At 56.5% G+C, this 115,343-nt stretch carries 85 protein-coding genes (1 of these 85 running past the window's edge); 13 read left to right on the forward strand and 72 right to left on the reverse strand.

The features are described from left to right. Window positions 1-376: 376 nt before the first annotated feature. From ACFSR7_RS26545 to ACFSR7_RS26580, 8 genes are all read right to left on the reverse strand, one after another. Entirely contained in the window at window positions 377-1,024 is a 648-nt protein-coding gene (locus ACFSR7_RS26545) for a DUF2306 domain-containing protein (protein WP_378166857.1), read from the reverse strand. A 53-nt stretch (window positions 1,025-1,077) separates the two neighbouring features. Then, window positions 1,078-1,770 carry a response regulator transcription factor gene (locus ACFSR7_RS26550; protein WP_378166859.1) on the reverse strand — a complete coding sequence of 231 codons (693 nt, stop codon included), beginning with the start codon at window positions 1,768-1,770 and terminating at the stop codon, window positions 1,078-1,080. Beyond that, window positions 1,767-3,239 (reverse strand): sensor histidine kinase, encoded by a 1,473-nt coding sequence (locus tag ACFSR7_RS26555; RefSeq protein ID WP_378166861.1) that lies wholly within the window; start codon window positions 3,237-3,239, stop codon window positions 1,767-1,769. Before ACFSR7_RS26555 ends, ACFSR7_RS26550 begins: the two co-directional genes overlap by 4 nt. 37 nt (window positions 3,240-3,276) lie before the next feature. Beyond that, window positions 3,277-4,023, reverse strand: coding sequence for an ABC transporter permease (locus ACFSR7_RS26560; protein WP_378166863.1), 747 nt, complete (start codon window positions 4,021-4,023; stop codon window positions 3,277-3,279). Then, window positions 4,020-4,754 carry an ABC transporter ATP-binding protein gene (locus ACFSR7_RS26565; protein WP_378166865.1) on the reverse strand — a complete coding sequence of 245 codons (735 nt, stop codon included), beginning with the start codon at window positions 4,752-4,754 and terminating at the stop codon, window positions 4,020-4,022. The genes ACFSR7_RS26560 and ACFSR7_RS26565 overlap by 4 nt, the downstream gene beginning before the upstream one ends. Window positions 4,755-4,863: 109 nt before the next feature. Beyond that, window positions 4,864-5,718, reverse strand: coding sequence for a hypothetical protein (locus ACFSR7_RS26570; protein WP_378166867.1), 855 nt, complete (start codon window positions 5,716-5,718; stop codon window positions 4,864-4,866). A 244-nt stretch (window positions 5,719-5,962) separates the two neighbouring features. After that, entirely contained in the window at window positions 5,963-7,072 is a 1,110-nt protein-coding gene (locus ACFSR7_RS26575) for a dienelactone hydrolase family protein (protein ID WP_378166869.1), read from the reverse strand. Between the two features lie 106 nt (window positions 7,073-7,178). Beyond that, a complete protein-coding gene (locus tag ACFSR7_RS26580; protein ID WP_378166871.1) occupies window positions 7,179-9,251 on the reverse strand; it encodes a beta-galactosidase in 2,073 nt (690 codons plus the stop codon). Between the two features lie 146 nt (window positions 9,252-9,397). On the opposite strand from ACFSR7_RS26580, the gene ACFSR7_RS26585 reads away from it, so the two are divergent. After that, complete coding sequence (locus ACFSR7_RS26585; RefSeq protein ID WP_378166872.1) at window positions 9,398-10,237, forward strand: AraC family transcriptional regulator; 840 nt, start codon at window positions 9,398-9,400, stop codon at window positions 10,235-10,237. Here the strand turns inward: ACFSR7_RS26585 and ACFSR7_RS26590 are convergent. The 6 genes from ACFSR7_RS26590 to ACFSR7_RS26615 form a co-directional block, all read right to left on the reverse strand. Next, on the reverse strand, window positions 10,234-11,538 hold the full coding sequence (locus ACFSR7_RS26590) for an FAD-binding protein (RefSeq protein ID WP_378166874.1): 1,305 nt from the start codon (window positions 11,536-11,538) through the stop codon (window positions 10,234-10,236). The genes ACFSR7_RS26585 and ACFSR7_RS26590 overlap by 4 nt on opposite strands. Window positions 11,539-11,711: 173 nt before the next feature. Beyond that, entirely contained in the window at window positions 11,712-12,491 is a 780-nt protein-coding gene (locus ACFSR7_RS26595; RefSeq protein ID WP_378166875.1) for a YheC/YheD family protein, read from the reverse strand. A 99-nt stretch (window positions 12,492-12,590) separates the two neighbouring features. Then, window positions 12,591-14,492 carry a PAS domain S-box protein gene (locus ACFSR7_RS26600; RefSeq protein ID WP_378166877.1) on the reverse strand — a complete coding sequence of 634 codons (1,902 nt, stop codon included), beginning with the start codon at window positions 14,490-14,492 and terminating at the stop codon, window positions 12,591-12,593. 157 nt (window positions 14,493-14,649) lie between these two features. Further along, complete coding sequence (locus tag ACFSR7_RS26605) at window positions 14,650-16,170, reverse strand: malate:quinone oxidoreductase (protein ID WP_378166879.1); 1,521 nt, start codon at window positions 16,168-16,170, stop codon at window positions 14,650-14,652. A gap of 542 nt (window positions 16,171-16,712) precedes the next feature. Further along, a complete protein-coding gene (locus ACFSR7_RS26610) occupies window positions 16,713-17,678 on the reverse strand; it encodes an alginate lyase family protein (protein ID WP_378166880.1) in 966 nt (321 codons plus the stop codon). 412 nt (window positions 17,679-18,090) lie between these two features. After that, entirely contained in the window at window positions 18,091-18,387 is a 297-nt protein-coding gene (locus ACFSR7_RS26615; protein ID WP_378166882.1) for a hypothetical protein, read from the reverse strand. A 123-nt stretch (window positions 18,388-18,510) separates the two neighbouring features. Here ACFSR7_RS26615 and ACFSR7_RS26620 point away from each other — a divergent pair, with 123 nt between their 5' ends. Beyond that, window positions 18,511-19,464 carry a TRM11 family SAM-dependent methyltransferase gene (locus ACFSR7_RS26620; RefSeq protein WP_378166883.1) on the forward strand — a complete coding sequence of 318 codons (954 nt, stop codon included), beginning with the start codon at window positions 18,511-18,513 and terminating at the stop codon, window positions 19,462-19,464. Window positions 19,465-19,550: 86 nt separating this feature from the next. Here the strand turns inward: ACFSR7_RS26620 and ACFSR7_RS26625 are convergent, their stop codons facing one another. Beyond that, the gene (locus ACFSR7_RS26625) at window positions 19,551-21,206 is read right to left on the reverse strand and encodes an S-layer homology domain-containing protein (RefSeq protein WP_378166885.1); all 1,656 of its coding nucleotides are present in this window, start codon (window positions 21,204-21,206) and stop codon (window positions 19,551-19,553) included. A gap of 100 nt (window positions 21,207-21,306) precedes the next feature. On the opposite strand from ACFSR7_RS26625, the gene ACFSR7_RS26630 reads away from it, so the two are divergent. From ACFSR7_RS26630 to ACFSR7_RS26645, 4 genes are all read left to right on the forward strand, one after another. Next, a complete protein-coding gene (locus tag ACFSR7_RS26630) occupies window positions 21,307-21,465 on the forward strand; it encodes a hypothetical protein (protein ID WP_378166887.1) in 159 nt (52 codons plus the stop codon). A 462-nt stretch (window positions 21,466-21,927) separates the two neighbouring features. Beyond that, window positions 21,928-22,782 carry an ABC transporter ATP-binding protein gene (locus ACFSR7_RS26635; protein WP_378166889.1) on the forward strand — a complete coding sequence of 285 codons (855 nt, stop codon included), beginning with the start codon at window positions 21,928-21,930 and terminating at the stop codon, window positions 22,780-22,782. Then, window positions 22,775-23,428 carry an ABC-2 transporter permease gene (locus ACFSR7_RS26640; protein WP_378166891.1) on the forward strand — a complete coding sequence of 218 codons (654 nt, stop codon included), beginning with the start codon at window positions 22,775-22,777 and terminating at the stop codon, window positions 23,426-23,428. Before ACFSR7_RS26635 ends, ACFSR7_RS26640 begins: the two co-directional genes overlap by 8 nt. Further along, window positions 23,428-23,793 carry a GntR family transcriptional regulator gene (locus tag ACFSR7_RS26645; protein ID WP_378166893.1) on the forward strand — a complete coding sequence of 122 codons (366 nt, stop codon included), beginning with the start codon at window positions 23,428-23,430 and terminating at the stop codon, window positions 23,791-23,793. The genes ACFSR7_RS26640 and ACFSR7_RS26645 overlap by 1 nt, the downstream gene beginning before the upstream one ends. A gap of 6 nt (window positions 23,794-23,799) precedes the next feature. Here the strand turns inward: ACFSR7_RS26645 and ACFSR7_RS26650 are convergent, their stop codons facing one another. The 5 genes from ACFSR7_RS26650 to ACFSR7_RS26670 form a co-directional block, all read right to left on the reverse strand. Next, window positions 23,800-24,135, reverse strand: coding sequence for a hypothetical protein (locus ACFSR7_RS26650; protein ID WP_378166895.1), 336 nt, complete (start codon window positions 24,133-24,135; stop codon window positions 23,800-23,802). Window positions 24,136-24,352: 217 nt separating this feature from the next. Further along, entirely contained in the window at window positions 24,353-25,483 is a 1,131-nt protein-coding gene (ald, locus tag ACFSR7_RS26655) for an alanine dehydrogenase (RefSeq protein ID WP_378166897.1), read from the reverse strand. Between the two features lie 43 nt (window positions 25,484-25,526). Next, the gene (locus ACFSR7_RS26660; protein ID WP_378166899.1) at window positions 25,527-26,600 is read right to left on the reverse strand and encodes a GntG family PLP-dependent aldolase; all 1,074 of its coding nucleotides are present in this window, start codon (window positions 26,598-26,600) and stop codon (window positions 25,527-25,529) included. Between the two features lie 25 nt (window positions 26,601-26,625). Further along, the gene (locus tag ACFSR7_RS26665) at window positions 26,626-28,731 is read right to left on the reverse strand and encodes a hydantoinase/oxoprolinase family protein (RefSeq protein ID WP_378166901.1); all 2,106 of its coding nucleotides are present in this window, start codon (window positions 28,729-28,731) and stop codon (window positions 26,626-26,628) included. Continuing rightward, entirely contained in the window at window positions 28,709-30,364 is a 1,656-nt protein-coding gene (locus ACFSR7_RS26670) for a hydantoinase B/oxoprolinase family protein (protein ID WP_378166903.1), read from the reverse strand. The genes ACFSR7_RS26665 and ACFSR7_RS26670 overlap by 23 nt, the downstream gene beginning before the upstream one ends. Window positions 30,365-30,518: 154 nt before the next feature. On the opposite strand from ACFSR7_RS26670, the gene ACFSR7_RS26675 reads away from it, so the two are divergent. Next, entirely contained in the window at window positions 30,519-31,430 is a 912-nt protein-coding gene (locus ACFSR7_RS26675) for a LysR family transcriptional regulator (protein ID WP_378166905.1), read from the forward strand. On the opposite strand, the gene ACFSR7_RS26680 is transcribed toward ACFSR7_RS26675, so the two are convergent. From ACFSR7_RS26680 to ACFSR7_RS26695, 4 genes are read right to left on the reverse strand one after another with little or no spacing between them, the layout of a single operon-like run. Further along, complete coding sequence (locus tag ACFSR7_RS26680; protein WP_378166907.1) at window positions 31,427-32,809, reverse strand: hypothetical protein; 1,383 nt, start codon at window positions 32,807-32,809, stop codon at window positions 31,427-31,429. The two genes, ACFSR7_RS26675 and ACFSR7_RS26680, sit on opposite strands and share 4 nt — an antisense overlap. A 19-nt stretch (window positions 32,810-32,828) precedes the next feature. Continuing rightward, a complete protein-coding gene (locus ACFSR7_RS26685; protein WP_378166909.1) occupies window positions 32,829-33,983 on the reverse strand; it encodes a Gfo/Idh/MocA family protein in 1,155 nt (384 codons plus the stop codon). A 44-nt stretch (window positions 33,984-34,027) separates the two neighbouring features. Further along, complete coding sequence (locus ACFSR7_RS26690; RefSeq protein ID WP_378166911.1) at window positions 34,028-35,188, reverse strand: mandelate racemase/muconate lactonizing enzyme family protein; 1,161 nt, start codon at window positions 35,186-35,188, stop codon at window positions 34,028-34,030. 25 nt (window positions 35,189-35,213) lie between these two features. Beyond that, the gene (locus ACFSR7_RS26695) at window positions 35,214-36,230 is read right to left on the reverse strand and encodes an alcohol dehydrogenase catalytic domain-containing protein (protein WP_378166913.1); all 1,017 of its coding nucleotides are present in this window, start codon (window positions 36,228-36,230) and stop codon (window positions 35,214-35,216) included. A 328-nt stretch (window positions 36,231-36,558) separates the two neighbouring features. Here ACFSR7_RS26695 and ACFSR7_RS26700 point away from each other — a divergent pair, with 328 nt between their 5' ends. Then, window positions 36,559-36,768 carry a twin-arginine translocase TatA/TatE family subunit gene (locus ACFSR7_RS26700; protein ID WP_378166915.1) on the forward strand — a complete coding sequence of 70 codons (210 nt, stop codon included), beginning with the start codon at window positions 36,559-36,561 and terminating at the stop codon, window positions 36,766-36,768. A gap of 78 nt (window positions 36,769-36,846) precedes the next feature. Here the strand turns inward: ACFSR7_RS26700 and tatC are convergent, their stop codons facing one another. The 16 genes from tatC to ACFSR7_RS26780 form a co-directional block, all read right to left on the reverse strand. Continuing rightward, window positions 36,847-37,677 carry a twin-arginine translocase subunit TatC gene (gene tatC, locus ACFSR7_RS26705; protein ID WP_378166917.1) on the reverse strand — a complete coding sequence of 277 codons (831 nt, stop codon included), beginning with the start codon at window positions 37,675-37,677 and terminating at the stop codon, window positions 36,847-36,849. A gap of 55 nt (window positions 37,678-37,732) precedes the next feature. Then, complete coding sequence (locus ACFSR7_RS26710) at window positions 37,733-38,569, reverse strand: carbohydrate ABC transporter permease (RefSeq protein WP_378166919.1); 837 nt, start codon at window positions 38,567-38,569, stop codon at window positions 37,733-37,735. A gap of 30 nt (window positions 38,570-38,599) precedes the next feature. Continuing rightward, on the reverse strand, window positions 38,600-39,544 hold the full coding sequence (locus ACFSR7_RS26715) for a carbohydrate ABC transporter permease (protein WP_378166921.1): 945 nt from the start codon (window positions 39,542-39,544) through the stop codon (window positions 38,600-38,602). A gap of 74 nt (window positions 39,545-39,618) precedes the next feature. After that, window positions 39,619-41,106 (reverse strand): extracellular solute-binding protein, encoded by a 1,488-nt coding sequence (locus ACFSR7_RS26720; RefSeq protein WP_378166923.1) that lies wholly within the window; start codon window positions 41,104-41,106, stop codon window positions 39,619-39,621. Between the two features lie 334 nt (window positions 41,107-41,440). After that, window positions 41,441-43,204, reverse strand: coding sequence for a hypothetical protein (locus ACFSR7_RS26725; RefSeq protein ID WP_378166925.1), 1,764 nt, complete (start codon window positions 43,202-43,204; stop codon window positions 41,441-41,443). Window positions 43,205-43,362: 158 nt separating this feature from the next. After that, a complete protein-coding gene (locus tag ACFSR7_RS26730; protein ID WP_378167180.1) occupies window positions 43,363-46,248 on the reverse strand; it encodes a family 78 glycoside hydrolase catalytic domain in 2,886 nt (961 codons plus the stop codon). Further along, window positions 46,190-47,218 (reverse strand): SGNH/GDSL hydrolase family protein, encoded by a 1,029-nt coding sequence (locus ACFSR7_RS26735; RefSeq protein ID WP_378166927.1) that lies wholly within the window; start codon window positions 47,216-47,218, stop codon window positions 46,190-46,192. The genes ACFSR7_RS26730 and ACFSR7_RS26735 overlap by 59 nt, the downstream gene beginning before the upstream one ends. Before the next feature lie 28 nt (window positions 47,219-47,246). Beyond that, window positions 47,247-48,125 carry a carbohydrate ABC transporter permease gene (locus tag ACFSR7_RS26740; protein WP_378166929.1) on the reverse strand — a complete coding sequence of 293 codons (879 nt, stop codon included), beginning with the start codon at window positions 48,123-48,125 and terminating at the stop codon, window positions 47,247-47,249. 19 nt (window positions 48,126-48,144) lie between these two features. Further along, window positions 48,145-49,038: an ABC transporter permease gene (locus tag ACFSR7_RS26745; protein WP_378167182.1), complete on the reverse strand. Its 894-nt coding sequence runs from the start codon at window positions 49,036-49,038 to the stop codon at window positions 48,145-48,147. A gap of 90 nt (window positions 49,039-49,128) precedes the next feature. Continuing rightward, window positions 49,129-50,820: a type 2 periplasmic-binding domain-containing protein gene (locus ACFSR7_RS26750; RefSeq protein WP_378166931.1), complete on the reverse strand. Its 1,692-nt coding sequence runs from the start codon at window positions 50,818-50,820 to the stop codon at window positions 49,129-49,131. 109 nt (window positions 50,821-50,929) lie between these two features. After that, window positions 50,930-52,606 (reverse strand): response regulator transcription factor, encoded by a 1,677-nt coding sequence (locus tag ACFSR7_RS26755; protein ID WP_378166933.1) that lies wholly within the window; start codon window positions 52,604-52,606, stop codon window positions 50,930-50,932. Between the two features lie 10 nt (window positions 52,607-52,616). Next, window positions 52,617-54,323 carry a sensor histidine kinase gene (locus tag ACFSR7_RS26760; protein ID WP_378166935.1) on the reverse strand — a complete coding sequence of 569 codons (1,707 nt, stop codon included), beginning with the start codon at window positions 54,321-54,323 and terminating at the stop codon, window positions 52,617-52,619. Between the two features lie 18 nt (window positions 54,324-54,341). Continuing rightward, the gene (locus ACFSR7_RS26765) at window positions 54,342-56,369 is read right to left on the reverse strand and encodes a hypothetical protein (protein ID WP_378166937.1); all 2,028 of its coding nucleotides are present in this window, start codon (window positions 56,367-56,369) and stop codon (window positions 54,342-54,344) included. A gap of 285 nt (window positions 56,370-56,654) precedes the next feature. Then, on the reverse strand, window positions 56,655-59,114 hold the full coding sequence (locus ACFSR7_RS26770) for a glucosidase family protein (protein WP_378166939.1): 2,460 nt from the start codon (window positions 59,112-59,114) through the stop codon (window positions 56,655-56,657). A 514-nt stretch (window positions 59,115-59,628) separates the two neighbouring features. Beyond that, the gene (locus ACFSR7_RS26775) at window positions 59,629-60,645 is read right to left on the reverse strand and encodes a DUF4432 family protein (RefSeq protein ID WP_378166940.1); all 1,017 of its coding nucleotides are present in this window, start codon (window positions 60,643-60,645) and stop codon (window positions 59,629-59,631) included. Between the two features lie 251 nt (window positions 60,646-60,896). Then, window positions 60,897-63,146 carry an FAD-dependent oxidoreductase gene (locus ACFSR7_RS26780; RefSeq protein ID WP_378166942.1) on the reverse strand — a complete coding sequence of 750 codons (2,250 nt, stop codon included), beginning with the start codon at window positions 63,144-63,146 and terminating at the stop codon, window positions 60,897-60,899. Between the two features lie 128 nt (window positions 63,147-63,274). Between ACFSR7_RS26780 and ACFSR7_RS26785 the strand changes: the two genes are divergently transcribed. Then, on the forward strand, window positions 63,275-64,072 hold the full coding sequence (locus ACFSR7_RS26785; protein ID WP_378166944.1) for an AraC family transcriptional regulator: 798 nt from the start codon (window positions 63,275-63,277) through the stop codon (window positions 64,070-64,072). 409 nt (window positions 64,073-64,481) lie between these two features. On the opposite strand, the gene ACFSR7_RS26790 is transcribed toward ACFSR7_RS26785, so the two are convergent. From ACFSR7_RS26790 to ACFSR7_RS26815, 6 genes are all read right to left on the reverse strand, one after another. Then, a complete protein-coding gene (locus ACFSR7_RS26790; protein ID WP_378166946.1) occupies window positions 64,482-66,887 on the reverse strand; it encodes a family 78 glycoside hydrolase catalytic domain in 2,406 nt (801 codons plus the stop codon). A gap of 36 nt (window positions 66,888-66,923) precedes the next feature. Further along, the gene (locus tag ACFSR7_RS26795; RefSeq protein ID WP_378166948.1) at window positions 66,924-68,543 is read right to left on the reverse strand and encodes a response regulator; all 1,620 of its coding nucleotides are present in this window, start codon (window positions 68,541-68,543) and stop codon (window positions 66,924-66,926) included. A gap of 17 nt (window positions 68,544-68,560) precedes the next feature. Continuing rightward, window positions 68,561-70,330, reverse strand: a complete 1,770-nt coding sequence (locus ACFSR7_RS26800) for a cache domain-containing sensor histidine kinase (protein WP_378166950.1) — start codon at window positions 70,328-70,330, stop codon at window positions 68,561-68,563. Between the two features lie 86 nt (window positions 70,331-70,416). After that, window positions 70,417-71,973 (reverse strand): type 2 periplasmic-binding domain-containing protein, encoded by a 1,557-nt coding sequence (locus ACFSR7_RS26805; protein ID WP_378166952.1) that lies wholly within the window; start codon window positions 71,971-71,973, stop codon window positions 70,417-70,419. 80 nt (window positions 71,974-72,053) lie between these two features. Beyond that, window positions 72,054-72,926 (reverse strand): carbohydrate ABC transporter permease, encoded by an 873-nt coding sequence (locus ACFSR7_RS26810; RefSeq protein WP_378166954.1) that lies wholly within the window; start codon window positions 72,924-72,926, stop codon window positions 72,054-72,056. Between the two features lie 11 nt (window positions 72,927-72,937). Next, window positions 72,938-73,840 carry an ABC transporter permease gene (locus ACFSR7_RS26815; protein ID WP_378166955.1) on the reverse strand — a complete coding sequence of 301 codons (903 nt, stop codon included), beginning with the start codon at window positions 73,838-73,840 and terminating at the stop codon, window positions 72,938-72,940. Window positions 73,841-74,125: 285 nt separating this feature from the next. Here ACFSR7_RS26815 and ACFSR7_RS26820 point away from each other — a divergent pair, with 285 nt between their 5' ends. Continuing rightward, window positions 74,126-75,787 carry a glycosyl hydrolase gene (locus ACFSR7_RS26820; RefSeq protein WP_378166957.1) on the forward strand — a complete coding sequence of 554 codons (1,662 nt, stop codon included), beginning with the start codon at window positions 74,126-74,128 and terminating at the stop codon, window positions 75,785-75,787. A gap of 408 nt (window positions 75,788-76,195) precedes the next feature. On the opposite strand, the gene ACFSR7_RS26825 is transcribed toward ACFSR7_RS26820, so the two are convergent. The 8 genes from ACFSR7_RS26825 to ACFSR7_RS26860 all read right to left on the reverse strand — a co-directional run bounded on the left by ACFSR7_RS26825 (window position 76,196) and on the right by ACFSR7_RS26860 (window position 89,135). Beyond that, window positions 76,196-78,502 carry an FAD-dependent oxidoreductase gene (locus tag ACFSR7_RS26825; protein WP_378166958.1) on the reverse strand — a complete coding sequence of 769 codons (2,307 nt, stop codon included), beginning with the start codon at window positions 78,500-78,502 and terminating at the stop codon, window positions 76,196-76,198. A gap of 131 nt (window positions 78,503-78,633) precedes the next feature. Next, window positions 78,634-80,310, reverse strand: coding sequence for a glycosyl hydrolase (locus tag ACFSR7_RS26830; RefSeq protein WP_378166960.1), 1,677 nt, complete (start codon window positions 80,308-80,310; stop codon window positions 78,634-78,636). Between the two features lie 168 nt (window positions 80,311-80,478). Beyond that, complete coding sequence (locus ACFSR7_RS26835; RefSeq protein ID WP_378166962.1) at window positions 80,479-81,978, reverse strand: response regulator; 1,500 nt, start codon at window positions 81,976-81,978, stop codon at window positions 80,479-80,481. 14 nt (window positions 81,979-81,992) lie between these two features. Further along, the gene (locus tag ACFSR7_RS26840) at window positions 81,993-83,729 is read right to left on the reverse strand and encodes a cache domain-containing sensor histidine kinase (protein WP_378166963.1); all 1,737 of its coding nucleotides are present in this window, start codon (window positions 83,727-83,729) and stop codon (window positions 81,993-81,995) included. A gap of 92 nt (window positions 83,730-83,821) precedes the next feature. Beyond that, window positions 83,822-85,384, reverse strand: a complete 1,563-nt coding sequence (locus ACFSR7_RS26845) for a type 2 periplasmic-binding domain-containing protein (protein ID WP_378166964.1) — start codon at window positions 85,382-85,384, stop codon at window positions 83,822-83,824. A gap of 86 nt (window positions 85,385-85,470) precedes the next feature. After that, window positions 85,471-86,331, reverse strand: a complete 861-nt coding sequence (locus tag ACFSR7_RS26850; protein WP_378166966.1) for a carbohydrate ABC transporter permease — start codon at window positions 86,329-86,331, stop codon at window positions 85,471-85,473. Next, entirely contained in the window at window positions 86,325-87,203 is an 879-nt protein-coding gene (locus ACFSR7_RS26855) for an ABC transporter permease (RefSeq protein WP_378167184.1), read from the reverse strand. Before ACFSR7_RS26855 ends, ACFSR7_RS26850 begins: the two co-directional genes overlap by 7 nt. A gap of 195 nt (window positions 87,204-87,398) precedes the next feature. Then, window positions 87,399-89,135, reverse strand: coding sequence for an FAD-dependent oxidoreductase (locus ACFSR7_RS26860; RefSeq protein WP_378166968.1), 1,737 nt, complete (start codon window positions 89,133-89,135; stop codon window positions 87,399-87,401). Window positions 89,136-89,254: 119 nt separating this feature from the next. Between ACFSR7_RS26860 and ACFSR7_RS26865 the strand changes: the two genes are divergently transcribed. Beyond that, window positions 89,255-90,157 (forward strand): helix-turn-helix domain-containing protein, encoded by a 903-nt coding sequence (locus tag ACFSR7_RS26865; protein WP_378166970.1) that lies wholly within the window; start codon window positions 89,255-89,257, stop codon window positions 90,155-90,157. A 128-nt stretch (window positions 90,158-90,285) separates the two neighbouring features. Further along, window positions 90,286-91,848, forward strand: coding sequence for an MGH1-like glycoside hydrolase domain-containing protein (locus tag ACFSR7_RS26870; protein WP_378166972.1), 1,563 nt, complete (start codon window positions 90,286-90,288; stop codon window positions 91,846-91,848). Window positions 91,849-92,179: 331 nt separating this feature from the next. Here ACFSR7_RS26870 and ACFSR7_RS26875 read toward each other — a convergent pair whose 3' ends face one another. From ACFSR7_RS26875 to ACFSR7_RS26905, 7 genes are all read right to left on the reverse strand, one after another. Further along, a complete protein-coding gene (locus ACFSR7_RS26875; RefSeq protein ID WP_378166974.1) occupies window positions 92,180-92,638 on the reverse strand; it encodes a DUF2691 family protein in 459 nt (152 codons plus the stop codon). Further along, a complete protein-coding gene (locus ACFSR7_RS26880; RefSeq protein ID WP_378166976.1) occupies window positions 92,620-92,940 on the reverse strand; it encodes a DUF6881 domain-containing protein in 321 nt (106 codons plus the stop codon). The genes ACFSR7_RS26875 and ACFSR7_RS26880 overlap by 19 nt, the downstream gene beginning before the upstream one ends. A 1-nt stretch (window position 92,941) precedes the next feature. Beyond that, window positions 92,942-93,619 carry an HAD family hydrolase gene (locus ACFSR7_RS26885; protein ID WP_378166978.1) on the reverse strand — a complete coding sequence of 226 codons (678 nt, stop codon included), beginning with the start codon at window positions 93,617-93,619 and terminating at the stop codon, window positions 92,942-92,944. Window positions 93,620-93,727: 108 nt separating this feature from the next. Next, window positions 93,728-94,423, reverse strand: coding sequence for a hypothetical protein (locus ACFSR7_RS26890; RefSeq protein WP_378166980.1), 696 nt, complete (start codon window positions 94,421-94,423; stop codon window positions 93,728-93,730). A 155-nt stretch (window positions 94,424-94,578) separates the two neighbouring features. Next, entirely contained in the window at window positions 94,579-95,595 is a 1,017-nt protein-coding gene (locus ACFSR7_RS26895) for a zinc-binding alcohol dehydrogenase family protein (RefSeq protein WP_378166982.1), read from the reverse strand. Next, on the reverse strand, window positions 95,592-96,545 hold the full coding sequence (locus ACFSR7_RS26900; RefSeq protein ID WP_378166984.1) for an aldo/keto reductase: 954 nt from the start codon (window positions 96,543-96,545) through the stop codon (window positions 95,592-95,594). The genes ACFSR7_RS26895 and ACFSR7_RS26900 overlap by 4 nt, the downstream gene beginning before the upstream one ends. Window positions 96,546-96,586: 41 nt before the next feature. Continuing rightward, window positions 96,587-97,417 (reverse strand): amidohydrolase family protein, encoded by an 831-nt coding sequence (locus tag ACFSR7_RS26905; protein WP_378166986.1) that lies wholly within the window; start codon window positions 97,415-97,417, stop codon window positions 96,587-96,589. Window positions 97,418-97,565: 148 nt separating this feature from the next. Between ACFSR7_RS26905 and ACFSR7_RS26910 the strand changes: the two genes are divergently transcribed. Then, window positions 97,566-98,429: an AraC family transcriptional regulator gene (locus tag ACFSR7_RS26910; protein ID WP_378166988.1), complete on the forward strand. Its 864-nt coding sequence runs from the start codon at window positions 97,566-97,568 to the stop codon at window positions 98,427-98,429. 65 nt (window positions 98,430-98,494) lie between these two features. Here the strand turns inward: ACFSR7_RS26910 and ACFSR7_RS26915 are convergent, their stop codons facing one another. From ACFSR7_RS26915 to ACFSR7_RS26965, 11 genes are all read right to left on the reverse strand, one after another. After that, on the reverse strand, window positions 98,495-101,722 hold the full coding sequence (locus tag ACFSR7_RS26915) for a glycoside hydrolase family 2 TIM barrel-domain containing protein (RefSeq protein ID WP_378166990.1): 3,228 nt from the start codon (window positions 101,720-101,722) through the stop codon (window positions 98,495-98,497). 4 nt (window positions 101,723-101,726) lie between these two features. Then, window positions 101,727-103,226, reverse strand: coding sequence for a four-carbon acid sugar kinase family protein (locus tag ACFSR7_RS26920; RefSeq protein WP_378166992.1), 1,500 nt, complete (start codon window positions 103,224-103,226; stop codon window positions 101,727-101,729). 6 nt (window positions 103,227-103,232) lie between these two features. Continuing rightward, window positions 103,233-104,549, reverse strand: a complete 1,317-nt coding sequence (locus ACFSR7_RS26925; RefSeq protein WP_378166994.1) for a ribulose-bisphosphate carboxylase large subunit family protein — start codon at window positions 104,547-104,549, stop codon at window positions 103,233-103,235. Beyond that, the gene (locus ACFSR7_RS26930) at window positions 104,546-105,229 is read right to left on the reverse strand and encodes an aspartate/glutamate racemase family protein (RefSeq protein ID WP_378166996.1); all 684 of its coding nucleotides are present in this window, start codon (window positions 105,227-105,229) and stop codon (window positions 104,546-104,548) included. The genes ACFSR7_RS26925 and ACFSR7_RS26930 overlap by 4 nt, the downstream gene beginning before the upstream one ends. Window positions 105,230-105,245: 16 nt before the next feature. Further along, window positions 105,246-106,970, reverse strand: a complete 1,725-nt coding sequence (locus tag ACFSR7_RS26935) for a glycoside hydrolase family protein (RefSeq protein ID WP_378166997.1) — start codon at window positions 106,968-106,970, stop codon at window positions 105,246-105,248. Between the two features lie 16 nt (window positions 106,971-106,986). Next, on the reverse strand, window positions 106,987-108,576 hold the full coding sequence (locus ACFSR7_RS26940) for a response regulator transcription factor (protein ID WP_378166999.1): 1,590 nt from the start codon (window positions 108,574-108,576) through the stop codon (window positions 106,987-106,989). A gap of 66 nt (window positions 108,577-108,642) precedes the next feature. Beyond that, window positions 108,643-109,461 (reverse strand): carbohydrate ABC transporter permease, encoded by an 819-nt coding sequence (locus ACFSR7_RS26945; RefSeq protein ID WP_378167001.1) that lies wholly within the window; start codon window positions 109,459-109,461, stop codon window positions 108,643-108,645. Further along, on the reverse strand, window positions 109,461-110,330 hold the full coding sequence (locus ACFSR7_RS26950; protein WP_378167003.1) for a carbohydrate ABC transporter permease: 870 nt from the start codon (window positions 110,328-110,330) through the stop codon (window positions 109,461-109,463). Before ACFSR7_RS26950 ends, ACFSR7_RS26945 begins: the two co-directional genes overlap by 1 nt. A 118-nt stretch (window positions 110,331-110,448) precedes the next feature. Further along, on the reverse strand, window positions 110,449-111,801 hold the full coding sequence (locus ACFSR7_RS26955; RefSeq protein WP_378167005.1) for an ABC transporter substrate-binding protein: 1,353 nt from the start codon (window positions 111,799-111,801) through the stop codon (window positions 110,449-110,451). Between the two features lie 84 nt (window positions 111,802-111,885). After that, a complete protein-coding gene (locus tag ACFSR7_RS26960) occupies window positions 111,886-113,745 on the reverse strand; it encodes a cache domain-containing sensor histidine kinase (protein ID WP_378167007.1) in 1,860 nt (619 codons plus the stop codon). Window positions 113,746-113,873: 128 nt separating this feature from the next. Further along, a protein-coding gene (locus tag ACFSR7_RS26965; RefSeq protein WP_378167009.1) for a glycoside hydrolase family 78 protein crosses the window boundary here: on the reverse strand, window positions 113,874-115,343 show its 3' portion. Its footprint extends 1,167 nt past the window's final position; 1,470 of the gene's 2,637 nt are visible here — the last part of the coding sequence; its start codon lies off the right edge, out of view; its stop codon occupies window positions 113,874-113,876.

The raw sequence follows: 115,343 nt of genomic DNA on the forward strand, positions 1-115,343 counted from the left end.
TACCAGTTCGACTTTTTGGCTTGTACCACAAAAATGAAACTGTAAAAACCTGATTAAATACCCACGTGCATCCATCTATCTCGATTAGGTCAATGTTTATGCAAGGCTAGTGGGTTTTTCCGTGCAACTTCCGACTCAAGAGCCGATTCTGCGCCAGTTGGACTTTTTTTCCGTGTAACTTCCGCTCTCCAGCCGCCGAACACGCGGTTAGCAGGATCGAGCGGCGCGGCGGGCGGAATATGATGCTTCAAGTGCAAAGTTGCGAGGTTGCAGGAAGTGCCCGATATTTGTAGGCGAGAATAGCGAAGCTGGGGCGACGCGACGTAAGACCAAGGAGGGCGGTGCAAGCGAGGCAGGTGCGGTTAAGCGATGTCTGTTAGTTTGCTTTGGAGCTGGCAGATGTGCGCTTCAATACGATCCATTCGACCGCGATCAGGTTAAGCACGAGTCCGGCCCAAATGTTGACGTTCAGCGCTTCCTCGACCATCCCTTCCCGGCCATCCGGAAGCGAAAAACCGTGCATGACCGCATAAAGCAGCAGCAGAAACGGTACCGCGATCCGTCCGCTTACGGCCACAAGCGTAATTCCAAAGCTTCGGATCATCCAGGTGCGATGCGCCTCGAACGATCCAGAACGTGCCGAGCGATAACCGCGCCAGGTCGAATACAGCCATAGGACCGATAGCGCTAAAAATCCGACCGCCTTCGTGAACGATTCCATGAAGAACACGAGCGCGATCGCGAGACTGCCGCTAATTCCGATGCTAACGACGTACAGACGGCCCGCATAGCGGTGAAGCAGCGGCCGCCTGCGGCGAATCGGCTCCCTGAATTGGACGAAGCCGGTCAACAAGGCGATCAGCGCTGTCAGGATGTGCGCGAGCAGGATCGGGAACTGCAGCGACGAAGAGGTCAACGTCACGCGTCCGGCGGCCGGGTCAAATGTAAAATAAGGTGCCGCGAACGGCAAAATGACGGCAAGTGAAATGAATAAAACGATCCACCAGGCTTTTCCGTTTTTCATGGCGGTTCAAATCCCTTCCTCCGGTGCGTCGAACTCGCTCCGGTTCGGCACCGTTAAACGTTAAAACGGTAGCCGACGCCCCAGATGGTCTCGATATATTGCGGTTTGGACGGATCGGCCTCGATTTTTTCGCGGAGCTTGCTGATGAAGACGGTAACTGTAGCGGTGTCTCCGACCGCGTCCAGGCCCCAGATTTTCTCGAACAGCTCGTCTTTGCCGAAGACGCGGTTCGGATGCAAGACCAAAAACAGGAGCAGGTCGTATTCTTTGGAGGTCAGCGCGACCTCGCGCTCGTTGACGTACGCCTTGCGCGAAGGCTTGTCGATCCGGATGCCGCGCAAGCGAATCTCTTCCGATCGCTTGTTCGGCCCGGACGACGTCAGCCGATCGTACCGCGTCAGATGCGCCTTCACGCGGGCGACCAGCTCGCCGACGCTGAACGGCTTGGTCATGTAATCGTCGGCGCCCAGCCCAAGGCCTCTGATCTTGTCGATGTCCTCCTTGCGCGCGGACACCATCAGGATCGGGATGTTTTTGGTCTCGCGAACCTGTCTGCAAATCTCGAATCCGTCCACCTTGGGCAGCATGAGGTCGAGGACGATCAGATCGTACTCCCCCTCAAGCGCCAGCTTCAGTCCCGCGTCTCCGCTGGTCGCGATGTCGACCGCGCAGCCGGCCGCCTCCAGGTAATCCTTTTGCACTTCCCCGATGACCTGCTCGTCCTCGACGATCAATATCCGCTTCATGGCCGCACACCGTCCATTTCCGTCTTTTTCAGCGTAAAATAAATGCTCGTGCCATCACCTACCCGGCTCTCGGCCCATACGCGCCCGCCTTGTCCCTCCACGATCTGCCTGACGATGGCAAGACCGAGTCCACTGCCTCCCGTATCCGTATTGCGGGAGCGCTCCGCGCGATAGAAGCGGTCGAACACATGCGGAAGCGCATCGGGCGCGATGCCCGAGCCGTTGTCCGTAATCCGCACCGCAACTTCGGCAGCTTCTTCCGTCCATGCGACGACAAGCTCGCGGCGCGGCTTGGTCATGTGCCTCAGGCTGTTTTCCACGATGTTCATGAAGACCCGCCGCAGCTTTTCCCGATCGGCCAGCACGCGTACCTTGCCCGCTCCGCCGACAGGACCGACGATATCGATGCCGCTGAAGCGCGGATCGGTCCGCAGCTCCTCCGTGCAATCCGTGAGGTACGACCCGAGCTCCGTCGGTTCGAGCTGGAACGGCAGCCGGTTCAAATCCAGCTTGGAAAATAAAAACAGCTCGTCGATGAGCCGGTCCATGTCGCTCGCTTTTTTGGCGATCATGCCGATATATTTGTCCCGCTTGGGCGCCGTGTCCGCGATGCCGTCCTGGATCCCCTCGACGCAGGCCTTGATGCCCGCGATCGGCGTCTTGAGGTCGTGGGAGATGCTCGCGATCAGCTCCTTGCGGTTGTCTTCGTACTGGAGCTGCAGGCGGATCGAATCGTTCAGCCGGACGCGCATCGCCTCGAACGCATCGCCCAGCTTGCCGATCTCGTCCTTGCGCTTCAGGTTCACGTGCCGGTCGAGCTGCCCGTCCTTGATTCGCTCGGCCGCGTGCTGCAGCGCATGAAGCGGCTTGATCATGCTGCGGGAAACGAGGATCGTCAAAAGGCCGTTGGTCAGCGCGACGGCTGCGAGCAAACCCGCCAGCGCAAGCAAGAACAGCGAACGCATGCTTCCAAAAAAGCCATTCAAGTCGTATAGGACAAAAACCTCGCCATGGCTCCCGTCGTCAAACTCGAAGCTATACTTGACGACGCTGTATTTGCCGTCGAATTTTTTCTTGCCCCATGTGGGCCGCTCGTCGCTCGGACGGGCTTCCTGCAATCGTTCATACAAGCCGGAAGCGTCGCCGGTTCCGGGCGATGCATAGGCAATCGCGCCGCTTTTCGCGACGACGAGCGCTGCTTTGAGCGCCTGCAGCCGCCCGCTGGTCTTGGTCAGAAAGTTTGTGTCGCCTAACCGGTCCGGATCGTTATCCGCCATGAATTTGAGGCCTGCAGTCAATTCGTCGAGCGCGTTGGACGCGGCCCACGCAGCCGGTATTTTCGTTTCGCCACCTCCCTCCGGCGTCTTGAACAGCAACGAGGCGACCCCCATCGCGATCAGCGCGAACAAAATAATGGGGATGACCGTCATCGCGACGTAGGACAGCACGAGCCTCAGCTTGATGGACATGGCAAAGCTCCTTTATTCGGACGCAGGGCGTCTTGAATTACAGCTGCTTGCGTTCCAGCAGAACGACGCCTGCCGTATAAGCCATTATACAATAGGCAAGCAAGACGCCTGCCGCGCGAACCAGGCTGCCGACAGGCGCGCCGGCGCCCGACCAACGCACATGCCACTCGGCATAGGCGACGACGGACCAAATGGACGCTTGGGGGAACAAAAACGGCAGCAGCCCCGCACCCAAATAGACGAGCAGCATCATCGCCATCCCGCCGGCGACGCTGCGCAAGAGGAGTCCGACGACGCTGGCCAGCATCCCGATTGCGATCATCGGCAGCCAAGAAACCGCATAGGCTTTCAGACTCTCGGCTATGCCGTCCGCAACATCGGCGCCAGCGACGAATACGCCTGCGGACGTCGAGACGACCCACCCGATCGCGAGCAGCGCTGCCGCGTACAGGGAGAGCGCGAATATTTTCGAGGCGTACACCTTCGCTCTCGTGACCGGGCGCAGCAGCGTCAGCTTCAGCGTTCCGTCCGCCGCTTCGCCAGCGAACAGATCGGCCGCCGTCATCATAAGGAACAAGGGAATCAGAATCAATGTTAAAAAGCGCAGCATCAGCAGTGCGAGATCGCCGCCGAGCGCGCTCTGCAAGGCGCCTTGCGGCAGCGCGCTCAGCACCCAGGCGAACAGCAGCGGAAGCAGCGCGGCGACAAGCGCGAACCCCTTCGTCTTCCTCCGCCGCCACAGCCGTTCCGTCTCATTGCGCGCATTGGCATACAGACTGTTCATCCGAGCCTCGCCCCCCTGTCGCTTTGAATTTGCATCGTCGCGAACTGCTCCAGGCTCGATTCGCCCCACAGCCCCTCATCCACGGCCTCGGTCCGAATCAGGCGCCCCTCGCTCATGATGCCCACGCGTCCCGCGATCAGGCCCAGATCGTGCACCAAATGACTGGACACGAGAAAAGCGACGCCGGTCTCGGACGACAAGCGGCGAATCGTCGTCCTTAGCTCCGCCATGCCCTGGACATCCAGTCCGTTGGTCGCCTCGTCGAGTACGACCAGCTTCGGCCCGGACAGCAGCGCAGCCGCCAGCGCCAGCCGCTGCTTCATACCGAGCGAAAAGCTTCCGGCCTTCTCATGGCGATAAGCGGCGAGACCCACTTGCTCGAGCGCCTGATCGATCCGCGAGGCGGGCAGGCTTGGGTAAAACCGCGCGGCCTGCCGAAGCTGGCCGTACGCCGTCAACTTTTCAAATACGTGCACCGTCTCGATGATGCAGCCGACGCCCGCCATCGCTTGCTCGAACTGCGCGGACGCATCCAAGCCGAACAGCTCGATACGACCTTGGTCCGGTCGCGCCAGACCGGCGATCAGCTTGAGCAGCGTCGTCTTGCCGGCGCCGTTCGGACCGATCAGGCCGAACACCTCTCCAGATCCGATCTCGAAGCTGACGTCCTGCACGCCGCGGCCGTTTTTGTATCGCTTGCCGACGTTCGATACCTTTAACACGGTCTCCATTCGTCTCCGCTCCTTTCTATTCGGCAAAAACCGGGCGGCGCCGCCGCCCGATCGTACCGCTTTTGTCACATGTAGCCCGATCGTACCGCCTTTCACGACGCGTATTCGATTAGCGGTGCCAGCCGCGCCCCTCTTTTCCGTCGTCCAGCGGTTCAACTTTCTTGCCTGTCAGGTCGATCCGGTCCGGCGTCGTGCCGTCCAAATCCGAAATATCGACACGGAACGCGAGATGAAGCTCGTGCTTGAGGCCGGTACCGTCCTTGCCGGTCAATACAAGACTTGCCGTCTGATCCTCGAGCAGTCCGTCCGGACCGATGTCCGCGTCGAGCTCGATACGCTCGACCTTCACGCCATCCGTCAGCGTCGGCGCCTGTGCGGCCGCATCGCCATGCTCGGCCAGCCCGGAGGCAGCCAGCGCGCCGAGCGCGTTCACAACCGCCGGAATTTGGCTCCCCGACAGATGAAGCGAAGCTCGCTTGCTGCCATCCGCATCCGTCTCGACCGTGGCCAGCTCCTTCACGTTGCCCGTCAGAGCGTCGAACAGCTGGAGCGCGGCTTGAGGCGGACCATGCGGCTTTTCATCTGCGGCGCTTTCCTTTTCCTCGTCCAGCGCTTTGACCTTGTACGCCTCGCTATCCGCAGTCTTGACGATCAATTGACCGTCCTGAACGAATACGTCGGCCGCATGCGCCTTCCCGTCCCCTTCCGCCTTGGCATTCAAGCTGATCGCGCGCCGCGCCTTGTCCAAGCGAATGTCCGACGATCCTGCGAACAGCGACTTGCCGTTGTCGGACACCGTCAGATTCACGCGCGCCGTCAGGCTGGACACCTGCGACGTTTTCGTCACTGCCGCTTCGTAGGCCTCATATCCCGACGTGCTCGCCATCGCGCTAATTCCGCTTGCCAGCAGCATCGCCGCTCCGACGCCGAACGCGCCGCCTGCCATCCACCATTTCTTGTTCATGTCCGTTCCCTCCGCTAAACTGTTTTTTTGAAGCGCTGCGGCTTCCTGTAATTCATCTTAGCGGGCAAGTCTAAACCATCCTCAAAGCAATTCTAAAAAAAGTATAAAAACGGAAAAACGCAATTAAGACGCAAAAAACGACACCTAAAACCCGGTTTTACCCGTGCAAAAGTGCCGTTCTGTTATAAGTTCGTTCGTTAGATTTTAGTTCGTTTATTCGTTGCCGCAGCCGGCCGTTTCCGCTTCATTTCAACGCGCCTGCGTCCGCAAAATCCAAAAACCGCTCCCAATCGTATGCGGTAAGGTCGTGAACGCCGCTGCGCAGATGATAGCCCATTCGCTCCCCCATCAGCGGTGACTCCGGTGCCGGGAACGACGTTTGCGCCACGCCAGCGAAGCCGTGCAGCCGATAAACGGGAGCGGCTTCGAGAAGAGCCGCGAACTCCGAAGCCGGATCCGCCCATTCGTCCTGCACGGCGCTCGCTACGTATATGGCGCGGGGCGCCACGGCTGCGAGCAGCATATGCTGGTCGACGGGCAGCGCTTCCTCGCGACCGTTGAACGACTTATAATTGCGGTTGAACCAATGTGGAAAACGGTCGTTGATCGCCTGGATCGTCTCCCCCCGCTTGCCTCGCGACAGCGCCGCGCCCGTGCTGCCGGACTCGTTGCTGACGACTAGCGCAAAGCGCTCGTCGATGGCACCGGCCCACAGCGAAGCTTTGCCGCCCCGGGAATGTCCGGCAACGGCAACCCGTCCGGCATCGATATCGGGGTCCGTCTCGAGGTAATCCATCGCGCGGCGCGCCGCCCACGACCATGCCGCGATCGTCGCCCAAGCGTCCGGCGGCCGTTCTCCGTCAAAGCGGTCGAAAATGCCGTGTACCCCGTCGCGATAGCCGTCGTCGACGTCCGGATCCGCGTCCTCGACGTCGAGCACCGCCGCCGCGTATCCGCGGGCGACGATGCGCTCCGCAGGCCAAAACGGGGAGACGGTTCGCCGTTCCGGATCCATCGTTGCTGCGCCCCGATTGTTGAGGAGCAAGAAAGCCGGATAGGGTCCTTGTCCTTCGACCGGAACGAAAAGCAGCAAGCAGATCGTCCCTTTCCCGCCTGGGCCCTCGAATCGGATATCGACCTGTTTGCGGACCGCCGCGCCATCCATCATGCCTGGCGTGACGACCGTCTCGAAGGAAAGGGACGTCGGCCTTTCGATCGGCGCTCTTCCGTAAACGTTCGTGCGAAAAAGCTCCAAAATTTCAGGTCTCCGTTTGCTCCGCCACTCGTTAACCGACTCGATCCGTTCTCCGGTTAATCCCTTCAGAACGTCCGGCAAACCGCGTTCAGCCGTCATAACGTCGCCCTCCATCCGTTTAATTGCCGTCTATAATCATAGCGCTTTCTTCTTCCAATTAAAAACCGCCTCCCCTTGAAAAGGGAAGCGGCAGCGATTTGTGAATTTAATCGGCGGTTCGAATGAGCACGCGCACGCCGTTCTGTACCAGGTTCAGCGCATTGTCCGCCAGCGGCTCGCCGGTCTCGGCATCCCGGTAGGACCGGCCGTCCAGCTTGACGATCTGACCGGCGCCGCTGTAATTTTCGACGAACACGTATTCCGACACGCCGTCGGAGCGTACATGCGCCGTCACGCCGCGCGGGAGCTCCGACGCGATGGCCCTCGGCAGCGCCAGCGTCACGGCGAGCTTGGCGTAAAGCGTATCGAGAAACGCGGCGTCGGCCCGGGTCGCCAGGTAATAGGCGCGACCGTTGCCCAGCGCGTTCACCGTAAGCGCCGGGCGGCCGGCGTAGAAGTCGTCGCGGTACGTCGCCAGCGCGGTCGCGCCTTCGAGGTGCACGAGCTCGCACAGCTCGCGCGATTCGTACGTCTTTGCGAGACCCAGCTCGTTGCCGGGGACCGGCACAAGCGCGTTGCGTTCGTCGTCGTACAGCGAGTCGATCTCCTCCGCCCAGATGCCGAGCGTCTTGCGCAGCGGTCCGGGAAACCCGCCGAGGTGGCAGAGATCATGCTCGTCGACGACGCCGCTCCAATAGGTGGCGACGAGCGTGCCGCCCGCTTCGACGAAGCGCTCCAGTCGTTCGCCGATTGACGCTCGGCACAGGTACATCATCGGCGCCGCAATCAAGTCGTAGCGGGAGAGGTCCCGGTCGTCCTCGGAGCCGATAATATCCACCTGAATGCCGAGCGACCACAGCGCGCGATAGTGTTCCATCAGCGTGTCCTCGTAATGAACGCCTGCATTGCGCGGCCCTTGCGAATCGTTCACTGCCCAGCGATTGTCCCAGTCGGTCAGAAGCGCGGCGCGAGCATTCACGCCGGTCCCCGCGACGTCCGCGATTCGCTTCAGCGTCTCGCCCAGCTCCGCCACGTCGGCGAATACGCGCGTGTTCTCGTGCCCGACATGGTCGACGACCGCGCCGTGCAGCTTTTCGCTCGAGCCGCGGCTTTTTCGCCATTGGAAGTACTGGACCGAATCGGAGCCGTGCGCAACGGCCTGCAGGGAAGCGAGCTTGTGCATGCCCGGCTTTTTCAGCTTGCTGATCGGCTGCCAGTTGGTCATGCTCGGCGTGCTCTCCATGAGCAGGAACGGCTTGTCCTTGAGCGAGCGGAACAGATCGTGATTGTAAGCGAACCAGGCGGCCACTTCGATGTCGTCCCGCGCGCCATGCCACTTCGGATAGGCGTCCCAGGAGACGACGTCCAGGATGTCGGCGAACTTGCGGTAATCGAGCCCTTCGTAGCCTTCCATCAGATTCGTGGTGACGGGCAGATCCGGGTTGTAGGGACGCACCGCCGCAATCTCATGGGCGCAGAAGTCGACGGTCCGCGCGGTCACGAAGCGCCGCCAATCGAGATTTTGTCCATGGACCATGTTCTCGCCGCGCGGCGAAGGCGCTTCCACCTGCGACCAGCTCGTATACGTATGCGCCCAGAAGGAGGTCCACCAGGACGCATTCAGCGCATCCAGCGAGCCATATTCGGCTTGCAGCCACTCGCGAAACGCTTCCTGACAGTAATCGCAGTGGCAATCGCCGCCGTATTCGTTGGAAATATGCCAGCCGAGGACGGCGGGGTGCCGGGCGTACCGCTCCGCCAGCTTGCCGTTCATGATCGCCGTTTTTTCCCGGTACACCGGCGAGCTGTAGCAGTGATTGTGGCGGACGCCGTGCAGGTTGCGCACGCGTTGGGCGTTCACCCGCAGCACTTCGGGATAGCGTTCGGACATCCATGCGGGACGGGCGCCGCTCGGCGTCGCGAGCCAGGCGTAGATGCCGTTCGCTTCGAAGCGCTCCAGCACGCGGTCCAGCCACGCGAATTCGAATCTGCCTTCCTCGGGCTCGATCGCCGACCATGCGAAGATGCCGACCGCCATCACGTTGCAGCCGGCCAGCTTCATGAGCCGGATATCCTCCTCGAGCACCTGCGGATCGTGCTGCCATTGGTCCGGATTGTAGTCCGCACCATGCATGAACCCCTTGATCTTGCCGCTGACCGGCGGATAGCGCTTCGCCATCGCAACTCTCCCCTTCGCTCTGTGCTTATCGTTTCATTGCTAACGAATAAAAACTAAACTATAGTCTGATTGTAGCCTTACAACAGCCATAATCGTTAGCACAATGAACGTCAAAATAAGCACAAAATGAATATGGAGGCTAAGTCATGCAGCTCCCGTTCCGTCTGTCCCCATCCGTACATTCCGGCCGGCTCCCAGTCAGCCTCTACTGCGTCGGCGCGCACGCCCAGCATCCGGTGGATCGTCCGTCCGGTTTTCCCGTGATGCAGTGCTTTGTCGCGCTCGGAGGACGCGGTCGCTTTGAATTTCCCGAAGGGAACAGCCTGTCGGTCGATGCCGGTCAGGCGCTGCTGCTTCCCGCCGACAACGCTCATCGCTACGCGTCGTTTCCGGGGCAGCCATGGCTGCTCGGCTACGTCGGCTTCGAAGGTCCTTGCGCACCGGATATCGCGGAAGCTTGCGGCTTGCCTTCGCGTAAGGCGTTCACGCTAAAAGATTCCGACGCGCCCGCTGCTGGCATCCGGGGACTCTGGCAGCTCGCGGACCGGGCAGATCCGGACGCCGCGCGTCTGTTATCTGCGCGTCTTTACGATTTTTTGCTGCTGCTCGGGTCGCTCGCAGCCGGGCCGGCTTCGCCGGCTGCGCCGCTGCGCACGCGCCAATCCGACGCCGCACTCGAGCGCGCCGTTCACTTCCTGCACGAACACTTCGCCGAACCGCTGGTCATGTCGAACGTCGCCAGCGCGGTCGGGTACTCGGTGCAGCATTTCCAGCGGCTGTTCCGCGAAGCGTACGGCGAGCCGCCGCTCGCGTACCTTCGCCGCATCCGGCTTCATCAGGCCGCGGTATGGCTGGAGGAGGATCCCCACGCCTCCGTCTCGGAGACCGCCGGCCGAATCGGCATGGATCCCAATTATTTTATCCGCTCGTTTAAGCAGGCTTACGGCATTTCGCCGGGGCATTACCGAAAAGATAAAGGGCGTTAGTCTCCTGCATCGGCGCGATGTGCGCCTAGTAACAGTCGTTCTGTATAGGCATTGCGGAACTTGCCGTCCGGATCGAACCGCGCGACGAGCCTTTCGAAGTCGGGCAGTCTGGCGTAAAGCGAACGCAGACGAGCCGAGGGCGTGACATACAGCTTGGCCCAGTGCGGACGGGCCCGATAAGGCGCGAGCGCCTCCTCGATCAGCGGGAGCAGTCGGGAGACGGCCGACTGCTCGGGCTTCCACGTAAAGTGAATGCCCACCGCGTCCTGCCCATAGCTGGGACTCATCCACAGCTCGTCCGCGGCGACCGTGCGGATCTCGGATACGTACAGCAGCGGCGCGATTTGCGTGCGCAGCCGTTCGATCGCGCAGAGCGCCTCGTACGCCGCAGCGCGCGGAACGAAGTATTCGCTTTGCAGCTCTTCGCCCGCGCTCGGCGTGAAGTTCAGGCGGAAGTGCGGCAGACGCTCGTACCACTTTCCGACGATGCCGAGCTGTTCGCTGCAAGGGTCCGCCGACAGTCCGGGCACAGGATGCTTGCGCTCGGTCGCGCGCGTGGCGCCGTAGAATGAAGGCAGCTCTTGCGGCTGTCCGCCCCCTTCATCCGGCTCCTTTCTTTTTAACCACACCTGATTAAACCCGGCCTGCCGCCAATTCGTGAATAGGCTAACACTGTATGCGGCGGATAGAATCTCTTCGAGATGCCCCGCAAGCGCCTCGAGCGACAATCCTTCATAGACCGTCTGACTCATATGAAACGCCGGAATCAAGTCAAGCGTAATCGCCGTAACGATACCCAGACGCCCGAGACCGACAACCGCGCCTTGCAGCGTCCCGTCCCCGTCGTCGCGGGAGATCGCGACCTCCTCCCCGTTCGCCGTCACCATATCCAGCGCGTGGACCGACGTCGATAAATTGCCGTTGCGAACGCCAGAGCCATGCGTCGCGGTCGCGCAGGCGCCGGCAACCGTAATATGCGGCAGCGAAGCCAAATTGGGCAGCGCATACCCGTGTTCGTCCAAGTAAGCGCAAAGCTCTCCGTACCGGATGCCGCCCTCGACTTTGACTCTGCCCTTCGTTTTGTCCAGTTCGATGACCCGGTTCAGCTTTTCCATCGAGAGAAGCGCACCGTCCGTATCGGCGATTCCGTTAAACGAATGACGCGACCCGAGCGCCTTCACGCGCTGGCTGCGCGCCACCCGCTCCTGGATTTCTTCGACGCTCGCCGGAGCGGCGATCTCGGCGGCTTGAAAACGATAGTTGCCAGCCCAATTAGTGTCGTTTTGCGAATTTTCCGTCATTCGTGCCATCCATCCTCTCATCAAGAAGCGCTGCGCTTTCATCATTAAACATAACACGATTGCGCGGCAACCGCTCAGCCTGATTAGAATGCGAAAAAGACGCCGGCGAGGATGAACCGCGACCTGCGTCTTTATTGATGACATCCGCTTGCAACTGGATTCATCCGCTTAAGCTAAGCTCGCTTGGACGAAACGCGACGCGCTTTGTTCGCCCGCGCCGCGCCGGCTTTTGACAACCGGCCGTACGACATTATTTTTCGATACATCCGCTTGTCGGACAACGCGTTAAAAATGGATTTGTCGGGACGCGAGTTGACCTCGATAATCCAGGGCTTCAGCGACCGGTCGATGCCGATGTCGATTCCGTATGCACGGAATTGAGGGAACCGGCGGTTCAAATGGCGGCTGACCCGAAGTCCGAGTCCCAGTAGCCGCTTCTTGTAGCGGGCGCGTCCGGCCGAGGGAATGGAAGAGGAGAGCAGCACGTCGGCAGGCATCGGCTTGCCCCCGTTATGATAATTGGTCACGATTTTATTGGGCCTGGCAAGACGTCCGACGATGCCGGTCGCCTCCCACGCCCCTTTCGGATTGCGTTGGACCATGACGCGCAGGTCGAACGGCCGTCGCTTGTAGCTGAGCAATGGAATTCCCATTTGCACCAAATACGTTTTGTTCGCCTTCGCCTTGGAAAAAGCGGCATAGGCGTGTTCGAGCTTCGCGTACGCGCGGCTGTGCGTGCCGTGCCTTAGCCGGTATCCGCCTTTGAACCTCGATAACTTGAAGATGCCGAAGCCGCCGGTGCCGTGACTCGGTTTCAGGTATACGGCCGAATATCGCCCAAGCATCGCTCGGATCGACTTCAAGTCGGCGACTGCCGTCGGCGGCAAATGTGCAGCGGCCGTCCGGTCCTTGAGCAGCAGCCTGTATTTGCCCAGCTTGTTGTTCCCGTGCATGGCCGCCCCCCGTTCCGATTGTTCGAATCCCCTTTCTACATATATGCAACGGCGACGCCTGCAACCTATGCGCATGACGGGTTTCCTTTCACAAAAACGCTAAACCGCCTTGCTCGCATACTGGACCAATATTTGCTTGACCACCTCGCGCTTTACAGGCTTGCTCACGTATTCGTCCATGCCGGCTGCCAGGCACTTTTCCCGGTCGCCCTTGAGTGCGTTCGCAGTGACCGCGACAATTCGCGGGCAAATATCGGGCGCCAATCGCGCTTTGATCGCACGCGCCGCGTCCAAGCCATTAATAACCGGCATCTGAATATCCATAAAAATGAAATCGAAAGGCTCGCGAAGCGCCGCTTCGATCGCTTCTTTCCCGTTTTCAGCCACCGATACGCGATGTCCCATTTTCTCCAGCATTTTTTTCAGCACGAGCGTATTGATCGGATTGTCTTCGCCGACCAGTATTTTCGCTGCGGACATGCCTGCATCTCGCGGCTCCCCGATCCCGGGCGTCAGATGATCTTCCGTCCTCTCATGCAGTTCAACGGAGAAATGAAAGGTCGAGCCGTTTGTGCCGTCGCTCTCCGCGCGGATCTCCCCGCCCATCAATTCGACGATCCGTCTGCTGATGGATAGGCCAAGCCCAGTCCCTTCATGCTTGCGCATCATGAAGCTGTCGATCTGCGAGAAAGGATCGAAAATCTCTTCCAGCCGATCCGGCGGAATGCCGATGCCCGTATCCGTAACGGTAAACGACAGCAGCGGTATTTTGGCTTTGATCTTTTTGACGGCTACCGACACTTTGCCGCTTGGCGTGAACTTCACGGCATTGCCGAGCAGATTGAGCAGCACTTGCTTCAGGCGATCCGCATCGCCAAAAATAAAATCGGGGACGTCATGATGGATGGCATACGACAGCTCGAGATTTTTTTCGTCCGCTTTGGCGGAAACGACCGACAAGCTGTCCTTGATGCATTTCCGGAGGTCGAAGGACGTTTCTTGCAGCTCGCTTCTCCCCGCCTCGATTTTCGACAAGTCCAGGATATCGTTGATGATGGCGAGCAGCGCCTCTCCGCTCTTGCGTATGATCTCGACATAGCCCTGTCTTTCCTCGTCCAGCTCCGTGTCGAGCAGCAGGTCGGTCATGCCGATGACGCCGTTCATGGGCGTACGGATCTCGTGGCTCATCATCGCCAGAAATTCACTTTTCGCGCGGTTAGTCGCCTCCGCCATTTCTTTGGCTAACACGAGTTGTTTTTGCTCCGAAATGTCCTTGCAGATGAGATAAAAGCCGATATTGCGATTGCCGACGAAAATAGGGGCGATACTCGTAATGACTTCGACGATTTCTCCATCCTTGGTAATCAAGGTATCGATGCCTTGCTCGACCGTCGTGTCCTGCAGCGAATCCGCCAATATAAGATCCACGTTAGGCTGACCGATAATATGGGCGAGCTCCATGCCGATCAGCTCCGATTCGATGGAATAACCCGTCAGCTTTTCGGCGACAGCGTTTCCGTTAATTACGCGACCCTGCAGGTCGAAGGATATAACGGCGTCGTGATTGTATTTTTTAAGCGAGGTATACCGTTCGACGGATTCCTGAAGCTGAATTTCGGAAATTTTTTGCTTGGAGATGTCGTTAATCTGCACAATATAATAAAGCGGCGTTCCTTCCTCGCTGCGAAATAGACGCACGGACATCATCGTCCAGATTGTGGCACCGTCATTTCTGATAAAACGCTTTTCCATGAACCACTCCGACTCGGTCTCTCCCACCAGCGCCTTTAGCTCTTCGATGGATTGAACCGGATCGTCGGGATGCGAGAAACAGCCAAACCGCCGTCCTTCGAATTGTTCTTTGCTATAGCCGAATATCCGCTCCATGGCGGGATTCACGGTTAGAAAAAGGCCGTCCGGATCGGTCAATGCGACACCGAAAGAAGCGAATTGAAAAACTTGACCGTTAAAGGAATTCTGATCCAGGTTGACGCGATGCATGGGTTACCTCCAAATCTTCATTTAGCCGCCCCGATTGCATGCTGGCATCATTTTTCCGTTTCATTTACCCGCTGCGAAACGCCCTGAAACCGCAAAAAAACAGCGGCGTTCGAGGAAAAACGTCCCGAACGCTCGCTGCGATGGAAAACGGGGAATACTAGGAAACCGGCTGACTTGCCGCCTTTTGATATGATTTGCTTGCGCTTAAGCCAAGCGATTGTGCTGTCGATGCCTGAATCTCGCGGAGCAGCTCCGGATTTTTAAGCAAGGAAGCGCCATACGACGGAATCATCTCTTTAAGCTTCGGCTCCCAGGCTTGAATCTGCTGCGGGAAACATCTCTTGATAACGTTCAACATGACCGATACGGCGGTCGAAGCGCCCGGGGACGCTCCGAGCAGCGCGGCGACCGAGCCGTCTGCGGCCGTCACAACTTCGGTGCCGAATTGCAGCGTTCCTTTGCCGCCTGCGGCCGTGTCCTTGATGACCTGCACGCGCTGGCCGGCTACGACCAAATCCCAATCCTCGCTCTTCGCGTCGGGCACAAACTCGCGGAGTTCCTCCATGCGCTGCTCCTTGGACAGCATGACCTGCTGGATCAGGTACTTGGTGAGCGACATGTTTTTGGCGCCGGCGGCCATCATCGTGACCAGATTGTGCGGCTTGACCGAAGTAATCAGATCGAGCATGGAACCCGTCTTCAAGAACTTCGGCGAAAATCCGGCAAACGGCCCGAACAGAAGCGATTTTTTGTTGTCGATGAACCGGGTGTCAAGGTGCGGAACCGACATCGGAGGCGCGCCGACCTTCGCTTTGCCGTAAACCTTGGCGTGATGCTTGGCAATGACTTCCGGGTTGGTGCAAGACATGAACAGACCGCTGACCGGGAATCCGCCGATATGCTTGCCTTCGGGAATGCCTGTCTTTTGCAGCAGGTGCAGGCTGCCCCCGCCGCCGCCGATGAAGACGAACTTTGCGGTGTGCCGCTCGACGCGGCCGTTATCGGCGCGCACCTTCAGCTCCCAAGCGCCGTCGCGCGTGCGGCTGATGTCGTCCACTTTGTGCTTGTACTTGATGTCCACATTGTTTTTCTTAAGGTGTTCGAACAGCATGCGTGTCAAAGCGCCGAAGTTAACGTCCGTGCCGGCGTCGACCTTGGTGGCCGCGATCGGCTCGTTCGCGCCCCGGTTTTTCATGATCAGCGGGATCCATTCCTTCAGCTTGGCATGGTCCTCGGTATACTCCATGCCGTGGAACAGCGGATTGACGCACAACGCTTCATACCGCTTTTTCAAAAACGATACGTCCTTTTGCCCGTGCACGAGACTCATATGCGGCAGGGGCATTATAAAATCGTGCGGATTGCGGATCAGCTTGCTCTCGACAAGGTAGGACCAGAACTGCATGGAATCCTGGAACTGCTCGTTGATGCTGATCGCCTTGCTGATATCGATTGAGCCGTCAGGCTTTTCAACGGTGTAGTTGAGCTCGCACAGCGCCGCGTGACCCGTTCCGGCGTTGTTCCATTCGTTGGAACTCTCTTCGCCCGCGCTCGCAAGCTTCTCCAGCACGGTAATTTTCCAGCTCGGCGCCAGTTCCTTCAGCATCGCGCCAAGCGTCGCGCTCATGATGCCTGCACCGATCAAGATTACGTCTGAACTTGTTTGTCCGTTACTCATTTATGACCATCCTTATATCTTAAAATTTGCACAATGATGTCCGGGTCCGAATTAACCTTATCTATTTTAACACTATTACCATCCGACTTTAATAAATGTTTACTATAGAGATGATCGATATAAGTTATTTCTTTGCGCTTGTTCCTGCCAAGCACATCAAGCACATCTAAACCGGGTTGTCCTTGAAGTTGTTAAAGTTCGACATTGCGCACAACATTGAGCGCGCGGTGGCGGCGGAGGCGCGGCGAGTGAAGGCGTTGGATGCGAAGATGCAAAAGAGATGCACGGTAGTAGGCTGAGGCGGTGAGTGAGCCGGCGAATGAGGCGCTGGGCGAGCATGCACAAGGAATGTGCATGGCTGCGGCGATGACGCGGTGGGCGGTTGCAATCGACGCGATGGTGCACAAAAATAGTGCATGGTGATGCGAAAAGCGTGGTGGGCGGTGGCGGTAGGTGCGAGGATGCACAAGAAACATGCACGATGGCGGCTGAGGCGCGGTGAGTGAGGGCGACTGGCGCCCTCACAGCACCACCGTACATCGTCAAATGGACAGCGCGGGATAATTCCAGGCGTACGACTGGAAGTAGCCGCTGCTCGCGTTGCGGTGCCCCGTCACCGGCCGATGCGGTGCTGCAAAGCGCGCATACACTTCATCCCGATAAACGATTGCCATCGCCTCGAACAGATCGACCGGCCAAGTGTCTGCTCCAAGCGGAGCCGGGATGTTCTGCGCTTCGCCGGTGGGCCATTTGTCCGAACGGCCGTCTACATAGCGAAGGAACGTGTCGAGGGCGCGCTTGATGCTCTTGCCCCCCGGCGATGTCCACCGAAACAGATCCTCGCCTGTCGCATCCAGCACAAGCTTCGCCGCAGCCGTCATCGGCGCCAGCGCGAAATAATGGTACCACATCGCATTTGCGCCTCTCGCCGCTTCCTCCGGCAAGAAGCCGTCCAATGCGACGGCATGATCGATATGCGACTTCAGCGCCTGGGTCGCTAAGGCGAAAGCTGCATTGTCACCCCTCAACCGATGGAGCGCGAGGCGCGCATACAAACTCCAGTCCCACCAATTGTTGCGCCCTTCGATGGTCTCCCATGCGGGCAGACACACCAGCGTCAACCAATTTTCGAAACGTTCCCGCGACTCAGGGCTCCAGTCCTCGAAGGGCTCCAGCCATAATGCTGCGCGAATGAAACCGACGCCAACATAAGCCGAGACGAGCGGACCGTCGTGACCGCCGATCTCCCGGTTCACGGCCGCCCAGCCATCTAGAATCTCTACGGCTTTGGACGCATAGACCGCCTCCCCCGTAATGCGATAGGCAAGCGCAGTCGTGAATACCGCTTGGGCATCGGGCTCCATCAACCGTTTGCCGCTCAGATGTCCCTCGCGATCATAATAAAATCCGGGAATCGACCAGTTTGGAACCGCATTGCACGTCGTCTGCAAACTGGCTTGCGCTTCGCGAAGCAGGGCTGCAACCGCAAGCTCGGGGTATTCCGCCATGGCGATCATTCTTCCTTCCATGCCTGATTGTATTTTTTCATCTTAACGATGAAATTCACAGATTAACATACACCCCGTTAGCGCGGGCATGTCCTTTATTTCATGGCGGCGAACGATGGCAGGCGGGACGCTGTCTAAACTCTATCATCCGAATTAACAAAAACACACGAATCCCGACGACCGGGAAGCAATAAACCACATTGCTGTCTTGTTGTCGATTATCGGATATTCCTTGGGTCAGCGGAGCCAGTCATCAGCTTTTCGTAAGATACGATCGTCATCTTGTCGTTAATCACTTCACTTTTTCCAGTTCTCCGGTAGCCCAATTTTTCATCTTACGATTCGAACAGCCCCGACGGAAATGGGCCTCATGAATACTCGCTCTTGCCAATGACACATCCGATACGTCCATCTACGTTTCCCCAGTTCCGCCGCTCAATCGGCCAAACGAGATTTTTTGAGGCAAGTCCGCATTTTTGAGCCGTTCGTGCGCTTCTCGAATGTCCGCCTGATGCTTCTTGGTAAGGATGAAGCCGCTTAGTACATTTTTGCAGATCTCTTTTTCATCCGTGCAGCGTTTCGACAAACCCGATGGAGAGAACTCGATCGGCACGCCGAAATGTATGGATAACCCGGAGCTGATCATCAGCTGTTCTTCTTTTGTGAGCTCCATAAATTGAGATAGCAGCATTTCATCGATGGGATCCACAATCATTCTCCTTTGATGCACAGGTTTCCCATCTTATTCCACGCAAAGCGCCTTTTATCCTGCATCTGATGTATAATGGGCAGAACGACTGAACGAACTTCTCAGGTAAAAGGCGGTTTGGCTTTGGCTCTATCAAAAACACCCCCATTCTACATCTATACCTACGCAACCCACGAGGACGAGCGATCCCTATGCCAATTGGAGCTGCGCTCCTTATTCGGCATCGACGCCGAGCTTCCTGTTTTCAAAAGTTACGTCCATATCGATCCCAGCCGAAGCCCCTTTATTAAGGAACGGCTTGAAGTTTTGTACGAAGCCGACAGCGTGGAAAACATCGCGATTCAAGTGGCGGATATGCCTGCGCTTCAGTCGTCGTTCAAGGTGTTGTTCGTCAAGACGAACGATCTGCCTGCGAATAAAAAAATCACATACGCGGATGAAAGGGAAATCGAGCGGCAGGTCGGATTGCGGATCAAGGGCAAAGCGAAAATGCGTCAGCCGAACGAAATTTTAGGCATCGTGACGATGGGCGGACGCTGGTATTTTGGCCCTCATACGAAAAACCGGTCCGTATGGCTGAACCATATGGACAAACCCCGCCAATACTCCATGGCGCTCCCCACGCGAATCGCGCGAGCGGTCGCAAATATTGCGGTTCCGCGTCCTGACGGCATCTCCGCAATCGATCCCTGCTGCGGCATCGGGACCGTTCTCGTCGAGGCGCTCTCCATGGGCATCGACATGACCGGCCGCGAGATTAACCCGCAGTTGGCAGGCGGCGCGCGTGAAAATATCTCGCATTTCGGATTGCAAGGCGAGGTTGCGCTCGGTCCGATCGCTGAAGTAAGCACCCGCTACAAAGCGGCCGTTGTGGATTTGCCGTACAATCATGTGTCCAAAATTACCGCCGGGGAGCAGCGGTCCATCCTCATGCATGCCCGCCGGATCGCGGACCGCGTCGTCGTCGTCTCCATCGAACCGATCGACGACATACTGACGTCAGTAGGGTTTACCATCTCAGATCGCGGCTTCGTCAAAAAAGGGGCTTTTTGCAGATATGTCCTCTTGTGCGAATAGCAAGAAAAAGAGGATGAAGCAGATCTCTCTCTCCTGCACCTGGCCTGGTTCATGAATACGCCATATGCCGACGCCTTTATGCCGGATTAGTCGAACGAATAAGACGCAAACCGCCTGGCGTTGGCCATGCTCGCCCAAACGTCCGGGCTCTCACCGCCCATATACCAGAAGCCGTAGCCGGCCACGCCAAGCGATTGCCCGAAGGCAATCCTGAGCGACAGCGAACGGCCGTCCTCCAGCCAGATCCGATGCAAGGACGCCGCCGTCCCATAGTAGGCGTAATACTGGCCGATCGTTTCCTCCCATTTTACCTTGGCGCGCATGATCGTCACGAGCTCGTTCTGCCGAACCAGGCTAATCTCCTCGGAGACGGTCGTGCCGGATATGGTATGCCATTCCCGGTTGTATAGCGGCAGCGCCATGATGACGCGGGCGGCTGACACCTGCTTAAGCAGCGTCGTCAAGCCTTGCTGGAGCCAAGGCAGCGACGACACCGAGCCCGGAGCGCCGCCGTTCCAATGCTCGTCATAGCCCATCAGCACGATGTAATCGGCAGCTTTCCCCAGCGCGGCGTAATCGAATACTTCCGTCCAATCCGTGCCCAGGTCGGGCGAGACGTCCACCGACAGCACCGCCGGGATCTTGTCCAGCGCGGCGTTTAATTCGGTGATGAAGGCGGTAAATGTCTGACGATCGCCGGGTGCCATGTTTTCAAAGTCGATGTTGATTCCGTCAAGACCATATTGCCGGACCAGCGAGGCCAGTTGCTGAACAAAAGCGCTTCGCCGTCCCGCGTCCGCCAGCATCGCATGCGTGGCGGCTTGATCGGAACGATTGCCGACCATTGACCATACTTTCTTGCCTTTGCCGTGCGCCCAAGCAATCAGCGAAGCGTCCGTAGAATCCGAGACGGTGCCGCTCTTGTCAAGAAAAAAGGAGCGCGGAGATAAGGTGTTGATGCCGGAGGAGAGGACCTCCTTTTCGTACTGTGCGGTCGACTGCCCGTATTGCCAGCCGAGCTGGATCGGGGTTTTCAACGCAGCTTGAATCTCCGCCGACCATCCCGGATACGACCAGATCCGATCGAGCAGCACGGCAGCTTCCTGCCTCGTCATCGGCGCTTTCGGCCGGAAGCTGCCGTCCTCGTCTCCGCTCATGAGACTCAGCTTCCATAAACGGTATACCGCGGGCAGCGACCAGGTCTGGATTTGCGCCTGGTCCCGGTATATCCGCGCAGACGATGCCGTATTCGCATCGAGCGGCTGCTTCAAGGCGCGCGCGAGCAGAACAGCCGCTTCCTCGCGCGTCACCGGATGGTTGGGCGCAAACGACGATTGCGTTGTCCCCTTTGCCAATCCCAATTGGATCGCAGGCTGCACCCACCGGTAAAACCACGCCGACTTCGGAACGTCCGGAAAAGACGGAAGCGCGCTCTCTACGGGCTCGATGCCCAGCAGCCTGTCCAGCATCGCCATAAATTCCGCTCTAGTAACCGGCTTGTCGGGTTCGAACTTGTCCTCCGTAGTGCCGGTCAAAATATGTAACGCCGCCATGTTCGCAATCGCTTGGGCGGCAAAGTTGTCGCGCACGTCGTCAAAAGGAAGCGCGCCAGAGACAGAAGCGACAGAAGCGGCCGCAGTCGCGGTCGGCAGCCAGGGTCCGCCGCTCCATCCCGCCAGCATCCCCGCGAGCGCCGCGACCGTCGCAGTCTTGCGCGATGCCGCGGACCATTTAGACACCATCAGAAATCACGCTCTCCGATCTTGGATAGACTCTCGCACTCTATCGTAATCAATCGAAGAATAGTTACCTATCCTCAAATAATGGCAGGCGCCGTCAGGAATGCCGCAGCCAGACGTTCATCTCGCCGGGCTCTCGGATTTTCGCAACGGCGACCGGCATCCGAACCGGCGCAATCTGGGCTTGTACGACCTGCTGTTCGTAGAGCGCGGCACTCTGTATATCGGGGAAAACGGGCGTCGAATGGACGCTGCGAAATAGGGATACGCTGCTGCTGCTGCCGGATGGAGAGTATTATTCGGTCAAGCCCTGCGAGGAAGAGACGGTCTTCTACTGGATTCACTTCTAGCACGACTACCTGAAGCGCGGCGCCCATGCCGCGAAGCCTGACGGCTCGCTCCGAGCTTCGCTCCCGTTCAGCAACCCGTATGCGATCCGTATTCCCAGCATTTCAACCTGCCGAATCCGGAAGCCGCCTTCGACTTGATCCGGCAGTTGCTGGATCTGACGGTAGGCGACTCGTTTTGGGAAGAACGATCGCTTTTCACCAAGGTGCTGTCCCTGCTATGCGCCCTATTTCTTCAAGCGCCAGGCCGGCATGACCCCCATCCTGTTCCGCAACGATTATTGCCGAATCGGCCCGACAACCATGAATTGACTGGAGGCTGCAGCGGTGATATATTGTGTATATACGATATGCACAATTTTAAGAGGAGGTTCGTCATGCTTGCGCTGGACATTCAAAACGTGAACAAAAAGTATGACCATTTTCAGTTAAAGAACGTCACCTTCCAGCTCGAAAAGGGTTATATCATGGGGTTTATCGGCGCCAATGGCGCGGGGAAAACAACGACGATCAAGTCAATCATGAATATGGTTCAATTGGACAGCGGCGACGTGCGGATTTTGGGCAAACGGATGGCGGAGCACGAGCTTGAGCTGAAGCAGGAAATCGGGTGCGCGTTCGGCGGCATCGATTTTTATACGCGAAGCAAGATCGGCAAATTGACCGGCGTCATTAAAAGGTTTTATAACAATTGGGACGACGATGCCTACTACAGCTACTTGAAAAGGTTCAAGCTGGACGAAAATAAAAAAATCGCCGAACTGTCGACGGGGATGAGGGTCAAATACAATCTGGCCATCGCCCTGTCCCACGGCGCCAAGCTGCTTATACTAGACGAGCCGACTAGCGGTCTCGATCCGGTCGCAAGGGATGACCTGCTCGATATTTTCCGGTCGCTCGTTACAGGCGGCGAGATCAGCATTCTTTTTTCCACGCATATTACGTCGGATCTGGAGAAATGCGCGGATTATATTACGTTTATCGAAAACGGACAAATTATCAAAAGCGCCGATAAAGAGGAATTTATGGCCTCCTATCGTTTGCTGAGCGGCAAAGAGAGCGAGCTGGACCAGGTGAAAGATAAGCTTATATCTTATAAGGTCAATTCCTTCGGCTTCACGGGATTGATCCGTGCTGTGGACCTCGATCCGGCCTTCGGTATCCGGGCTGCCACGCCAAGTCTCGAGGAGATCATGGTGTACGCCGCGAAAAAGGAGGAGACGTATGTATAATTTATGGTTGAAGGACTTTAAATTGGGCGTGAATCCTTTGTATTTCGCCATGCCTGTGCTGACAGGCGCCCTCATGCTCGTACCGGGCTGGATTTACTTCCTTGTGCTATTGTACTTTTGCTGGATTACGATTCCCAATATGTTTGGCGGCTTTCGCACGCACAACGACTTGATGCTTACCTCGATGATGCCCGTCACCAAAAGAGACATGGTCAAATCAAGGGTACTCGTCATCGTCTGCCTGGAGGTGCTGCATATTGGATTTGCGGTCATTTTCGGCGTTATTAATCGCTACTTGTATCCGGACTTCATCTATTACTTCTACGCTCCCACAATCGGTTTCTTGGGATTATGCCTGGTGATGCTGGCGATTTTTAATCTGTTGTTTTTGCCTTTATACTATAAAACGGCGTACAAATACGGCAACCCCGCGATCGTATCGATTACGGCTGCCATGCTATTTGCAGGAGGCGCGCAATGGCTGGGAATCGCGAATGCCGATGTATCCGCCGTTATTAACGATACCGGAACCGGCCATCTTGCGGAGCAGTCGCTCATCCTGGTCGCGGGGGTCGCGATATTCGCCATCTTCACGGCGGTTGCTTATCGACTGTCGGTCCGATATTTCCTGAAAGTGGAGCTCTAATGAACGTAGCGATTTCAAGCAGTTCAGAAAAACCGATTTATCAGCAGCTGTTCGAACAGATCAGCGCCCAGATCTTAAAAGGCGAGCTGCCGAGCGGCTATTGTTTGCCCCCGATTCGCCAAGCTGCGCTGGAACTGCAGATCAGCGTCATCACCGTCAAAAAAGCGTGGGAAGAGCTCGAACGCAGCCGATTGATCCATACCATCACGGGCAAAGGCTGTTTCGTGGCCGAATTCACGCCCGAGGAAATGCTGCAAATGCGCCACGAGACAGTATCGAAGCAAATGGCGATCGACGCTTCATATTACAAGTCGTTCGGTCTCACCTTGGAGGAAGCGATCGCGATTTTGAAGGAGATTTATTGATAAGAATTATGCGAGGAAAATTTCTTTCAATTCTTCCGCGGTATCTTTAATGAATGAATTCACCTTCCGAACGGTGAAGTATATCGGTTGAATGCGGGGCTCTTGGCCGGGGTTGTCCAGCCATTCTGATTTTTGGCGGCTATATTCGACGACCTCCTCCATTGTCACCAGGGGCTCCAAGGCAAACCCTTTCGCTGCGGAAAGTCTGTGAAGCATATCCCTTGCTTCCATTGCTCTTTGAAGCTCGAATTCAATCTGACTGACCTCCCGGGTATAGTTGCTGCGGAGGTCTCCTCCACCATCTGCCGCTTCGGTACATTCCCGCTCAAAATCGGCGTACAAGGTATTTGTCCATCTCACATCCGTATAGATGTGGAGCTTTTGGCATTTATCTCGGTTGCTGCTGATCCGGTTGCACAGCTACAGTGAAAGCGCGCGCAAGCCAAGTCGACTTCCGCGCGTCTCCGGGTAACATTTCAAGTTTTCTGTCGGCATGTCTCCCTCCGAATCTGCCTCAACGGGTAAAGCTTAGTATTCGATGTTTGAAACGAAAAATCGCTTAAGCGCAAGATGCCCCGTTCAACAGGGAATCGAGTGGACTAAATTCATACCCGAGTGCAAGAGCGACTGCCTGGTGGGTGACAGCTCCCCTGAACATATTTACGCCGGTTGCCAATCCGGGACGTTGCTCGATCGCTTGTTGCAGGCCTCGATCCGCCATAAGCAATGCATAAGGGAAAGTGGCGTTCGTCAGCGCTAACGTGGATGTTCTCGGTACCGCGCCCGGCATATTTGCGACAGCGTAATGAACGATTCCATGCCTTTCGTACGTCGGCTTATCATGCGTCGTAATCCGGTCGGCCGTCTCGACGACCCCACCCTGATCGATTGCGACATCGATGATGACCGATCCCGGCTGCATTGACTTCACCATCTCAGTGGTAACGAGCTTTGGTGCTTTGGCCCCGGGAATGAGCACGGCGCCGATAACGAGATCGGCGGCCGCTACCGCTTCGGCGATCGCAAGCGAATTCGACATTAGCGTTTGCACACGGTCGCCAAACAAATCGTCCAATTGCCGCAATCGTTCGGCCGACGAATCGATAACGCTCACTTCGGCGCCAAAGCCGACGGCGACTTTTGCCGCCTGCGTACCGACGACGCCTCCTCCGATGATCGCGACGATGCCGCGTTTTACGCCAGGCACTGCGCCGAGCAGAATGCCCTTGCCGCCACGCGGCTTTTCCAGAAGCTGAGCTCCGATCTGCACCGACATCCGGCCGGCCACTTCGCTCATCGGGGTCAGCAGCGGAAGCGAACGCCCTTCCTCTACCGTTTCGTATGCGACAGCCGTCACCTTTCTGTCGATGAGCGCTTTGGCGAGCCCCGGTTCTGCTGCAAGGTGCAAATAAGTGAACAGGACCAGGTCTTCGCGGAAATAGTCGTATTCGGCAGGCAGCGGCTCCTTCACTTTCATGACCATGTCCGCTTGCGACCATACTTCATCCGCCGTTCGGCCAATTTCCGCCCCGGCCGACACATACTGCTCGTCCGGGAAGCCGCTGCCTGCCCCAGCGCCTGTCTCAATCATGACCCGATGGCCCGCTTTCACGAACGAAACGACTCCGGCGGGCGTCAACGCTACCCGATTCTCGTTATTTTTAGTTTCCTTTGGTACTGATATCCGCATGGCGGTTCCTCCCTAATTGCATGGTGAATCGATCCGACATCCTTTACCGCTCCGCTCCTCGAGAGCCGGCGACGACTTGCGCCATCCGTTCGGCCGCCGTCACAACATCCGCGTCGCCGATCTGACGGTGAAACACGAACCGGATAAGCGATCCCTGGTATGGATAAGCGGCCACGCCCAATCGGTTCAGACGAACGACAGCTTCTTCTGCACCAAGCCTGGCGCCAGTTAGATCCGCCATCACGATATTCGTCTGCACGTCACCAAGGTCGACGCGGATACCCGGTATGCCTTGCAGCAGCAAAGCAAACGCGCGAGCGCGGCGATGATCGTCGGCGAGCGTTCTCGGGATCTCGTCCAAGGCAACCAGGGCGGCCGCGGCGATCCGTTCCACTTTATGCATGCTGCCGCCCCCGAGCGATCTGGCAATTAGCGAAGCCTGCTGCACAAATGCCCCCGATCCGCATAGTAGAGCGCCTTCCGGGACGCACAGGCTCTTATTCAAATTAAGCGCCACAGAGTCAAACCGCTCCGTAAGCAGCCGCATCGGCACGTCGAGCGCCGCCGCTGCGTTGACAATGCGCGAACCGTCCAGATGAACGGGAATGCCCCGCTCTTTCATAGCCGCACAGACAGCATTCGTGTATTCCGGCGGCAGCACGGCACCGCCGCTAGCATTATGGCTGTTTTCAAGGCAGAGGAGTCCTGTTCGAGGCCGGTGCGTGAAGCGGGTTTCGCCGACCGCAGCCTCAATATCCTCAAGACGAAGACGTCCCCGTTCTCCTTGCACAAGTCTCGGATGAACGCCCGCGATCGAGGAGATCCCCCAGCCTTCGGACCAAGCGATATGGGAGCTTTCCTCCAGAATGACATGATCGCCGCGTCCGGCATGAACCATGACCGCAATCAGATTCGCCATCGTGCAGGATGGAAGGAGCAGCGCGGACGACTGTCCCGTCAGCTCGGCCGCTTTGTCCAGCAGCTTTCGCATAGCTTCTTGCCCCCGAAAAGGAACCGCGCTAAGCTCCACCTCGCGCATGGCATCCCACATCGCCTCAGTCGGCTCTGTTCTTGCGTCCGTGCCGAGATCGATGCGATTGTTAGTGTTATCCTTCATTGCGCTCGCCACCCGTCGATCCCGATTAATTCAGATCGATAATAAGGTTCAAATGGTCGTCGACCCGGATCGTCGTCCTCGGTCCCGCCACTACGGTCGATTCCCGCTCTTCGATCACTGCGGGACCTTGAAGCTCAGAGCCCGGTTGAAGCCGGTAACGATCGTATACCGCCGTGTCCGCGAAGTCCTTCAACTCGGAAAAATAAACGGGGCGGCGTCCTTTCAAAGCATGTTCGGCATCCGGCGCATAACGTTCAAAGCGTAGCCGTTCTACCGGTTCTGGAGCGAATGCCCTTAGACGCAGATTGATGATTTCCAGAGCGACGCCCTGCGGACAATGTCCGAAAGTCGCTTCGTATTCCTTCAGGAACGAATTTCGCAATTCTCCGACTTCTTCGCTTTCCAGCAATTCTAACGGGAACGGCACGGTGATTTCATATCCTTGCCCGGCGTACCGCATCTCCGCACTCAGAATCGTGCTGACTTCATCTTCCAGCACCCCTGCCTTTGCCAATCCAGCCATCGACATTCCACGCATCTCTGCGTACAAACCACGCAGATAATTCCAATCCACCTTGTTCAGATCGCTGACGTAGCTGCGTCCGAGCTCGACCATTGGAGGCGCGACCAGCATGCCTCCCGCAGAAGCGACCCCTGTCGCCGGCGGGCAAATGATTCTGCCGAGGCCGAGCAGTCTGGCGATGCCGTACGCATGTACCGGTCCGGCTCCGCCTGTTGCCACCAGGCTGAACTTGCGGGGATCGGTGCCCTTCTCCGCGATATGAATCCGTGCAGCAGACACCATGTTGTGGTTCACAATATCATGGATGCCCGCGGCCGCTTCGATGGCGCCGATGCTGAGCGGGGTGGCAATTTTATCGGTAATTGCACGGATCGCCAGTTCCTTGTTCAGCAACATGTCCCCGCCGAGAAAATAATCCGGGTCCAAATAGCCGAGTACAAGATCCGCATCTGTGACAACCGGATCTTCACCCCCGAGACCGTAACAAGACGGACCCGGTACGGAGCTTGCGCTTTCCGGACCGACTTTCAGCATGTGCATGTTGTCCAGGTGGGCAATGCTGCCGCCACCCGCTCCGATCTCAATCATTTCCACGACCGGAATACGTAGCGGAATGCCACTGCCTTTTTTGAAACGTTGCATTCTGGCGGCTTCGAATTCGTACACCCGGCTCGGATTTCCGTCCCGGACAAGGCACATCTTCGCCGTCGTCCCCCCCATGTCGAAGGCGATAATTTGCTTCTCGCCTGCCATTCTTCCATGGAAGGCGGCAGCAATGACCCCGGCAGCGGGACCCGACTCGATCAGCCGGATCGGATAAGCCGCAGCAGATTCCGCATCGGTCAGCCCGCCGTTGGACATCACGATATTGACAGGCGCATCCGTACCGTAGCCGGCCAGACCGCTCTCCAGCTTGGCCATGTAGGTCCGGAGTAAAGGCTTTACATAGGCATTCGCTGCCGTAGTCGAGAAGCGTTCAAGCTCGCGAATCTCGGGCGCCACGTCGGAGGAAAGGCTGATGGATGCCCCTGGAATCTCCTCCAGCAAAATAAGTTCTGCCAGCTTCTCGTGCTCTGGATTGCGATAGCTGTTGAGAAAAGCGACAGCGATAGAGGAAATGTCCTGCTCCTTGAAAATGGCGGCCGCATTTCGAACATCATCCGGGTTGAACGTTAACAGCACTTCGCCGTCGCTGCCGATCCGTTCGCGCACTTCTCGCCGCAGGTGGCGAGGAACAAGGGTTTCGGCCTTGCTCAGGAACAGATCGAAAATGTCATAGCGCATCTCGTTGCCGATTTCAATGACGTCTCTGTAGCCCTTCGTTGTGATGAGGCCAGTCGGCACGCCTTTGCGTTCGATCATCGTATTGGCGATCAATGTCGTGCCGTGAATGAACGTCTCTATCTCTCGAAGATCCACCCCGTACGTCTCGGCCATCCAGTCCAGTCCCTGGAAAATTGCGCGGCTTGGATCGTCCGGCGTGGTCAGCACCTTGCCGGTCAGAACAGTTCCGCTTATTTTATCGAGCATCACCAGGTCAGTGAATGTACCCCCGACATCCGTGCCCACCCTCCACTTCCGGCCATTAAAATTCGTATCCGTAGACATCGGCTGCCGCCTCCTTCGAAATCAGTTCATTGCGCAAATCCGACTCTATGCGTTCCGGCTTGCGCACCTTCGGAGAGCCGAAGCCCCCGCCGCCGGAGTATTGCAAAGTGACGCGGTCGCCGGGCTGCACATAATCCCGTCCTTTCAGGAACGCTGCCTGCTTGCCATTCACGGCAGCATTCGCCGCTCCTCCGTCTTGTCCGCCCGCCGTGCCGGAGGCAGGATGCTCTACCCGGTCGAACATGAGTGACATTTGTACCGGTCCGTCGGCGCGAATCTCCAGGTCGACAATCTGTCCGAGTCCTCCGCGGAATTGACCGGCGCCGCCTGAATCTTGCAGCAGTTCTTTTTTCCAGACGATGATCGGCGATACCGCCTCGGTAATTTCCATCGAGCCTACGCTGACGTTGGAAGGAAAGCTCGTACAACTAAGTCCGTCGTCCGAAGGCCGCGCGCCCATTCCTCCGCAAATGGTCAAGATCGTGGTAAACGGTCTACCCTTCCACGTTCCGTTGAAGATCGTATACTGCTGCGGCGCGCTTCCCGAATCTGCAATCATTCGGTCGGGGATCGCCTTTGCCAGCGCGCCGTACACCACGCAGGACAGGAAGTGTCCGACCAAATGACGGCCATTGACAGGCGCCGGGAACTCCGGGTTGAGAATGCTTCCGGTCGGAGCGATGACGGAGAGCGGCCGATAGGAGCCTTCGTTGCGCGGCGTCAGCGGATCGATCGCACACTTGACCGGAAAGCACGTATAGGCGTGCGTATAGTTAAAAGGTACGTTGATTGCATGGCCAATCTGCGGCGACGATCCGGTAAAATCGATCTTCATCTCTTCGCCTGCGACAGTTACGGCTACCTTGAGCAGGATAGCCTCGCCGTCGTAGCCGTCCGTCTCCATCTCGTGGCGGTATTCACCGTCGGGGATGGCGGCGACAGCCTTGCGCATCGCCTTCTCGGCTTTGGCCTGAATTTGCTGAGAAATCGGCGAAATATCAGCAATGCCGTGCTCTTCGAGCAGCTCGACCAGTAGCGAAGCGCCTGCCCGGCCAGCGGCAATCTGTGCGTGAATGTCGCCGAGCACTTCGTCGGGAACACGTACATTGGCGCGGATGATCCGGATCAGATCTTCATTCGGCTTGCCTTCTCGATACAGGAACGACGGAGGAATGTTGATCCCTTCTTCGTATACCACTCCGGCATCGGCAGCCCAGCCGCTGCCGCCCATATCCGCCATATGGGCGATGCTGCCGGTGAATCCGACGAGCTTGCCTTGGTGATAAATCGGAATGACGCAAGTGATATCCAGCAAATGTCCCGAGGCAATCCAAGGATCGTTCGTCATGACGACGTCGCCAGGCCGCCACTGCTCCTGGGGATATTGCTGCAGAATGCGCTTCAAAGCGCGCGACATAACGCCGTTAAAAGACGGGATGCCAATCGTATTCTCTGCTACCGTGTCACCATTCTCGTCGAACAGGACGCAAGAATAATCGTTTGATTCTCTCACCGTCGGTGAGAATGAGGTTCTCTTCAAAATAGTCGCCGTCTCGTCCGCGATGGCAATCAGCCGGGTCCATAAAATCTCCAGCGTAATCGGATCGATCGGTGGATTGTCAGCTTTCGGCATATCGGCCAGCCTCCTCGTGTAGATGTCAATCGTTTCGCGCAGCCTGTTTCGATACCCATTCTATGATTGACCGCTCGAAGCGTCCAATATATAATTTTCAATACTGATATAATCAATATGGAATATCATCTGTTCAGAAAGGCGATGTGGGCATATGCAGCTTCAACAGCTGGAATTTTTCCAATGTATTGCCAAGCACGGCAACTTGTCGAGGGCAGCCCAAGAACTGCATATCGCGCAGCCGGCACTCAGCAAGATGATGTCAAGGCTGGAGACAGAGATGGGAGCGAGCCTGTTCATCCGCACGGGCCGAGGGATCAAGCTGACGGAGGCGGGGAACATGCTGCTCTATCACAGCCGACGCATGATGTCGGACTGGGAAGACGCAGTCCGAAGCATTCGGGACTTGAGCTTGTCCGGCAGGGAACAAGTGAAGCTGGCCATGTACCCGACCTTTGTCTGGTATATATTGCCGCAGTTTCTGGCCGATTTCGTGCAGCGCCACCCTGCGATTGAACTTGAAATCGAGCAGGGACTGAGCGATGTCGTGACGGACTTGGTGATCAACCACCGAATGGAAGCGGGCATCGTCACCGCTCCGGCCGCTCACCCGCAATTGCTGGAGTCTCCGCTTCATGTCGAAAAATTCGGCCTGCTCGTCCCCAGCAGCCATCCATGGGCTGCCAGAAGCTTTATCCCGCTACAAGAGCTTCACGGACAACCGCTCATACTTTCGACGGTGAACCGATGGTTTGAAAGCTTCATACGCCCCATTTTCCATCAATTCGCGATTGAGCCAGACGTCCGCCTTGTCGTTCATCAATACGATGTCATCAAAGAGCTCGTACGCGCCGGGCTCGGGGTCGCGTTCGTCCCGTTCAACGCCTACCGGATGTGGAAAAAGACCGAGACTGATCTCGGCCAATCCATGTTGATCGTTCCTACAGACCCGGTGCTGCAACGGCAGCTCGTCTGGATCGAGCGAAAAGACAGAACGCGCTCCTCCGCTTGCGATCGATTCTTTGAATATATGAACGAGTACATCCGCACGAACTTGACCGATTAAGAGAATATTTCACCCAGCAATTTGACCGACGCCGCGATAATACGATCCAGTGCCTGAGGTTCCATTCTGGCGATCCGAGTCTCATAACCTCCCCGATGAAAGCCTGCTTCCGTTGGAATATATCCTGCATAATGAGTATTGTGCACAATATAGGTTGGAAAAGTCGGTGATTTCAACTTAATGGCAAGACCGCCTTCCGCGAAAGGCTCTCCTGGAAGGCCGACGATGGCCGTGTCGCCGATACGGAGCACTTGAATTTCATACTGGAACTCCGGATTGCGCTCGTACTGCTCCTGTTGACCCAAAAGCGCGCTCGCATATACCCATTCCAGATCCACGAAAGTATCGTCGACCCATTCCGGCTCCGGATACTTGGCGATATATTCCCGGGCCTGTTCCACTCGTGCCGGCTCCAACTGCCTGAGCGGAATCGGAATTGTCCGAACCCGGTAATCCAGAATCGCTTCCGACGCGAAATTCATCCGTCCGATAACTTCGCGCGCAGTTTGGGCAAGCTTTTCGCCCATCAATCCCGCGTCGTCCGCTTTTTTCTCCGCGAAAGGATCCCACGGATTGATATTGCCGCACGCCCCGTTCAACACGACAGGTATGCAGGCATCCCCGGCGATCTTGCGCATCTCCGACGCCCACGCGCCGGGCCAATCCGCCGAGATGTACGGGTGTCTGATCCCGTGAACCGGATGGCACGTATAGCTGAGGAGCATCGCCTGAACCGCGGAATCCAGGCCGCGGAAATTGACAACGCCGAGTTCGGGATCCATCGGCCCCTCAAGATAACGGGACTCCGGTTCGACGATACCCGGCGGATCGTCGAAGCCCGGCATTTGAATACTACCGTCTCGCATGACCATCCGCCTGTTAAATGCCATATTGCCTAGAATGCCGCTTCCCGCGCCAACCTCGACCGGAACTCTGCGCGCCATTGCCGTCTCGACAGCCAGCAAAATTTGCTTCACGGCAAAGTCGTCATAGCGGTCGTCCCCCCCCCTGAGCCAGGAAAGATGCTGCGGAATGCCCTGGTATTCCTCGTCGATCTTAAAATGGCCTAGGGCGGGTCCTTTATGATTTTGCGTAGCGTTAATAAGAACGGATTGCGGGTCCATCCCCCAGCGCGCGTGCAATTCCTCGCGAATCAGATTGACATATTTCCTGGTAATCATGAGAAGGTCAAGCGTAATGATGCACAACCGGGTATCCTTGTTTTCCAGAATGGTAACGCTTGCATATAGCGGATCCTTGATACGGCCTGTCCTGATCTTCCCGTTCATGGTGGCCCCGCCCAGAATGACATCCTTGTCGGGCGTCAAATCTGCCCTCGCAGCTCCGAGCAGAATCGCGCTCCCTGCTTTTGCCGTCATGCTCGATCCCTCTCTTCCATTACTTTATCTCTACATGGTCCGACCATTCGATCTTCTGAAAACGGTCCGTAGCGGCAGACTCCTTCGCGCGCAGACACATCAAGGCGCTCAGCATGCCGTCTTCGAGCGTAGAAAAAGCGCTCCGCTCCCCGCGCATCATGGCGATAAACTGCTCGGCCAGCACTGCGTCTCCGCCCAGGTGGCCCCCTGTGCCGGGGTTGATATCGTAAGTTTCTACCCTGTTCGTATGGTGCATGTAAACTTTGATCACGCTGGTGTACAAATCGAACTCGAGCGTGCCTTTATAGCCGAGCAGACGGAAGGAGCGGGAGCCGGCTTTTTTTCTGACATAAAAATTTTGGGAATAGGAAACGTGCATTCCGTTCACGTACCGGATAATGGCGCTGCCCGAGTCCTCATTCCCTGCATCCTCCCCGTAAACGCAATGTTCCCCGATAATCGACTCCCCTTGCTTGCGCTTCAAGAGGGCACTATCCTCGCATACGTTCCGTTCGCTGCAATTGGGGCATGTCAGTCCAGCCGGCTTGCTCCCATTGAACACCCGTTTCGACGTCATCGCGCAGATGTCCGTCGGCCTCAATCCAAGCAAGTAATTGATGCAATCGAAATCGTGAGTCGCTTTCTGCAGGAACAACCCGCCCGTTTCCACCTTGTCCCGGTACCAATGCTGAAAATAGACGTCCCCGTAAGGTACATTATTAACCGCCTGCACATGCTCAACGGCGCCGATTTTGCCGGAATCCACGATTTCCTTGGCCAGACGGATATGCACAATGCCCCTTAGCGGAAATGAAACGAGAACCTGCGGTCTATACTGCTCGTATCCGGCCTTCAGACGCAGCAGATCGGCATAGGTCGTCGCCACCGGCTTCTCCATGAAAACGGGAATGCCGCTCGGGAAAATTTTCAGTGCCACATCCGTATGAGAAGAACAACGGGTACCGATCAGGATACTGTCCGGGTTCGAGCGGGCGAGTTCCTCCGGCGTTTCGTAAAAAGCAACACCGCTTCTCCCTTCGCTCTCGAAGGACTGCCGAATCTCTTCGTTACGGATATCGCAAATCGCAGTTATTCGGCAATTGGGATCGGCTTTTAGCAATTCTTCAGCAACGTTGCGGATCCGTCCGCCATAACCGATTATTCCAATCTTCATTCGTTAACACCCCGTCGTTGAGATCCGTCATTTGTGAGTCATTCTTATAAGATTCTTCCGATTTTCGGCTGGAAATTCGGGTCTTCCTTGTCGTAGAACACCATTTCTCTTTCCTCGGGCGCGCGGTAAACATCCAGCTTGCCCGGATCGAGCTCGATGCCGAGTCCGGGACGATCCGGCACAGCGATCTTGCCTTGATTGAAGAGAAGCGGGGTTTTTAATACGTCGCCGGTCATGAAATCAAGATGCGTGTCGTTGCCGAACGGGAAGTTGCGGTTCGCCGCAATCAGGTGAACGTTGCCCATCGTGCCGATTCCCGTTTCCGCCCAACTGCCGGTTATGCACCATATGCCGGCGTGGCTGGCTAAATCGGCGATCTGCTTCGCTTTGAGAATGCCTCCCGCTTCGGACGGATACACCGTGAAGCAGGCGCATGCGCGTTTGTCGATCAGCCGCAGCGCGTCTTCCAATGTAGCGCAGCCTTCATCCGCGGTAATCGGGACGTCAACAGCCCGGGCGACGGCCGCCATAGCGTCCACATCGTGGAACGGGGTCGGCTGCTCGACCATCTGCAGATCGTATTTCTCCATGCGGCGAATCGCTTTGACAGCGGTTGGAATGCTCCAGTTCTGATTCGGATCAATACGAATCTTGATTTTCGGCCCGACGGCTTCACGGACGGCTTTCAGACGTTCTACGTCCTGGTCGATATCGCGCCCGACCTTCAGCTTCAGTTCCAGGAACCCGCGCTCCACAAAGCTGACCGCTTCCTTGACATTCCGCTCCGGCGTGTCGATGAAAATGTAGCCGGAAAACGCCACTTCTTTTTTGCAAAGCCCGCCAAGCAAATTATACAAGGGGGTATTAAGAATTTTGCCCCGCAGATCAAGTAGTGCCATCTCCACGCCGGCGAGACCGTAATAACCGATTTGTTTCCAATTCACACTATATTCTTCTAGCTGTTGCAGGATGGATTCAAGCTCCATCGGGTCTCTTCCAACGACAAAAGGGGCGAACTCCTTCTCGACGACGGTTTGTATAACCGGAATTGTCGGACCGACGGATTCGCCGATTCCAACAAGGCCTTCATCGGTCTCGATCTGCACGATGAGGGATGGCGCGCCATAACGGGTGCCGTTGGACCAGACCTCCCCTTTATGGAAAGGAATGCGAATAGGACGAGTAGTTACTTTTGTGATTTTCAAGGGAAAGCCTCCCGATTGTTCATATTCATGTGACAGTTACAATGACTTTGATCGCATCCGCATTGCTTTGTTGCGAGAGGGCAGCTGCCTTGTCTAATTGTGCATATTCGAACGTATGGGTAATCAGAGGAGCGGTACGCACGACGTTCCTGCGTAGCAGCTCAATGACTCTTGGCCATACGTGCGGAGCGTTGGTCGTTCCTTGCAGACGCAAGTCCTTCATGATCACGGTTTGCAGATCGATAGGAACCTTGCCTTCAGGCAGCCCGTACAGCAGCAGCTGTCCGCCCTTGCCCGCGACGCGCACCGCTTCGTCGAGCGACTGGGCCGATCCGGCCGCGTCGATCACAATCGGAAAGCTGTCGTCCGCCAGCTTCGCCGCCGATTCCGACGCCTCATACGACTCGTCTGCCCCGAGATCTCTACCTGTCGCCAATCGGTGACGGCGCATGCCGATCAGGACGATTTTTCCCGCTCCTGCGGCGCGCAGCAATTGAACGAAGTAGAGACCGGACGGACCGTCTCCGAATACGGCGGCGGCCGTACCGAGAGGAATGTCCAGCTTGTCGATCCCGCCGAGACAGCAATGAATGTTCTCGATTTGCGTTGCTTCCGCGTCCCCGATCTCGTCGGGGATTTCATAGACGTTGTCCGCCGGCACGGCGAGATAGCGCTGCCACCCCCCGGGCAAATGAATGCCGATCTCAGCGGCTTTCGGACAAAGCTGCTTGTTGCCCGATTTGCATGCGGAACAATTGCCGCAGCCTACGAGCGGGTCGATGCATACGCGCTTGCCTAGCAACCGTTGGGACACGTTCGAGCCGATTTTGACAATCGTTCCGGACAGTTCGTGTCCGAGCGGATATGGCGGCGTGCCTGTCCGCAATGTTCCCCGGACGATATGCAAGTCCGTGCTGCAAATGCCAATCGCTTTAATGCCGACCTCCACGTAGCCGGCAGGCACGTCTGAACGAGATCCGATCCGGAAAGCGATCTCGTCAGGGGCCGTCCATTCCCAGACCGGGTTGTCGCTAGTTTCCATAGGCTTGCCTCGTTTCTATGGCGTAGATTCCTCGCATCTATGCGAATTGTTGTATTCGACTCCCATTCTAAGATTGGCTGCCTTTAACGTCCAATAGTTAAATTTCAATACTGATATAATCAATATGGAATATCACGACCGAGCACTCCAGTTGGATTCGACTGAGTCGCTTCAATGCTCGCCGAAAGTTTAACTAAGCATCTTGACAACAAAGTAGCACAATCGCAACCGAATGATCTTGTATTGCCTGGGCACGAAAGTTAAGCTGACATTAAGAAGCTGGCTTCAGTGCCGCCTCTTCATTTTCATACGCGAGGAGAATGATCCTATGGCGGGAATCGGAACCACAGGAATTATTGTATTAGTTTTGGTTGCTCTGCTGCTCTTCGGTCCTTCCAAGCTGCCGGAATTGGGGAAAGCTTTCGGAAGAACGCTACGGGAATTTAAGAACGGTTCGAAGGAATTGATGTCGGAATCTTCTCAGGTCTTGCACGCCCCGCAGGTGGAATCGAAGTCTGAAGGAAGCGAGCGAGCGTAATAGAAAAACTGGAACGAAAGTAACGCTTTGAACGTCGTTTGAGCGACAACTTCAATAAAAGAGGCAGATCGAATGCGATCATTCGTCTGCCTTTTGCTTTTTCCGAACCTTTGGGCCCGATATAGGCCCGGACGATGTCATTCCCGGTTCGGCTTCCCGCGCGAGCTGTGCTGCAAGCTTCTTGCGGTATGCGAACATGGAAAGCAAAACGCTGATTTCGTATAGCAGGATCAGCGGACCCGCCACGAGGAGGTCAGAGATAACATCCGGCGGCGTCACCATCACGCCGATCAGGATCATGAGGAACCAAGCGCCGCGTCTTACTTTCTTCAGAAGATGAGGACTCAGTATGCCGATCCTCGTCAGGAAAAGAATGACGAGCGGAAGCTCAAAGAGCAAGGAAATGGGCAGCAGCAGGTTCACTAGGAATGTAAAATATTGCGTGACTCCGTACGTCTGAACCAATCCCATGCTTTCCCCGACCCGCTCCGTAAACTTGTAAGCCATCGGAAAGACAACGAAATACGCGAATGACAGACCGACGAGGAACATCAACAGCGCCCCCGGGATATACCGGATCGTCGCCCGCCGCTCCCCCTTCGTCAAGCCGGGTCCTATGAACGACCACAATTGGTAAAACATGAACGGAATCGTCACGACAAAAGAGATAAGCAGCGCGAATTTCATAAAGAGTCCGATAGCGTCCCAAGGAGAGAACACATTAAGCACAAGGTCCTTCGACGGAGCCGCTTCGACCAGGTATTCGAACAACGGCTGCGCACCGAACAATCCGCCGATCAGTGCTATGGCGAATACAATCAGAGCGTACAAAACCCGCTTCCGCAGCTCTCCGATATGATCCCACATCGACATCCAGCTGTCATCGAGGACTGATGTATCCCGTTGCACCATGGGTACCTCCTTGATTGGGAAATTCGACCTGACTCATCCCTGTCTTATTCGGTTATCCCTTTATAGCCCCCAAAGTAGAGCCTTCCATAATTCTCCTTTGAAAAAGGATATAAAGTAACACGGAAGGGATCATCAAAATCGTGAGGCCCGCGAACAAAGTGACCCAGTCCCCGTTATATTGCAATCTTATATTCGCCTGATAAATGGCAACGGCGAGTGTGTATTTCTTCTGATCGGACAAATAAATAAAAGGACCCAGAAAGTTGTTATACAGTCCGAGAAATTTAAAGATGGCGACCGTTACAATGCCCGGAGTCGATAAAGGAACAATGACCCGCAAAAACGTCTGAAATAGAGAGGCGCCGTCTATGTAAGCACTCTCCTCCAATTCTTTCGGAAACGAAGACATGAACCCGCCCAAAAGCATAAGGAAAAACACATTTTCTCCAAAGCTCTCCATGATAACAAGAGCCGTCAGGCTGTTGAGCATATGCAAATCTTTGACGAGGATATAGGTCGGCACGAGCGCATTGATTCCGGGCAAAAACAAAGAAAACATGAGCGACGCCCATATAAATTTTCTCAAACGGAATTGGATTCGGGTCAAAGCATAGGCGTTTAATGTGAGCACGAAAGTGCCCAAGACCAGGCTCGCCCCTACATAATAAACCGTATTGAGCATCGTGCCGCCGAGATCATAAGTGTTCCAGGCTTTCGAATAATTGCTCCATTTCCAGTGCTGCGGCAGCGCCCATATATCCTGAAAAAACTCGATGTTCGTTTTGAGCGACTGGTACACAACCCATATTAGCGGGAATAGAATGGTAGAAGCGCATGCGAACAGCAGGATGCGCCACACAAAATCCATCCGTGAAGATTGTTGTTCCATCAGAGATATTCCTTCCTTCTGCGCTTGTGACTAGAATTCAAGATCGTGCTTCGGTACAAATTTATCGATTGCTTTATTGGCAACAATCATAACCACAAATAAAAACATGCCGATCGCCGAGGCATAGCCGTAATCGTGATAACCGCTGCCAAAGGCTAGGTTGAACATATACAAGCCAATCACATCGGTTGATCCGCTCGGTCCCCCGTTTGTCATAATCAGAATACCTTCAAACCCTTTGAAAATGCCGAGCATCAAAAACAACATGGATACCCGAACAACGCCCATAATGAGAGGGAGCGTGATCTTGAACAGCCGCACATAATGGTTCGCGCCCTCCAGAATGGCCGCTTCGTAGATGGACTTGGGTATAGCTTTCATTGCATTCATGAAAATGATCATGTAAAAACCGACTCCGCCCCACACCGATGGCGGTATGAGCGCCCACAAAGCGAAACGTTCATCCCCGAGCCAATACAATTCACCGACCGGAATTCCTAACAATTTCAGTACCCCGTTTAATAAGCCGTTGCTTCCGTCATAGATGAACGCCCATAATAAGCTGACCACAATAGCGGAAAGCACATTTGGGAAAAAGAAGACGATCTTGTAAAAGCCGTTCTCGATAAAATTTCTGTTGCTCAGCAAGTAGGCGATGAGCAATGACAGGATGATTACTGAAACCGGAATCGTCAGAGCCAGAAGGAGATTATGGTATAAAGCGCGCCAGACGTACTCGTCTTTAAATAAACTGATATAGTTTTGAAGTCCGATAAATTCAGGTTCGTTAAATCCGTCCCATTTCAATACGGAATAATAAATACCTAGCGCATTCGGGTATAAGCCGAAGAGTAAATAGGCGATGTAGCTCGGCACAACCGCCAAGATAACAAAAATGGTTTTCTGCGTCGCAGATTTCTTATACCAGACTTGTTTGCCCGCATCGCCGATACCGGATGTAGGATTAGCATGCAATGGTCGTTCCTCCTTGTCGATAAATGAACTCGGAGAGGTTCAAATGCTCTCTCCGAGTACATTTCGTGCCCAAATTATTTTTTCTGTTCGTCCCAGGCCTTCTTCATGAATCCTTCGGCCTTCTCCAATGCAGGAAGCACTTCTTTCTTCCCGGTGGCCCAACCGGTCACCGACTCCGATATCGTCTTCAAGGCTTGGGTGGCCGCGGAGCTGGTCACAACCACTTTTCGTTCAGGGCCGTAGAAGACGACATTATTATTGGTCGCATATTTTGCAATCGCGGCTGGCGCTGCAGCGAGCGCGGCCACGCGAGACGGATCGTCGCCATAGTCAAGGCGCGCCGGATAGATTCCCGCTTTGGCCATTTCCTTCATAACATCGAAATTGTAAAGGAACAGCAGCAACTCCTTTGCCCATTTCTTCTGTAATTCAGGTTTGTTCTTCCAAACGACCATCGAGTTCGTGGCAGCCACCGATTTCACATAAATTTTGCCGTTAGGTTCGTTGGTTGCAGGCACCCCCATGAATCCCCATTTAAAGCCTTCAGGCGTCGCATCCTTCATTTCTGTGCCGATCCAATCGCCAGATGACACCATCGCCGCCTTCCCTTGCAGCACTTGCATTTGCGATTGCGTATGATTAAGTGCCGCTACCCCGGCAGGGAAATACCCTTTTTTCCCGAATTCATAGATGCGGTTGTATTCCTCTTTAGTAAATTCATCTGTAAAAGTTGGTAAAGCATAACTTCTGTAGTGATCTGAAAACTCCTGGAACTTGCCTTGCTGATCGGCCAAGGCAAACGGGATTAAATCAAAGGTGAAACTGGTCAAATACTCCGGATAAACGCCAGGGAACGTGATGGGAATAATTCCAGCCTGCTTGATCGTTTCCATCAGGGAGACGAACTCGTCCCATGTTTTCGGATTTTTGTTCCAGCCTTTCTCGTCAAACAAGTTTTCGTTGTAGAATAATCCGGCCGAATACGATCCCAACGGCAAACTATAAGAATGACCGTCCGTCCCGGTCGAAGTTGTCGATCGCATACTTTCCACGACGGTCGGCGACAAAACCGATCTTAACGTTTTCCCCGGTTCGCCGATCAATTCGCGGTCAAACAATTCTTCGAGAGGCTCAAGTTTACCGGCGTCTATGACTTGCTGCATCGTTCCTGCGCCGGATGCTACCGGGAAGAACAAATCAAACATATCATTGTCGTTTTTTGCGGCGATTCTCGTATCGATAAGTTTGCCGATATCAGGCGACGACGTAATATCGATTTTGACATTGGGGTATTTCTCGGTAAACAACTTCACGGCGGTATCAAACCACGCTCTGCCGTATGCGTTCTCAAAGAAGCCGACTTTAATTGTCACTTCTTTATCCTTCGGCAAGCCGTTTTCCGTATAGACCTTCGATTCTTCAGTCTGATTCGTGCCTGGCTGAGATGCCGTGCCTGTCGCCGTAGGCGTATCCGCCGAATTGTTTTTGCTGCAAGCAAGAATGGCCACCGATAAAAACGCGAAGACGAATAATACCGCTAATGATCTGATGCTCTTTTTCAAAGAAATGCCTCCCCTATTATTGTTTTGATAAAGCGCTTGCGTATTCCCTATTTCATTGTAGTAAGCGTCCGAAAGTGTGACTATAACATTGCCTTGTCATTGCTGTACTTCATTGTTCAGTTTCATAGAAATCTCTTTCCGGCATCTGAAAGTTCAACGTAAGCTCTCCTCAACCTGACTCGAAACGTTCGAGCATAGGTAATTTCTCGTTCATTCTGGCGAATAAAAAAAACTCCGCGTTATGTTCGCAGAGTCTTTCTCAATAAACATTGGCCATCATTTGCCGTTTGCGGTATCCGGCCCGTTTGTATTTGCCATTCTGGGTTGCTATGAATCAGGGAAGTTCATATTCAACTTCGGCGATGAGCTTTAAACCGTTTGCAAAAAACGTCGTTCCATCGTATTGCCAACAATTTATCGAGGTCGTACCGGACACCGAAGGGACAATTGACGCAGATCCTGTCTTAGCAGTACTGTACGAGTATGCTGTTCCGATATAGCTATTTGACGACGATGCAAAGGGTAGCGAGATTAAGACCCCGTTGGCTGCCGTACCTTTCGTTGTAACTTGAATGTCGGCTCGGACTAAAATGGTTTTGCCGCGTCGGAGATAACGACCGCTAACTGGACCCAAAGTTGTAATCGTGCCCACTTGAGCCGTAACGGTCGGGGTGTACGTTGACCATACAGGTGTGTCGCCATCCATGACAACCGGTGTACCGCCGTTGATGCCCGCGTAGCCTTGAAGGCAGTTCATGCCGAACGATTGCAAATCAACGGTGACAGCGCAGGAAGAGTTGCCGATGTTGGCGTTCCATTGCGTTCGCGGGTTAGGCGCAAACCCAGTGTTTCCGATAACGACGATCTTGCCCGAAAAAGATGCGTCTGTTTGAATCGCACCGCCGCTTATGTCTTGCGTAAGCACAAAACGGCTGCCAGTAAAGGTGAACGCGCCCATGATCGGCGAGGAAAGAGAGTTGTTGTTCGTAAAGCACAGCGCCGATGCGACTTCAACTACGACTCCTGATACTGTGATACTGCCATATTGGTTGCCTGCAGTCGCTCCAGCGATAGCAGACAGCTTGAAGGCACAGTCATGCGTAATCTGGGTGCACATCATTTCACCGCCAGATATCGTAACCGTAGCGCCTTGAGACTCAATTAACACTGCAGGAAGTGAAGTCCACGAGCCGGTGCCAGCCCCATACCCGGAAATACAATTAGCGCTTGAGATTTGGATAACCGTCTGCGTACCGATGGCTTTTAAATACTGCGGGCAGCCGAAGGTATAGCCGCCACAGATATGAATCTCAGAACAGAGGTCATCCGGACGAGACCCATTTCCGAACCCCCAAGCGGTCTTGCATCTCACGATAATGACGTTCGTGAGATCGTAGAGCGACGTGGATTGGCTGGCACCATTGGTGTAGGCATGGAAACCATACGTGTAGTTCGTGTTGTAGCCCCCGTCGATCGTAAAGCGTCCATTGATCGTAACATCAGTCACATTGATGAACTGAAGTATAGCATCCTTGGCAGTCGCTGCGATGCCGATGAGTCCGCCGCGACCAATCCAATGGTGGCCAGAAACGCCTTGGACAATGAGTGTGGAGACGCTGAAATTCCCATCCCACTCCAGGGGGACATTAGCGGCCTGCGCCGCCGCAATCGCCACGCCAAGAATAGTCGCCTGGTCTGTGCCATCTTCCCTGGCGCCGAACATCTTACAGGTCCATGACCGCTGGCCAGCGATTTTCCAACGCCCGCCGTCGGTAGCTACAATAACGGAGCCGCCGTTATCGGAAGAAGTCGTATCCGCTGCATCGTAGTAGTACACTCTATGACGGCAATCGCCTGCTGCATAATAGCCGTACACCATCGCTACCGAATAATCCGTCTTACTAACTGCTCGCAAAGCGGAAATCGTGTCGACATTAGCCACGTTGGTCGTCGCAGCAAACGTTTTGATTGGAAAGCCGAGCCCTCCCAATGCCGCTGCCGCTCCCGCGGCTCCAAGAACGGCGAGCATTTTCCTTCTGCTAATTATCAGAGCCGGTTGTCCTTCTACTTCAGCTTCCTTGTCGTGATCATTGGCCATTACGATTCCTCCTGTCAATTTGAGGATGCACCTGCCCAATCCGAATGCAAGACCATTCGACAACCACTCCCAAGCTGTAGGTCGGTACCTGATTACATTGTAGTAAGCGATTCTAAACCTGACTATAATATTGCCTTGTCATTACAGTACTTTGTTGTTCAGTTTCTGCGGATTTCAAATGTGTAGGCTCCCGAATCGAGACGAATGACAACACCGTCAACGGTCCCGAAACAATCTATGATGCCATTCGGCGTTTCCGCTCCATCCGCTCCGCCTTCGCTGCGCCAGATCAACCGTCCGTTTTCGTGAATATCGTTATTGGCCTTGCAGAGCGCGCTCGGAATTGTCACAACCCCGCTTACGCCAGGCGGGATTTTGACGAAAAAGCTCGCTTCGCCGTTCTCTTTCTTCTCCCAGCGAGTCAACAGCATCCCACGAACGGTTGGCACAGTGGCTTCCGCAAAAAGCAATTCGTCCGGCATGTAGGGACGGATAGACACTTCGGCGAAGCCCGGTGCCGTCGCCGCAATCCCAGCGACATATTCCTGCAGCATACGGCCGGGATAGCCGTTCCAAGCGTGGCAATGGGACTCCATGTCGTCCCATCCTTCCCACAGCGTAGTTGCCCCCTGGCAAATCATATAGCCCCACCCCGGATATTCTTCGCGAGTGAGTAGCCGGTAGGCTGCTTCTTCTTTGCGGTTCTCGAACAAGACGCGAAGCAGCGGCAATGACAGCACCGTTTTGCATTCCCATGGCTTGGCAGCCACGCTTTCGATCGCCATTGAACGCCTTTCAGCAGGGACGACATCGTAAGCCAGAGCCAGCGCGTTCACGCCTTGGTGCGTCTTGTCGGAGCCGCTGCAATCCCGATACAATCCTTTTTCCTCGTCAAAAAACGCCTTACGAATGCACATCGCCAAGTGGTCCGCCTTTACTGCGTAAGTTTCTTGCTCCTTTTGCCGATGCAGCAATCCGGCGATCGCAGCTAGGATTCTAACCGCTTGAAGCACCTTCAGATTCAGTACCGTTAAAAAATCCGAGCTTTGCTCGACCGAAGGATAAGGCCAATCGCTAATATGCCAGCCTTTGCCTAACGGAATAAGACCGGTTTCCGCATCCGCGATTCCTAGGAAATAGTCTGCGAGACGCTTGGCCGTCTCGTAGTGCCGCGACAACAGACGCTCATCCCCGCTTTGGTAATAAACCTTCCAGAGCAGCGTGCAGAAGTGCGTATCCCATTCCGGAATTTGCAAATGCCCCTCGGGATCGTACTGCCGGGGCTCCTCGCCGCGAATTCCCCGACCTTCCGGACTCTCGCTGTAGAAAGCGCAGAACCCGGTTGGCTCCCGCTCTTCGTAATTCGTCGGCGTTACGAAAGGGAACGTCCCGTTCGTCAACTGCGCGTCCGCGAAATCGCCGAGCGTCTTCTCCAACGCCTTCGCAGCATCGAAATTGTACAGCAGCAGCTCCGCCTGCAAATCGGTGTCCGCCAAGTACTGCGCCTGTTCCCGGTGCGGACAGTCGACTGCCTGGCCGAGCACGTTATTTTTTTGCGTTTGAATGGCCACCGCGTACAAATCGTTCAACAGTGGGTTGGAGCAGCGAAAACGGCCCTCCTGCGCTAGCGCGGTATGAGCGGATACAACAGTCAGGTTGTCTCCTGGCAACAGCTTCTCCGGATAGCCGGTTACCTCGACGTAACGAAACGCCTTGTAAGAGAAATCCGGCTGCCAGCATTCGCGTGCCTCTCCACGCATCGTGTACTCGTCGTAATAGAATTGTGCCGTCTCGTTAGCGACATAACGCTTCACCGATCCATCCTGTTCCAACGCCTCGGAATAACGGAGTCGGATGGTTATTCCCGCGTATCCTTTCAGTGTGATCCTCGGCCATCCCGATACGATCTTTCCGACATCAAAAACTTGCTTCGTTTCATCTTCCGACCGAGAAGAGACTTCACCTGCCAAAACAGGAGCAATCTCTTCCTCGATGCCTCCTTCCTGCAATTCCTGCCATTTCATCGGCCACTCTTTCCGACCGATTCTCGCCTGTACGGCTTGGCCAAACGTCCCGGAAGTGCCGCTCGCCAGGTTCCAGTCCGGCGATATCTTGGCCGCATCATAGACCTCGATCGCAGACAACCGGCGATTTTGCTGATACGGCGTTGCGCATTGATGAGGAATTTCCTCTAGCACCTGCCAGCTTTCGTCCGTCTGGCATGTATGCCGTGTCCCGTCGCGGTACACGATTTCGAGCTGTGCCCTCAATCCCGGAAGTCCGTTGACATAATTTTGGCCGCTGCCGCCTAGATAATGAGCAACCGCCGCTAGGGAGCAGGCTCCCGGTTTCAGCTTAGCAGTCACATCATAAGCCATGTACAACTTGCGTTTCCACGGGTTGGTCGGGGCGGGCGACCCGTAGCCTCCGATCTTCTCGCCGTCCAAATACACATGGACCACGTTGTGTGCAGAGACAAAGAGCTTGGCGTAGGCGACTTCATCACGAATATCGACAACTTTGCGAAAGTAAGCGAAATCGTTTACTTTGACCTCTCGCGAGCTCCAGATCCAGTCTGCCGTCCAATCGTCCGGATAGAGCCCGGTGTCCCAGCAAGCGGGCTCGGAATCCATAAAGCGACCATCGCTATCCCAAGCAACCACATTCCAACAATACCGGACGTTCCCCTTCAATGGAGCTCCACCGTAGTCCGCATACCATGCGGAGCCCGGAAGCTTGCCGCTCGTCCAGATAAATTCTCCCTCCAACAACTGACGCTCGGTCTCTGCAACACAAACTTGAACGGCTGTCGGAAGAAAGCCCCGTTCCTGGCTCGACAACTGCCACGACAGACGGATGGCATCATTATCGATGCCGAGTGGGGAAGTTAACCCGTTTACTTTAAGCGAATAAAGGCGAAATCGCGAGGATCGTTCCGCCTGATCCCAGATCGTCAATATGAATGCCTCCTCAGCACAAAAAAGGTTACATAGCTCCAGTTGCCACAAATGGACGTAACGCTTCGAAGTAGATCCGGTGGCCATAATCGTTCGGATGATTGATGTTGTTGAGCAGCATGCTAGAATGCGATTTGCCGGCCCGCAGCTCTCGCTGCCATAACTCGTGAACATCCGCGACGCCGACGCCGAGTTCGCGCCCGATCCGCTTCAGGATGTCCGCGTAGATTGCGAGATCACCGCTGGAATGAATCCATGCCGGATTGGAGAGGCAAGGTGTAATTAGGATCGTATCGGCCATCGTCTCGACTTGAATTCTCTCTACCATCTCCCGAATGTTCTCCTCAAATTCTCCGGGCGGTATTCCGTTTCGGATCGATTCTCCCCTGCATTGATCGTTCATACCATATCCGATACTGATCAGGTCGGGACGCAGCGTGATCACGTCGTTCTCCAGTCTGGCCAGTCCGCCCGTGCTACCCTCACCTCCGACGGACCGATTGACGACTTCAATCTCAGCTGTCGGATATAACGCTCGAAGGGCATCCGCAAACAAGCTGTAATATGCAAGCGAGTCCCGGCTTGCTTCTCCACCGCAGCTGATGCTGTCTCCGAATACGATGTAACGAACTTTCTCCCCTTTGTTCAACTTTTCGATCACTCGGGTTAGAGGTGCGCCGTTGTTGAAAGACACATATCCAATCGGATCGTTTACATCGCTTGGCTCCTCGTAGTCGTAATCTCCATACACAGTAAACCTTTTGTTGCTATAATCCGTAAAACGGTTATGATCGAAGGTCGTCAATCCGTACATTCCATGCTCGGCCCAATTGGGAATGCGGCTGCCCGTCGTACGTCTGACGGCTCCTCCTTCTTCGTTGACGACAAAATCGTCACCTTCCTCGTAGACCGTGCACCCCTCGTCCGTCGGAAGCGTTGCGCTTCTCAAGACCAGCGAATGCGCCGGGGCAAAACGCAGTTTTTGCCACTCCTCGTTTACGAAAACGAAGCTTTCGGCGATCTGGCTTTTCCGGTTGTGTTGTAACTTGTTCGACATACGAAATCCCTTCCTTTATATCATGCGTCTATTCTTTGACACTGCCGAGCACGATGCCTTGCATAAAGAATCGCTGCAAGAAAGGATAAACGAGCAGGATCGGAATCATGCCGAGGAAAATCTGCGCGGTCTTTACGGTTCGCTCCGATATGTTCTGGAAGGCATCTATATTGGACAATTGTGACAAATCCGGTCTCACTACGATCGTCTGCAAATAGGTTTGGAGCGGATAGTGCTCTGTCCGGTTCATAAAGAGCAGGCCGTCGAACCAACTATTCCAATGGCTCACCATTGTAAACAAGGCTATCGTAGCCAATGCGGGCAGCGACAGCGGCAAGTAGATTCGAAGGAGCACCGTCAGTTGTCCGGCTCCGTCTATGAGTGCGGCTTCTTCTAACGCTTTCGGCAAGCCTCGAAAGAAATTGAGCATTAGAATCACATGATATACCGCAAGCGCTCCCGGTAAGACTAGCACCCAAATACTGTCCAGCAAGCCATAAGAGCGGTAGGTCATGTATTGTGGGACAAGTCCTCCCCCGATCAGCATCGTAACGACCAAATACCAGACGTAAACGCTTCTCAGCCTGAAAGCGTTCGGCTCCTTCGATAACGGGTAGGCTGTCAAAATAACGACAAACATACCGATAACGGTGCCAAGCGCGAGTCTTTCTAACGATACGAGGAAAGCGCGGTGGAATGCGTCACCGCTCAAGATAAACTTATAGGCGCCCGTGTTGAAGCCAATCGGCCACAAACTGACCGCGCCGGCTTCCACGGGTCCCGAACCGCTGAACGATATAGCCCAAATATGAATGATGGGAAGTAGGCTTAATAAGCCAAGCGACCCCATGAAGGCGTAATTGAATACGACAAATGCTCTTCTCGAGAAAGAGTTGGATTCTACCATCTGCGAAACCTCCCCCTTCTTAGAAGATCCGGTAATTGGCGAACTTGTACGCCATACGGTATGAAATTATAATCAAAGCCAGACTGATCACTGATTTAAATAGTCCTACCGCAGTGGAGACGCTGTACTGAGCATCAAGAAAACCGATGCGGTAAACAAGCGTATCGATGATATCGCCAGATTCGTAAACTTGTGGACTATACAAAATAAAGATTTGCTCGAATCCTGCGTTCAAGACGTTACCCAAGCTTAGCACTGCAAGCAATATCATGATCGGGGCCATGCCAGGCAACGTTATGTGCATCGTTTGTTTCCATCGTCCAGCTCCGTCGACCTGAGACGCTTCATACAAAGCGGGATCGATGCTCGTTAAGGCGGCCAGGTAGACAATAGTGGCAAAGCCGTACTCCTTCCAGGTATCCGTCAACACGGCCGTAATGGGGAACCAATTGTTGTTTCCCAAAAAATAAATCGGTTTAAAGCCTAAATATGCGATCATTTGGTTTACAACACCTGTGTTAATGGACAATACATCAATCAAAATGCCCCCTAGAATAACCCAGGAGAGAAAATGTGGAAGGTAAATCAGAGTCTGCACCGATCGCTTGAAAAACTTGATCCTCATCTCATTCAGCAACAATGCGGTCACAACCGGCACAATGAGCCCTGTCACGATTTTCAGCACGGCAATATAAACTGTGTTGAACACCACTTGACCGAAATCAGGGATATTGAATACATAGCGAAAATTATCCAGTCCTACCCAATCTGAGCCGAAAAGTCCACGGTTTGGGACGAAACGTTGAAAGGCAATCGCGATGCCGGCGAGCGGTACATAGCTGAACAGAAAAGCCAATACGATCGCAGGAATCATCATTATGTGTAAGGGAATCTGTGTTCTCCGAGATTTCATTCCGTCGATCACACCTTTCGAAAACTTGAATGCGGAAGAGGACGGAAGATCGCCCCCCATCCTCTTCCATGTGCACGATAATTCAATTTTTTATTGAGCTTGCTGATACCATTCGTTGACTTCTGTCGTAATTTGTTTTCCGCCTTGTTTATACCAGTCGTCCACAAACTTATCAAATGCCTCAAGCCCGGATTCCCCAAGGATGATTTTCATAACCATCACTTGCTCCATCTTTTTCAGGCTGGCCATCTTCTCGCCCATCGCCGGTGTGGAACCGCCGAGAAACTCCGTTATATGAAGTCCATTGTTCTTTTTATAGTTGTTAATAACTTCCAAGCTCGAATGATTGACCCCGAACACGCGGTCGAATCCCCAATCCCCTACGTCGGATTTATCCGTTTGCCATTTTTTTATTTTTTCATAATAGTACTTTTGGTCGGTCGTTAGCTTGGACTCATCTCCGCTTGAGAGAGCCGCGGCGATTTCAAGGTGATCGTTCAGATTTTTCTCTGGCGGTGAAGCGGTAACAAGTCCATAGCGATAGTACTCGACTCCCGTCTTCTCATTCCGTGATAAACCTTGCTCCGGATTGAACCAATTTTTTTCGATCCAGAAATTCATTAGTTCTAAAAGTGCTTCAGGGTGCTCATATCCTTTGCGAATGACGTGATATTGGTCCGCCACTCCCCCCATTTCGACCAGCACGGGCTGTCCGTCTGCAGATGGGATTGGATAAGCGCTCCATTCGGCGTTCGGATCGTTCTTCTTGGAGCCGTTGATCGCATAGAGCGGAGCAGCCATGTCTCCGAAGAACAACCCCAATTTGCCGGCGGAGATTGATTCGAACACCTTTTGCATGTCTTTGACTCCGAACTCCTTGTCCATTAGCCCTTTTTTGTACATTTCAGCCAGCAGCGCCAGCCCCTTTTTCATTTCCGGCAGCGTGCTGCCGTACACGAGCTTACCGTCGCTGCCTTTCACCCAGGATTCCGGGTAAGCGTGGAAGGCATTCATCAACTTTCCGATATTCGGGGAACCCATATACTGCAGTTCCTTGGACATCCCGAACCCGATCGTCTTCCCCGTCGGATCGCTATCCTTGAATGCTTGGGCAATATTGACGACATCTTGCATGGTTTGAGGCGGATCCAGATTAAGCTTCTTCAGCCAATCATCGCGAATCCAAAGCACCCCGGCGCTGTCAATAGAACTAGCGGTAATGGGAAGCGCGTAGATCTTTCCGTTATAGCTGGATGCCCTCATAGCGATACCGCCGTCCGCATACATCATCTTTTTTGTATTTTCACTGGCATATTTCTCGAAAACATCAGTCAAATCCGCTATCATGTCGGCTTCAATCAAATCTTTTAACTGCGAACCATTGACAAGGAGCTCATCCGGAATGGATCCGGAAGCAATCGAAATGTTCGCTTTGTCCCAGTACCCTGCAACACTGCTGACAACCCATTCATTCTTGACCGATATGCCTAACTGATTCCTATAGGCATCATAATACTCGTTGTTATCAATGGATCGGCCTTCTTCGAATTTCATGCCTTCTGTCGCTCTGCCCGTCGTCAATTCGATCGGCGGATCGAATTTGTGGAATGGAGCGTTATCTGCCGGTTCTTGCGAGGCTGCGGTCGAGGAAGCGGAAGCTTCCCCGCTGCCTGTTGGCTGCGAATCGGTGTTACCTTTGCCGTTGTTGCAGGCGCTTACGAGAATGACGGCAAGCGCGAGCAGCAGCGATGTTATTTTGATCTTTCGTGCTCTGGGTTGCATAGGCGTCCCCCTCTTCAATTGTCAGCCGCATATGGTGGCTTAAGTCACATTCTATGGCTGACAGCAATGGCAAACAAGAGAAGATCATTGCTCTTTATGCACTATGTTGTCAAGATTCCTCACGCAGATCTAACTTGGTCTTTCGGCATAACTCCTTGTACTCAACAGGTGTTATGCCGACCCTTTTCTTAAAAAATTTACTAAAATAGGACAGATTATTGTCAAAACCAAGTTCCGCCGCGACGGCCTGAATTTTAATATCCCCGGAGGTGAGCATTTCTTTGGCTCTTGAGATTTTGATACTTGCAATCTTTTCTGCAAGCAGGGATCCGCTCGTCGCATGATAGATGCGGGACAAATAGTGCGGGCTCAAATGAACGCGCGAAGCGAGATGGTGAAGCGACAGATCGCCGCCGAGATTGCTCTGAATATAGCTGTCGATCTCGCTCACGATTCGCGTCTTGATATCCTCTTTTTCCGATTCGAGGAGCTTACCGATGCTCCTTGCAATATCTAGATAATAGCGAAGCAGTTCTTCCCAGTTGGCATGCATTCTGTAATTGCCGAGACCGTTAAAGTCGATTTCGTTCGCTAGCATATCGGATAATTTTCTCCGGTTTATGTAGGACAACAGCATAGCCGACACGGTATTGAAAATTTCCATTTGCCCCGTGTAGCTTACATATACCGATTTGCGTGCAAGGTCGAACACCTCTTTCAATTGGTCGTAAAACGCCGTAATGTCGTTGTTCTCCAGCTTGGTCCGTATCTTTTCAATATGTCGAGAGAGCGCGGCTTGCTCGTAACTGAGGTCCGAAGCGGCATCTCTTCCGGCATCTATATCGTCGATAATAATTTCTTTATCAAGGCCGATTCCCCGCTGCAGCAAGGCATACATCGCCGAATATGCTTGTCCGGCGGTTTGCCAGGAGATGTCGGGCTGGGACAAAACGAGCGATAATGACAAATGCAGCACATTGCGAATATCCTGCTGCACCTTTTCGAGCATCTCGCTGATGTAGCCGTGCAAACCAAGCCTGTTTTCGTATAGCGTATCGTCACCGTTCCTGTGTTGAACGAACCAGATGATATACGATTCCCTTTTTATGGAGTAGATACGGCATTTTTCCGCCAAATGGTGTTCCATCACGTTTTCGACCGCGTAGGACAAAAGTATGCGGTCTTTTCCAGTGAATTGGATCGGCCATTTATCGATCCGAGCGACGACCAGGACAATTGAATCGTGCCTGTTGAAGGGCAGCTCAAGCGCGTCCAGCTGCTCCTGCAGGACGGGGCCTTCCTCCACTCTCCCGGCAATCAACTTGCTGAAGAAATCCTCGCGCAGTACCTGGAGCGCTTCCTTGTACTGACGCCGCGCCTTTTCCATAATCTGCAAGTGGTCCGTCTCATGATCGATCTGGGCGCTCGCCCGTTCGATTAAGTCAATAATCACTTCGTTGTGGGCAGGCTTGATCAAGTAGTCGAATGCTCCCTGACGCAAAGCGGATTGCAAATAATCCTGATCGTTGTAACCCGACAGAAAAATAATCTTGCAATGCTTCCACTGCCGGCAGACGATCTCGGAGAGCTGCAATCCTGTCATTCCGGGCATCTGGATATCCGTGATCAGAATATCAATCCGATGCCGCTCCATAATCTGCAGTGCTTCCTTGGCTGTGTGCGCCTTCCAGACTTGCAGATCGCCTTCCATGTCGTGAACGACATTCATGAGGCCTTGGACGATAACTGGCTCGTCATCGACGATCAAGATCGATTTCATAGACATCTCTCCTGCTCTAAGATGTTTCCGTCATCTCGATATGTATCGTTACGGTTAAACCGCCCGCTTCATTACTGTGAAGATAGACCCCGCTTGCCGATCCGTATTGCAGCTTCAAGCGCCGGTGAATGTTGTAGATGCCGTGAATGTCGCTGCCTTCCAGCCCGTTCGCGAGTCCCTTATTCAGCGCGGCCAGCATCCGCTCGTCCATTCCTGCGCCGTTGTCCTTCACCTTCAGCGTCAGTACCCGGGGCTCGCAACGGAGATAGACGATGACCTTGCCCCCTTCTTCCAGGCCGCTAATGCCATGATTGATGGCATTCTCTATGATCGGCTGAATGATCAGTCGAGGCACGCGCCAGTCGACTATCGCCCCTTCCAAGACAAATTCGCATTCGAGCCGGTTGCTGAAGCGAAGCTGTTGAATGGACGCGTAGTTTCTGGCATGGTTCAACTCGGATTCAAGCGACACGAGATCGGAATTGGTATACGTGATGAATTTAAAATAATCGCCAAGATGCCGGGACATGTCCTTGACGCCGGCCAAATTTTCTTCCTGTGCCATCATGTACAGAATGTAGAGGCTATTGTAGAAAAAATGGGGATTAATCTGCGATTGCAGTTGCTTGAGCTCGGATTGCTGGCTGTGAATCGTCTTCTCGTACACTTCCTGGATCAGTTGTTTGATCTTTTTGACCGACTTGTTGAATTGGGTGTATAAATAATGGAACTCATCCAATTCTCTCCTGTCGATCTGAACGTCCAACGTCCCTTGTTCCACTCTTCTGAACGCCGATATGAGCTTCTTCAGCGGCGAATGGATAAGCCGATAGATGATCAATGACCCGAGCAACGCCACGGCCACGGCGAACAAGGAGATCAAATAATAAAATTTCTTTAGGGCATATACCGGCTTGAGCGCCACGTTCTCGGGCATATCGACCGTCAGTCGCCAGCCTAGTAGCTGTGACTCTTTGGCAGTGGTCAGGAATTTCTCGCGCGCGTGCTCAAGAACCGCTCTCGTATTGCCGTCTCCGGCAGTAGAGGGGGCGTCAGTGTCGGCCTTCCGGTACAGAGCCTTTCTAAAAAGGTAGTCCTCCAATATGACGACAGTATCTTTTGCCGATTGAAGGAAGTTTAAATCCCTTCCGATCGTGTCCACGGACAACTCAATGGCCACAATAAATTGCGATCGGGTCGATACGGGATAGCCGATCGGAATTAGCAGCCGGTCGTTGTAATACACGGATGGCACGTGCGACCTGCGAGCGGTACGAATGCCTTCGTATTCCTCCCAATTCCACGTTTCAACGCCAGTGCGGGACGACAGCCGCTTCTGAATATTGGGCATGATTACGAACACTTCTTGAATATACTTGCTCGAGGCTGCGAGGACTCCGACCTTGTAAGAGAGATCGTTGAAAGCTTTCGTTTGTTCGTAATAAGTCAACGATCCGAACCGAATGCTCAGATCGTTCAGGTCCGGATCGTTGATGAATGTTTGCTGCAGGCCGACAATTCGCTCGATTTCCGTTTCGATCGAATCCATCGCATATTCGGCCTTCTGCTCCATTGAATTGGACAGCTCCCGGCGCACAATATCGGCCGCATACTTGTTCATCAGCAGGCTGATGACATAAATAGGGAGAATGATAATCAGAATGGTGACGACCAACTTCGTGTAGATTGTAAATCTGGGCTGCTTGTTCGGTTGATCCAGCACACCGATTCCCCCAAGTCGTTATCCCCGCGGATTGCCGATCGCGACCGCCATCCATCCGAGCGGAGATAGAGTCGTTTCCAGCCGAAGGTAGCCGAAGCGGTCGTCAACGTCGTACCGATATTCGGGATCCGCAACGACAAGTCCGTCGGAATTCAACCACTCCATTGTACCCGATAATCGTAAATTTGGGTTCAACTGCAACAACGGCCGCACGATCGGATCCAGACTCAAATTGTGGATGACAATCACGAGTCTCTCCCCATCCGGCGCCGCTCTGCACATGAGGTGGACGTCGGGATGATCCGGCAGCGTTGCCGGCAACGCGTTCCGGTTAATCCAAGCCAAGCTGGAAGCTAACTGAGCCTGACGGGCGTAGTTAAACACAAGCTGCTTGCTGAGAATAGCCTCTTGCAGATCAAAAGGAAGAATGCAAAATCTCTGTCCTTCGGCGTTCTCATAGTGAATGACGGCTGGGCGCATCGGCTTCAGGCAAAGACCGAGAAATTCCGTGACGATTCGCGCACCGGCTTGTAACTCTCCCTCATAAAATCCCGACGGACCATACCCGATGAGCCACATATATTCTCCTGCATACTTGCCGCATATGCCTTCGTCCACGTATCGTTCAAATACCGGCGTCTCAGCGGTCCTAATCGTCATAAGCCCGATATCAATTCCTCGGTCAATGAGCCACTGCGCAGCCGGACCGTCGACGACCGCACCTCGATCGAGCAGACGCATTAATTCGTCGTGAGGAAGGCTTGATGCACTGAATCCGCTGAGCCAAACTGGACCTTCATCGTCGTCATGGCTGACGGGAATGCCAAGACGCGACAGCATTTGCAGCGATACCGGCGGATCCGGCCAGTCATAATGAGCGGTACTACCGCTTTCTGGAAGCTTTATCCGCTCGAAAGAGTAGGGGTCCATGGATGGTTTGACACCTTTGCTGCAGTAGTGGGGCGGACAGAAAGATTCAATGGCGCTGTATAGCTTTCGTTTTTCCTCTATCATCTCCAGATAGCCTGTCTCCAACCCCGCTGAAAATGAAAAGTGAAGCACATACTGAAGGATTCCGGGTACTCCCGCGGCGCGAATTCCGAGATTAAAAGCGTTCAGGTCCGCTGCCGGACAGTGAAACCGATTCTGGGGAAACGTATCCCCTTCCGCCATAATGTCCACATCGATATTTCGCAGCCAATGCATTTGCCAGCGGGTATATTCTACGATCCAGCCGATCCGATGAGGCTCCTTGGACCAATAGGGAGCTCCGATCGTCCGCACGAAGGGCCGCGTACTGCCGGACAACGTTCGCAATAGCCGTTCCATCTCGACACCTTCATGCGTCCAATGCGACATAACAGCGCACAAACCGAGTCTGGCTTGGGCATTTACTTCATGCACCGCTCGTTCAATTACGCTTGCCAATCCGAGAAGGCTGTCACCTATCACTTCCAACCACAAGCTTCTTAACGGCGAAGTTTCGCCGTGGAGCACGATCTCCACCAGTTGCTCGCGATCGATCTTGATTCCCGCTCGCTTCCGGAACTCGTTCATATGGAGCGGACAAAAGCAACCGACCGGCGCTTCGCTGCGCGAATGCAAACGAAAATCGTCGTCAAGCATGACCATCTCCACGCCTGATTCGGCTATCGTGCCGTAAACCTCGCCCAAATAGGCTTTGAAGGCTTCGTCAAGCGGACAATATGCCCCTTTCACCGCCTCCCCTGAAGGTCCGACAATTTGCTGGAATTCGCGCGTTGCGCCCTCTACTAGCGAACCGCCGTGTCCGATCGTATTTCCCCAGTAGGCGGCCTCGACGCCCAGCTTTCGGTACATTTCGATACTCGTTTTAAGAATGGCCGCTTCTTCCTTCACTAGCGCAAGATCGGGAAGATGACCGATGTGAATGCTCGCGGCAAGGAATACGCGTTTTGCCTGCGCCTGCGCGATCTGTTCCGCCAGCGGTCGGGCATAAGCTTGCCGGAAAGGCTGGATATGTATCGGGATGGACATCTCGGTGCCTTTGCCGCCGGTTATTGTCATATTCGTGCTCCTCTTTTTTTGATTGACTATATCTTAAAGAGCGACAGCCTGTTCTACAATGACAAATCGTTGTCATACCTGTACTTTGTTGTTTGGTTTATAATCAAGCGTTTTTTTTGCCTTGTATCCTTCTCTCATTGTGTCCGCATAGGCTTAACGGAACGATCGGAACGAAATTCACTCTTTCAAGGGTCGCTTCAACAAAAAAGGCAGACCGAATGCGAACATTCGTCTGCCTTTGCTATTACGCCACTTTGGCAATGCCCGGCATAGAGTTCTATTTCCCTATGACGGACTCGGGCTAACCAGTCGGGATCCAAATTCGAAAACCACCTTCATCGGCGCCTTGGCTGGCTGCAACACCACCTGCTCCCCTTCGAAGCTCGCAGACTTGCCATCAACGGTTACGGAATCAGGCGCCTTTCCCTCGGGATGGCGAACCGACAGCACCATCTCTTTTAGCGAGTCAGCAGTCGGAGGCACGATGTCTACCACTACGCTTTTCCCATCGGACTTGGTGCGTAATGCCATTTTACCGAATAGTGTGGGAGCATCTTCGAAGACAATCGTCTCTCCTTCTTCAAACCACCTGCTCGGGCAGCCTCTGAGGAGCCAGAGTCTTCCTTCGTCTGCATGCTGCTCGTCGATCACCGTCCTCCGTAGCATGGCGAGGTGACGACCGATATTAGATCCATTGGGATGATAGGTTGAGTTTCCAAAGAACGGATCATACACATTCGTACGCTCTTGGGTCTGGTAGCAGTCATGCGACATGCCGTAGACCAGGGAGGAATAGAAGGTCAACAGCGCTTTCTCATGCTCGCCTCTGGCCAGATAGCACATGTGATAAGTATGATCCGTCTGGGCGTTATACCATTCGGGATGTCCGTAGGTCTCATGCATGCCGAGTAGTATCCCGTGCTTGCGTGCCGTATATTCCACCATAGGTTCAAATCGGATATCGCCCGGTTTCAACAATCCGGTATAGTAAAGCTGCACGGGGCCATCGGCCATCCACCAACTCGGGCGGTGACCTTTCTTCCAGAAAACCGCATTAGGTACATAATGAAGTCCTGTTTCAGGGTCCATTCCTTCCTCATTGCGGAGGACATCAAGTATGCAGTTTTTATACTCATCCGCCTCTGAAAGAAGGTTCTTCGCATCCGGTATGCCTGCGTTCTCAAACGCCTTTGCTATTTCAGACATTCCATACCACGTATAGTTATCATTGAAGGTAAAGATGTAAGATCCTTCTCCCCAGTCACCAGCGCGGCCGGATGGCATCAAACCGTAAAACTCGACCTTTTCGCCATCTTCCTTAAGAATTCTTGTACCTTCCCTTTCTTGTTGAATCCATTTCCAGGCAGCGTTGATGCTCGGGCTTATCTCTTTCAACCATTTGCCGTCGTTCGTGTATTGGTAATAGGCGGCCAGCATCCACAAGGTGGAGCCGGTGTTGTTCATCCACTCCCCTGATGCCTGTCCCGGATAAGAACCAATGAACGATTTTGCGCCAACAGGTCCTTGATCAACGGCGTGCGATCCTACACCCGCTTGCCTGTCAACAAAGAAGCGAAGGCACGGCTCTACCTCTTGATAAAACCCGAGAGACATCATGGGGACGAGCATAAAGGCTTGCTCCCAGGGAAGGATTTCTGGCAGAAAAGGGGTCTGATACGGCTGTTTCCAGGGACGATTCGGGTCCTGTGCGATGCATCCGAAACAGGAAAGAATCAGCGACTTATACATATCGTTCAGACGGCTCTCGGGCGTTTGCAGCTTCATACCGGTGCCAAGAATGCCGTTTAAACGCTTTTCAGTCTCGATCAGAGCCTGATCGAAGTTGATGCCGCGCATCTTTTCAGCCTCGTCTGCCGGAATCAGGCTGCCGCTGTCGGTTACCACCAGGTCAAGGGTCTGCGAAGCGCCCGGCTGAAGAGTGGTGGTGAAAACGAGCGCATTTTCACACATCACCGACTGCTCGTCCGCGGGCAAAGTTGCAGATGCCGATTCAAAGCGTACGTTAGCGCTTTCATCAGTTTTATAGGAAAGGATAAAGCGATCGGACTTCAGAATGGCCGACTCCAGAAGTTCAAATCCCCCCGAATCTCGCCGCCATCTTTCAGGAGACGCCGTGAAGGAGAGATGCGACGGTCCATATTTCAAACCCAGCAGGTTGTGATCGTTCCCTGGTTCCATAAAAAAATCGTGCTGGACCGCACTCATCATTTCTCCCGGACTGCCGATTGTCACCATCAGATCAGACTTCGACGACTCATTGCCGGTATTCTCTACAACGAGCCGTATCAAAAGACATTGGCGTTCTTTGCCGGTTAACACTTTTTCATCGTTTGGAAGATAACATAACGCTGTCTGTTTAAACTTCAGCTTCTCATCTTGCCACTTCGTATCAATCACCGGTAGGTAGCCCTTGTGCAGATGACGGACCGTGCGGCGCATATCGGGAAATCTCGGCTCCGCTCCGCCTGCAACCCCGAGTGCGAAGGCACCCGATCTCAGGCCGACAGTGATGGAGGCATCCGGATGCAAATAAACCATGTTAGGGTGGAAAGGCACCTGTATCGGTATCTGCTTGGATATTGGGGTTGCCATCCCGAGGAGATCATCCCAGCTTACCTCAATCTTTTCCTGTGCCGTACGTTCGAGACTTAATTGCGTCTTCAACCGCTCATATGCCACCTCATAGCCCGCACCTGCAGAATCATGATTCGTTTCTTCCGCCATCTTGTTTCATCCCCTTCTGGCTCCGATAGGTTAATTCCTACAGACAGTACTCCTTTCGTTTCGCTTGTTCGATACTCATTCTAGGGTTACGTGCATTTAATGTCTAATACAAATCGTTCAATACTGATATAATCAATGTGGCATATCAAACAAGCAAAAATTTTACATTAACCCCTGTGTTCACCAGGATTTAAACAATGTCGGCAAAAGGAACGATTGGCGGATACGACCTTCGTTCTGATGGACGAAGCTACAAAGGCTGATCATAAGATGAAGGGGGCCGCCCTGTCCTTGTCTTCGCAGGCGGGCGGATTTTTCAGCGGAAAATACAGCGAGAACCAGCGAATCCCGGTTAACAAGTAGGATTCCCCAATTCAATGGGCACGAGGAGAATTTCATACGGTCAACTGCAGAAATCAGGAGCACGGACTGTATGTTTTACATCTCAAGTACTTGTTGAGCACTGACCAGATGTCATAGAAACGAACACTGAACAAACTTATATAACGTTGTACTAGCGCTCAAACAGCCTCATTGAAGTCGACGTTTCATGCGATTCTTTGGGTCCGAGCTGCCGAGCGTAGCCCCCTTTGACAGCAGCCTCCAACCCGCCCGACAATGGCGTGCTGCTCGGTTCAACCCCCATCACATAATAACTGCCATAGAAAGGGTAGGTCAGCGTTCCCTTGAATTCCTGCCACAGCCAGACGTACGGGTATGCTTCGAGATCCCATTCTACCCGTGCGCCCAGCCCGAGCTCGTCGTTCACCAACTCGTACCAGCCTTCTCGCATACCGGTCAAGTAGGACATGTCCGCCGATCGATTGTTTTCCGGGGGCATCTTACTGAGATCGATATCCTTGCCGTCGAAATCCTTCACGATCGGCCAGCCCTGAATGCCAGCCGGAATTCTGCATGCGGATAGGTCACTGCCTTCCGGAAACGGCTCGACCTCCAACTTGTCACTGGGTACGGTCAGACGGCTGCCGCCGCCGAGCAAAGGTGCTCCGAACGCAATATGCTGCCCCCAGATGTAGTCGACCGAAACCTCGCTGTAGTTCGTGATCCGATCATGAATCAGGAAGCTGTCCGCACCGATGCCGAGCGAGATGGTCTTTTCCAAAATAAAAGGGGTCCGCAGCAGCGTTGTTGTCAGCCGAAGAGAAACGCCTTCCTCCTCTTCCACAAGCTCATACTGCCACGGCACAACGGACGCTTCTCCATGAAAACCCATCGAAGCACCTTTGTAACTGCAAGCCGCCCCCATATTGGGGAACATGTAATTCCAGCCACCGTAGTAACGGTCCATCCACTGCTCCTCCGAGTTGCCCGAATCGAAAATAGTTGGCAGTCGCCGCGGCCCGCTCGGTGATTGGAACAACACATTGACGCGGTTTTTCGGCTTATACTCGACGCTGTAAATATCGGCGCCGTTGTCGGGCAGCACGACGACAGTCAACTTGTCATTTTCAAGCGTCACGGATCTCATGCCTGTCGAAAGCATATCTTCCAGAATTTTCACGTTTCTCATGGTTATCCTCCAAAAGACCGAAGATACTCTCGGCCGATCGATATGGAACATTCCTGCGGATCCGTCGCTGCAACAATAACCTGAACCGCCATCTATTTTAATTCTCAGATGACAAAATAAGCAATATTCGATTGCGGCGTACGAAACGTAGAGAACGGCAAAGACGCGATCCCTCTTCGCTATACGAAGCAGAATCGCGTCCTTGAATTTAAATCCTCTCGAGCGATGAAGCGAAGCAGTATCGGGTGGGCTTAGGCATAGACTCGCACTTCGACGATCTCCGCGTATTCGCAGCCGTTGGTCGCTTCGACGACAATACGAAGCCGATCCGTAAGGATAGCGGCATCGAGGCGGTGGACACGCTTGCGCTTGTAATTGCCGCGTCCCTCGGCTATCGTCACCCATTCGGCGCCATCGCGCGACTCGACGCGGTAGTCCTTGACGAGCGTCGGCATCGCCTCGTACGGCGTGACATGGTGGTGCAGATTGATCAGGTCGTCGTTGACGTCGTCGTTAAAAACGAGATGAAGCTCGCGGATCGGCGTCGGCTCGCTCCAAGCAAGCTCCAGCCATTCCGGGCGGGATTCCGTTATTCGCTCGGACGACCACATATGCGGTCCGCCGTAGGGGCGAAGGTAACCGTCGATGGCTTTGTCGGCCGCGAAGGCGCTGGTCGCTGCTGTCAGGCGGATACATGGCGAAGCATGATCGAATTCGTGCTTGTTCCACTCGACAAGCGGCTGCCCCTGCTGACGTTCTTCGTTTGGCCGCGAGACGCTTGCCAGATCGCTCTTGCGATAAGCGAGTACGCCCGAGCTCGGCCGACCCGACAGATGCAGCACGAGCGCTTCGTTCGCCTTGATGACGAGGAACGCGTTGCGCGGCGTCTCCGGCACCCAGCTTAAGCCGAGTTTCGCCCACTGTAGGCTGCCTGCGGACAAGACGACCGACGCTTCCGCGAGCTTGGCACGCGGCACGTAATTTTCCGGTCGGCCGGTGTCCCAGAGCTCGACGATAATCGTCGTGTTCGCCGCGGCGTCGACGAGCAGCTCGATGCCGTCCAGCGCCGGATCGACCGGCACGGTGATGCCGATGTCGGCAGAGAGCGGCGCGGCGCGGGACGGCTGCTCGATGACCAAGCGGCTGCGCACGCTGGACGCCGAGACGCTTGCGCGTCGGGCCAGGTCGTTCTCGTCGTCCCCGCGCAGCCCGATGACCGACGCGTCCTGGCGGAGCAGCGTCTGCTGGAGCTCGCGCAGATGGCCGGCGTGAAGCTCGCGCGGCGTAATGCCCTTGGCTGCGCACAGCGCAGCGCCGGTGCCCGCGGCTTCGCCGATCACGGCGCACGTCGCCATGACGCGGGTCGTGCCGAACGCGACATGCGAAGCGCTAATGTCGCGGCCCGCCATCAGCATGTTGTTCACGTTCGCCGAGTAGAGCGAACGGAACGGAACGTGGTAAATCCCATCCGAATATAGATGCTTCGAACCCGACTCGGTCGCATACACGCCTTGCGGCGGGTGCAGGTCGATCGACCAGCCGCCGAACGCGACCCGATCGTCGAATTCCCGCTGCGCCAGGATGTCGTTCTGGTTCAGCACGTAGTCGCCGATAAACCGGCGGTATTCGCGCTTGCCGGGCAGCGATCCGACCCACTCCAGCGTCATGTTGTCCGCATCGAACTTGCCGGAATTTTTAATATAGTCCCAGATCCCGTAAATGACGGACCACAGTTCATCTCGAATTCGCTCGTTGTCGTGGACGGTATCGTGCTCGCCTCCCCACTCGATCCACCAATACGCGCAGCCATTATCCCCGCTCCGGATGATGCGCCGTTCGGGAATCGTCGTCTTCGACACGTCGATGGCCATTCGCGGCGGCGTATACTTGACCGGATGTCCGGCGTCCTTCGTATAGAAGAGCAGCGTGCTGCCGAGCGTAATGTCGTCGGCGACTTCGGGCGCCCATTCTTCGCCGAATTCCTCGCGGGCCTCGCGTCCCAGCCGGTACTTCGCGCCCGCCAGAAATCCGACCAGGCCGTCGCCGGTGCAGTCGAGATACACCTTGCTCTCGAAGCGGATGCGCCGTTCTGCCCCCATCATCCAGCCGGTCGCCGCGCGGATCGTCCGGTCGTCGGCTGCGCCGTCGGCTTCGACCTCGTGCACGTCCGTATTCAGGAAAAGCTGAATGTTCGGCTCCGCTCTTACCGCTTCAAGCACGACCATATCCCAAAAGTACGGATTGCCGTCTTTGTTGCGGAACTGATTTTCCACGAAAAGCTCGCCCATGATGCCTGTCTCTCTCGCGTAGCGCTGAACGCCGTGCGCGGTTGCCCCGCATACCCAGACGCGCACCTCGCTGCTGGAATTGCCGCCGAGCACCGGACGGTTGTTGACTAGCGCGACGGTACGTCCGAGCCGTGCCGCCGCGATCGCCGCGTTGACGCCCGCCAGACCGCCTCCGATGACGGTAATATCGGTTTTTATCGTTTCGCTCCGCATATGCCGCTCTCTCCTCCGAATCGCTCTTTTATCCTCTGTTTCATCTTAATTCTCCCGCTTGCCAAATAACATGCATCCTATTACGATATCCATATCTGATATTTCACAGATGACGGGAGAGTCTCCGCATGAGGTACAATTGGTCGTCGCGCCCGGTAGCCTACATGTATTGGATCAAAAAAAAGCAGTTCCAGTTGGCGCACGATACGGATGCGGCATGGACGATGTTCGCGGTCGAGCGCGGGCGGTTCGAATACCGGATCGGCGCGCAGGCAGGAGAAGCCGGGTTCGGCGACATCGTCGTGTGTCCGCCGGGTATCGTCTTTCATCGCCGCGCGCTGTCGACGCTGACGTTTCATTTCATCAAATTCGATTGGGAGCTTGCGCCTGGTTCGGAGGAATCGGCGGCGCTTGGCGGAAAGTGGACGGTGCACGACGCGGATCGCCTCATGTCGACCTACCGGTATATAAAGGAGATCGGAGGCGCCATACGGCAGGAGCCCGCGCTCGGCCGGATGAAGCATATGATCGAGGATCTGTGGCGGCTCATGGAGATTGAGCGCAGCCGCGCCGAATCGGCCGCGCTGTCGACGGCGGACGCGCCCGCGCCCGATATGGAAGAAGCGCGCAGATGGCTGCTCGAGCGCGCCTATGAACCGCTGGCGATGCGCGTGCTCTCGGATGCGCTCGGGATCAGTCCGGTGCAGCTCACCCGGCGCTTCCGCGCCGCTTACCGGACGACGCCGACCGAGTACGTCACCGGGCTGCGACTCGGCCGAGCCTGCCGGCTGCTGGAGGAGACGACACGTCCGCTCGAATGGATCGCGCAGCAATGCGGCTACGAAAACGGGTTTTATCTCAGCCGCGTATTCACCGCCAAGCTCGGAATGACGCCGTCGGCCCATCGGCGGCTGCATCGCGTCTGACCTGCGCGGGCATGCGGTTGCACGGTAAAACCGTGTAACTCCGTACAAACATTTGGCTGCGAGACGTGTTGTGCGGTGAAATTGCGTAACTCCGGACAAAACCTGAGTTGCGAGCGCAGTTGTGCGGTAAAACCGCGTAACGCTGTGCTTAGGAGAGCGAATAAGCATTAACGCCACCTCCGAGCCGCTCGGGACTGTGCCGATAAGTGCAAATAGGCGTTAACGCGATCTCCGCGACACTCCGTCTGTACCTAGAAGCGCAAATGGTCGTTAACGCCGGCTGCGAGGCCAGTCCCTTGCAAATCGATCGGTGCACCAGTGTACCTTTAGCAACAAGCGAGCCGTCTTCAAATAGACCCAAACGAGGCTATGAGCTATAGTACGGCACCGTAAGACATCCAACCCGACTTTAACCTATTCGCAAATCATGATCGCCGGCGCCGAGCGTCTCGCCTTGCGCCAATACCTCCAACCCTTCCGGCACCGTCAGATGAAGCAGCACCGCCCCAGTCAGGACACCGTTTTCACGTTCCACGCGAACGGCCAGCCGTCCGCAGACGGTCGGAATCTCGCCCTCGGCCCAATCAAGCCCGTCAGGGAGCCACGGCGCGATCTCCACGACCCTGTGACCGGGCTTCAGCGACCGCATGCCCACAATCGAGCGCAAGAACATAAATACGGGCATGCTCCCCCATGCATGGCAAGCGGAGCTATAGTGCGTCTCCCCTGTCTGTGCATCCGAATAGAACAACCCCCACCATTCCCAAACCGTCGTCGCTCCAGCTTCGATCATCCGGCCGTAGCGCTCCCGCACCAGCTCCAGCATGCGGTCATCGCGGCCAAGCTTGCTGAGCGCCCGGTACACGACTTGCATGAAAAAGGGACTCGCTTGAATGGCCCTCCCCCGCGCCGCATCCGAGAATACCGACCGGTAGATCGCTTCGCTGCGCACATCCTCCGCATTATGCAGGACCGCGAGGGCAAGTGCGTTCGCCGATTCGCTGTACAAGGGGCTGAGCGCGCCTTCGACCCGGCAGTCCGTATAGGCTCCCGCCTCCGTCATCCATAAGCTTTGCTTGATGGCGTCCGCAAGCCGGTCGCCGGTCGCCGCATAGTACGCCTCGGCTTCCGAGTCCCCAACCAGACGGGCATAGCCGACAGCCCGCTGCATAGCTTCCAAGTAGAGCAGGTTAAGCGCCGTCACGATCCCGCCGCGCTCGACGTCCGGCCATCTGCCGAGCGGCGCCTCGCCCGCGTCGATATAAGCCCAATATGGCACGTCCTCGAGCAAGCCTTGTTCGTTCTCGAAGCCGGAAAACCAGCGCAGCGCCTGCACGATGTTCGGCCACCACTGCGTCAGCAGCCCATCGTCGCCGTAAGCGTCCATATACTCGCCGAAGGAGCTCACCCAGTGCAGGCAAAATGAAGGTATCGGCGGATAATTGTGATGTCCGTCCGGATAACGCTGTGCCGTCATGCCTTGCCAATCCTGCGATTGGCCGACCTGCTCGAGCAGTTTGCGGTGCAGCCGCCAATCCCCGGAATAATACGTCTGGTACAGCGCCTGCCAGCGTCCGTCCCCCATCCACTGCTGCTGCTCGCGGCTGGGCGAATCGACGAAGGCATCCTGCATGCAGATGCGAAGCGTGTGCGCGGAGATGTCCCAGATTCGCTGCAGCGTCGAGTCGCTGCATTTGAAGACGGCCGGCTGCGCCACCGGGTAACGGCGCGTTCGCAGCCCGATCCGGTGCAAGCATACCGGGCGCGAATCCGCGTGTCGGATGCGCAGCTGCACGTAGCGGCAAGCCTTCCAGCCGAAGCCGACTTCCAGGCGCCGCCGCCCCTCGGCAAGGATGAAACGGTCGAGCGAGCGGTTGTTGTTCGCGTTCAGAAGCGCCTTGCCTTCCCACAGCTCCTCGGCATACGCCACGTCGACGACCGTGCCGATCGTGCCTGTCACGTCGAGCTGCAAATAGCCGGGCTCGATCCTGCCGAAGTCGTAGGTCAGCACTTCGGCATCGCCCGACGCCGGCGGCTGCGACCAGACGTCCACCGGACTGTCCGAGCTATCGGCTGCGAACAGGCGGATGCCTTTGGTCTCTTCGATCATATCCAGATGCAGGCGGCCCGAAGGCGCCGCGAGCTTCGATGCGACGCCGCGGCCCGCAAGTCGACTCGCATCCAGCTCCGTTTCCTCCAACAGCGGGATCGGCCTCTCGAGCAAATTCCAAAAGGGAGAGAGCCTGAAATCGCGTTTCTTGGCAGAGGTCCAGCCTTCGGTGTCCGCGTCGGGCCTAAACCAGTCTTCCGTCTCCAACCGGGCGTCGTAGATCTCGATCGGCCCCTGGCAGCCGTTCACGCGCGGCGCCCGCTCGTCGTAGGCAGCCGCAATGCGGCATAACCACGTCTCATCCGTTCCTACAATCAGCGTTTCTCCGCCCGGCGCGGCGGCACGCAGCTCTGCCAGCAGCGCCGGGATCCGGTCGATCGATTGACCGGTACCGTAGCCATAGTACAGCACCATAACCGCAATCGTGTTGACGCCCGGTCGAAGCAGGCTGCCTACCTCCAGCTCGTCCACGTACTGCCATCTGGGATCGCTCCTGCAAGGCCCCCGACCCGCATAGACGCCGTTCACATAGACAATATATTTAGAGTCTGCGAAAATGCGCAGCTTCCCGCCCGCCGATACGTCCGCCGGGAGCACGAAGCTTTTGCGAAATCGGCAAAAAGACTGTACGGGATGCTCGTAATGCGTCTCCGTCTCCGATGGGTGCCAGATGATGCCCGTATCGGCGCCCCATTCCAGCTCCAAAGGCCTGCGCCTCTTATAACGGGTTGTCGCCACTGCCTATCCTCTCGCTTCCTCGTTCCTTCTGCCGCCCGTCTCGTACTTCTGCGGCGAAGTACCGGTCATTTTTTTAAAGAGCGTGCAAAAGTATTTCTCGTTCTGAATGCCGACGGTTTCCGCGAGCTCCTGATTCGTATACGCCCGCTTGCGCATGAGCGCGATGGCCCGATCGATCCGCCGCTTGGCGACGTAATCGGTGAAGTTGACGCCCAGTTCTTTTTTGAACAGCTCGCTCACGTACGTCGGATTCAAATGGATATGGTCCGCCAATTGACCAAGCGACAGCGGCTCGCTCAGATGGTCTTCTACGTACAAGATCGCCTTGGCCATATCCGGCCTTAGGCTAGGCGCTTCCGTCCGCGACAGAATCCGCTCCCACTGTTCGCGGAGCCGGTCCGCGAACTGATGCAGATGCATGCAGGCATCCGGACGGAGCTTCGGCTCGTCCTGCGGGTCATGTCCGGACTGCAGCAGCTTCCGCTCCAGGCGCGCGAGCCACCGCTCGGCATAGGGAACCAGCTTGTCCGGGGAGATGCGGTACGCATGCAGCAGCTTCAGCAGCGGCGCCAGCTCGTCCCGGTCGGCTCTCGACGAGACGCGCTCCAGCGCAACCTCGAACCGGTCGAAAACGACCTGCACGTCGGCTTCGTCGTAGAACGGCCGGCGGTTCGGCGTGACGACCGTTCCGAAGCTGCTATAAAACGCGTCCGTCAATGCCGCATGCGCTTCCCGAAAGGCGGCTTCCGCCCGCTCCCAGCCCGCGTATCTCCGGCTGACGCCGACGGACACCGACAGGCGCAAATACGTTTTCACGTGACCGACGATCTCTTCGCCGAGCGCGGCGCCCCTCTTTTCGTAACCCGACTCGCCCGTTTCCTGGATCATCGCGAAGCCGAACAATGTGTCGCCCGTCCATTCAAAAACGAAGCATCCGCCCGAAGCCTGGAGAACCTCTTCCATAATATTCATCATGCCGTACCGCAGCGATTGGCGGTCGGCAGGCGCATAGGCTTCGCGGAAGGCCGCGTAATCGTCCAGCCGCACGGCAAAGCAAGCGTACCGGTCGGTCCGAAAGCCGGGGGCGTACGGCAGGCTCGCCTTCTCCATCGAGGCGGCGCTCCGCTCTCCCCGCGCCAGCTCTTCGAACAGCTGCTTGCGCATCCGGTGGGCGTCGCCTTTGACGGAGCCGCTTAGGCTATGCAGCGTCCGCTCCTTTTCCCCCCGCGCCATCATGTTGTCCCGCGCCTTGTCCAGCGCCGCCAGCACCTCCTGCTCCCGCAGCGGCACCTTGACCAAGTACTCAAAGACGCCCATGGCGATCGCCTGCTTGGCATAAGCAAAGTCGCTATAGGCGCTCAAGACAATAAACTCGATGCGCGGATGGCTTTCCCGCAGCGCTTTGATCATCTCCAGCCCGTTTTTACCGGGCATGACCACGTCGGTCAAGATCAGGTCCGGCTTCAGCAGCGCCGCCTTCTCCAGCCCCTCGTCTCCCGAGCACGCCGTGCCGACCAGCTTGTAAGGCAGCCGCCGCTCCGCCCAACGCTCGAACATGCGCGTCAGCCGCTGCACCATCGGGGGCTCGTCGTCGACGATCAGGCAGGCGATCGCTTCCCGCATAGCCACCCCTCCTTCTCCTAGACTGCGAGCGTATTCCGCTCGCTTGCGCGCAGGTCCGGAAACCGCAGCGTGATCCGCGTTCCTTTGCCTTCCTCGCTCCAAACGGCGAGACCGCAGTCTTCGCCATAGTTCAGCTGAATTCGCTGGTGGATGTTATACAGGCCGATTCGCTTGCGCCGTCCGGCCGGTTCGCCCTGCTCCCGCCCCGGGAGCAGCAGCGTCGCAGCCTTGTCGGGCGTCATGCCCACGCCTTCGTCCGAGACGTCGATGACGAGTTGTCCGTCCTTGCTCGCCGCCGCAATTCGTATAACGCCGGCGAGCCTTCCGCCGCTATAGCCGTGGAAAACGCTGTTTTCCACGATCGGCTGCAGCGCCATTCGCAGCACCGGATGCGCCAGCGCCTCGGGATCGATCTCCTCGACGAGCTCGAAGGCGCGGTCGTACCGAATGCTTTGAATGTGCAAGTAATCTCTCACGTTGCGAAGCTCCTGGTCCAGGCTCGCGCTGTCGGAGAAATCCGTGATGCCGTACTCGAGAATGGCGATCAGCGCTCCGATCAGGTCGTCTACTTCTTCGTATCTGCCGACGTCGACGACATTGCTGATCGAGCCCAGCGCGTTGTACAAAAAATGCGGATTGATCTGCGATTGCAGCACTTGAATTTCCATTTCCTTCTTTTTGCGTTCACTGACGTTGACATGCTCGAGCAACGTGCGAATTCGCTCCAGCATCGTGTTAAACGTGTCCGTCAGCTCGCCGAACTCGTCGTTGCGAAGCTTCGGAATCGTTACGTTCAGATCGCCCTGCTTAACCAGGCTCATCTTGCGGATCAAGTAATAGACCGGCGTCCGGATCATCCTGGCGACGAAGGCGGCTGTCACGACGCTAAGGAGCAGGCCTACCGCGAGCACGACGAAGAAAAAGGATTCCAGCCGTTCAAGCGAGTGCGCCAGCGCCGTGCTGTCGGACAGAGCGAGCACGATCCATTTCGTGCGAGGGATGAAGCCTCGCATGACGGTGACGGGCGCGCCGTCCATGCGCTCCTGGAAGACGTCGTCCTTGTTATAGATCAGCTCCGTACCGTCCCGGTCGCCGAAAAGCAGCCGATGGTCCTTGGCCCGCAGCGGTCCGCCCGCGGCCGGCTCGAGGATAAGGCTTCCCTGATCGTCGAGAATGGCGAGCCGCAGGTTGCTGCCGCGGCTGATCTGGTCCATCCGCTCCTGCAGCGCCGTCAGGTTGAGGTCCACCGCGATGACCATCCGCTCCCCCGCGAACGTCAGCGCCTTGGTGAATGTCACCGTCCAGCCGGAGTAAAACGATTGGTAGGGAGTACTGACGGCGATGCTGCCGTACGCGTTGCTGTATGCGGCCCGATACAGCTCTTTCCGGCTCGTCATCGGATCGTTCAGCACTTTGGTAACGGTATTCCCGCCGAGGATAGAGAGGTCCTTCCGGATCAAATACGCGTCTGTCAAAATATCCGAATGCGTGCGATACACCCCCTCCACTCCCGCTTGCGCGGAAGCGATATCGTCGTGCCACGTCGCGGAAGACGAGGAGAGCAGCGCGATCGTATTTTGGATGAGGGCGACGTACAGATCCATATATTGCTGCTCCTTCAACAGCAACTGCTTGGCCCGTTCGATCTGGCTAGAGGAAATCTCGTTTTTGATATAGCGATAGGACAGGGCGCTGACGATCACTTCCGAGCTCAGCACGAAAATAAAGCAAACGAGGAACAATCGGAAGGAGATGTTGTGAAGCAGCTTGCTTGCCCTGTCCCGCATGACACTCACTCCTGCATTTTGAAAGTCGATTCCGCAAATCGAAAAAGAGGAGAGCGGTTCGCCGCTCTTCTCCTCTTCCCTGATCGTTACGGAAGCACGCCGTCGCTTTGCAGCTGCTTCGTATAATTGGCGACGGCGTCGTTCAGCTTGAACTTGTCCTGCAGCGTCTTGACGTAATTATCCCAGCCGCTAAGCGGCTCCTTGCCCATGACAAACTTGAGCATCATCTCGTTGACGTACTTGATGCGGTCCTGAGCCAGCGGATCGTTCGGATCGTCGAACACCCGGGGATTGACGTTGTTGTCCTTCAGGTAGCCGTTGTTCAGCTTCTGGTTCGCGTTCGTGACTTCGGGGTTTTTAAAGTCGAAGTACACGCTGTCATTGGCTTTACGGACGAACGCGTAGTTGTACCGCCATTCGAATTCCTTTTCGTTGTAGGTCGTTCTGTCGATCAGCGCCGGCTTTCCGTCGGCCACTTTATAGGTTTTGTCCTTGATTCCGTAAGCAAGGGAAGGATACGCATCTTGGTTCGTGTACAAATATTGAATGAGCTGCATGGCGCGCTTGGTCTTCTCCGGGTCCTTCAGCGCTTCCTTCGACAGGCCGATCATCGTCTGCTGGAACGGTTTCGTGTCGAGAAACTGATCGCCGTACGGTCCTTTCGGCGGCGCGATCTGCTGCCATTCCGGGACGCTTCCGCCCGCGTCTTTCATTTTCTGCTGCTCGGACGGCTCCATGCGGCGCCAATCCGCGATCATGATGCCGACCTTGCCCTGGTACATCTTGTTGTCCCGCTTCAGGTTGTCGTCGATCGTGACCCAATCGGGGTCGACGACCTTGGCTGCGATCATTTGGTTGATGAACTGCAGCGCTTCTTTCGTTTTCGGGTCCGTATTGTAGACGACGACCCGGCCGTCCTTCACGTCGACGAAATTGGGCTGTACGCCAAACATCCAGAAGATCTGCTGGAAACCCTGGGCGCCGGTGGTGCTGTACCCGAGCGAGCCGTCCTTCGGCAGCATGGCGAGGAAGCCGTACGTATCGTCCTTGCCGTTGCCGTCGGGATCGTTAAATGTGAACGCCTTCATCACATTCAAGAGATCTTCCGGGTTGGTCGGCGCCTGCAGGTTCAGCTTCTTCAGCCATGTCCCGTTGATCCACCAGCCGTTCACGCCGCCGACCGATTCGGAGCCCGGCAGCCCGATCATATGATCCTTATACTTCATCGGCTCGAGCCGGGAAGGATCGATGGAAGCGGTCAAGTCGGGCACATCCTTCACCGCCTCGTCCAGCTCCGCTACCAGTCCCTGGTCGTAATATTGAATAGCGCTGGCCCGATCCGGGAACGTGAGGATATCCGGGATCTGGTTGGACGACAGCAGCAGGTTCAACTTGTCCTTCCAGTTCTCCCCGCCGAGCGTCATCTCCAGCTCGATGTTGTTGTCCTTCTCGATCATCTGGCGGATCGGATCGTTCTCGCCCGAGGGCATCGGCGTCGTCAGCCTGTAGCCGATGGCGTTGAAGAAGCTCAGCTTCATCTTGCCGTCCGCCTGCGACTTCGCATCGTCCTTGCTGCAGCCGGTGACGGCCAAGCTGAGCGCGACTGCCAGGGCAGCCGCCGTTTGCATGCGTCTCTTTCTCATCGGTAAACCTCTCCCTTTCGAATAGTATAACGGTTTATATCAAGAGTTTCCTCATGATAACGTTCGAATGGCCTGCCGGATCAACCTTTCACCGAACCGAGCAGCACGCCCTTGGTGAAGTGCTTCTGAATGAACGGGTATACGATCAAAATGGGCAGCGTGGTCACGACGACCGAGGCCATCTGCACGGAAATCGGATTCACCGAATTGGCTGCTTCGGCGGCATCCCCGCTGATCGCGACGGAAGCCATCAGAATTTGTCTCAAAAAGAGCTGCAGCGGCTGCTTCGACGTATCGGTGATGTACAATAACGCATCGAAGTAGCTGTTCCAGTGCCATACCGCGTAAAACAAGCCGACGGTGGCGATGATCGGGCCGGATAGCGGAAGCACGATGCGAAACAAGATGGAGAGCTCGCCGGCGCCGTCGATTCTCGCGGCCTCGTCGATCGCCTCGGGCAGCTGCTCGAAAAAGCTTTTGACGATCAGCAAGTAAAACGCATTGATGAGTCCCGGAATAATAAGCGACCAGGAGGAGTCCAGAAGGCCGACCTCCTTGACCAGCAAATAGCTCGGAATGATTCCCCCGTTGAACAGCATCGTGAACACGATGAACATCAGGGCCGCGCTGCGGCCGGGCAGCGACCTGCGGGAGAGCGGCAGCGCGGTCAGCACGGTGAAGAACAGATTCAAGAACGTGCCTGCGAACACCCGAAAAAGGGTAGCTTGATAGGCTTCCGCAAGCCGTCCGCCCTTCATGATCTCTTCATAGGCAGTCCAGGTGACATGCGAGGGAATGAGGACGAGTCCGTCCTTTCGGATGACCTCGGAGATCGGCGTGACCGACACGCTGAGGACGTAAAAGAAAGGAACGACGCAAGACGCGGCAAGCAAGGATAACAGGACGTAATTGAGCGTTTGAAGCATTCGTTCGTTTCTGGACATCGTGTTCATCGCAGTTCCTCCTACCAGATTTGTCCGCCGACGCGCCTTGCCAGACGATTGGCGCCGAACACTAATGCGAAGCCGATGACGGACTTGAACAATCCGACGGCTGTCGCAAGGCCGATCCGGCCTTCCTGCATGCCGACCCGGTACACCCAGGTCTCGATGACGTCCGCCTTTTCCTGGTTCAGCGGGTTCATCATCATGTAGATCTGGTCGAAGCCGACGTCGAGTATCGCGCTCAGGCGAAGGATCAGCATCAGGATAATGACGGTCTGAATGCCGGGCAGCGTGATGCTCCAGAGCTGTCTCCAGCGCGAAGCGCCGTCTACGGTAGCGGCCTCGTAGAGGGACGGATCGATGCCCGTCAGCGCGGCCAGATAGATAATGGCGCCCCAGCCGACCGATTGCCAAATATCCGTCGTCACGATCAGCGACCGGATCAAGCCCGGCTCCGTCAAGAACGAGATGCGATCCAGGTGGAATGCCGTCAAGAGCTGATTCACCAAGCCGGAACCCGGCGCCAGGAAGGCGACCAGGAGGCCGTAGATGATGACCCACGACAGGAAGTGAGGTAGATACGTCAGCGTCTGGATCGTCCGCTTGAATCCGCCTGATGTCACGGCATTCAGCATTAAGGCCAAGACGATCGGGGCGGGAAACGAAAAGACGAGTTTATATAGGGAAATGAGGATCGTGTTGCCGATGATCTGATCGAAATAGACACCGTCGAAAAACAGCCTGAAGTTTTGCATGCCGATCCACGGACTCTCCCATAACCCGAGCAGGACGTTGTAATTTTTGAACGCCGCGGCGATGTAGACCATCGGTACATACTTAAATATCGCAAAGTAAAGCAAGCCGGGCAGCAGAATCGCGTACATGACGCCGTGCCTGCGAACGTTCCGAACAATTGAAGCCATCCGTTTCTCTCCTCGCCTCTCTCTGGATAGCTTCATTCTAGCTGTCCGGCAGAACCGGCAATTCCAATTTCTTCGGCAAAAGGTTCGTTATTTTCGACATTGCCCACTCGTACCGAACATGCCGAAGATAGACAACTAATTGCCGAAAAAACGAGACTCTCATGCCGTTCGCATGACTTTAAAATGAATGTATCTCGAGAATGGGAGGCGATTTGAAGCGTAATCTGTAAGCGCTTAACCGGAAGTGCAACAAGCTGCAGCATCATTTTTTAGGAGGAATGAAAAATGAAGAGCAAACGAACGCCGCGCTTTCTGGCCGCGACGCTAATCGCAGCCCTGCTGGTTTCCGTACAGCCGTGGACGGGCGGCACCGTAGCGAGCGCCGCCACGCCGGCGAACGCGAACGCGACGCAAGCCGTGAAGGATGTCCTAAACTATTTTGACACCGTCCAGGCGAACAATCAGATCATCTCCGGACAATACGTGCGGGGGCAAACGTACGGCTACACGGAAACCGACCATGTCGCGGATTTGACGTCGGGCAAGTATCCGGCCATGATCGGATTCGACTTTTTGTACAACGTGACCGGCCCCGGCGACCTGAGTACGTGGCGATCAACTATTGTCGACGAGGGGACGGATTATTGGAAAAGGGGCGGTCTGGTCACCGCTTCCTGGCATCAGACCAACCCGCTCGACACGACCGCGGATGCCGGAGGCTGGAACAGCGTGATCAGCGGTATGTCGCAGGCGAACTTTAATCTGGTGACGACGCCCGGCACGACCGAGTACAACAAGTGGCTGGCGCATATCGATACGATCGCGGGCTATCTGAAGTCGCTTCGCGATCAAGGCGTCGTCGTGCTGTGGCGGCCGTATCACGAGATGAACGGCGCCTGGTTCTGGTGGGGCGGCAAGGATCCGGCCTCGTACCGGAAGCTGTGGCAGAACATGTACGACCGGTTCACGAATTACCACGGTCTGAACAATCTCATCTGGGTGTGGGCGCCGGCCAAGGAGCTGCCGCTAAACAGCGCTTATTATCCCGGCGACGCATACGTCGACCTCGGCGGCGTGGATTTTTATACGAGCGACCAGGGCGACCCGAACTTCTCCGCAGCCAACAGTCAATTGACAGCCATCATGGGCAGCAAGCGGTTCGGCTTGTCCGAGGTCGGTCTGGTTCCGCATGCCGCTTCGATTCCGGGCTACGATTATACGTGGTTCCTCACTTGGGCGATCGGTTGGTCGGACAATTCCTTCTACGGTACGCCGCCCGAAAATCAACCCGGCAACACGCCTTACCAGCTTACGACGGTTTACAACCATGCCGCCACGATCACGAGGGACGAGGTTCCCGCATTCGGCCGCACGATCGTCTCGGGAACGCCGATCTTCAGGGATGCCATGAACAGCTACACGGCGGGCAATCCACCGCCCAACTGGACGCTCGCGACGACCGGCGGCACCGTGACCGCGGTCCTCGTGCCGTCCGTCGGCGTCGCGACCGCTGACCGGAGCATGAAAATCAACAAAACGAGCACGACGAACGCAGCCACCGCTGAAAAGTCGTTCGGCGCGCAGACCGGCGTCGTCACCTTCAAAGCTACCGTACGTACGGAAGACCTCAACTGGAAAGACTTCATCGTCTACGACAGCGCCAGCCAAGCCGCTCTCCACATCGGGCTGCAGGGCGGATATATCAAAGCGTACGACGGCACGACGCTCTCCAGCATCGCGCCGATCGCGAACGGCGCCTGGTACAACCTCAAGGTCGTCATGAACACCGCGACCAAGAAGTTCGACATCTACGTCAACGGCGTCAAGGTGGCCAATCAGTTCAGCTTCAAAAATCCGGCCGCGGCCGATGTGAGCAAGTTGAAGGTCGGCGTCGCGGCCGACGCGACGGGTATTTATTATATCGATAACGTGCTGATCACGAAATAAACTGCAATAACGGGTAAAACCGTGTAATTCCGGGTGGAATGTTTGCTGTCTGCAGCAGTTGCGCGGTAAAACCGTGTAACTTCGGATAAAACGTAGGTTTCGAGCGCTGTTGTGCGGTAAAACCGTGTAACTTAGTGACGATGAGTGCAAATGGGCGTTAACGCCACCCTCGCTACTCTGCCGGCTGCGCCGATGGGTGCAAATAGGCAATAACGCCCCCAGCGAGGTGCCCCTGAAGGTGTCAATAAGTGCAAACAGGCATTATCGATGCCTCTGAGATGCTCGAAAAGGCACCGATGAGTGCAATTGGGCGCTAACGCCCGGACAAAAGTGATGCAACTAGCAAAGACCTCCGCCACAGCCGATAATCGGCTTTGGCAGAGGTCTTTTCGCATCCATGCTGAACTCTCAAGCGTACACTCTGACTTCGGCGATCGCAGCCGATTTGTCCCCGTTCGTCGCATGCACGACGATCCGCAGCTTGCGGGCCGTCAAGCCGTCAGGTAACGCATGCTTCCGCGTCCGCTGGTAATTACCCTCGACCCGCTCGATGATCCGCCACGCGCCGCCGTCCCACAGCTCGATCGTGTAATCCTTGGCCGTCTGCGGATCCCGGTAAAACGGCGGGTAATGATGGTACTCCCGCAGCAGGTTGCCGGGAAACGTGAGCTCGATCCGCCCGATGCGCCGCTCCTCGCTCCATTCGAGCTGCAGCCATTGGGACAGCGGTTGGTTAGGGTCGGAGCGCCATACATTGGTCGAGCGATGCGGCCTCGCGCAGCCGCTGACGGCTTGCTCCGGCGAATAACACGATTGCGGCGGCTCCGCCTTGAAGCTCAGCGTATGGCCGTTGCCCAAGCGCCGCATCTTGCTCGCGCTCATCTGAAAAGCGGACGGATGGCCGGGCTGCAGATCGCCTGCGACATGCCAGCTAACCGCGGCGTTTTCCAGTACGTCGAGCCGGACGTAGCCGTCTGCCGGGAACCCGTCGGCATCGGTCAGTTCGAGCGTCCAGTTGACCCAAGTCCGCTCGCCTGGCGGCACCGTCAGCGTCGAAGTTGCCAGCGCCACTCCAGGCTCGACCCGGTAATCCCATATATCGGATGCCTGGTATAAGCGGACCTCGATCGGCTGCGGTACGCCGGTTTCGTTGCTCATGCAGAGAGACAGCGTGCGAAGCTGACCGCCGCCGACGGCAATCCATTGCCCTCTTCGCTCGACCAACGCTTCGTTCAGCGCCCGCGGCGTCTCCTCCCAACCCTTGAGCGCCCCATGCGTCCACGGACTCTCGGGTCCGACGCCATAGCAAAGCGCCTCGCTGCTGGCTGAGACGGTCGCCGATCTGGCCAGGTCTTCATCATCCTCGTTTTTCACGTTCGGCAGAAAAACGCCGTCCCGAAGCAGCCGCTGCTGAATCTCCCCGATCGCCTCGGTCGCCGCATCCTTGACCTCTATGCCTCGTCGCAAAGCGACCGCCGCGGCCGTGCCGACCGCTTGGCCGATCAACGCCGTCGTGGACATCACCCGGACGGTGCCGAGCGCCGCATGGGTGACGCTGACGTTGCGGCCGGCCGTCATGAGGTTGTCGATATCCTTGGTCAACGATATTCGCAGCGGAATGCCGTACGGGCCGCAGTAGCTCTTGGCCGCGTATTCGGACTTCTCGTCATAGCCCTCCGCGCTTGCCGGCTCGCTGTTCGCGGCCAGCAAGCCGCCCGGCGTATGCAGATCGAGAAACCACCCGCCGTAGGCAATCTCGTCGGGGAAGGCCGTGCGTCCGATCGGATCGTGCTCCGTCATCAAGTACTGCCCCATGACGCGGCGGCTCTCACGCTTGCCGGGTACCTGGCCGATCCAGTCGAGGGCAAAGTTCGCCGCCTTTTCCCGGGTGAGCGGATCGCGATTCTTGATCCAATCCCATACGCCGAGCGTATGCCGGGTCAGCTCGTGCCGGATATCCTCCGCGTCGTAGATTGTATGCCAAGGCACGCCGATCTCCAGCCACCAATAGCCGCCGCGAATGTCGTACACCTGTCGGCCGTGCTTGTAAAAGAAGTCGGCGTCCTCATAACGGATCGCCCAATCCGGCGCCTGGAACGGTACGGGGTGCCCCATGTCCTTCGCCTTAAAGTGGATCGAGTTGCCCATCGTATCCCGACTCGCCGCGTCGGGGGCGTGCGGCTCCCCGAACTCCGCCTTCCCCTCCGATCCCATCCGCCATTCGCAGCCGGCCTGATCCGCAACGACGCCGTCGCCCGTACAATCAATGAAGACGTCCCCATTGAACACGATCTCAGTCTCCGCGCCTGCTACATAAGCGGTCACGGATTCGATCCTGCGCGCGGCCGACTTCGCGACCGACATGATCGACGTGTTCAGATAGAACGTCAAATTCGGCGTATTCATCGCCATATCGTACAGCGTCATGTCCCACACGCTGTTCGTCCACCCGTTCTCGAAAATGACCTCGTGGTTCCTCGCGCGCTCCTCGATCAGCAGCTCGGAGATAATGCCCGTCTCTCTCGCGTACGCATGGAATTGCGCGGCGCCATGGGGCGTCACGCGGATCTCGGAGGAGCTGTTGCCCCCGAATACGGGCCGATCTTGAATCAGTACCGTTCTCGCTCCCTGCCTCGCGGCGGCCACGGCGGCGCAGAAACCCGCGGTTCCGCCTCCGCACACGACGACCTCGAAGCTCTCTATCTTTTTCTTCAACGTTTATCACGCTGCCTTTCTTGCCGTTTTCCGCCGGGTCGAGATCCCGGTCCAGGCCGCTTTATGGCGAAACCGGGATCTCGAAATGTGTTGCGGATGTCTTACGAAAGTCGTTCGGATGTCGTACGGACTTACTTGTCTATTCTGACGTTGTCGACGTACAAGCTGCCGGTTTCACCCGCGGCTACGCCGAATGCCAGTTTATTGAGATCGGCCGCAGCCGTATCCCGGAAGCTCAGCTGGTTGCCCTTTTTCACGCCGTTCACGTACACGTCGTACTTCTTGGTCGCCGTGTTCAGCACCGCCTTTACGTCGTACCACTTGCCATAGGCGATCGGCTGCAGCGCGACGAGCGTCGAGCCGTCGTACGCCCGAATAGATCCGTTGTGGATGCCGATTTGCAAAGCGACTTTGCTCGGGCTCGAACTGTCCACGATGAGGAAATCCTTCCAGCTGGCTTCCTCCGAGCGAAGCGAGGCTTTGACATTCACGATGCCGGTCTGCGGGCCGAACGTCCTTTTGGCGCTCGTCTCGCCCGTCGTCGACGTTTTGCTGATTTTCATGCTCAGATCTCGGCCCGCCAATCCAACGGTTTTCTCATTCGAGAGCGCGACGGTTCCGCCGGTTGCCGTCGTCGACCAGTTGCTCAGCGATACGACGACACCGTTGATGTAGACGTTGAACGCATCCTTGAAAATGAACGTCTCGGGAACGATCGTCCTGCCGAAGCCGGGAACGTCCGCTCTCGTGATCGTATCCGGACTCTGATAGAAGGCCCTCACGTCCCAACCGATATTGCCCGGTCCGTTGCCATTCGGGCTCCCGTAGAACTCGTAGTCCAGCCAGCCGGTGGACCAGGGGAGAATCCAGGTATAATCGTAATTGTTCTTGAGCGCGGCCAGGTCCGGCAGCTTGGCGACCTCGGACAAGCCATAGCGCTTGCTGCCCATGACGTTGGCCAGCTCATTGTTTGCGTAGGTAAACTTCGGGTTGTTGCTTGCATCCACGTAAACGTCTGCCCCGCCAAGATCCACATACGACGATCCGGGATAGAAAGTGGTGTTGATCGGATCGTTGATGCGTCCTGGCGCCCACACCCAGATCAAGTTGTTCAAGCCGTGATCATTCGTGAACCGGTCGTACATGTTCTGCCATAGCTTCTTAAAGCTGGCCGACGTCTTGCCGCCCCACCAGAAGCCGATGTTCATCTCGTGGTACGGCCGCCACAACACGACGACGCCTTGATCCCGCAGCGTCTTCAGATAGCCCGCGATCATATCGATATGCGCCAGCCACTTGGCATACTCGGGCGTGCCGGGGGTCGTTACTTTATCGAAGTCGGTCTGCGTCATCGTGCTGATGACACTGTTCCAGCCGCCGTCATCAGGCGTCGTATCCAGCGGATTCGTCTCGTGCCAGGAGAGTTGGACGAGCCCGCCCTTTTTCCAATAATCGATTCCTTGCGTCACCATGTAATTCCGCCAGTCCGCCAGCTCGCCCAGCGTGCCGTTCGTATGCTTGTATCCGAAATCCATGCCGAGCATGGCCGGATATTTGCTCGCGAGATAGCCGATATGGTCGATCTCGTTGAAGCCGTACACGTCGCTGACGAACTGTCCCGAGATAATCTTATTGTTCGCATACACCGTATCGAAATAATTCAGCACGTCCTGCACCGCCTGCGTGGCATTCGGGTTGGACGGCGTCGCCGCATAAGCCTTGCCCGCGCCGAGCTGTCCCGAGACCGGAGCGATCAGCGTTACCAGAAGCAAAGCAGCCAGCGCTTTGAACCGCCATTTGTTTCTCATTTAGAAACGCCTCCTTGATTTGTAATCGCTTTCGGATCATGTTCCTGCTCAAGATCTGCGCAAAAAAATCCCCCCTCCTCCTGCATGATCAGCATAGCAAGCGGAGAGGGGAGCGAACTAGCAACAGCTTTTTGCTGTTCATGCAATAGAATTGAGATTCGCATATTGTCAGTCACGGCCGCCCGTGCGGCTTTTCTTGAATTCCGCCGGGCTTTGCGTCTCGAACCGTCTGAATATTTTAATGAAATAGCTGTCGTTGACGAAGCCGACGAGCTCCGCCGCCTGACTGACGGATTTCCCTTCCGCCAGCAGCTCCTTGGCGCGGTCGATGCGAACTTGCTGCACGAATTGGATCAAGCTGACGCCCGTCTTTTTCTTGAACAGGCTGCTGAGATAGCTCTCGTCGAGCGATACGAACGCGGCCATCGAACGAAGCGTGATGTTTTTCTGATAGTTCGTATGAATATGGCCGATCACTTTGTTGATCTCCGCATGATCCGTGAAGGCCGAACGCTCCTGCACGATACGGCCGACGGCGTCCGAAACGATGCGATCCATCCGCGTCAGCAGTTGAGCGTGGGAGACGGCCGTCGCGATGCGCTCATAGTCGGACGGCGACGGCGGGGCGTATTGCTCCATCAATCGGATCAGCTGCCCGGCCTCGGCCTTGACCTGCATCATCGGCAGCCCGCGCCGCTCCATATCCGCCCACTGTCGGACGAGCAGCCGCAAACATTCGTCGACTTTGACATGCTCGAAGCTGGCGAGCCATTCTCCCCAGTAGGCTCTCCGTCCAGGCTCCTGCAGCTGCGAAGAGGCCGCCTGCGCAAGCGACGCCGTGCCGCCGACGCGGATCGGTCCTTGTTTGCGTCCGTACCAGATCGCGTCCATCCGCCGAATAACCTCGAGCCAGCCCTGCTCGAGGTACTCGCCTTGCATGTCGAGGCGATAGGCCAAGGCGGCCGGGGTCTCCTCGGCCCTCGATGGGACGGTCGCCAGGCCCGACCGGCTGCACCAGCAAAAAAACGTCGTCACGCCGGAGGCGGTGTAGGAATGAACGATTCGCTCCGTAGCGGGCGCTTCGGCGAACAAGCGCTGAACGAAGGACGATGAGTCCCCATCCTCTTCCCCGTGAAGCAAGCAAAAGACGGACACGTACGGCAGCGGCGGCTCGATATCCGAGCGGACCGGCGCAGAAGGCGTCCAATTCGCGGCTTCATAGCCGTCCCACCATTTCCCGTAAACGGCTTCGAAGCGTTCCAGCCGGCGGGACCGGCTCCCCTCGCTCCTGGCGGACAGCTCCTTCGCCGCCTTGGCCAGCGCCTCCTGCAGCGTCTCGATCGTCATCGACAGCTTCAAAATGTAGCTGCTGGCGCCGTATTCAAGCGCAAGGCGCGCGTACTCGAACTCGTTTATGCACGTCAGCATGATGAAACGGGCCTCGCTGCCCTGCTCTCTGGCCGTCTTCAGCATCATGACCCCGTCCATCTTCGGCATCATGATGTCCGTGATGACGATATCCGGCTGCAGCGTCTCGACGAGCGCGGCGCCCTCATCGCCGTTGCCAGCTTCGCCGACCAGCTCGAAGCCCGACTCGGTCCATGGGATCATTTCCCTGAGCGAATCTCTGACGAACGCTTCGTCCTCCACAATGACGACCTTCCACATCGCAGGCACCTCCTTTACGAATAGGCTGACGCATACGGCTTGGCGACCAGAAGCGGAACGACGATCCGCACGCGCGTCCCCGTTTCGTCCGATTCCGTCTCAAGACTAGCGTCCAATTTGAACAACAGCGCCAGCCGCTCGCGCAGATTCGCGAGACCGATACTGCTCCGCTTGCGGATTCGCTTCGTCTGGGCCGAAGCCGCCATCCCGATGCCGTCGTCCGCGACCTCGATGATAAGGCGGTCGTCCTGCGCGCGGATGCGAATATCGATCGCGCCTTCCTTTTCCGTCCCCGCGAAGCCGTGAATGATCGCGTTCTCGACGAGCGGCTGCAGCGTCATCTTGGGCAGCAGCGCGTGATCGAGCTCCGGACCGACCTCGTAGCGGACCGTGAACGGGTGCAAATGCCGGTTTTGCTGGATCGCGACGTAAGCGCGGATCAGGTCGAGCTCCTCGTTCACCCGGATCAGCTCGACGTCGGTATTGAGGCTCGTCTCCAGCAGAAGGCCGAGCTGAACGCAGATCGAGGCGATTTCCCGCTCGTTTTTCCGCATGGCCAGCCACTTGACCGTGTTGAGCGTATTCAGCAGAAAATGCGGATTCATGACCGCGATCAGGCTTTGGTAGCGGAGCGCTTCTTTCTGCTTCTCGTCCCGCTTGATTTTGGCGACGAGGTCCTGCATATCGCGCAGCATCCGGTTGAACGTTCGCGACAGCGACAAAATCTCGCCTTCGTACGGCTTCTCGTTGATGCCCTTGACGAACCGCTGCTCGACCGTCTCGGACATGCGGCGTTCGAGCAGGTGGAGCGGACGGGTGATGCGCCGAAGCACGTAAAAAGTGATTGCTACGAATGCCAGCATGATCCCGATAAAGGTGAGCAAGTATCGGATCTGCTGCTGGTGGAGGTCGCCGAAGTAGATCTCCATCGGAAAGCTGCTCACGATGGTCCATCCGAGCGACGGCAGCGTGCCGACGCTGAAGACGGCGTTCTGGTGCACGCCTGTTTTCCATTCCCCGCTTAACACGACATCCCGGTAGATGGAGGCGTCCAGTCCCCGGCTTCGGGTGCTGGCCAGCGTTTCGCCCTTTTCGTCTAAAATGTAATAGTCCTGATAGACGGCGAACGCTTTGGCGATCGATCGCAGCCAGTCTTCGAACCGGAAGGCGACGTGCACCATGGCGAACGGACTACCTCCGTTTTCCAGGAGCGCGTAGAGCGACAGCTCGCTCGGCGCCGCATTTTGCGCGGAGTCGCCGCTAATCCACACGTATTTCACTTGGCCGTTCTCGATCGTCCGGAAGCCGTCCTCCTGCCGGACCGCGGCATCATCCACGGCCCCTTCGCCGTCCGTATACGCATGACCCGCCAAATCCAGCACGGTGAAGGACAGCTGCGCGCTGTTCAGCTCGTTTTGCTCCTTGAGCCTGCGCAGGCTCTCGGACACGATCCGGCCGCGTTCGGCCTCTTCGATCGAGACGTCCGCGCCGAATACGTCCTGCTGCCTTAGCATCAGCTCGAGCGTCACGACGGAGGTCAGCATGAAGCTTCTCATGATTTCGAAGTTTTGCCGGACCTGTCCCATTTGCAGGCTGTTCTGCTCGCTGACCCGGTGCGTGATCAGCTTTTCGGTATTGTCGTACATGCTGAGCTGAAGCAGCAGCAGCGGCACGAAGATGAGCAGCACGAACGCGGCGAACAGCTTATGCTTGATCGTTTTCGGCTTGAGTCTGTACAGCGCTGCGCGCATGGGGTCTTCCTCCCGGGCGATCGATCGAATACGCCTATTGTAGCAAAGAGAGCGAAGGGCAGCCTAGCTCCCCTTCGCTTCTTTGAACGGCATTATTTCAAATAACCGAGCGCCGTCAGCTGCTTGTTCGCTTCCTCCACGTATTGCTTGTAGCCGTACGTGCTGTCCAGCGTGGACAAGAACTTGTCGTATTCGCTCATCGGCGCTTTGCCGAAGACGAATTTCAGGAGCTCGTCGTTCATGAAGCGCTGGGCATCGGCCAGGTTGACCGTCTGCGGCGTGTCGATGAAGCTGTTGTACACGTCGAGGCGAGACTTCGAGGACGCAGCCTGGATCTGAGCGGACTGCTTGGCGAACTTCGTGAGCAGGTATTCCTGTTCCGGCCGGCCCATGATTTGATACACCCAGCTGAACGAAGCATCGCCGATCTTGTCCGTTACGGCCGGCTTGCCGTCCTTCATCGTAAAATGGGTGCCTTCGATTCCGTATTCGACGAGGTTTAATCCTTCGCCGGCCGACACGTAGTTGAGCAATTGAAGGATGCGCTTCACCTTGTCCGGATTTTTCTCCAGGCTCTTCGGCAAGGCGACGAAGCCCGAAGCGCTGCCGAGGTCGTAGGAGCTGTCGAAGTCCCCGCCTGCGCCCTTGAACGCCGGCACGATCTCCCATTCCGCGTTCGGATTGGCCGCTTTGATGGCGGCCTGATTCTCGTCCTTGAACAGATTCCAGTCGCCGTAGAAGATGCCCGCTTGTCCTTTGACCGCTTTGTCCGTCGCCGCCGAGCCTTTGTTGGAGAATACCTCGGGATCGACCACGCCGGCGTTCAGGAACTTCTGAACGGAGGCGATCGCGTCTTTATAAGCCGGATCGTAGACGGCGCCGATCGCCTTGCCGTCCTTGATATAGATATCTTTGTACGAGCTGCCGACGCCCAGCGAGCCGAACAGCGGATTAAACGCGTTCCAGTCGTTCGAGCTGATGCCGATCGTGTCTTTCTTCCCGTTGCCGTCCGGATCCTTCTCGACGAAAGCTTGGGCAACGGTCAGCAGCTCGTCGACTGTGGTCGGCACCTGCAGATTCAGTTTGGCCAGCCAGTCCTTGCGGATCCAGTAGGACTGCGCGAGCAGGTTCGGCGCTTTGGCGACCGCGTACACTTTGCCGTCGACGGTGCCCTTCTTGACGCCATCCGCCGTCGCGAGGCTCTGCGCGTCCTGCAGCTGGTCCAGGTATGGCGTCAGATCGAGCAGGGCGCCCATGCGGGCCAGCTGGAGCAGATGATTGCGGTCCGCGAGCTCCATCACGTCCGGATAATCGCCGGCGGCGATTCGCGTACTCAGCTGGTTTTTCAGCTCGTCCGGATTCGCCGGCAGGCTGAGCGTCAGATCGATGTTCAGCTTCTTGTCGAGCTCCGCCTTGATGAAGTCGTCAGCGGGAAGCTTCGTGCCCCAGCCGACCTTGACGACCTCGATCTTCATTTTCTCGCCTGATTCCGGCGATGCCGACGCCGATTGGCTTGGCGCGGCCGAAGCCGAGCTTGCCGTCGTTCCGGACGGCGAAGCCCCTCCGTTCTCGTCGTTGTTGCCACCGCAGCCCGCGAGCAGCGTGCCTAACATGCCTAATGAAGCGATGGCGACCCCGAAGCTCTTTTTGCTCATTTGCCCCAACCTTTCTCGTATGGAAGTTGATCGTTTTATATTGAAGCAAGGCGTTGGCCTTGGTTTCAACCCTTTATCGGCGCTTGTCAGCCCTTGATCGAGCCCAGCAGCATGCCCTTCGTAAAGTACTTCTGAATGAACGGGTACACGGCGATGATCGGCAGGCTCGCCACGAGGACGGCCGCCATCTGCAGCGTCTGCGTCGGCAGCGTGACGTCGACCGCGATCTCGCTCATCTGACTTTGCAGCAGGATGTTGCGCACGAATACTTGCAGCGGATGCAGGTCCGGATCGGTCACGTACAGAACCGCTTGGAACAGCTCGTTCCAGTGCCCGACCATATAAAACAGCCCGACGGTCATCATGCTCGGCAGCGAGAGCGGCACGACCATTTGCAGCAAGATCCGGCTCTCCCCCGCGCCGTCGATTTTCGCCGACTCGAACAGCTCCTCGGGCAGCGACTCGAAAAAGCTTTTCATAATCAAAATGTTAAAGCTCCAAATCGCGTTCGGTAAGATCATCGCCCAGACCGTATTGAGCAGGCCCGTCGCCTTGACCACGAGATAAGTCGGGATGAGACCGCCGCTGAACAGCATCGTGAATACGACGAGCAGCAGCAGCAAGGAGCGGCCCTTCAGCTTGCGCCGGCTGAGCGGGTAAGCCATGAGCACCGTCAGCAGCATGTTGACGAACGTCCCGACGACCGTGATGAATACGTTGACCCCGAACGCCTGCGGCAGGCCGGTCTGCTGGAACAGCCCCTTGTACGCCGAGAAGGTGATGTGCTTGGGCAGCAGCACGAACCCGCCGTTTTTGACGACTTCCGCGTAGGGCGTCAGCGATACCGATAAAACGTACAAAAGCGGAAAGACGGCGGCCAGCGCGGCGAGCGCAAGCACGATGAAGATCGCCGTATCGAAGACAAGGTCCCGTCTGGACTTTACCATATCCCGCCTCCCCACCGCTTCGCCAGCGCGTTGGATAAGAGGACGAATACGAACCCGATGCCGGATTTGAACAAGCCGACGGCTGACGCCAAGCTGAAGTTCATCTGTTCGAGTCCCGTACGGAACACCCAGGTGTCCAGAATATCGGCGACCGGATACACCTGCGGATTATACATGACGTATATTTGCTCGAAGCCCGCGTCGAGCACTTGTCCGAGGCGCAGGATGAGCAGCAGGATAAAAATGCCGCGGATGCCGGGAAGAATGATGTGCCAGATGACGCGCATCCGTCCCGCGCCGTCGACGGTCGCCGCCTCGTGCAGCGTCGGATCGATGCCGGCGATGGCCGCCAGGTAGATGATCGCGCCCCAGCCGAGATTTTGCCAGATGTCGCTGCCGACCAGCAACGATCGGAACCAATCGGTCGAAGTGAGGACCGGTACCGCTTTGCCTCCAAGCTCCACGATCCATCGGTTGACGAGCCCCGAGCTCTCGGAGAAAAAGGCGAGCACGATGCCGTACACGATGACCCAGGACAAGAAGTGAGGCATGTAGGTGAGCGTCTGCACCCACTTCTTGAACCATCCGACCCGGCATTCATTCAGCAGGATCGCCAGCAGGATCGGCGGCAGCATGCCGAAGACCAGCTTGTAGGCGCTGATGAGGACGGTATTGCCCAGAATCTGAGAGAAGTAGGGGGATTCGAAAAACATAAGGAAATATTTGTACCACGGGTCCGCCCATGGGCTCGAGAACAAGCCGCCCATGATGTTGTATTCCTTGAACGCGATCGTCACGCCGTACATCGGCAAGTATCGGTAGATCAGGAACCACGCCACCCCGGGAAGCAGCATGATGTACAGCGCCCGCATCTGCCACAATCCGGCGAACTTTTTCCGTCTCGCAAGCGTGTTGCTCAAGTGTCCGCTTCCTTTCCAAGTGATTTGATAGACTCAGCATAGCAGGAAGCGTAACTTTGCATCATCGACGGATTTGGGATGTTGATGCAACATATTTTGTGTGCGGCGAAGTGCGGCGAGGTGCGGCCACCGCGCGCGGCCCGCGCCTTACTCGTCGATATCCCAGGCGAAAATGCGCATTTGCTCGGCTCCCCAAGTGCTCAGCGGAATAAGACGCAGCGCCCTCGTCGTCACGTCGACCTGCAGCTTGCGGAGCCGGTAGTAGTTGCCGGAGACGACCGCGAGCTCGGTCCATGCGCCGTACTCATCCTCGTACTCCACGCGGAAGTCCTTCACGATCGTTTGCGGCAAATGGTAGATTTTGCTCTGCAGCGGATAGCTGTTCAGCATGTTTCTGATCTTCCGGTTCAGATGGCTGTCGAATACGAAACGAAGCCTGCGGACGCGGCGGGGCTCGTCGAACCGGTATTCGATCCAATCGCCCGCCGCCCCCGTCCAGGCGTTGTCCGCGTCGCCGATCGGGCGATCCCAACCGTTGCGCAGCGGCTCCGCGTCGCCGCTTGACGCGCTAAGACGGGCGCTTAGCGTCAATGCCGGCAGCGCTCTTTTATGCCAGGGCAAGTAGCAATCGTCTTCCAACAGCGTCGATTGCAACTCATGAATGCGATGCTGATAGACCCCTCTTGGCGTTAGACGGTGCCGGACCGCGATCGCGGCCGCCGTTCCGATCGCCTGCCCGAGCATCGCGCACGTGCCCATGACCCGCGTCGAGCTCATCGCGGCGTGCGTGGCGCTCATGTTTCTTCCGGCGAAAAACAGGTTGTCGATGCTATTGGAATACAAGCTGCGATAGGGGATGCCGTACGGGGAAGGCGCCGCGTGGTATATCGTCGGATGGCTGCCTTTGTGATGGAAGCCCGCGGGGAAATGATCGTCCATGCTCCAGCCGCCGTAGGCGACCAGGTCGTCGAACCGCCCTTCCGCTTCAATATCGTTTTGCGTTAATATATAATCGCCCACATACCTGCGGCTCTCGCGCTTTCCGGGCAGGAAGCCGATCCAGTCGATGACCCAGTTTTCCACGCCGTGATCGCCGCGGTTTTTCATATGATCCCATACGCCGAACACAATTTTCAGCAGCTCGTCCTTGATCTCCTCTGCGTCGTGAATGGCGTCGCGGTCGCCTCCGAGCTCGATCCACCAGAAGTTCGTCCGCTTGTCGTGCGGTCGGTAAGGCAGGTCGTCGTCGCTCGTATACGAATGGGCCCAGTCAGGCGGCGTGAAAGGCTGCGGCCGGTCCGTCTCCCGAATTTGAAACAGGCAGCTGAGACCCATCGTATAGTTGTCCGCCCGCTCGGGCTGGATCGACTCGCCGAATTCGCTCGCCGCCTCTCTGCCGTAACGGAATTCGGCGCCGGTGAGCGGGGCCAGTATGCTGTCTCCCGAGCAGTCTGCGAAGAGCGTCGCTTCGACCGTGTGCCATGTCTCGGTCGTCAGCTGCCAGCCCTTGACGGACTTAATTCTAGCAGCACTTGAGGAGTCCATTTCCGCTTCCGTGCACGTACAATTCATCAGCAACGTAATGTTGGGTTCGAAACGGACCTTCTCGTACAGTACGCTGTCCCAGACCGAATAGCACGCGGTCGGATTGCGGTGCAGGTTTTCCATCTCGATCTCTTCGAGCAGCCCGGTCTCCCGCTTGTTCGGGCCGAGCGCGCCGCCGACGTTCATCCGAATCTCCGAGGAGGCGTTGCCGCCAAGTACCGGCCGGTCTTGCATCAGCACGACTTTGCTTCCGTGCCTGGCTGCGGCAATCGCCGCGCACATGCCTGCCAATCCCCCGCCCACGACGCAGTAGTCCGCCTTATGGCTCTTATTTTTCATCTTCAAGATTCCTCCTTCAATTTGCTTATCCGCTAATGTAGTATAGAAATGCCGGCATTTCCTTCAAAATTCTGCAAGCTTGCTAGAAATATCGGCTTAACATGGAGGGCGGCCTGACGATGGAAAACCCGAAGTATGAAGCGCTGTACGACTATCTCTCGCATATTAGCCGGCAGTACAAGCTGCAGATCTGCATCGTAGACCACCATGCCGTCATTACGAGAGATCCGGCGTTTTCCAATCTGCTGAACCCCTTCTTGCTTCATCGCAACAGCTACTGCATGTTCATCAAGACATCCAGCAAAAGCCTGTTCGACCGATGCTTGTGCAAACGGGAGGCGATCGCGGAGAAGAGCGCCAAGCTCAAACGTCCCTTCTACGGCATGTGCTACGCGGGGGTCGAGGAGTACGTCATTCCCGTTTTCCACGAGGAAGAGACGGTCGTCACCATCTTCGCGGGCGCCTATCGCAGCCGGCCTCGCACAGCGCTTCATCGCATGAAAAAAATAGCCAAATCCCACGACCTGGACTACGATTCGATGATCGCTCATTATTTTTCCGACCTGTCGGCCGAGGTGCCAGAGCCGGCGCTCATCCAATCGCTGCTGTCGATCGCCGCGCAGTACGTAAGATTCATATATGCCGACGCGCTGAGCGCGCATCCGGCCGCACGCGTCCGCGTCAGGAAAAACACGAATACGAATTCGGATTACATTCTCATTCACGCGCTCGAGTTCATACACAACAACTTCGCGGAGCAGCTTTTCGTCGCTCGCATCGCGGCGCATTGTCACTGCAGCGAGTCTTATATCAATCATCTTTTTAAAAACAAGATGGGCGTCACGATCAGCCACTACATCAATCAGCAGCGCGTGGACCATGCGAAAAAGCAATTGACCGAGTCCGGCGCTTCGATCAAAGAAATCGCGATGAACGTTGGATACAACGATCCGAACTACTTCTCCAAAGTGTTCGGCGATCTGTGCGGCTTGTCTCCGACGCAGTATCGCAATCAAGCTTGAAACGACCTGTCGCGGCGGCGGGTTATTTTTATGCATGATTTTGAAGAAGCCTTGCAGAATTTTCAAGGAAATGCAACCGATTGGATATGACAATAGACGTATTAAACGGAGATCGCGAGGAACGCGGCATGAGCAAAAATGTGTGCATCGATAAGGCGCTGCCAGAGACCGACGTGAGTTTTAAAACGGATCATGAGGCGCTGCAGCGGCTGTTCGACAGGTGCGAGGCGATGGCGAGGGACAATATTCAGCAGTTTCTGGACCGCAAGGTGCTCGTCGAGGGCTCGTATTATCCGAATGTATGGCTGGAGACGCAGCCGATGGGCGGCGAGATGTACGCAAAGCGCAACATGGAAGTCGCGCTTAACAATCAGCTTATTTTCATGGAAAATCAGAGGGAAGACGGCAGAATTCCCGGGATGATCTCGGTCGTGGAGGAGAAGCTGCATGCGGACTTTGGCTGGTTTCAAGGCTACTGCTTCCCCGGCCCCGCGCTGAACCTATATTTCTGGATGAAGAAAGATCGAGCTTACCTGCAGCGCCTTTGTGAGGTGCTTGAAGGCTTCGACGCGTACCTGTGGAAATACCGGGACTCGGACGGGGACGGCTGTCTTGAGACGTGGTGCGTCTACGATACCGGCGAGGATCATAGCACGCGGCTTACGGGGGCGCCGTACATGTGGGAGGGCGAGACGCCGCCGTCGGGCATCGGCCAAGTTCCCTATGAGTCGATGGACGTCATGGGGTATTCCTGTTATGGGAGAGAGGTGCTGGCCCTTATTGCCGAGGAATTGGGAAACGGAAAAGCGCCGTATTGGCACTCGAAAGCGGAGGAAGTACGGGAGAAAATCCGATCGTACCTGTGGCGTCCCGAAAAGCATGCATGCTACGACAGAGATTCCAATAACGAATTCATGGACGTACTCGTGCACAACAATCTGCGAGTCATGTACTTCGGCGGGTTCACGCAAGCGATGGCGGATGAATTCATCGCCCGTCATCTGCTGAATCCCGAGGAATTCTGGACGCCAATGCCCTTGCCGTCGATCGCGGCGAACGATCCGCTGTTCAGGAATATCGCCAGCAACGATTGGAGCGGACAGCCCGAGAGCCTCACCTATCAGCGGGCGATTCAAGCGCTGGAGAACTACGGGCACTATGCGGAGATCACGCTGCTCGGCAGCATTTATTTGAACGTGCTGGCGAAGCACTCCTTTTTCCCGCAACAGTTCGACCCCTTTACGGCGGAACCGAGCAAAGCCAAGGATGGTTACGGACCTGCCATATTGTCCGCGCTGGAATACGTGTCGAGGCTTTATGGCGTACATATCAGCAGGGATCGGGTTTATTGGGGAGGTCTGCGGGACGGGGACTTCGAACGAAGCTACACCCAGCAATGGGACGAGGACCGATTTGCATTGGAAAGCAAGGACGGCGTGTTCACCGGTACGATTAACGGCAAGGAAGCGTTCAGCGGTACGAACGGCGTTACCGTCGTCACCGATCTGCGCGGGCATGTCCAGGAGATCATCGGTATTGAGGCCATGCCGATAGACGTCGGCTTGACGGTAGAAGATCAGAGCTATCGGTTTACGATCAAGCCCAATGAAGTTTTTGCGATCGACGGAAAAGAGGCTTTTTTAAAGAAACAAGTCGCTTTCGATTATCCGTTTACGCCGCGGCATGCGTAAAAGGTATGGAACGAATCGTCTTGCCTGATTCAGCCTTGGCGAGGCTTCAGGCGGGACGACCGGGATTTCGCCCTCATTCAGTTCCAGAAGGATCAAATCCAAACGATCGATGAATCTCTCCTCGTTTAGTATTTGTCTTTTCAAGCACGTATGGATCGTACCAAGGCCCACCACGACCAAGATCATAAACAGAATCATCATCGGATTACCGCAGTTCTGGTGTGTCTCCTGATCGTAGTTTATAAATTTTTGTTTTCTTTTGCTTTAAACTCCGCGTTTCTAATTTTTATCGTTTCTATTTGATCGCGAACAAAACTCCTTATAGCAATCATTACCAGACCTTAAATTTATATCTCGAATCCGTTTCATCGATTAGCTCCGGGGTAAACCCTTGACTCGATATATAGCGGAAACAGTTCTCTAGAGCTTCAGGATCCTTCAAATACACATCTATGTAATAACAGTCGACGATGAGCACAACTATCTTTGCCGGGCTCGTTACGAACGCATCCCAATCATCGACTTCCGGTTCGTCCGAAATAGGTTCGTCATCCATATCGAAAGCAATAAATTCACCGAAGATCGCAGATACGCTATGATTCCTAAATGCTTTTACTAATCTTTCTCCATCCGTGAATTTCACGTTAAATTCACAGTCCAAATCTTGATCTAAAGTATCTAAATTATCGATGTACCATCGATATTTGTAAGCATCCAAAAATGCAAAAATGCTGGCCGTTTGGATATTGTCTCCCTGCTCGGTTTGAAATCTTAATCCTCTAACTGACATTTTTGATCTCCTACTTGGTTATTAATATTCAATTTCTGTAATGCTTCATTCCACACACACTCAAACTCGTCTTTATTTATTTCAAATCCATAGAATTCCTGATTCATATTAATCTCTGCTAAAGAAGGAACTTCACAGATCCCAAGCATAGCGTTTAAGCTTAAATCGTGATCGGCTATTCCAATTCTGCCGTTTCTATATTGTTCAACTTTTCGTTTTTCAAACCTAATTTGATTTAGCTCAGAATAAAGTAGAACAGGATATTCGATATTTTGGTGAAACCAAATCACCTTGATAAACAAATTAATCATCTCCCTTTTTTAGTATCGCTTCTAATTCTCGTAAATGTTTAATTCGATGTTCAGGTATTATGGTAATTTCCTCTCTCCACGGTTGATTCACTTCAAACCAGATGGTTTTCATCCCGGCTAGCCCAGCACCTTCAATGTCGTTCTTAGGATGATCGCCAATATACAAGCATTGCTCCGGGCTAATGCCGAGTTTATCCGATGCCATTTTAAAAATTTGATTGTCCGGTTTCTTAACGCCAGCTTCCTCAGAAACGAGAATGAAATCAAAAAGATTTCTAATTTCTAATCGATCGATCTTTCCATACTGAATCGTCGTTCTTCCATTTGTAATAAGACCCAACTTGTACTTCTGCCTGACATAACTCATGATTTCTGCCGCATGTTCCATTAATAAAGCATTTTTTACATAGTGCACGTTATAGTAGTCCATCAATTCATTAAGCTCAGGTTTGGTTAACCAAGGCAGCTCTTCAAGCAATTCCGCAAACAATAAATGCTTATCTTTATATCCGTCCTGATCTAAATCAATGATTCGTGTCGCTATCGATTCCTTATGTTGAGCATGAGTGAAGTATGTATCTACAAACGAGGAAGTGAAGTTTTGAAACGTACGCGTTCGATCCAAAAGCGTATTATCCAGATCAAAAAGAACAGCTTGAACGCTTTTCATGTCATCCCCCGTTCCGCTAAATAACGGCTTAGCGGTCATTTGGCATTTCGTTTATTCGAAGTATTTCAATACGATCTTTATCTTTAGTTGGCGATTTGAACGAAGACGTTAAACCTTCATCCATAATGCATCTTTAGAATCACTGCTGAATGAATAACTGATTGTATAATTTTTTTCGTCTTCACGGATTAGAAATCCAATCCAATCCTCATAGCTTTCGCCTTGCCTCAAAGTAACCTCGTCCAGCAACAGTGGAATGGATGGGATTAACTCGCCTGTTTTCGAGTCCAAAAAATTGAAGTTATAAAAATGCAAACGAACCGAGGAGCCCGGATCTTCGGTTGAGAGCAATTTAAAATTCATTTTAACAAATAAAAAGGAGTAACCTTTCGGAGCTGGTTCCTTGATTGGTTTGAAATTTTTCCATGCTTCTGTTCCCGTACTCATTCCATCACTTGAAACTGAGGCAATGAATTTTTGGCTGCCTTTATTAATGGCTACATATGCAACTGAACCCGAATACAACGGATTTGATTTTGTGTACCCGCCGAACATGCTTCGATCCTGACCCTGAATACTGATTTTATTCTGATCCGTCATGACATGGTAGGTTCCGCCCAGCTTTTCAACCACAGTGCGCATTGGTACATATGTAACCCCGTCAATCACTTTTGCTTCCCCTTTAATTAATGAACCGTTCACCAATATGGAGTATCGAATTGCTGCAAATGCCGTTGTTGATAAGTACGCGATTACCGCAATGGCAATTATCGATGCGATAAGTGTTTTCTTCTTTTTAAGCATCATCAAACCTCCCGGTACATCAATAGGCAGAGAAATTGGAAATTTTACTCTCTTTTGTAGATATTATAATAGTTGTTTCATTTCAACAACAAAAAAAGATCGGCAGACATATGGGTCTACCGATCAATTGTATATTATGATGAACTACCCTCCTTTTAAAGCTCGACCATCGCCTTGATCACTCTCGTCTCGGGCTTCAGCCAATCCTCGAACTGACCGATCATGTCGTTGAAGTCTGCTCGATGCGTGATATATCGGACTACGTTAATGTTCCCGGCACGGATGACCTCCAGCACGCGCTCAAAGTCCTCCCGGGTCGCGTTACGGCTGGCCATCAGCGTCAGCTCGCGCTTGTGGAACTCAGGGTCGTGGAATGTGATGTCGGCGCTGACGAGTCCGACGTAAATCAGTCTGCCCCCATGCGCCGTGTAGCCGAATGCGGCGGTCATCGACTGCGCATTGCCCGTCGCGTCGAATACGACGCTGGGCAGCTCTCCGCCGTTCGCCGCCAGCAGGCTGCCGAGCGGGTCCGCAAGCGCGCTTACGACTTCGTCGACGCCGGCCCATTCGCGGCAAAAAGCGAGCCGGTCCTCGTTGACGTCCATCGCGATGACCTTGGCGCCCCGCGCTCTTGCGAACGCCATGACGCCCAGCCCGATCGGACCGCCGCCGATGACAAGCGCCGTTTCTCCAGCCGCAAGTCCCGACCGGCGTACCGCGTGCGCGCCGATGGCGAACGGCTCCAGCGTCGCGGTCTGGTCGAGCGACAGATCGTTCGCCCCGATCAGATGCGTGACCGGTAAGGAAATCCGCTCTCGCATGCCGCCGTCGATATGGACGCCGAGCACCTTCATATCCGTGCAGCAGTTCGTCTTGCCGCCTCGGCAGGCGATGCAGATCCCGCAGTGCATATATGGGATAACGCTGACGCGATCGCCGATCTGAAGCCCTTCCTCGTTCGGACCGATCGCTTCGATGACGCCGGCCAGCTCATGCCCCAGTATTCGCGGATATGCAAAGAATGGTTGTCTACCTTTAAATGCATGCAGATCGGTCCCGCAGATGCCGATTCTCTTCAAAGCTACAATCGCGAAGCCGGGCGCAAGCACAGGCTCAGGCAAATCTTCCACAAGCGCAAAACGTTCGACCTCCGCGCAGACGATGCCTTTCATGACTTGTCGCCCCCGATCCCCAAGTTGTACTCATCGCGACCGCTGACCCATGTCCGATTGTGCACCGGCTGCAGAATCTCGAGCACCTCGGCCAGCAATCCCTCGTCGATCGGCTCCTCCGTCCATGCCGCGTTTTTCTGAATATTGGCCGGATTGGCCGTACTGACGAGCGTCGTCGGAATCCGTTCGTTCGACGTGGAAAATTGGATCGCCAGCTTGGCGATATCCGCTCCCTGCGACTCACAATAGCGCGCCGCTTCGAGACATACAGCTTTTGTTTGCGGCGAAGCAGGATGCCAGTCCGGCGTGCCTCGCGTACCGAGCAGACCCATGGACAGCGGCGAAGCGTTGACGAGTCCCGTTCCGCTCGCTTCAAGCAGCGGCAGCAAACCCAGCAAACTCGTGTCATTCAGGGAATAATGGCAATACGAGATGGTGCTGTCCACTTCGACACGGGGGATAAACGCCTCGAACAAAGCGAGCGGAAGTCCGCAGATGCCGCCGAACCGGATCTTGCCGAGCTCCTTCAGCCGCTTCAGCGCCGGTATCGCTTCGTTCAAAATGATGTCGGCCGGCACGAATTCGATATCGTGCAAATATAAAATATCGATCTCGTCTACGTTCAGCCGCGCAAGGCTCTCGTCTACGCTCGCGACGATCCGCTCATGTGAGAAATCGAACGCATCCGCTCCGTATCGGCCCGCTTTCGTCGACAGCACGTACTTGTCGCGCGGAATTTCCTTCAACGCTTTGCCCAGCACGGTCTCCGCCTTGGTCAATCCGTAATAGGGCGAGACGTCGATATAATTGATCCCGGCATCGATCGCCGCATGCACCGTCCGGATGCTCTCTCCCTCGTCGGTATCCCGAAATACGGACCCGAGCGAAGAAGCGCCGAAGCTCAATACGGAGACGTCCAGGCCTGTTTTCCCCAATTGACGATACTTCATTTTTCCAAGTCACCTCGTTGTCCAAAATCGCATGCCCCGAATTACAGCCGGTAAAAGGCCTTGGCGTTCAATCCGAACAGCTTCTCCCGCTCTGCGTCTCCCCACGTGTCGGGCAGCGCGCGTTCCAAAATATCGACCACCTCGTCATACCCGGCCGCTAGCAAGCAAACCGGCCAATCGCTGCCGAACATGACACGATCCGGACCGAAGCAAGTCAGCACATGACGCACGTAGGGGATAAATTGCTCAGCCTTCCAGCTCCCGTGATCCGCTTCGGTGACCATGCCCGACAGCTTGCAATATAAGTTCGGGTACGAAGCCAGCTGATCGATCTGACTTGCCCAAGGGTCCATCAAGCCCTCGGCGATACGCGGTTTGGCGATATGGTCGATCACGCCGTGCAGGCCCGGCACCTGCTTCACCAGTTCAAGCAGCGGCTCGAGCTGATCCGACTTCACGAGCAGGTCGACAGCTGCGCCTTGTTCCGCGTAAGTATGCAGCGCCTCGACGTACGAAGGAGCGAGAATGACGCCGGCGTCTGGCATGTCCTGGATCATGATGCGGAATCCGACGAACTTCGTATACCGGGCGAATCTTTCGTAGTGGGCGGCATGCCGGTCGTCCGACAAATCCAAAAATCCGACGACGCCTAAGATCGATTCGTCTCGCTCGGCGAGCGACAAAAGGTAATCCGTCTCCTCCGGCGTCGGCGCCGCTTGAACGGCGATCGATCCGTCCAGCCGGTGGGCTTCCAAGCGAGGCTTCAGATCATGCGGTAAGAAGTCTTTATACAAAACCGGAATTTCCGGCGTGAGCCAGCCATAGTCGCCCCGATCGATCTTCCAGTAATGCTGATGCGCGTCGATTCTCATAGGGTAGCTCCCTTTTGGGTGAGGTGATATAACCGTTCTCTATGTTTATTTTAGCATTCGAATTAAAATGTAAAATGGCTTCTGCTTGCAATTTTATATCCTTTTTTGATATTTTGAAAAGAAATCGACGAACGCAGGTGCAGACCGCATGAAGCCTATTTTCAAACCGTTTAACGCCTCGCCGAATTTCCCCTTTTCGTTCGTCTACAAAGACACCAAGACCAAGCAGCGCGAGCTCCCCGACCATTTGCACGACTGGTACGAGCTGGTTTACGTTCACGGCGGCAAAGGGACGTTTTTTATCGATCGCACGTTCTATGACATGCAGCCAGGCAGCCTCTTCCTCATTCCGGCCAATACGATCCATCGCGCCTTCCCCGATGCGGAAGATCCGGTCACGTCGACCGCGTTATTTTTTAACCCGGCATTGGTCCAGACGCCGTCATTTGGCGAGCCGTTCTCTTATATGCAGTGCTTTGAGTGGAGCAGGCAGTACCGGATGCACGAATTGAAATGCAGCTTTGCCTTGCGGGAAGGGTTCGAGCGGCGCCTGCAGGAGATCGACGATGAACTGAGGGCTTCCGAGATCGGTGAAAGACACGCCGTCTCGTTGTTGGTTCAGCGGATCTTGCTGGCCGTCCATCGGGAGCTCGGGGTGGCCGGAGGAGGGGAAGCAAGTCCCCCCTCTGCGATCGGGCCGCTCTGGATGCGGGACGCGCTGCTATACGTCGATGAGCACTATTCAAAAGAAATCGGACTTCGCGAGCTGAGCAAGCGAGCGGCCGTCAGCCCTGCGCACTTCAGCCGGGTATTCAAGCAAATGACCGGTATGAACGTCACCGGCTTTATCGCCGCGAAGCGCATCGTCAAAGCGAAAGAGATGCTGCTCGGAACGGATCAGAATGTCGCGCAGATCGCCGCCGCATGCGGCTTCGACAGTTTGCCCCACTTCCACCGGCTGTTCAAGCGCATCGCCGGCGGGACGCCTGCCGCTTACCGGCGAGGCCCATGATGGAATGCAGCAACGCAAAAAAGAACAGTCCTGGATCTGACGTTCAATCCAGGACTGTTCTTTTATTATCCCCTTCTTGCGGACAGGACGACCGACAACAATCTGCGTTCCGACGCAGGCAGCAGGTACTTCTCCAGCGTCGGGGCATAACCGCAGCTATGGTTGCCGAGCCCGCTCTGCGCGGCATCCAGCTTGAGGATCGTCTCCTGGAGCGGCGCCAACTCATGTCTATGCTTGGCATTCGCGAGATCGGAGGTTGCGTAATGGTGAGCGCTGACATTCATGGGCGAGCGATTCGCTTCGGTCAGAAGCCCGAAGCCGTCGGCGTCCTCGCAGCGGACCCAGCGGACGTCCGCCTTGTTCCCATTCTCCTGCGGCTTGATGTAGGGTACGTACTGCTCCGCAACCGAACCGGCATAAACGCCGAGCTTGCCGCTCTCCTGCCGGTCGGCATAGCATTCGTGCGGACCTCGTCCGAACCAGGTCAGCCGGTCGAGCTCGCGAGGCAGGCGCAGCTCCAGGCCGAAGCGGGCCAGCGGCGGCAGATCGGAGCGCAGCGCCTCGAGCTTCGCTTCGACGAGCAGCTCGCCCGCTCCGTTCACCGTGTAATCAAGGCTTGCCAGAAAAGCTGTCCCCTGGCCTCTCGCGCCGAGCGCGAACTCAGTGCGTAGGCGAATCGCTCCGCTTCCGTCCAGTCGTTCGATCGCGGCGTGACGTAGATCGTGCGTATGCCGGTCGTATCCGGCCGCGAGCCACGTCTTCGCCAGATGCACGTCGTTGTCTACCGGCGCGCGCCAGAGGTTTACGGACGGACCCGAAAGCAGCAGCTCTCTGCCGCCGCTTTTCCAGCTCGTCAGCTTCCCTTGGTTCAGATCGAATACGAACTCGTCGTTCTTTCCCCGCACGACGGCCAGGCGTTCTGAAGCACCTGCCTCATTTACGATCAGAAGCTCCGGAGGCGGCGGGACCGGCGTGTCGGAAGCAGCGGCGCTGACGATGCCCAGCGGCAGATCCGCCCACGCGATCTCGAAGCCTCGTTCGGCCCAAGGGGTCCCTTCTCGAAGGAGAAAACGAACGCGCAGCCAGTACTCGCCGGATTCCGCCGGCAGCTCTGCCTTCGATGCGAGGCGAATCGACTCGCGCTCGCCGGGAAGCGTCCGGAAAAGAGGCAGCTGCCCGCTCGACAGCGACGCTCCTTCGCGATAGAGCGTCCATTCGCCTTTCAAATGCGACAGCGTCAAGAAGTCGTACCGATTTTCCAAAACGAGCTCTCCCGTATCTTCATTCCAATTAATGACTTTGACGGGCTCGATCGCCTTTTTGTACTCCAGCAAAGACGCTTTGGGCGTGCGGTCCGGGAAAAGCAGCCCGTCCAGGCAAAACGATCCGCTGTGCGGTTCATCGCCGAAATCCCCGCCGTACAAATAGACCTTGCCGGCTGTTTCGTGCGACGCGTCCGAAGACGGAACGGCCGGCGGCTCGGTATCCGACTTGGCGCCCTTTCCCCTATTCATGCTGGCCGATGTCTCCGCCACCTCGATCGCCATGTCCGCCCACTCCCAGATCAGCCCTCCGAGCAGGCGCGGATACGCGTAGATCGCGTCCCAATATTCCTTCAGGTTACCGGTCGAATTGCCCATCGCGTGGCCGAATTCGCACATCAAGTAAGGTCTGGGGTCGTCCTTGAGTCCCTCCTCGACGATCGTCCCGACCGCGGGGTACATGCTGCTGACGATGTCGACGACCGGCGCGTCGTAGGCGCGTTCGTAGTGAATCGGCCGCGTCCCGTCCTGCTGTCTGACCCATTCCGCCATCGCGTCGTGATTCGGACCGTAGCCCGACTCGTTGCCGAGCGACCAGACGATGACCGACGGGTGGTTTTTGTCTCGCTCGATCAGCCGTCTCGCCCGCTGCACGAACGCTTCTCTCCACGCCGGATGGTTGGCTAAGTAACCCTCGTCGCCGACAAAATGAAAGCCGTGCGTCTCCAGGTCCGCCTCGTCGATGACGTACAGGCCATACCGGTCGCACAGGTCCAGCCATCTCGGATCGTTCGGATAGTGGGACAGCCGGACTGCGTTGATATGATGCCGTTTCATGAGCAGGACGTCCTCGAGCATCGCTTCTTTCGTCGTGACGTAGCCGAGGCGAGCGTCGAATTCGTTGCGGTTGACGCCTTTGACGACGATCGGCCGCCCGTTGACGAGCAAGCGTCCCTCTGCGATCCGGATATCCCGGAAGCCGACCGCGATCCGCTTGACCTCCGCGGCGCGGCCGTCCTCGTCAATGACCTTCAATAATAAGACGTACAGGTTCGGCGTTTCGGCCGACCAGGGACGGGCGCACGCGACAGGCTCGCGAAGCCGAAGCTCGCGGGATTCGCCCGGAAGCAGCAAAGACGCGAGCGGCCAATCGGCAGCATGCGCGACGTTCCCCTCCGGGTCTACCAGGAAGGCTTCGATTCGGCCGCCTCTCGCCTGATCGCGCGACAGATTAGAAATTTGCAGGCAGACGTCCAGCTCTGCGGTCTCTCCGTCCGGTCGCCAGCTCGTCTTGACGAATGCGTCCAGTACGGTGACCGCCGGCAGCGACAAGAGGTACACGTCCCGGAAAATACCGCTAAGACGCCACTTGTCCTGACTCTCCAGGTAGCTCCCGTCCGACCATTGGTAAACGCGGACCGCAAGCAAGTTTGAACCAGGACGAAGCGCGTCCGTCACGTCGAACTCGGACGTGTTGTGACTTCCTTGCCCATAGCCTACGAAGCTCCCGTTCATCCAGACGTGAAAGGCCGAATCGACCCCTTCGAACGACAGCCGGACGTTGCGCCCCTCCCACCCATCGGGAACGACAAACGCGATGCGGTAGCAGCCGACCGGGTTATTCGCCGGTACATGCGGGGGATCGATCTGAAAAGGATACGGACAGCTCGAGTAATGAGGCGTGCCGTAACCGTGCATTTGCCAGTTCGACGGGACCGCAAGCAAGTCCCAGCTATCGTCCGCGTAGTCGACGCCTTCGCATTCGTCGGGAACGGCGGACGGCGATTCGAAATAACGGAACCGCCAAGTGCCGTTCAGCAGCAGGAAATAAGGAGAAGCCTCCCGCTCGCTTGCCATCGCGTCGCCTGTCCCGCCGTATGGAATGAGATCCGCCCTTGGGGGCTCGGCATTCCGCTCCAGCACCGCCAGATTCGCCCAGTCGGGCTGGTTGCCGGACGCCGCCTGCTTCATGCGGTTTCCTGTCCGGTCATTCAGAGGCTCGTTCATCGGCACAATCATAGGCTCGTTCATCCGCTCATACGCCGCCTCTCCTTACGCGTTCAAAAAACCGCTCTCCGCCGACCTGCCCGCCCTTCAGCACCAGCTCGAGTCTATCCAGCCTCGCATCGTCGGCATATGCGCGGCACAAGGGCACGCCCGGCGCCAGCGTTTGAAGGCACTCAAGCGCATAAATGCCTAGCGCCCTGGTGACGTAGCCGGACGTATCGCCCCCCGCGACCAGAATGCGCGTAAGGCCCGCTTGGACGGCCAGCGTACGGGCCAGCCGTCCGAGCTCCGAGCCTAGCAGGCGGCTGCTGTCCTCCGGTCGAAGCCCCTGCGCAGTCAGCGCCCGCCGCAGCTCGCCGATGCTTGGATCGTCCGGTCCGCCGGCCGAATACAAGATTACGCTTCGGCCATCGTCCAGCAGCGCCTTCGCTTCCGAGAGCAGCCGCGTCCTCGCTTCTTCCGCCAGTTCGGGTCGGATCAGCGCGAGCGCCGGTATGCGGATCGACGCGAAGCCGTCCGCTTCGGCTTGGGCGATCTGCTTCGCGGTCGCGGGCGAGCAGCTGCCCGACACGACGAGCAGGCGATCGACCGGCTTCGCGGCGCCGGCGACGGATGCTCCCGCATCGCCCCCGACCGCGTCGCTATCGGATCGTTGCGCGTTTCCGACCGGCCGCTCCTTGTTGCCCGCGTTCGGCAGCGTGCCAGACGCTCGCCAAGCCGCTCCAAGCGCATACTCCACGCCCGAGGAGCCGATCACGAACAGCGGGCTCTCCTGTTGCAGCGCCTCTTGCCAGATTAATTGTCCCGCGACGGCCAGGCGCTTCTCATCAAGTACGTCGAACAACAAGAGGTCGGGGCTCTCTTCGGTGAGGACCCGCTCAAGCCGTTCGCCCGCTTCGGCTGCATCGCCGTCCAGCGCGACGATATCCAGCAAGGAAGCCTTGAGCGAGGTCTGTCTCGCCAGATGAACGCGCAGGTCCGATTCGTCCATCGGCGTGACAGGATGCCGAGACATCGTCGGATGCCGATCGAGCCGGAACACCTCGCCGCCCGGCGCCGCCGAGAAATGATGGCCGAACACCGTATAGCGTCCCAGATAGGGCACGCCGGCGAGCACCGGCACGAAGCGCCCGCCGAAAACGGCGCGTCCAAGCTCCGCGGCCTTGCCGATGCTTCCCGTTTCCGGCGACGAATCAAACGTGGAGCAAATTTTATAATGCACGACGGCCGGACCGGCCTCCTTCAAGCGCTCGAAGATCGGCGGCAGCTCGCGCGCCATCTCTTCCGGCGAGAGCGAGCGGCCGACGCCGGCGATGCCGAACGCGTCGAGCCCGGCGAGCATCTCGCTCCTCACCGTGCCCGATGCTGCCCCTTCGTCCGGCGGATCCAGGAACAGAACCGTCCGCAGCCCCTGCCGGAACAGCGCCTCAAGCACGTCCGTCGATCCGGTGAAGTCGTCTCCGTAATAACCGATCAGGGGCCGCTTGGCGCAGCCCCCTTCTTCATCGCTACGATCCGATATACGCATGCTGTCTCAGCCCTTTCCGTACTTCTCGATCGCGCGTGACAGCTCGGGATGGGTCGTCGCGTACGTCTCGAGCGCGATACCCGCCGATGCCGCTTCCCAGCCTTGGCGCATGCTTGCGAAGCCGGCGGCGGGGCCGTCCGGGTGGGCGAGCATGCCGCCGCCCGCGAGGTGCATCACGTCCACGCTGCGGATGGCCTCGTACGTAGGCGGAGCTGACCCCGCCCACTGCGCCGATGAGACGACCGGCACCGTCTCGTAGCCGCCGAACAGCGGGCGCGCGCACGCTTGAATCGAACGCACGACGGATTCGTTGCTCTCGTAGAATTTGCTGTTCAGCCCGTTCACGTGCAGATGATCCGCTCCGGCCAGCCGGCACAGCTTCTGGAAAGCGGCGAACTCCATGCCGAGCCCCGGACTGCGGGTGAGCATGCCCCATTGATTGCGGTGCGCGTGGATCGGAACCTCGCTGTAGCCGTTCAGGTGCGCGAGCCCCGCGAAGCCGATGCTCATGACGCTCGCCATGACGCAGTTGCCGCCCGCTTCAACGACGACGTCGTGATGGCGGCGCATCTCGTCGATGTCGCCGGTAATGTTGAACGCGTACATCGTCTTCTTGCCCGTGGCGTCCGCCGCGCGCTCGATCGCGTCCATGACCGCCCGGACCTTCTGTTCCAGAGGGAGATAAGGCGGGTTGGCGTTCAGCTCGTCGTCCTTGATAAAATCGAGTCCGGCGACGGCCAGCTCGTAGACGAGGCCGCCGAGTTCCTTGGCAGACAGGCCGACGCTCGGCTTGACGATCGAGCCGAGGATGGGCCGCCCGTAAACGCCGGTCAGCCTGCGGGTGCCGGAGAGACCGAACTTCGGCCCCGGGTACCGCCGGGCAAAGGCGTCGGGCAGCTCGATATCGAGCAGCCGCAAGCCGGATAGCTCCTGCAGCTCGAACAGGTTACCCGCGATCGCGCTCATCAGGTTCGGAATCGACGGACCGAAGTTGACGATCGGATACGAAACGGTGATCTTGCCGCGCCGGTAGCGTCCGTCATGGCCGGCAGGCGGCTTGGCTCCGGGAAGCAGCGGTGCCGAAGCCTCCTCCAGCGGCACGATCTGCTCGATCCGCGCGCCGTGACGCTCCTTCAGCGCAGCCGTCTCCCCCGGCACGGCCGTGAAGGTCCCGGTCGATTGCTCGCCCGCGATCACCTCCGCCGCTCGCGCGAGCGTCCATGGCGTCTCGACGAAGTATTCCGCGACGACTCGCTCCGTGCCGCCGGCCGGAGCCCCCGACGCCGAAGCGCCTCCCGGCTTCCCGTTCCAGACGCCGCTCATCGCGAAGCCTCCTCCGCGCGTGCGAGCCGTTCCAGCGTCTCGCGCACTTGCTCGACGCCGAGGCGCGGGCTCGACAGCACCGGCTTGCCCGTCGCTTCGGCCAGCTTTCCCTCCATGCGCGCCATCGAACCTTGCGCGAGCACGATCGCGTCCGCATTGCCGGCCACCCGCTGCGCCGTCTCCAGAATGAGCCGGTCGTGCTCCTCCGGGCTTCCGTCGTTCAGCGCTTTGAACGCGCCCGCAGCCAGGCCGTTCACCAACGCGACGGCGCGCCCCGCAGCCGTTGCCTCCTTCTCGATCAGCCTCATCGTCGGCTCGAGCGTCGAAGGAAGCGTCGCCAGCACCGCGATCCGGTCATAGCTCGTCGCCGCCTTCGCCGCCATCGCCTCGTCGATCTTGACGATCGGCACGCCGATCTGCTTGCGCGCGTCGTCCGCCGCTTCGCCGACGGACGAGCAGGTGTTCAGAATGACGTCGGCCCCGAGCTCTTCTCCGTTGTGAAAGTATTGCACGAGCCTTCTGGCGACGCCCGGCGGTACATGCCCCGCCTTGACGACGTCGCCGATCAGGCTGTCGTCGATAATATTGACCAGCCGGACATCCGGCAGCAGCTCCTGGAACACCTTTTTCAGCGGATCGGCCAAGCCTTGGCCCGTGTAGACGGCAACGACCGTTTTCATCGTCCGTTCTCCTCCCTCACCATACGAATTCATGCTCCAGCCGGCGCAGCTCGCCCTCGCGCATCGGGGCCGCGTCGTACACCTTGCGTCCGGAATAGAACGGATGCTTCGTGCCGCGCGGCGTAATGCCGACGACGTCGTCGCCGCGCCATTCAGTCGCGAACGTCTGGCCGATCGCCGTCTCCACCGTCGTGCGCTCGGATAACGGGAACGTGATCGTGATCGTTTCCCCCGCGAACGCCTCGTTCAGCTGCAGGAAGACCTCTTTCACCCAACGGCTCGGCTCCGAGCCTCGTCCTTCCGATACCGCTCCGTTGCGCTCCCGCACGATGCGGACCTTGGCGAAGCCCGCCCATTCCGGAATGCGAACCTGCAGCGAAGGCAGGTCTTTGTTCACGCGAAGCACGACTTTGCCCTCGTGCGGTAAATACGACTCGACGTCCAGCCAGATCGAACCGCGGTTGAGCAGGAAGTTGACGCTCACGTTGCCGTCCTTCTCGGTCACCGTATTGCTCCAGCCCATATAGAGGCCGCGCGTGCCCGAGCCCAGGCAGCAGATTTGCAGGTCGTTCGTATGCCCGCGCCCATGGTTCACGTCGCAGCAAAAGTCGTTCGGCGCCGAATACCCGGCGAACGCGCCGCGCGTGCTGGCGGCTACGTTCGTGTAGCTGATTTGCCCGGCGACATTGTGAGAACGGTCGTCCGTTTCCTTCACCCAATCGAGCTCGAGCAGCTGCGATTCGGTCAGATGGTTGCGGATGAAGCGCTCGACCGTGCCCCAATACTTCGTATAGCCGCTCTTCGCGAGCGTAATGCCCGTGGCGATCAGGTCGACGAGCGAGCAAGTCTCGTGCTCGTAAGCCTGCTCCTTCATATCGCCCGGCGTCCAGCCGAAGGCGGTGCATTGCGTCAGCGCCCAAGCGTAGCTCTTTTCCGCGAACGCGATCAGCGAAGCATCCCCGGTGAAGGCGCCGAATCTCGCGATCGCGTCGAGCGTGCCGAGACGGGTGTGGAAGTGGCCGCTGCGGTAGGCGAGCGCGTCGTTGAAGCTGCCGTCCTTGTTGAACACGCCGCTGCGCTCCACGATGAGCGCGACGAAAAACCGGCATAGCTCGAAAGCGTCGCGGCTCCCCGTCAGCTCATGGTACTTGAGCAGCGGCATGACAAGCCGGCCGCAGAACGCCGCCGGATCGGGCGCCAGACGCAGCAGCATCGCGTTCGCGGACGGCCAGCCGCCTTCCTTGTATTCGGAGGCCGGATAGTACCATACCTCGCGCTCCTTGATCGCGATCCGCTTCAGCGCGGCGACGTGGCGGTCGGCCGCTTCCTTCACCTTGGGGTCTCCCGTCGCCATGTACCAGGTCGTCAGCGACAGGATCACCGCGCGCTGGTCGATCAGGTTAGCGTTCGGCTCCCAGCCGAAGTTCGGGTTTTCCTGCCGGTAGCTAAGTCCGTCGTCTTTGAAGAAGGTCATGAAGTTGTCGCGGTAGCGCTGCTCCGTCTCCGCGCCGAACGTCTCGCCGGACATATGCCGCGCCAGAATCATGCCGTCGATCATGCGGCCGTGAGAGGAGCCGAAGTCCCAGTCGCCGTGCGTCAGATTGGCGGGATCGTTCATCAGGTTCGCCGCGAAAAACGGAATGCCGCCGTATTCGGGATCGGCCATGCCGGCCATCGCGTTCAGCGCGTGACCGGCCCTCTCCTCGAGCGTCAGCGTATCGGGTATCAGTCGTCGTGTCATGGCAGGTTCGCTCCTTTTATTTGCTCGCGCATTCGGCTTGGCCCCGGAATTCCCCGATCGTCTTGCCCGTTTTCTTTTTGAAAATCTGGCTGAAGTACCGGTAGTCCTCGTAGCCGACCATCTTCGCGATTTCGTAGTTTTTGTAGGCGGGAATCTTCATCAGCTCGATCGATTTATGAATCCGGTAATCCGTCAGGTAGTCGACAAACGTATGGCCGGTCGTCTTCTTGAATAACCGGCTCAAGTAATCCGGGTTGACGAAGCGCGTCTCGGCGATCTGCTGAAGCGATAGCGGCTGATCAAAGTGGGCTTCGACCATCTTCACGATCTCCCTGACGAGACGTTCGCCCTGCTTGCCTCCCGCCTGGCTGCCGTTCGACAGGATGGCGGGGATAATCTCCCGCTCGAACAGCTCACTTGCGGAGACGGGATCGTTGCGCTGCCGGATCATCTCGGAATAGGCGAGCGGGTTGCGGCCGCTGACGCTCTCCAGGCTGCAGCCCGAGAGCTGAAGCTGCTTTTCGATCGAATGGACGAGGATCACCGCGTTTCTCTGCATTCCCTCGACCGTCGTTTCGGCTGTCGCGATGTGATCGAACACCCGTCCGAAAAGCTCGCTTGCCGTCTTGCCGCCTCCCATTTGAAGCGCGAGAAGAAAAGCTTTCTCCGCCTCGTGCGGATACGACAGCATCGCTGAAGACGCCGCCCCGCCGTCGCGGGCCAGCCTAACCTTACCGAGCTCGCTCAGCTTCCGGCCTCCGAGCGCCTCCCTTGCCGCCCGGCAAGCGTCCTGCAGATGCTGAGGACGCAGGCTTGACGAGCCGCCCGCTCCCAGGCTGAACGTCGCGCCGGCGGCTTCACTTAGGAGACCCCGAATCTCCGCCAGCAAGCGGCCCAGCTCTCCGCCGAACGGACGCGTCGCGCCGATCGCGCCGACAAACTCGGCGCGTCCGTCCGGACCCGGCGTCAGCGCGAACGTCCAGTCGCCGCCCAGATGGAATGCCCGCGTCTGCCCGAGCCGCCCGCGCGCTTCCTCAGTCACCTTCGCCATGTCCGGCTGATCTTCGCGGTAAGCATCCGCTTGGGCGACAAACACGATGCAGGCTCCCTCCGCCCATCCGTGCGGCGGCATCGCCGGCTCGCCGTCCGCGCGCCTCGTCAGGGCTGCGCGCAGCCAGCCGCCCTCCTTGTCGTCGCCGGCTTCGGGAGCTTCCGCCCGCTGTGCCTCTCGCCGCTCCAGCTCGGCGAGCGCCTTCTCCAGCACGGAAGCGAGCTCCTCCTTCTTCACCGGCTTCAGCAAATAATCGAACGCCCGGTGGCGGATCGCTTCCTGCGTATATTCGAAGTCGGAGTAGCCGCTCACGACGATCGTCAGCAGCTCCGGCAGCTCGGCATGCAATTTCCCGAGCAGCTGCTTGCCGTCGAGCCCCGGCATCCGCATGTCGAGGAACATCAGGGCTGGCTTCACCTCGAGCGCGAGCTCGTAGGCGTCCTGGCCGTCCGCCGCTTCGCCCGCCAGTTCAAGTCCGAAGCGTTCCCACGGGATGAGCTGAATGAGTCCGCGCCGAATCCACTTCTCGTCGTCGACCACGAGAACTTTGCGCATGTCGCTAAGCCCCCTTTCGTCGATGTATCGTGCTGCCGGCTATCCGTTCTTTTTCCCGGCGATCGTTCAGCCCTTGACCGAGCCCGCCGTCAATCCGTCGATAATGTAGCGCTGGAGCAGCAAGTACACGAGCAGGATCGGGGCGATGACGATGACCATGAAGGCGAACACGACGCCCCAGTTCGTGTTGTATAGCGAGACGAAGTTGAAAATTTGCAGAACGATCGTCCACTTGGTGCTGTCCGTCATGAGATAGAACGGCCCGAAGAAATCGTTCCATACCGATACCATGACAACGATCGTAACCGTGACGAGCACGGTGACGAGCAGCGGCAGAATGATCCGCCAGTAGAGCCGGAAGTATCCGCAGCCCTCCAGCAGCGCCGCTTCGTCGAGCTCCCGCGGGATCTGCTTCATGAAGCCGACGAGCAGGAATACCGCGAACGGCAGCAATACCGCGGTGTAATACATGACGAGACTGAAGTAGGTGCCGCGTATATGCAGCTCTCCCATCAGCCGGATCGTCGGCACGATCGATACGGGGACGATCAGCCCCATGATGAACGTGAGGTAGGCCGATCGCATGAACCGGTCGTCCCGCCGTTGAATAACGAACGCCGCCATCGAAGCGAACAGCGTCACGCAGACGACGACCAGTCCCGAGATGAGGAAGCTGTTTTTGAAGCCTCGCAAAATGTTGCCTTTATCGAAAACTTCCTTGTAGTTATCGAAGTTCCACGTAGACGGCAGTCCCATTCCGAACAGGGCGGATTCCCGGATCCCCTTAAAGGAGTTGACGAGGATCATGTAGAACGGCACCAAAATGACCAGCGCGCCGAGGAAGACGATGGCGCTGACGAACGTTTTGCGGCCCCGATGCTCCATTACATCTCCACCTCCCGCTTCTTCAGGGCCATCAGCACCGGTACGCCGACGACCGTCACGAGGACGAACAGCACCAGGTTGATCGCCGTCGAATACCCCATTTGCCCCATGCTGAACGTGCTGCGGATGTAGGTGTAGAACACTTCGGTCGTATAGCCGGGCCCGCCGTCGGTAAGCACCATGACCATCTCGAACACTTTCATCGAGCCGATGACGGACAAAAGGACGTTAACCGTGAACGAAGCGGCCAGCAGCGGGAAAACGATATGCCTGAACCTGCGCCAGTAGCTGGCCCCGTCGATCGAAGCGCTCTCGGTGAGATCCTTCGGTATGAACTGCAGTCCCGCCAGATAGACGACCATCGCGAAGCCGGCCACGCGCCAGATGTCCGTGGCGATAATGGAGAAAAGCGCCCACTTCGGGTCGTTCAGCCAGTCCTGGCCGAGCGAGCCGAGGCCGATCCAGCCGAGCGCCTCGTTCACGATGCCATGCTCCGGATGGTAGATCGCGCGGAACACGTAGCCGATGACGATCGGGGCGATGACATACGGCATGAAGAAGATCGTGCGGAACAGGTTGCGCATTCGGATCGCTTCGTTCATGAGCAGCGCGAGCCCGAGGCCGACCGCGTTCTGAAGGAGTGTGACCGCGGCGGCGAAAATCAGTGTATTGGACAAGGCCTTCCCGAGTCTCGGTTCCCCGAACAGCGCCTTGTAATTGTCGAATCCGATAAACGAAATCGAGTCGGCGTTGACGTTCCAGTCGGTGAAGCTGTAGTAGACGCCGATCACGGTCGGCGCGATGAAGAACAGCAGAAAAACGGACAAGGCGGGGAAGGAAAAATAAAGCGGATATTTTCGTCTCTCCATGAGGTCTCCTCCTTGGCTTCCGGCGGCCGCTTGGGGCGTTCGTCCACGGCATTTCGCTGATACCGGTGGCGGGGGGCTTCGGCCCCCCGCGCGCCATGACTAGCCGCGTCGACTTTACTTAGAAGCCGGCGAGCACCTTCGCTTTACCGTCTTTCTGATAGTTGTCGCTGAACTCCTTGATCGCCTTGTCGATATTGCCGTCGAGGAAAAAGTTTTGCAGCGTCTTGGAGAAGTCCACGAAGGACGGCGTCAGTCGGTTCTGGATATTGACCTTGGATTTGCCGTCGTCAATGTATTTCTTCACGTCTTCTTGAACCGGATAAAGCTCGCTGGTCGCTCCCTTAAAGATCGGGATCCCCGGTTTGTTCGCGTAGAACAGGTCGACGTTTTCCGGTTGGAGCATGAACTTCACGAGCTCGATCGCCTCGGCCGCATGCTTCGCCTTATCCGGCACCATCAGCTGGTTCGGCGGCGTGATCATCGCCGTGCCCGTATCGGTCGCGGACGGGAACGGGAAGAAGCCGACGCTCTTCGCGACGAAGTCCTTGCCGAACTTCTTCTCGAGTTGGGCGATGATGCCGTCCAGCATGAAGGTCATCCCCACCTTGCCTTCGCCGAACTCGTTCTGCAGCTCGTCGTACGTACCCGACATGACGTTGTCCTGGTACAGGCCCAGCTGTTTAAGTTCCTTCTGCTTCGCGAACAGATCCTTCAGCTCCGCGATGTCGGACAGCTTCAATTCGTTCGAATTGAGCTTCGCCACGCCTTCGTCGCCGATCGCCGGATCGACCTGCGTCACCCACCCGGTGTAATAGAACACTTGAGGCGGCCATGCATCCTTGACGCCCTCGTAGAACGGGGTAACGCCGGCGGCCTTGATCTTCTTCGCGATCTCGACCAGGTCCGCGTAGTTCGTCGGCGGGTTGACGCCGGCCTTTGCGAAGACGTCTTTGTTGTAGAACACGCCCATCATGCCCGTCGACCCGTACGGTACGCCGTAAATCTTGTCGTCCTGCACTTGCGCCTGTTTGATGGAATCGATCACGTTGTCCCACACGCCGGCCTCGCCGGACCATTCGTGCAGCGTCTCGTCCGCTCTCAGCTTCACGTATTGCTTCGTTCCCGGCTGCATAAGGAACAGATCCGGGAAGTCTCCCGTGGAAAACCGCGTCTTGATCAGATTGTCGTAGTCGCCGCCCGGCAGCGCTTGAAGCTCTACCTTGTTGCCCGTCTTCTGCTGGTAGGCGTCGAAGATCTTCGTGAACGCCGTCGTATCTTCTGTATTCGAGATTACGAAAGTCAGCGTGACCGGATCTTTGGCCGGCTTGGCGCTGGACGCTCCGCTAGCCGACGGGGACGATACGCTGCCCGCGTTACTATTAGTGTTACCGTTGCCACCGCCGCACGCGGCCAGCGCCGCCGCGCTTACTGCCAGTACCATGACCGATGCTAATGCTCTCGACTTTTTCATTCGAGCAACCCCTTCATCTCGTAATCGCTTACAACTTGATTATAGGGAAGCGCTTTCTTCACTCCCATTCATGAAATCGACCGTTTATGTTGAATATTCCGACCTTGCCTGCGGCAGCGTGGAATCTCTGCCGTTCGGGAGAATGAGCGTGACGCTGGTGCCGACGCCCTTCTGGCTGTCGATCCGAAAAGACATGCGCTCCGCGAAGCGGATCGCGTATCGCGTATAGACGTTGCGCACGCCGATGCCGCCTTCGGCGGCCGAATCCGGCCATACCTCCCGGTGCAGCTGCCAGTTCAGCTTCGCCCGGAGCTCGCCGAGGCGCGCGTCGGAAATGCCGACCCCGTCGTCCGAGACGGTGAGGTGAACGCCGTCAAGCTCGCTATGAGCGGCGATTCGGATCGTTCCCTTCCCGCGCTTGCGTTCAATGCCGTGGAACACGGCGTTCTCTACGAGCGGCTGCAGCGTCATCTTGAGCAAGGGAAAACCGTAAAGTGCCTCTTCGATGTCCTGTTCGTAGACGATTTTATCGTCGAAGCGGATCCCCTGAATTTTCATATAGGCGTCGATCTGCTCCAGCTCCTCTTGGAGCGTCACGATCTCGTCGCGGTTCCTCGTATTGTAGCGGAACATGTCCGCGAGCGCCTGCGCGACCTCGCCGATCTCACCGACCTTGTAGTAGTCCGACATGGCGCGGATGCTGTCGAGGGTATTGTAGAGAAAATGAGGATTGATCTGGGAGTAGAGCATCTTGAGCTCCACCTCCTGCAGCTTGATCTGGTTGACGTACTTCGTCTCGATCAGCGTCTGCAGCTCGTCCTGCATGGCGTTGAAGTTCGCGGCGATGCGCCCGATCTCGTTGTTCGGTCCGACCGCCACCCGTTCGGAAAAATCGCCGCGCTTCAGCCGGTTGACCGTCTTGTAGAGGTTGAGGATCGGCTTCGTAATGATTCTTCCGAAAAGGACGGACAACAGAAATGTAAACGCGAACGCGACCAAAGCGGTATAGAGAACGGTCGTCTTGATGCGGTCGAGCGGACCGAAAATTTCGCTTCTCGGCATGACAAGTACGATCTTCCAATTCGTATAGTCCGATCGGGTATAGGAGGCGAGCATATCCTCGCCGCCTTTCGCGAACCAGAACTTGCCTTTCGGCCCATTCGCCCGCTCGACGAGCTCGGATTCGGACGCATCGTCGGGCAAGGTTCCGGAAGCATACACCGTCTTGTCGTTCTGGTCGAAAACGACGATTCGGCTGCCGGCCGACAGGTCGTCGCTCTGTCCGATCGTCCGAAACAGCTCGTCGTTGTATTCGACGCGGACGACGATAAATCGCTCGGGATTGGAGAAGTCCCGGATCAGAATGGACGACGAATAAGCCGTGTTATCCGCATCTATGCTGCCGTCGCCGACGCCGCGCCCCATGAAGTACACGCCGCCGTCGGCTGCGATCGTCCGCAGGAACCAGTCGGCATTGCGGATTTTCGCTTCGGACGGCGGCTTGAAGTCGTCCGAAGCGCCCAGCAGCTCGCCGGTGCTGTAGTAGATCTGGAAACGGCTGAAGCCGCGGATCGGCGTGGCGTTGAAGCTCTTGAGGTAGAGGTTCACGAGATTCTGGCGGAACAGAAACTTTTGCTGCTCGCTCATCTCGGCATAGGCGTTGATGCCGTCGATATATTGCTGGTCGTAATAGGGGGCGAGCAGCAGATTGCGTTTGCTGTGGAAGTCGTTGTCCATGTTGTTCTCGATCTGGCCCACGATCTGGGAACCCGCCGATTCGATCCGATCGGCCATCGTCTGGTAGGAAATATAGAAGGAAGCCGTGCCGACGAGCGCGATGCACAGCAGAATGACGATAAAATAACTAAAGAGCAGCGTCGTACGGATCTGGGAGAACCAGGAACGAACCCTCCCGATGATCCATCGACCGGCGTTCGTTCCCATGTGGCTTCTCCCTCTCTCCGTGCTTCTCTGCTCTTGAATGTCTTTTCTTTATACCATTCCCTTCGATTCACATTCAAGAGAATCGAAGGTTCGGATACAATTGGCAGCGTCTTGGCTATCAAACAAGATTAACTTTCAAATTGGCTGACGAACGCGTACGAGCCCGCTCCAAGCTCGAAGCTCGTTTGGCCTTCTACGGCCGGCTCGCCGTCCGCGACGATCCCGCTTCCCGGAACGCGGACGACTGCCGTCGCGTTCGCCGGCACCGTGACGCGCAGCTTGAAGCTGCCGTTCGCGTCCAGCGTCCAGGAAGATTCGTACGTGCCGTACAGCGAATCGAAGGAAGCTTCGACCGCCGTGATCCGGCCGCCCGGGCGGGGCTGAATGATTGCGCGGCGGAAGCCCGGGGCCGAAGGGTCGGCCTCTATGCCGCCCATATAGCGGTACATCCATTCGCCCACCGAGCCGAGCGAGTAATGGTTAAAGGAGTTCATCGACGGCGTCTGGAAGCCGCCATGCTCGGTCCAGCCGTCCCAGCGTTCCCAGATCGTCGTCGCGCCGTGCTTGATCGAGTACATCCAGGACGGGAACTCTTCCTGCGTCAGCAGACCGTATGCGACGTCCAGCCTTCCGTTGTCCGTCAATGCGGGCAGCAGGTAGCCGACGCCCAGGAATCCGGTGGATAGCCGGCCGCCGCGGGCAGCGATATTTTCGGCGAGATGGCCGATCGCCAGCTCCCGAAGCCGATCTGTCAGCAGGTCGAACTGCAGGGCGAGCACGTACACCGTCTGCGTTTCTCCATGAATGCGTCCGTCCTCCGCGACGAATGCCCGGCGGAACGCGTCCGCGATGGCCTGATGCAGACTCGCGTACGTCCCTTCGTCGTCGCGTTTGCCGAGTGCGCCGGCGATCCGGCTCAGCAGCTTGGCGCTGTAGGCAAAGTAGGCCGTCGCCAGCACCTCGTTCGGCGTATCCGCCTCGATCGACAGCCAGTCGCCGTAGTTCGCATAGGCGGGGCGGATCAGCCCCTTGCTGTTCGTCCGCAAATACGCGACCCAGCGTACCATCGCTTCGTAGTGCGTTTCCAAAATACGCGTATCCCCGTACATCAAGTACAGCGTCCACGGTATGACGACACCCGCGTCGCCCCAGCCCGCATTGTCCGGTGCGAACCAGTTCAGCCTCGTATTCCACATCTTGTGCCGGATCCAGCCCGCGTCCGGCGCCACGTCGGTGAACGCGCCCGACGGCTGCTGGCAATCGATCATGTCCCACATGAATTTCGTGAAGAACCGGGATACGTCCATGTTGTACGAAGCCGTCCGCGCGAAAATCTGGGCATCGCCGGTCCATCCGAGCCGTTCGTCTCGCTGCGGGCAGTCGGTCGGTACCGAGAGGAAGTTGCCCCGCTGTCCCCAGGAGATGTTCGAGATCAATTGGTTGACCATCGAATCGGACGTCCGCAGGCTTCCCGTCGGTCGCGTGTCGGAATGAACGACTTTGCCGACGATCGTATCCAGGCCGGGCTCGCCCGGGTAGCCGATCAGCTCGACGTAGCGGAATCCATGGAACGTAAAGTGCGGCTCGTACCGCTCTTC

The sequence above is a fragment of the Cohnella sp. GCM10020058 genome (genome assembly GCF_042683485.1).
Lineage (GTDB): Bacteria > Bacillota > Bacilli > Paenibacillales > Paenibacillaceae > Cohnella.

Excerpts from the sequence above, each read along its gene's own strand:
- ACFSR7_RS26780 (WP_378166942.1), bottom strand. The coding sequence starts at position 63,146 with ATGCGGAGCGAAACGATAAAAACCGATATTACCGTCATCGGAGGCGGT.
- ACFSR7_RS26830 (WP_378166960.1), bottom strand. The coding sequence starts at position 80,310 with ATGAGAAACAAATGGCGGTTCAAAGCGCTGGCTGCTTTGCTTCTGGTA.
- ACFSR7_RS26875 (WP_378166974.1), bottom strand. The coding sequence starts at position 92,638 with ATGTCAGTTAGAGGATTAAGATTTCAAACCGAGCAGGGAGACAATATC.
- ACFSR7_RS26745 (WP_378167182.1), bottom strand. The coding sequence starts at position 49,038 with ATGAAATCTCGGAGAACACAGATTCCCTTACACATAATGATGATTCCT.
- ACFSR7_RS26960 (WP_378167007.1), bottom strand. The coding sequence starts at position 113,745 with ATGGGAACGAACGCCGGTCGATGGATCATCGGGAGGGTTCGTTCCTGG.
- ACFSR7_RS26555 (WP_378166861.1), bottom strand. The coding sequence starts at position 3,239 with ATGTCCATCAAGCTGAGGCTCGTGCTGTCCTACGTCGCGATGACGGTC.
- ACFSR7_RS26580 (WP_378166871.1), bottom strand. The coding sequence starts at position 9,251 with ATGGCGAAGCGCTATCCGCCGGTCAGCGGCAAGATCAAGGGGTTCATG.
- ACFSR7_RS26600 (WP_378166877.1), bottom strand. The coding sequence starts at position 14,492 with ATGCATCGCGTCAACCTGGATCAGAATTCCTTTAACGGTCAAGTTTTT.
- ACFSR7_RS26605 (WP_378166879.1), bottom strand. The coding sequence starts at position 16,170 with ATGAGTAACGGACAAACAAGTTCAGACGTAATCTTGATCGGTGCAGGC.
- ACFSR7_RS26560 (WP_378166863.1), bottom strand. The coding sequence starts at position 4,023 with ATGAACAGTCTGTATGCCAATGCGCGCAATGAGACGGAACGGCTGTGG.
- ACFSR7_RS26865 (WP_378166970.1), top strand. The coding sequence starts at position 89,255 with ATGGAAAACCCGAAGTATGAAGCGCTGTACGACTATCTCTCGCATATT.
- ACFSR7_RS26800 (WP_378166950.1), bottom strand. The coding sequence starts at position 70,330 with ATGCGGGACAGGGCAAGCAAGCTGCTTCACAACATCTCCTTCCGATTG.
- ACFSR7_RS26935 (WP_378166997.1), bottom strand. The coding sequence starts at position 106,970 with ATGACACGACGACTGATACCCGATACGCTGACGCTCGAGGAGAGGGCC.
- ACFSR7_RS26795 (WP_378166948.1), bottom strand. The coding sequence starts at position 68,543 with ATGCGGGAAGCGATCGCCTGCCTGATCGTCGACGACGAGCCCCCGATG.
- ACFSR7_RS26805 (WP_378166952.1), bottom strand. The coding sequence starts at position 71,973 with ATGAGAAAGAGACGCATGCAAACGGCGGCTGCCCTGGCAGTCGCGCTC.
- ACFSR7_RS26905 (WP_378166986.1), bottom strand. The coding sequence starts at position 97,417 with ATGAGAATCGACGCGCATCAGCATTACTGGAAGATCGATCGGGGCGAC.
- ACFSR7_RS26635 (WP_378166889.1), top strand. The coding sequence starts at position 21,928 with ATGCTTGCGCTGGACATTCAAAACGTGAACAAAAAGTATGACCATTTT.
- ACFSR7_RS26585 (WP_378166872.1), top strand. The coding sequence starts at position 9,398 with ATGCAGCTCCCGTTCCGTCTGTCCCCATCCGTACATTCCGGCCGGCTC.
- ACFSR7_RS26660 (WP_378166899.1), bottom strand. The coding sequence starts at position 26,600 with ATGAAGGATAACACTAACAATCGCATCGATCTCGGCACGGACGCAAGA.
- ACFSR7_RS26750 (WP_378166931.1), bottom strand. The coding sequence starts at position 50,820 with ATGCAACCCAGAGCACGAAAGATCAAAATAACATCGCTGCTGCTCGCG.
- ACFSR7_RS26835 (WP_378166962.1), bottom strand. The coding sequence starts at position 81,978 with ATGTGGAAGGTCGTCATTGTGGAGGACGAAGCGTTCGTCAGAGATTCG.
- ACFSR7_RS26740 (WP_378166929.1), bottom strand. The coding sequence starts at position 48,125 with ATGGTAGAATCCAACTCTTTCTCGAGAAGAGCATTTGTCGTATTCAAT.
- ACFSR7_RS26895 (WP_378166982.1), bottom strand. The coding sequence starts at position 95,595 with ATGAAAGGCATCGTCTGCGCGGAGGTCGAACGTTTTGCGCTTGTGGAA.
- ACFSR7_RS26730 (WP_378167180.1), bottom strand. The coding sequence starts at position 46,248 with ATGGCCACCGGATCTACTTCGAAGCGTTACGTCCATTTGTGGCAACTG.
- ACFSR7_RS26755 (WP_378166933.1), bottom strand. The coding sequence starts at position 52,606 with ATGTCTATGAAATCGATCTTGATCGTCGATGACGAGCCAGTTATCGTC.
- ACFSR7_RS26815 (WP_378166955.1), bottom strand. The coding sequence starts at position 73,840 with ATGGCTTCAATTGTTCGGAACGTTCGCAGGCACGGCGTCATGTACGCG.
- ACFSR7_RS26630 (WP_378166887.1), top strand. The coding sequence starts at position 21,307 with ATGCCGCAGCCAGACGTTCATCTCGCCGGGCTCTCGGATTTTCGCAAC.
- ACFSR7_RS26570 (WP_378166867.1), bottom strand. The coding sequence starts at position 5,718 with ATGAACAAGAAATGGTGGATGGCAGGCGGCGCGTTCGGCGTCGGAGCG.
- ACFSR7_RS26930 (WP_378166996.1), bottom strand. The coding sequence starts at position 105,229 with ATGAAAACGGTCGTTGCCGTCTACACGGGCCAAGGCTTGGCCGATCCG.
- ACFSR7_RS26900 (WP_378166984.1), bottom strand. The coding sequence starts at position 96,545 with ATGAAGTATCGTCAATTGGGGAAAACAGGCCTGGACGTCTCCGTATTG.
- ACFSR7_RS26785 (WP_378166944.1), top strand. The coding sequence starts at position 63,275 with ATGAGGTACAATTGGTCGTCGCGCCCGGTAGCCTACATGTATTGGATC.
- ACFSR7_RS26850 (WP_378166966.1), bottom strand. The coding sequence starts at position 86,331 with ATGGTAAAGTCCAGACGGGACCTTGTCTTCGATACGGCGATCTTCATC.
- ACFSR7_RS26920 (WP_378166992.1), bottom strand. The coding sequence starts at position 103,226 with ATGCGTATATCGGATCGTAGCGATGAAGAAGGGGGCTGCGCCAAGCGG.
- ACFSR7_RS26910 (WP_378166988.1), top strand. The coding sequence starts at position 97,566 with ATGAAGCCTATTTTCAAACCGTTTAACGCCTCGCCGAATTTCCCCTTT.
- ACFSR7_RS26840 (WP_378166963.1), bottom strand. The coding sequence starts at position 83,729 with ATGCGCGCAGCGCTGTACAGACTCAAGCCGAAAACGATCAAGCATAAG.
- ACFSR7_RS26735 (WP_378166927.1), bottom strand. The coding sequence starts at position 47,218 with ATGTCGAACAAGTTACAACACAACCGGAAAAGCCAGATCGCCGAAAGC.
- ACFSR7_RS26770 (WP_378166939.1), bottom strand. The coding sequence starts at position 59,114 with ATGGCGGAAGAAACGAATCATGATTCTGCAGGTGCGGGCTATGAGGTG.
- ACFSR7_RS26775 (WP_378166940.1), bottom strand. The coding sequence starts at position 60,645 with ATGAGAAACGTGAAAATTCTGGAAGATATGCTTTCGACAGGCATGAGA.
- ACFSR7_RS26550 (WP_378166859.1), bottom strand. The coding sequence starts at position 1,770 with ATGAAGCGGATATTGATCGTCGAGGACGAGCAGGTCATCGGGGAAGTG.
- ACFSR7_RS26625 (WP_378166885.1), bottom strand. The coding sequence starts at position 21,206 with ATGGTGTCTAAATGGTCCGCGGCATCGCGCAAGACTGCGACGGTCGCG.
- ACFSR7_RS26845 (WP_378166964.1), bottom strand. The coding sequence starts at position 85,384 with ATGAGCAAAAAGAGCTTCGGGGTCGCCATCGCTTCATTAGGCATGTTA.
- ACFSR7_RS26820 (WP_378166957.1), top strand. The coding sequence starts at position 74,126 with ATGAAGAGCAAACGAACGCCGCGCTTTCTGGCCGCGACGCTAATCGCA.
- ACFSR7_RS26855 (WP_378167184.1), bottom strand. The coding sequence starts at position 87,203 with ATGCGGGCGCTGTACATCATGCTGCTTCCCGGGGTGGCGTGGTTCCTG.
- ACFSR7_RS26950 (WP_378167003.1), bottom strand. The coding sequence starts at position 110,330 with ATGGAGAGACGAAAATATCCGCTTTATTTTTCCTTCCCCGCCTTGTCC.
- ACFSR7_RS26695 (WP_378166913.1), bottom strand. The coding sequence starts at position 36,230 with ATGGAAACTAGCGACAACCCGGTCTGGGAATGGACGGCCCCTGACGAG.
- ACFSR7_RS26925 (WP_378166994.1), bottom strand. The coding sequence starts at position 104,549 with ATGAGCGGCGTCTGGAACGGGAAGCCGGGAGGCGCTTCGGCGTCGGGG.
- ACFSR7_RS26765 (WP_378166937.1), bottom strand. The coding sequence starts at position 56,369 with ATGACAATAACCGGCGGCAAAGGCACCGAGATGTCCATCCCGATACAT.
- ald (WP_378166897.1), bottom strand. The coding sequence starts at position 25,483 with ATGCGGATATCAGTACCAAAGGAAACTAAAAATAACGAGAATCGGGTA.
- ACFSR7_RS26665 (WP_378166901.1), bottom strand. The coding sequence starts at position 28,731 with ATGTCTACGGATACGAATTTTAATGGCCGGAAGTGGAGGGTGGGCACG.
- ACFSR7_RS26670 (WP_378166903.1), bottom strand. The coding sequence starts at position 30,364 with ATGCCGAAAGCTGACAATCCACCGATCGATCCGATTACGCTGGAGATT.
- ACFSR7_RS26885 (WP_378166978.1), bottom strand. The coding sequence starts at position 93,619 with ATGAAAAGCGTTCAAGCTGTTCTTTTTGATCTGGATAATACGCTTTTG.
- ACFSR7_RS26860 (WP_378166968.1), bottom strand. The coding sequence starts at position 89,135 with ATGAAAAATAAGAGCCATAAGGCGGACTACTGCGTCGTGGGCGGGGGA.
- ACFSR7_RS26685 (WP_378166909.1), bottom strand. The coding sequence starts at position 33,983 with ATGAAGATTGGAATAATCGGTTATGGCGGACGGATCCGCAACGTTGCT.
- ACFSR7_RS26680 (WP_378166907.1), bottom strand. The coding sequence starts at position 32,809 with ATGACGGCAAAAGCAGGGAGCGCGATTCTGCTCGGAGCTGCGAGGGCA.
- ACFSR7_RS26710 (WP_378166919.1), bottom strand. The coding sequence starts at position 38,569 with ATGGAACAACAATCTTCACGGATGGATTTTGTGTGGCGCATCCTGCTG.
- ACFSR7_RS26915 (WP_378166990.1), bottom strand. The coding sequence starts at position 101,722 with ATGAACGAGCCTATGATTGTGCCGATGAACGAGCCTCTGAATGACCGG.
- ACFSR7_RS26640 (WP_378166891.1), top strand. The coding sequence starts at position 22,775 with ATGTATAATTTATGGTTGAAGGACTTTAAATTGGGCGTGAATCCTTTG.
- ACFSR7_RS26645 (WP_378166893.1), top strand. The coding sequence starts at position 23,428 with ATGAACGTAGCGATTTCAAGCAGTTCAGAAAAACCGATTTATCAGCAG.
- ACFSR7_RS26810 (WP_378166954.1), bottom strand. The coding sequence starts at position 72,926 with ATGAACACGATGTCCAGAAACGAACGAATGCTTCAAACGCTCAATTAC.
- ACFSR7_RS26700 (WP_378166915.1), top strand. The coding sequence starts at position 36,559 with ATGGCGGGAATCGGAACCACAGGAATTATTGTATTAGTTTTGGTTGCT.
- ACFSR7_RS26610 (WP_378166880.1), bottom strand. The coding sequence starts at position 17,678 with ATGGCGGAATACCCCGAGCTTGCGGTTGCAGCCCTGCTTCGCGAAGCG.
- ACFSR7_RS26565 (WP_378166865.1), bottom strand. The coding sequence starts at position 4,754 with ATGGAGACCGTGTTAAAGGTATCGAACGTCGGCAAGCGATACAAAAAC.
- ACFSR7_RS26675 (WP_378166905.1), top strand. The coding sequence starts at position 30,519 with ATGCAGCTTCAACAGCTGGAATTTTTCCAATGTATTGCCAAGCACGGC.
- ACFSR7_RS26945 (WP_378167001.1), bottom strand. The coding sequence starts at position 109,461 with ATGGAGCATCGGGGCCGCAAAACGTTCGTCAGCGCCATCGTCTTCCTC.
- ACFSR7_RS26890 (WP_378166980.1), bottom strand. The coding sequence starts at position 94,423 with ATGCTTAAAAAGAAGAAAACACTTATCGCATCGATAATTGCCATTGCG.
- ACFSR7_RS26940 (WP_378166999.1), bottom strand. The coding sequence starts at position 108,576 with ATGCGCAAAGTTCTCGTGGTCGACGACGAGAAGTGGATTCGGCGCGGA.
- ACFSR7_RS26955 (WP_378167005.1), bottom strand. The coding sequence starts at position 111,801 with ATGAAAAAGTCGAGAGCATTAGCATCGGTCATGGTACTGGCAGTAAGC.
- ACFSR7_RS26590 (WP_378166874.1), bottom strand. The coding sequence starts at position 11,538 with ATGACGGAAAATTCGCAAAACGACACTAATTGGGCTGGCAACTATCGT.
- ACFSR7_RS26575 (WP_378166869.1), bottom strand. The coding sequence starts at position 7,072 with ATGACGGCTGAACGCGGTTTGCCGGACGTTCTGAAGGGATTAACCGGA.
- ACFSR7_RS26725 (WP_378166925.1), bottom strand. The coding sequence starts at position 43,204 with ATGGCCAATGATCACGACAAGGAAGCTGAAGTAGAAGGACAACCGGCT.
- ACFSR7_RS26595 (WP_378166875.1), bottom strand. The coding sequence starts at position 12,491 with ATGCACGGGAACAACAAGCTGGGCAAATACAGGCTGCTGCTCAAGGAC.
- ACFSR7_RS26545 (WP_378166857.1), bottom strand. The coding sequence starts at position 1,024 with ATGAAAAACGGAAAAGCCTGGTGGATCGTTTTATTCATTTCACTTGCC.
- ACFSR7_RS26870 (WP_378166972.1), top strand. The coding sequence starts at position 90,286 with ATGAGCAAAAATGTGTGCATCGATAAGGCGCTGCCAGAGACCGACGTG.